Origin of the sequence: Undibacterium sp. 5I1 (genome assembly GCF_034314085.1) — a bacterium.
GTDB lineage: Bacteria > Pseudomonadota > Gammaproteobacteria > Burkholderiales > Burkholderiaceae_D > Undibacterium.
Window position 1 is genome coordinate 1,268,774 of record NZ_JAVIWI010000001.1, and the last position, 115,343, is coordinate 1,384,116.

Annotated in this window: 98 protein-coding genes, 1 tRNA gene and 2 riboswitches (2 of these 101 running past the window's edge); of the genes, 57 read left to right on the top strand and 42 right to left on the bottom strand. The window is 47.1% G+C overall.

The window, feature by feature from the left end; all coding sequences use genetic code 11:
• On the top strand, window positions 1–17 hold the 3' end of the coding sequence (locus tag RGU72_RS05735; RefSeq protein ID WP_322118817.1) for a malonic semialdehyde reductase. It extends 565 nt beyond the left edge of the window; only the last 17 of its 582 coding nucleotides appear in the window; its start codon lies off the left edge, out of view; the stop codon is at window positions 15–17.
• Window positions 18–295: 278 nt separating this feature from the next.
• Here the strand turns inward: RGU72_RS05735 and nth are convergent, their stop codons facing one another.
• The 3 genes from nth to RGU72_RS05750 all read right to left on the bottom strand — a co-directional run bounded on the left by nth (window position 296) and on the right by RGU72_RS05750 (window position 3,083).
• Window positions 296–943 (bottom strand): endonuclease III, encoded by a 648-nt coding sequence (gene nth, locus RGU72_RS05740; protein WP_322118818.1) that lies wholly within the window; start codon window positions 941–943, stop codon window positions 296–298.
• Between the two features lie 38 nt (window positions 944–981).
• Window positions 982–1,656 carry an electron transport complex subunit RsxB gene (rsxB, locus tag RGU72_RS05745; protein ID WP_322118819.1) on the bottom strand — a complete coding sequence of 225 codons (675 nt, stop codon included), beginning with the start codon at window positions 1,654–1,656 and terminating at the stop codon, window positions 982–984.
• A gap of 191 nt (window positions 1,657–1,847) precedes the next feature.
• The gene (locus RGU72_RS05750) at window positions 1,848–3,083 is read right to left on the bottom strand and encodes a polyhydroxyalkanoate depolymerase (protein WP_322118820.1); all 1,236 of its coding nucleotides are present in this window, start codon (window positions 3,081–3,083) and stop codon (window positions 1,848–1,850) included.
• Window positions 3,084–3,435: 352 nt separating this feature from the next.
• Between RGU72_RS05750 and RGU72_RS05755 the strand changes: the two genes are divergently transcribed.
• Window positions 3,436–7,716: a response regulator gene (locus RGU72_RS05755; RefSeq protein WP_322118821.1), complete on the top strand. Its 4,281-nt coding sequence runs from the start codon at window positions 3,436–3,438 to the stop codon at window positions 7,714–7,716.
• A 67-nt stretch (window positions 7,717–7,783) separates the two neighbouring features.
• A complete protein-coding gene (locus RGU72_RS05760; protein ID WP_322118822.1) occupies window positions 7,784–8,908 on the top strand; it encodes a two-component system response regulator in 1,125 nt (374 codons plus the stop codon).
• 77 nt (window positions 8,909–8,985) lie between these two features.
• Here the strand turns inward: RGU72_RS05760 and RGU72_RS05765 are convergent, their stop codons facing one another.
• On the bottom strand, window positions 8,986–10,056 hold the full coding sequence (locus RGU72_RS05765; RefSeq protein WP_322118823.1) for an NAD(P)/FAD-dependent oxidoreductase: 1,071 nt from the start codon (window positions 10,054–10,056) through the stop codon (window positions 8,986–8,988).
• Window positions 10,057–10,156: 100 nt separating this feature from the next.
• Entirely contained in the window at window positions 10,157–10,480 is a 324-nt protein-coding gene (gene fdxA / locus RGU72_RS05770) for a ferredoxin FdxA (RefSeq protein ID WP_322118824.1), read from the bottom strand.
• 432 nt (window positions 10,481–10,912) lie between these two features.
• Here fdxA and RGU72_RS05775 point away from each other — a divergent pair, with 432 nt between their 5' ends.
• On the top strand, window positions 10,913–11,902 hold the full coding sequence (locus RGU72_RS05775) for a D-glycerate dehydrogenase (RefSeq protein ID WP_322118825.1): 990 nt from the start codon (window positions 10,913–10,915) through the stop codon (window positions 11,900–11,902).
• Window positions 11,903–11,994: 92 nt separating this feature from the next.
• On the opposite strand, the gene RGU72_RS05780 is transcribed toward RGU72_RS05775, so the two are convergent.
• The 3 genes from RGU72_RS05780 to RGU72_RS05790 form a co-directional block, all read right to left on the bottom strand.
• Window positions 11,995–12,426, bottom strand: a complete 432-nt coding sequence (locus RGU72_RS05780) for a GNAT family N-acetyltransferase (RefSeq protein ID WP_322118826.1) — start codon at window positions 12,424–12,426, stop codon at window positions 11,995–11,997.
• A gap of 118 nt (window positions 12,427–12,544) precedes the next feature.
• The gene (locus tag RGU72_RS05785) at window positions 12,545–12,799 is read right to left on the bottom strand and encodes an acyl-CoA-binding protein (protein ID WP_322118827.1); all 255 of its coding nucleotides are present in this window, start codon (window positions 12,797–12,799) and stop codon (window positions 12,545–12,547) included.
• 122 nt (window positions 12,800–12,921) lie between these two features.
• Window positions 12,922–13,620, bottom strand: coding sequence for a UPF0149 family protein (locus RGU72_RS05790; RefSeq protein ID WP_322118828.1), 699 nt, complete (start codon window positions 13,618–13,620; stop codon window positions 12,922–12,924).
• A gap of 90 nt (window positions 13,621–13,710) precedes the next feature.
• Between RGU72_RS05790 and RGU72_RS05795 the strand changes: the two genes are divergently transcribed.
• Window positions 13,711–14,805, top strand: a complete 1,095-nt coding sequence (locus RGU72_RS05795; protein WP_322118829.1) for a serine/threonine protein kinase — start codon at window positions 13,711–13,713, stop codon at window positions 14,803–14,805.
• Window positions 14,806–14,999: 194 nt separating this feature from the next.
• Window positions 15,000–15,671, top strand: coding sequence for a ribose-5-phosphate isomerase RpiA (gene rpiA, locus RGU72_RS05800; RefSeq protein ID WP_322121566.1), 672 nt, complete (start codon window positions 15,000–15,002; stop codon window positions 15,669–15,671).
• 282 nt (window positions 15,672–15,953) lie between these two features.
• Here the strand turns inward: rpiA and RGU72_RS05805 are convergent, their stop codons facing one another.
• Complete coding sequence (locus RGU72_RS05805) at window positions 15,954–18,404, bottom strand: S53 family peptidase (RefSeq protein WP_322118830.1); 2,451 nt, start codon at window positions 18,402–18,404, stop codon at window positions 15,954–15,956.
• Between the two features lie 87 nt (window positions 18,405–18,491).
• Window positions 18,492–18,578: riboswitch (cyclic di-GMP riboswitch) on the bottom strand.
• A 416-nt stretch (window positions 18,579–18,994) separates the two neighbouring features.
• On the opposite strand from RGU72_RS05805, the gene RGU72_RS05810 reads away from it, so the two are divergent.
• Window positions 18,995–19,639 carry a 2OG-Fe(II) oxygenase gene (locus RGU72_RS05810; RefSeq protein ID WP_322118831.1) on the top strand — a complete coding sequence of 215 codons (645 nt, stop codon included), beginning with the start codon at window positions 18,995–18,997 and terminating at the stop codon, window positions 19,637–19,639.
• A gap of 136 nt (window positions 19,640–19,775) precedes the next feature.
• Here the strand turns inward: RGU72_RS05810 and RGU72_RS05815 are convergent, their stop codons facing one another.
• Complete coding sequence (locus RGU72_RS05815) at window positions 19,776–20,240, bottom strand: YidB family protein (protein ID WP_322118832.1); 465 nt, start codon at window positions 20,238–20,240, stop codon at window positions 19,776–19,778.
• Window positions 20,241–20,440: 200 nt separating this feature from the next.
• Between RGU72_RS05815 and RGU72_RS05820 the strand changes: the two genes are divergently transcribed.
• Window positions 20,441–22,438, top strand: coding sequence for an ankyrin repeat domain-containing protein (locus RGU72_RS05820; RefSeq protein ID WP_322118833.1), 1,998 nt, complete (start codon window positions 20,441–20,443; stop codon window positions 22,436–22,438).
• Window positions 22,439–22,512: 74 nt separating this feature from the next.
• Here the strand turns inward: RGU72_RS05820 and RGU72_RS05825 are convergent, their stop codons facing one another.
• Window positions 22,513–23,238: a 16S rRNA (uracil(1498)-N(3))-methyltransferase gene (locus tag RGU72_RS05825; RefSeq protein ID WP_322118834.1), complete on the bottom strand. Its 726-nt coding sequence runs from the start codon at window positions 23,236–23,238 to the stop codon at window positions 22,513–22,515.
• A 742-nt stretch (window positions 23,239–23,980) separates the two neighbouring features.
• On the opposite strand from RGU72_RS05825, the gene tkt reads away from it, so the two are divergent.
• The 4 genes from tkt (at window position 23,981) to lepB (ending at window position 28,592) form a co-directional block, all read left to right on the top strand.
• Entirely contained in the window at window positions 23,981–25,984 is a 2,004-nt protein-coding gene (gene tkt, locus RGU72_RS05830; protein WP_322118835.1) for a transketolase, read from the top strand.
• Window positions 25,981–26,586, top strand: a complete 606-nt coding sequence (locus tag RGU72_RS05835) for a GNAT family N-acetyltransferase (RefSeq protein WP_322118836.1) — start codon at window positions 25,981–25,983, stop codon at window positions 26,584–26,586. Before tkt ends, RGU72_RS05835 begins: the two co-directional genes overlap by 4 nt.
• A 167-nt stretch (window positions 26,587–26,753) precedes the next feature.
• Window positions 26,754–27,767 carry a type I glyceraldehyde-3-phosphate dehydrogenase gene (gene gap, locus RGU72_RS05840; RefSeq protein ID WP_322118837.1) on the top strand — a complete coding sequence of 338 codons (1,014 nt, stop codon included), beginning with the start codon at window positions 26,754–26,756 and terminating at the stop codon, window positions 27,765–27,767.
• A 141-nt stretch (window positions 27,768–27,908) separates the two neighbouring features.
• On the top strand, window positions 27,909–28,592 hold the full coding sequence (lepB, locus tag RGU72_RS05845; RefSeq protein ID WP_322118838.1) for a signal peptidase I: 684 nt from the start codon (window positions 27,909–27,911) through the stop codon (window positions 28,590–28,592).
• A gap of 97 nt (window positions 28,593–28,689) precedes the next feature.
• Here lepB and RGU72_RS05850 read toward each other — a convergent pair whose 3' ends face one another.
• The 3 genes from RGU72_RS05850 to RGU72_RS05860 form a co-directional block, all read right to left on the bottom strand.
• Window positions 28,690–28,971 (bottom strand): hypothetical protein, encoded by a 282-nt coding sequence (locus tag RGU72_RS05850; protein WP_322118839.1) that lies wholly within the window; start codon window positions 28,969–28,971, stop codon window positions 28,690–28,692.
• Window positions 28,972–28,998: 27 nt separating this feature from the next.
• Window positions 28,999–29,781, bottom strand: a complete 783-nt coding sequence (locus RGU72_RS05855) for an IclR family transcriptional regulator (protein WP_322118840.1) — start codon at window positions 29,779–29,781, stop codon at window positions 28,999–29,001.
• 129 nt (window positions 29,782–29,910) lie between these two features.
• The gene (locus RGU72_RS05860) at window positions 29,911–30,519 is read right to left on the bottom strand and encodes a hypothetical protein (RefSeq protein WP_322118841.1); all 609 of its coding nucleotides are present in this window, start codon (window positions 30,517–30,519) and stop codon (window positions 29,911–29,913) included.
• 249 nt (window positions 30,520–30,768) lie between these two features.
• On the opposite strand from RGU72_RS05860, the gene RGU72_RS05865 reads away from it, so the two are divergent.
• The 6 genes from RGU72_RS05865 to RGU72_RS05890 all read left to right on the top strand — a co-directional run bounded on the left by RGU72_RS05865 (window position 30,769) and on the right by RGU72_RS05890 (window position 36,705).
• Entirely contained in the window at window positions 30,769–31,167 is a 399-nt protein-coding gene (locus tag RGU72_RS05865) for a diacylglycerol kinase (RefSeq protein WP_322118842.1), read from the top strand.
• A gap of 331 nt (window positions 31,168–31,498) precedes the next feature.
• Entirely contained in the window at window positions 31,499–32,533 is a 1,035-nt protein-coding gene (gene cobT / locus RGU72_RS05870; RefSeq protein WP_322118843.1) for a nicotinate-nucleotide--dimethylbenzimidazole phosphoribosyltransferase, read from the top strand.
• A 27-nt stretch (window positions 32,534–32,560) separates the two neighbouring features.
• A complete protein-coding gene (locus RGU72_RS05875; RefSeq protein WP_322118844.1) occupies window positions 32,561–33,322 on the top strand; it encodes an adenosylcobinamide-GDP ribazoletransferase in 762 nt (253 codons plus the stop codon).
• Entirely contained in the window at window positions 33,307–33,873 is a 567-nt protein-coding gene (locus RGU72_RS05880; RefSeq protein WP_322118845.1) for a histidine phosphatase family protein, read from the top strand. The genes RGU72_RS05875 and RGU72_RS05880 overlap by 16 nt, the downstream gene beginning before the upstream one ends.
• 79 nt (window positions 33,874–33,952) lie before the next feature.
• Window positions 33,953–34,309 carry a PilZ domain-containing protein gene (locus RGU72_RS05885; protein WP_322118846.1) on the top strand — a complete coding sequence of 119 codons (357 nt, stop codon included), beginning with the start codon at window positions 33,953–33,955 and terminating at the stop codon, window positions 34,307–34,309.
• A 122-nt stretch (window positions 34,310–34,431) separates the two neighbouring features.
• Window positions 34,432–34,706: riboswitch (cobalamin riboswitch) on the top strand.
• A 109-nt stretch (window positions 34,707–34,815) separates the two neighbouring features.
• On the top strand, window positions 34,816–36,705 hold the full coding sequence (locus RGU72_RS05890; RefSeq protein WP_322118847.1) for a TonB-dependent receptor domain-containing protein: 1,890 nt from the start codon (window positions 34,816–34,818) through the stop codon (window positions 36,703–36,705).
• Between the two features lie 135 nt (window positions 36,706–36,840).
• Here the strand turns inward: RGU72_RS05890 and RGU72_RS05895 are convergent, their stop codons facing one another.
• A complete protein-coding gene (locus RGU72_RS05895; protein ID WP_322118848.1) occupies window positions 36,841–37,017 on the bottom strand; it encodes a hypothetical protein in 177 nt (58 codons plus the stop codon).
• Window positions 37,018–37,027: 10 nt separating this feature from the next.
• Here RGU72_RS05895 and RGU72_RS05900 point away from each other — a divergent pair, with 10 nt between their 5' ends.
• The 11 genes from RGU72_RS05900 (at window position 37,028) to RGU72_RS05950 (ending at window position 51,705) form a co-directional block, all read left to right on the top strand.
• Window positions 37,028–37,975: a FecCD family ABC transporter permease gene (locus RGU72_RS05900; protein ID WP_416200154.1), complete on the top strand. Its 948-nt coding sequence runs from the start codon at window positions 37,028–37,030 to the stop codon at window positions 37,973–37,975.
• On the top strand, window positions 37,975–38,769 hold the full coding sequence (locus tag RGU72_RS05905; RefSeq protein ID WP_322118850.1) for an ABC transporter ATP-binding protein: 795 nt from the start codon (window positions 37,975–37,977) through the stop codon (window positions 38,767–38,769). The genes RGU72_RS05900 and RGU72_RS05905 overlap by 1 nt, the downstream gene beginning before the upstream one ends.
• Before the next feature lie 3 nt (window positions 38,770–38,772).
• Window positions 38,773–39,399, top strand: coding sequence for a cob(I)yrinic acid a,c-diamide adenosyltransferase (gene cobO / locus RGU72_RS05910; protein ID WP_322118851.1), 627 nt, complete (start codon window positions 38,773–38,775; stop codon window positions 39,397–39,399).
• A 121-nt stretch (window positions 39,400–39,520) separates the two neighbouring features.
• Complete coding sequence (locus RGU72_RS05915; RefSeq protein ID WP_322118852.1) at window positions 39,521–40,891, top strand: cobyrinate a,c-diamide synthase; 1,371 nt, start codon at window positions 39,521–39,523, stop codon at window positions 40,889–40,891.
• A complete protein-coding gene (gene cobU / locus RGU72_RS05920; protein WP_322118853.1) occupies window positions 40,888–41,442 on the top strand; it encodes a bifunctional adenosylcobinamide kinase/adenosylcobinamide-phosphate guanylyltransferase in 555 nt (184 codons plus the stop codon). The genes RGU72_RS05915 and cobU overlap by 4 nt, the downstream gene beginning before the upstream one ends.
• Window positions 41,443–41,519: 77 nt before the next feature.
• Window positions 41,520–42,461 (top strand): adenosylcobinamide-phosphate synthase CbiB, encoded by a 942-nt coding sequence (gene cbiB, locus RGU72_RS05925; RefSeq protein WP_416200102.1) that lies wholly within the window; start codon window positions 41,520–41,522, stop codon window positions 42,459–42,461.
• A 16-nt stretch (window positions 42,462–42,477) separates the two neighbouring features.
• Window positions 42,478–43,503 (top strand): threonine-phosphate decarboxylase CobD, encoded by a 1,026-nt coding sequence (gene cobD / locus RGU72_RS05930; RefSeq protein ID WP_322118854.1) that lies wholly within the window; start codon window positions 42,478–42,480, stop codon window positions 43,501–43,503.
• Window positions 43,504–43,701: 198 nt separating this feature from the next.
• Window positions 43,702–46,047, top strand: coding sequence for a class I SAM-dependent DNA methyltransferase (locus tag RGU72_RS05935; protein ID WP_322118855.1), 2,346 nt, complete (start codon window positions 43,702–43,704; stop codon window positions 46,045–46,047).
• Complete coding sequence (locus tag RGU72_RS05940) at window positions 46,044–47,060, top strand: PDDEXK nuclease domain-containing protein (protein ID WP_322118856.1); 1,017 nt, start codon at window positions 46,044–46,046, stop codon at window positions 47,058–47,060. Before RGU72_RS05935 ends, RGU72_RS05940 begins: the two co-directional genes overlap by 4 nt.
• A complete protein-coding gene (locus RGU72_RS05945; RefSeq protein WP_322118857.1) occupies window positions 47,057–48,415 on the top strand; it encodes a restriction endonuclease subunit S in 1,359 nt (452 codons plus the stop codon). The genes RGU72_RS05940 and RGU72_RS05945 overlap by 4 nt, the downstream gene beginning before the upstream one ends.
• 41 nt (window positions 48,416–48,456) lie before the next feature.
• Entirely contained in the window at window positions 48,457–51,705 is a 3,249-nt protein-coding gene (locus tag RGU72_RS05950) for a type I restriction endonuclease subunit R (RefSeq protein WP_322118858.1), read from the top strand.
• Window positions 51,706–51,789: 84 nt separating this feature from the next.
• Here RGU72_RS05950 and RGU72_RS05955 read toward each other — a convergent pair.
• A tRNA-Pro gene (locus RGU72_RS05955) sits at window positions 51,790–51,866 on the bottom strand.
• A 263-nt stretch (window positions 51,867–52,129) separates the two neighbouring features.
• Between RGU72_RS05955 and RGU72_RS05960 the strand changes: the two genes are divergently transcribed.
• Together RGU72_RS05960 and RGU72_RS05965 are read left to right on the top strand one after the other, a co-directional pair.
• Window positions 52,130–53,263 (top strand): M14-type cytosolic carboxypeptidase, encoded by a 1,134-nt coding sequence (locus RGU72_RS05960; protein WP_322118859.1) that lies wholly within the window; start codon window positions 52,130–52,132, stop codon window positions 53,261–53,263.
• A gap of 53 nt (window positions 53,264–53,316) precedes the next feature.
• Window positions 53,317–53,781: a CYTH domain-containing protein gene (locus RGU72_RS05965; protein ID WP_322118860.1), complete on the top strand. Its 465-nt coding sequence runs from the start codon at window positions 53,317–53,319 to the stop codon at window positions 53,779–53,781.
• A gap of 258 nt (window positions 53,782–54,039) precedes the next feature.
• On the opposite strand, the gene RGU72_RS05970 is transcribed toward RGU72_RS05965, so the two are convergent.
• The 9 genes from RGU72_RS05970 to RGU72_RS06010 form a co-directional block, all read right to left on the bottom strand.
• Complete coding sequence (locus RGU72_RS05970) at window positions 54,040–54,492, bottom strand: MaoC family dehydratase (protein WP_322118861.1); 453 nt, start codon at window positions 54,490–54,492, stop codon at window positions 54,040–54,042.
• Window positions 54,493–54,565: 73 nt separating this feature from the next.
• Window positions 54,566–55,033, bottom strand: a complete 468-nt coding sequence (locus tag RGU72_RS05975) for a MaoC family dehydratase (protein ID WP_322118862.1) — start codon at window positions 55,031–55,033, stop codon at window positions 54,566–54,568.
• 128 nt (window positions 55,034–55,161) lie between these two features.
• The gene (locus RGU72_RS05980) at window positions 55,162–56,301 is read right to left on the bottom strand and encodes an acyl-CoA dehydrogenase (RefSeq protein ID WP_322118863.1); all 1,140 of its coding nucleotides are present in this window, start codon (window positions 56,299–56,301) and stop codon (window positions 55,162–55,164) included.
• 10 nt (window positions 56,302–56,311) lie between these two features.
• Window positions 56,312–57,502, bottom strand: coding sequence for an acyl-CoA dehydrogenase family protein (locus RGU72_RS05985; protein ID WP_322118864.1), 1,191 nt, complete (start codon window positions 57,500–57,502; stop codon window positions 56,312–56,314).
• 301 nt (window positions 57,503–57,803) lie between these two features.
• Window positions 57,804–59,027 (bottom strand): DUF2863 family protein, encoded by a 1,224-nt coding sequence (locus RGU72_RS05990; protein WP_322118865.1) that lies wholly within the window; start codon window positions 59,025–59,027, stop codon window positions 57,804–57,806.
• Between the two features lie 7 nt (window positions 59,028–59,034).
• Window positions 59,035–59,730, bottom strand: coding sequence for a glutathione binding-like protein (locus RGU72_RS05995; protein ID WP_322118866.1), 696 nt, complete (start codon window positions 59,728–59,730; stop codon window positions 59,035–59,037).
• Between the two features lie 382 nt (window positions 59,731–60,112).
• Complete coding sequence (locus tag RGU72_RS06000; RefSeq protein ID WP_322118867.1) at window positions 60,113–61,330, bottom strand: MFS transporter; 1,218 nt, start codon at window positions 61,328–61,330, stop codon at window positions 60,113–60,115.
• 201 nt (window positions 61,331–61,531) lie between these two features.
• Entirely contained in the window at window positions 61,532–62,308 is a 777-nt protein-coding gene (locus RGU72_RS06005; protein WP_322118868.1) for a DUF1868 domain-containing protein, read from the bottom strand.
• A gap of 113 nt (window positions 62,309–62,421) precedes the next feature.
• The gene (locus tag RGU72_RS06010; protein ID WP_322118869.1) at window positions 62,422–64,974 is read right to left on the bottom strand and encodes a TonB-dependent receptor; all 2,553 of its coding nucleotides are present in this window, start codon (window positions 64,972–64,974) and stop codon (window positions 62,422–62,424) included.
• 355 nt (window positions 64,975–65,329) lie between these two features.
• Here RGU72_RS06010 and RGU72_RS06015 point away from each other — a divergent pair, with 355 nt between their 5' ends.
• The 4 genes from RGU72_RS06015 (at window position 65,330) to RGU72_RS06030 (ending at window position 69,357) form a co-directional block, all read left to right on the top strand.
• Window positions 65,330–66,451 (top strand): ROK family protein, encoded by a 1,122-nt coding sequence (locus RGU72_RS06015; RefSeq protein WP_322118870.1) that lies wholly within the window; start codon window positions 65,330–65,332, stop codon window positions 66,449–66,451.
• 149 nt (window positions 66,452–66,600) lie between these two features.
• The gene (locus tag RGU72_RS06020; RefSeq protein WP_322118871.1) at window positions 66,601–67,011 is read left to right on the top strand and encodes a BlaI/MecI/CopY family transcriptional regulator; all 411 of its coding nucleotides are present in this window, start codon (window positions 66,601–66,603) and stop codon (window positions 67,009–67,011) included.
• Window positions 67,008–68,444 (top strand): M56 family metallopeptidase, encoded by a 1,437-nt coding sequence (locus RGU72_RS06025; protein ID WP_322118872.1) that lies wholly within the window; start codon window positions 67,008–67,010, stop codon window positions 68,442–68,444. Before RGU72_RS06020 ends, RGU72_RS06025 begins: the two co-directional genes overlap by 4 nt.
• A 178-nt stretch (window positions 68,445–68,622) precedes the next feature.
• Complete coding sequence (locus RGU72_RS06030; protein WP_322118873.1) at window positions 68,623–69,357, top strand: SIMPL domain-containing protein; 735 nt, start codon at window positions 68,623–68,625, stop codon at window positions 69,355–69,357.
• Window positions 69,358–69,657: 300 nt separating this feature from the next.
• On the opposite strand, the gene RGU72_RS06035 is transcribed toward RGU72_RS06030, so the two are convergent.
• Window positions 69,658–70,557 carry a LysR family transcriptional regulator gene (locus RGU72_RS06035; protein WP_322118874.1) on the bottom strand — a complete coding sequence of 300 codons (900 nt, stop codon included), beginning with the start codon at window positions 70,555–70,557 and terminating at the stop codon, window positions 69,658–69,660.
• A 173-nt stretch (window positions 70,558–70,730) separates the two neighbouring features.
• On the opposite strand from RGU72_RS06035, the gene RGU72_RS06040 reads away from it, so the two are divergent.
• The gene (locus tag RGU72_RS06040) at window positions 70,731–71,558 is read left to right on the top strand and encodes an SDR family NAD(P)-dependent oxidoreductase (protein ID WP_416200103.1); all 828 of its coding nucleotides are present in this window, start codon (window positions 70,731–70,733) and stop codon (window positions 71,556–71,558) included.
• Window positions 71,559–71,768: 210 nt separating this feature from the next.
• On the opposite strand, the gene RGU72_RS06045 is transcribed toward RGU72_RS06040, so the two are convergent.
• Window positions 71,769–72,257, bottom strand: a complete 489-nt coding sequence (locus tag RGU72_RS06045) for a DUF1579 domain-containing protein (protein ID WP_322118875.1) — start codon at window positions 72,255–72,257, stop codon at window positions 71,769–71,771.
• Window positions 72,258–72,377: 120 nt separating this feature from the next.
• On the opposite strand from RGU72_RS06045, the gene RGU72_RS06050 reads away from it, so the two are divergent.
• On the top strand, window positions 72,378–73,322 hold the full coding sequence (locus RGU72_RS06050; protein WP_322118876.1) for a YafY family protein: 945 nt from the start codon (window positions 72,378–72,380) through the stop codon (window positions 73,320–73,322).
• 117 nt (window positions 73,323–73,439) lie between these two features.
• Here the strand turns inward: RGU72_RS06050 and RGU72_RS06055 are convergent, their stop codons facing one another.
• Window positions 73,440–73,829, bottom strand: a complete 390-nt coding sequence (locus tag RGU72_RS06055) for a hypothetical protein (RefSeq protein ID WP_322118877.1) — start codon at window positions 73,827–73,829, stop codon at window positions 73,440–73,442.
• Window positions 73,830–73,995: 166 nt separating this feature from the next.
• Here RGU72_RS06055 and RGU72_RS06060 point away from each other — a divergent pair, with 166 nt between their 5' ends.
• A complete protein-coding gene (locus tag RGU72_RS06060) occupies window positions 73,996–74,904 on the top strand; it encodes a DMT family transporter (RefSeq protein ID WP_322118878.1) in 909 nt (302 codons plus the stop codon).
• A gap of 374 nt (window positions 74,905–75,278) precedes the next feature.
• Here RGU72_RS06060 and RGU72_RS06065 read toward each other — a convergent pair whose 3' ends face one another.
• The 4 genes from RGU72_RS06065 to mfd form a co-directional block, all read right to left on the bottom strand.
• The gene (locus tag RGU72_RS06065) at window positions 75,279–76,541 is read right to left on the bottom strand and encodes an acyl-CoA dehydrogenase family protein (RefSeq protein WP_322118879.1); all 1,263 of its coding nucleotides are present in this window, start codon (window positions 76,539–76,541) and stop codon (window positions 75,279–75,281) included.
• Window positions 76,542–76,657: 116 nt separating this feature from the next.
• Window positions 76,658–77,725 (bottom strand): phosphotransferase, encoded by a 1,068-nt coding sequence (locus tag RGU72_RS06070; protein WP_322118880.1) that lies wholly within the window; start codon window positions 77,723–77,725, stop codon window positions 76,658–76,660.
• Between the two features lie 281 nt (window positions 77,726–78,006).
• A complete protein-coding gene (gene serB / locus RGU72_RS06075; protein ID WP_322118881.1) occupies window positions 78,007–78,879 on the bottom strand; it encodes a phosphoserine phosphatase SerB in 873 nt (290 codons plus the stop codon).
• Between the two features lie 46 nt (window positions 78,880–78,925).
• A complete protein-coding gene (gene mfd / locus RGU72_RS06080; protein ID WP_322118882.1) occupies window positions 78,926–82,360 on the bottom strand; it encodes a transcription-repair coupling factor in 3,435 nt (1,144 codons plus the stop codon).
• A 193-nt stretch (window positions 82,361–82,553) separates the two neighbouring features.
• On the opposite strand from mfd, the gene ispD reads away from it, so the two are divergent.
• The 3 genes from ispD to RGU72_RS06095 all read left to right on the top strand — a co-directional run bounded on the left by ispD (window position 82,554) and on the right by RGU72_RS06095 (window position 84,291).
• Complete coding sequence (gene ispD, locus RGU72_RS06085) at window positions 82,554–83,291, top strand: 2-C-methyl-D-erythritol 4-phosphate cytidylyltransferase (RefSeq protein ID WP_322121569.1); 738 nt, start codon at window positions 82,554–82,556, stop codon at window positions 83,289–83,291.
• Between the two features lie 117 nt (window positions 83,292–83,408).
• Entirely contained in the window at window positions 83,409–83,939 is a 531-nt protein-coding gene (gene ispF, locus RGU72_RS06090; RefSeq protein ID WP_322118883.1) for a 2-C-methyl-D-erythritol 2,4-cyclodiphosphate synthase, read from the top strand.
• Window positions 83,940–83,982: 43 nt separating this feature from the next.
• Window positions 83,983–84,291 carry a DUF4404 family protein gene (locus RGU72_RS06095; RefSeq protein WP_322118884.1) on the top strand — a complete coding sequence of 103 codons (309 nt, stop codon included), beginning with the start codon at window positions 83,983–83,985 and terminating at the stop codon, window positions 84,289–84,291.
• A 149-nt stretch (window positions 84,292–84,440) separates the two neighbouring features.
• On the opposite strand, the gene RGU72_RS06100 is transcribed toward RGU72_RS06095, so the two are convergent.
• Window positions 84,441–85,088: a VTT domain-containing protein gene (locus RGU72_RS06100; RefSeq protein ID WP_322118885.1), complete on the bottom strand. Its 648-nt coding sequence runs from the start codon at window positions 85,086–85,088 to the stop codon at window positions 84,441–84,443.
• A 228-nt stretch (window positions 85,089–85,316) separates the two neighbouring features.
• On the opposite strand from RGU72_RS06100, the gene RGU72_RS06105 reads away from it, so the two are divergent.
• The 3 genes from RGU72_RS06105 (at window position 85,317) to RGU72_RS06115 (ending at window position 90,109) form a co-directional block, all read left to right on the top strand.
• Entirely contained in the window at window positions 85,317–87,200 is a 1,884-nt protein-coding gene (locus RGU72_RS06105) for a methyl-accepting chemotaxis protein (RefSeq protein ID WP_322118886.1), read from the top strand.
• Between the two features lie 127 nt (window positions 87,201–87,327).
• The gene (locus RGU72_RS06110; RefSeq protein ID WP_322118887.1) at window positions 87,328–89,052 is read left to right on the top strand and encodes a tannase/feruloyl esterase family alpha/beta hydrolase; all 1,725 of its coding nucleotides are present in this window, start codon (window positions 87,328–87,330) and stop codon (window positions 89,050–89,052) included.
• A 61-nt stretch (window positions 89,053–89,113) separates the two neighbouring features.
• Window positions 89,114–90,109 carry an MBL fold metallo-hydrolase gene (locus RGU72_RS06115; RefSeq protein WP_322118888.1) on the top strand — a complete coding sequence of 332 codons (996 nt, stop codon included), beginning with the start codon at window positions 89,114–89,116 and terminating at the stop codon, window positions 90,107–90,109.
• Between the two features lie 94 nt (window positions 90,110–90,203).
• Here the strand turns inward: RGU72_RS06115 and RGU72_RS06120 are convergent, their stop codons facing one another.
• The gene (locus tag RGU72_RS06120; protein WP_322118889.1) at window positions 90,204–92,426 is read right to left on the bottom strand and encodes a TonB-dependent receptor; all 2,223 of its coding nucleotides are present in this window, start codon (window positions 92,424–92,426) and stop codon (window positions 90,204–90,206) included.
• Between the two features lie 558 nt (window positions 92,427–92,984).
• Between RGU72_RS06120 and RGU72_RS06125 the strand changes: the two genes are divergently transcribed.
• The 12 genes from RGU72_RS06125 (at window position 92,985) to RGU72_RS06180 (ending at window position 106,497) form a co-directional block, all read left to right on the top strand.
• Window positions 92,985–94,310, top strand: a complete 1,326-nt coding sequence (locus RGU72_RS06125; RefSeq protein ID WP_322118890.1) for a dienelactone hydrolase — start codon at window positions 92,985–92,987, stop codon at window positions 94,308–94,310.
• Window positions 94,311–94,400: 90 nt separating this feature from the next.
• Window positions 94,401–94,724, top strand: coding sequence for a multidrug efflux SMR transporter (locus tag RGU72_RS06130; RefSeq protein ID WP_322118891.1), 324 nt, complete (start codon window positions 94,401–94,403; stop codon window positions 94,722–94,724).
• Window positions 94,725–94,897: 173 nt separating this feature from the next.
• Window positions 94,898–95,980, top strand: a complete 1,083-nt coding sequence (locus tag RGU72_RS06135) for an extracellular solute-binding protein (RefSeq protein ID WP_322118892.1) — start codon at window positions 94,898–94,900, stop codon at window positions 95,978–95,980.
• Between the two features lie 66 nt (window positions 95,981–96,046).
• Window positions 96,047–97,189, top strand: coding sequence for an ABC transporter ATP-binding protein (locus tag RGU72_RS06140; protein ID WP_322118893.1), 1,143 nt, complete (start codon window positions 96,047–96,049; stop codon window positions 97,187–97,189).
• 8 nt (window positions 97,190–97,197) lie between these two features.
• The gene (locus RGU72_RS06145; RefSeq protein WP_322118894.1) at window positions 97,198–98,067 is read left to right on the top strand and encodes an ABC transporter permease; all 870 of its coding nucleotides are present in this window, start codon (window positions 97,198–97,200) and stop codon (window positions 98,065–98,067) included.
• Window positions 98,064–98,930, top strand: a complete 867-nt coding sequence (locus RGU72_RS06150; protein WP_322118895.1) for an ABC transporter permease — start codon at window positions 98,064–98,066, stop codon at window positions 98,928–98,930. The genes RGU72_RS06145 and RGU72_RS06150 overlap by 4 nt, the downstream gene beginning before the upstream one ends.
• A gap of 622 nt (window positions 98,931–99,552) precedes the next feature.
• Entirely contained in the window at window positions 99,553–100,935 is a 1,383-nt protein-coding gene (locus RGU72_RS06155) for an NAD-dependent succinate-semialdehyde dehydrogenase (protein WP_322118896.1), read from the top strand.
• 253 nt (window positions 100,936–101,188) lie between these two features.
• A complete protein-coding gene (locus RGU72_RS06160) occupies window positions 101,189–102,373 on the top strand; it encodes an NAD(P) transhydrogenase subunit alpha (protein ID WP_322118897.1) in 1,185 nt (394 codons plus the stop codon).
• Between the two features lie 24 nt (window positions 102,374–102,397).
• A complete protein-coding gene (locus RGU72_RS06165) occupies window positions 102,398–102,751 on the top strand; it encodes an NAD(P) transhydrogenase subunit alpha (protein ID WP_322118898.1) in 354 nt (117 codons plus the stop codon).
• Window positions 102,752–102,758: 7 nt separating this feature from the next.
• On the top strand, window positions 102,759–104,222 hold the full coding sequence (locus tag RGU72_RS06170) for an NAD(P)(+) transhydrogenase (Re/Si-specific) subunit beta (protein WP_322118899.1): 1,464 nt from the start codon (window positions 102,759–102,761) through the stop codon (window positions 104,220–104,222).
• A gap of 45 nt (window positions 104,223–104,267) precedes the next feature.
• Window positions 104,268–105,302: a zinc-dependent alcohol dehydrogenase gene (locus RGU72_RS06175; protein ID WP_322118900.1), complete on the top strand. Its 1,035-nt coding sequence runs from the start codon at window positions 104,268–104,270 to the stop codon at window positions 105,300–105,302.
• Between the two features lie 211 nt (window positions 105,303–105,513).
• Complete coding sequence (locus RGU72_RS06180; RefSeq protein ID WP_322118901.1) at window positions 105,514–106,497, top strand: zinc-dependent alcohol dehydrogenase family protein; 984 nt, start codon at window positions 105,514–105,516, stop codon at window positions 106,495–106,497.
• A 28-nt stretch (window positions 106,498–106,525) separates the two neighbouring features.
• On the opposite strand, the gene RGU72_RS06185 is transcribed toward RGU72_RS06180, so the two are convergent.
• From RGU72_RS06185 to RGU72_RS06215, 7 genes are all read right to left on the bottom strand, one after another.
• A complete protein-coding gene (locus RGU72_RS06185) occupies window positions 106,526–107,725 on the bottom strand; it encodes a cyclopropane-fatty-acyl-phospholipid synthase family protein (protein WP_322118902.1) in 1,200 nt (399 codons plus the stop codon).
• A 119-nt stretch (window positions 107,726–107,844) separates the two neighbouring features.
• Entirely contained in the window at window positions 107,845–108,498 is a 654-nt protein-coding gene (locus RGU72_RS06190) for a BON domain-containing protein (RefSeq protein ID WP_322118903.1), read from the bottom strand.
• Between the two features lie 720 nt (window positions 108,499–109,218).
• Window positions 109,219–109,791 (bottom strand): nitroreductase family protein, encoded by a 573-nt coding sequence (locus RGU72_RS06195; RefSeq protein WP_322118904.1) that lies wholly within the window; start codon window positions 109,789–109,791, stop codon window positions 109,219–109,221.
• Window positions 109,792–109,878: 87 nt separating this feature from the next.
• Window positions 109,879–110,853 carry a PRC-barrel domain-containing protein gene (locus RGU72_RS06200; RefSeq protein ID WP_322118905.1) on the bottom strand — a complete coding sequence of 325 codons (975 nt, stop codon included), beginning with the start codon at window positions 110,851–110,853 and terminating at the stop codon, window positions 109,879–109,881.
• A gap of 511 nt (window positions 110,854–111,364) precedes the next feature.
• The gene (locus RGU72_RS06205) at window positions 111,365–111,697 is read right to left on the bottom strand and encodes a hypothetical protein (protein ID WP_322118906.1); all 333 of its coding nucleotides are present in this window, start codon (window positions 111,695–111,697) and stop codon (window positions 111,365–111,367) included.
• A gap of 73 nt (window positions 111,698–111,770) precedes the next feature.
• Window positions 111,771–112,847, bottom strand: coding sequence for an alkene reductase (locus tag RGU72_RS06210; protein ID WP_322118907.1), 1,077 nt, complete (start codon window positions 112,845–112,847; stop codon window positions 111,771–111,773).
• A gap of 60 nt (window positions 112,848–112,907) precedes the next feature.
• Window positions 112,908–113,108, bottom strand: a complete 201-nt coding sequence (locus RGU72_RS06215) for a hypothetical protein (protein WP_322118908.1) — start codon at window positions 113,106–113,108, stop codon at window positions 112,908–112,910.
• Between the two features lie 492 nt (window positions 113,109–113,600).
• Here RGU72_RS06215 and RGU72_RS06220 point away from each other — a divergent pair, with 492 nt between their 5' ends.
• Window positions 113,601–114,635: a class I fructose-bisphosphate aldolase gene (locus RGU72_RS06220; RefSeq protein WP_322118909.1), complete on the top strand. Its 1,035-nt coding sequence runs from the start codon at window positions 113,601–113,603 to the stop codon at window positions 114,633–114,635.
• A 19-nt stretch (window positions 114,636–114,654) separates the two neighbouring features.
• Here the strand turns inward: RGU72_RS06220 and ppk2 are convergent, their stop codons facing one another.
• A protein-coding gene (gene ppk2, locus RGU72_RS06225; RefSeq protein ID WP_322118910.1) for a polyphosphate kinase 2 crosses the window boundary here: on the bottom strand, window positions 114,655–115,343 show its 3' portion. It continues 118 nt past the right edge of the window; only the last 689 of its 807 coding nucleotides appear in the window; the start codon falls outside the window, past its right edge — the gene reads right to left on this strand; its stop codon occupies window positions 114,655–114,657.

The following is a 115,343-nucleotide window of genomic DNA, read 5'->3' on the forward strand; positions in this document are numbered from 1 at the left end:
CTTGCAAGATCGTTTAAAGCGTTATTGACGCGGTCAATATCTCGGCTGTTTTTTTGTGGCGAGAAAAGCGCAAGAAGCACATTTAACAATGTGGTTTCTGCGTTTTTTTGTGGGTTAAATAAAATACCCTTGGGTAGTATATTTATATTGTCCAATTAATCATTGGACAATCAAGGTATTTTTATGAAAATAATAGGGAGTATGTGGAAGCGTATAGCCTTGCGATGGCATCATTGATCGATGTCGTTTCTATCCGCGATCACTTCCTTCCCTGCGGCTTCCGCCTGGTTGAGCTTTAAGCGCCTTTGGGTAACGGTGTCTTATGTTTGTAGTCGCATAAATCAGCAATCATGCAATTCCAGCATTTGGGTGTGCGTGCCAGGCAGGTATAGCGCCCATGCAAAATAAGCCAGTGATGCGCATCGAGTTTGAATTCTGTCGGGACAAATTTGAGTAATTTTTCTTCGACAATATCGACGTTTTTGCCCGGCGCGATGCCAGTACGATTACTCACACGAAAGATGTGCGTATCCACCGCAATGGTTGGCTCACCAAAAGCGGTGTTCATCACGACATTCGCCGTTTTTCTACCGACGCCTGGCAATGCCTCTAATGCAGCACGTTCTTTGGGAACTTCACTGTGATGTTCTTCAATCAAAATGCGGCAGGTGGCGATAACATTTTTAGCTTTGGTGCGAAACAAACCGATGGTCTGAATATAAGGAATTAGACCATCGACATCCAGCGCCAATATTTTTTCTGGCGTATTAGCCACCGGATACAGCTTGCGCATGGCCTTGTTGACAGACACATCGGTGGATTGCGCCGATAGCAATACGGCAATCAAGAGCTCAAACGGACTGGTGTATTCCAGCTCAGTGGTTGGATGCGGATTTTGCTCTTTAAAACGGCTGAAAATAATCTGGCGTTTGGCTGCGTTCATGTCGGGTCTGGATTTGTATTTTGATCTGAGCTTAGGACTTAGTTTGACTCTAGCTTTTTAAGGCGTGCGCGTTCTATCGCAGCAGTGATGATGGCCTTTTTGCGATCACGATCAGCGATTTGTTCCGGAGTTAGCGTGGGTTCATCCATCAAGGCGTTTAACTTAGCCGTTGCTTTGGAGGCGAGTCTGTCGTCATTTTCTTGTTGTTCTTTTTTGAGTCTATCCTGACGGAAGTGATACGCCTTGCGCGACTGATTTGCCTGCTCTGGCGACCATGCGTCCCAGCCAGTCTTGCCCGGCGTAAGCTCGACCATGCTGATGCAGTCAACCGGGCAGGGCGCGACGCACAGATCACATCCAGTGCACAACATCGGCAATACCGTGTGCATCTGTTTGGCCGCGCCCATGATGGCGTCGACCGGGCAAGCCTGGATACAGAGTGTGCATCCAATGCAGTAGGCTTCATCAATTAAGGCAACAGGTCTTGGCCTTTCGTGTCCGTGGCTGACATCCAGGGCAATCACGGGCTTGCCGAGTAAGTTGGCTAAGCGCCGTATGCCTTCCTGGCCGCCGGGTGGGCATTGATTGTAATTGGCGCTGGCATTGGCGATCGCCTCGGCATAAGGGCGGCATGCTGGGTAACCGCACTTAGTACACTGAGTTTGCGGCAATAGATCTTCTATTTGATCGGCAAGATTGAGTATGGGAATCACAAGCTGGAAATGTTTGCATCAACGGAAGCACTCATTATCCGTCTAAATACGATGCACATAAAAAAATAATCAAATAATCAGAATCGATTTTGAAAAGACTAAAAAATCCGGCAAGTATTTGCAGGCTTTTTTCGCCTGCAAATACTTGCCGGATTGATGTTATTACACCTTGCTAATTGGATATAGGCAAATTAAGAGTGTTCTTTAATGAATTCTGCAATCTTCGGTGCGATGACTTCGCGCCAGCGTCGGCCAGCAAAAATACCATAGTGACCGCATCCTGGTGCCACAAAATCTTGTTTCATCTTGGCAGGAATTCCACTACACAAATCATGTGCAGCCTGAGTTTGACCAGCGCCGGAAATATCGTCCAATTCACCCTCAACTGTGAACAGTGCAACGGTTTTGATATCTTGTGGACGAACTAATTTACCTTCCACATCCCAGGTGCCTTTTGGTAAATCAAAATCTTGGAAAACAATTTTAATGGTTTCTAAGTAGTATTCAGCTGGCATGTCCAATACCGCATTGTATTCATCATAAAACTTACGGTGTTGCTCTGCAGACTCGTCATCACCTTTCATCAGATGTTGGAAGAAATCCCAGTGACTTTGTGCATGGCGATCAGGGTTCATTGCAACAAATCCAGCATGCTGCAAAAAGCCGGGGTAAACCTTGCGACCGTAACCAGGATGATTGGCGGGTACGCTATAAATTACGGTATTTTCAAACCAAGAGAATTTCTTTTCCGTTGCCAGATCATTGACTTGGGTCGGCGATTTGCGTGGATCTATCGGACCGCCCATCATGGTCATGGTTTTTGGTAATTTAGGATCTTTGGCTGTTGCCATCAGTGAGATAGCAGCCAGTACAGGCACGGTTGGCTGACACACAGAAACTACATGCACATCAGGTCCTAGCAGACGGATGAAATCTTGTACGTAATAAATATAGTCATGTAAATGGAAAGCACCATCGCTTAAAGGCACCATACGAGCATCAATCCAGTCGGTGATATACACATCATGCTGCGACAGCAGGCCACGCACGGTATCGCGTAGCAAAGTGGAATGATGTCCAGACAGTGGAGCCACCAACAAGACTTTAGGCTGCTTTAACTTTGCCAGTTCTTTTTCAGGTAAATTTTTCTTGAAATGTAATAATTTACAAAATGGTTTTTCTACTTCGGTTAACTGTACAACCTCTATCGTTTTATCTTCGATGATCGTTGAAGTGATATCAAACTGTGGTTTTTCGTAATCTTTACCAAGGCGATAAACCAGCTCATACGCAGCGGCAATACGTTGTGCGTATGGCGAATGTGCAAGAGGTGAAATTGGATTAGAAAAAAGCTTAGAGGACGCTTCTGCCCATTGTGTTATTGGGTTAAGAAACGCACGATTCAATTCATGAAATTGATAAAGCATGATGATCTCTTTCTGCTAGGTGTATCAACTTAGGATTAGAGAAATTACTCTACCTTATTGCAATGCATCATAAACCAGTTTGGAAAATTTGGGGCAAAGCCAAACATTTGACTGTTGTTGTCGTGTAAATTAGTGTTAAATGTTTAATTTAATTACAAGATGATGAGTTCTGCACGATAAATCAAGCACTTATTTCTGTTGAAGCGATTTATCTATTGAAATGCATCAGGTCTTGCGTTGTAAAATTTAATTGAAATATTGCATGTGCACTAGGTATTAAAATCAAAGCAGCCTGTCCATAGCGTATTTTTTTACCCTCATTTTTTGGGGGGAATTAACATGAGGCTACAGAATGAATGATCACACCTCTTCCGTCGAATTTGATTGGCATCAACGTTGTTACGACGCGCTAGATTTTATGCGTGATCGCGCTGATGATGGTCGCGATGTTGCCGCAGAAATTCTATTGCAAGCGGAAGAAAAAGATGACCAGGTCATGCGGCTAAGTGCAGAATTACTGTATGCCTTTGCCAATTTCTTTGATAAAAAAATTGACTTAGCAGAGCCTGAATTTGCTCGTCTGGCAAAGCAATTTGAGATCTTGCATGACTGCGACTGCATGCTGATGGCTTTATTCGGATCGGTCGCCGTTTTATATCGACGTGGCCTGACTCGTGAGGCTTACGACATTTGTCATCAGCGTATTTTGCCGCACCTAGATAGCAAGCCTAGTCGCATCGCTATTTTAGTTTTTAATATTCTTGGCATCCTATCCCAGGCACTGGTTTTTACCGAAGAAGCGATCCGTCATTTTTATACCGCTTTGCGCCACGCACGCGCATTTAATATTTCTAATCGGGTCGCACAAGTCACCGCCAATCTTGGTGAGATATTTTATGTTAGCGGCAATGCTGAGGATGCAGAGACCTTATTATTAGAAGCTCGGGATATTGCTAAAGCATCGTCGGAACGGTGGTTGGCACCTTTTATTTCAACCATGTTGGCATTATGCATGGTCTCGCTGAATAAGCACGAGGAAGCCTATCAGACAATTGCTGAATATATCGACGATATAGAAACAGATGAAAGTCTTGATAAAGCCAATCGCGCATTCTTCTTATCGGTAGCCGCTTATACCTTGGCAATGCGTGGACAACTGGCGGAGGCTGATAAGCTTAGCGACACAGCAGTTCAGATGCTTGATCAATTTGAAGATACGCATTTAAAACCCTATACCTGGTGGGTTTGTGGACATCTGCACCGTCGTCATGCACGTTACGGTGATGCCGTTATTCACTTACGTAAAGCGGTCGAAGATATGGGTGGCTATATCTACATGCCGTTGCGGGCGATGAAAGAACTATCAGAAATTTTTGCTGAAACAGGTGATTGGCAACAAGCATTTGATGAGCAAACCCGTTACCTCGATCTGTTTGCTAAAGCACAGGGACAAGCTAGCCGTGTGCATGTGCAAACACTACATATCCGAAATGAGCTGAGGGAGGCCGAGCTAGCCCGAACCATGGCAGAGGAGGCGATTACTGAACGTAAGCAACTGGACGACGAGCTGAAGCGTATGTTATCCGAGCGCGAAACTATCCTCGAAAATTCTATAGTCGGAATGGTGTTTTTGAATAATCAAGGTCGGGTGCAGTGGGTTAATTCACCTTTATGCCAGATTTTTGGTGTTGACCGTGAAACTGTTTTAGGGTCGTCGTTAGAACCTTTTTATCCTACACGTGAACTGTATTTAGAATCAGGCGCGCATGTAAGCGAGGCAGTTATGCGCGGCGCGGCGTATGAAAGTGAATTGCGCATGCGTCGCAGTGACGGCAGTTTATTTTGGGTACATTTCTCTGGTCGTGCTGTTGATAAAAATAATTTATCTCATGGTACGGTCTGGGTAGTAATGGATATTTCTGCCAGGCGACAGTTAGAGGAAGATTTATATAAATCAGAGCAGCATTACCGCCAATTAATCAATAACGTCACAGAAGGCATACTTGTGGTTCAGGGTGGCGGGATTGTATTTGCTAATCCAAGAGTTGAACGACTTACAGGCTATAACGCGGCGGAACTGAAACAAATTCCTTTTATGACGGCGATTTATCCCGATGACAGGGCGATGGTAATGGATCATCATACCCGACGGTTACGTGGGGAAGATGTTGAGCAGTATTACCAATTCAGAATAGAAAATAGTCAGACCAAAGCAATTCATTGGCTGGAGCTATCTGCCGTATTGATTGATTGGGAAGGTGCGCCAGCGACTTTATCTTTTGTGTCGGACGTTACACAAAGAAAAATATTGGAGGCAAAGCTCAAAGAGAGTATGGCAGAACAAATACGTTTGCAGACCTTGCAAATGCAGACCGAACTTAAAGAATCTGAATTGGCACGTTTGCATGCAGAAGAAACGACCGAAGCTAAATCCATGTTTCTTGCAAACATGAGTCATGAAATTCGCACTCCAATGAATGCCATTATCGGGATGGCGCATCTGGCATTAAGAACAGAACTTAGTCCCAAGCAAAAGGATTATGTTGAAAAAATTCATAAAGCGGGGATTTCTTTGCTGGGCATTATTAATGATATTTTAGATTTTTCTAAAATTGAAGCTGGCAAGCTCGATATTGAGCAAGTCGACTTTAATTTGGATGACGTCTTAAATAATATTTCTGCAGTGACCAGTGATAAGGCCTATGAGAAAGGTCTTGAATACTTATTCCGGGCACCGTCACGTATCCCACGTCATCTTGTAGGTGACCCTTTGCGGCTAGGTCAGGTATTGATCAACTTGATTAATAATGCAATCAAATTTACCGAGCACGGTGAAATCTGTGTCAACTGTGAGCAAGTCGAATCACAAGGTGACAGAATTAAATTAAAATTTATGGTGACCGATACCGGCATTGGGATGACTGAGGCACAATCTGCGAAACTGTTCCGTGCGTTTAGTCAGGCCGATGAATCTACCACTCGTAAATTTGGTGGTACCGGTCTTGGACTGTCAATTTCTAAAGGTATGGTTGAATTGATGGGCGGGGACATTGGATTGCGTAGTGAACCGGGTAAAGGCACGTCAGTATATTTCACGGCCTGGTTTGGCTTAGCAGCTCATGCGGAAGAGCGTTTGGTATTGCCAAATGCCATCAATGGCATGCGTTTGCTCGTTGTGGACGACAATCCTGCTGCGGCTGACATTCTCATAGAAATGCTCTCTGCTTTGCAAATCGAAGTTGATCAAGTGTATAGCGGAGCTGCAGCATTGGCTGCCGTGCGCGCAAATGATAGTCAACATCCGTATGACATTGTATTTGCTGATTTACATATGCCAGAAATGGATGGGCTAGAACTTACTACCTATCTAAAACGCGATGGATCATTGTCATTGGAACCCTTAGTTGTTTTGGTCAGCAATCACGGCTACGAGGAATTTAGTCATAGAGAAGATGTCGCTTCACCAGATGGTTTTTTAACAAAGCCAGTAAACGCATCAACTTTAATTGATTGTTTGATTGAGTTAGTTTCGTCTTGTAAAAAATCTGCACCGGCCAATCATGGTGTAGTGGTGCCGCATTTCTCAGATTTACGGGTACTCTTGGTTGAGGATAATGAAATTAATCAGCAGATCGCTGTTGAATTAATGGAGGCATCCGGGATTAAGGTTGATGTTGCAGGCAATGGACGACTCGCCATCAACGCTTTAATGGCGGTTAATGTCAACCACTACGATATCGTTTTCATGGATGTACAAATGCCGGAAATGGATGGGCATGAGGCAACCAATATCATTAGAAAAGATCCACGCTTTAATAATTTACCTGTCGTCGCCATGACTGCACACGCAATGGTAGAAGAAAAAGAGCGCTGCTTTGCATCAGGTATGGATGCGCATCTGGCAAAACCGATTAATCCTAAAGAGTTATATAACGCGATTTCTCATTGGTGCCCTGGAAAAATAATGTTGAGTCCTCCAGCTATCCAGGCTACTCGGGAAGATCGTGCTGAGAAATTTGACATTGAAGGACTAAATGTTGAGGAAGGTTTAAGCAGAACACTAGGAAACCGGGCTTTTTACTTTGAGTTGCTAACTCGCTTCTGTGATGACCAAAGAGGAGCAATACAAAAAATTCGTGACGTGGTTGCTACCGACGTTGTACACGCAGAGCGCCTGGCACACACCTTAAAAGGGGTTGCAGGTCTAATCGGTGCCAATGATATACAAGCGCTGGCTGAGTTGTTAGAGACGAGGCTTCATAAAAAAGTCGAAATTACAGAATTAGATACATTGCTGACTCAATCTGAGGATAAACTCAATATCGTCATCAATGCGATCCAAACCAAAATAGCTCAGGATGCTGAGCAACAAACGATCCATATAGTCGTGCAGGAAGTGCCGCAAATTGACCGTGAATCCGTACAAGCAATTTTGGAAAGATGTAGTCAGCTTTTACGCGACTATGATGGCGAAGCGGTTGACTTTATCCTTGATTCAAGTGGCGCTCTCAGTTCGGCTTTGGGTACGGATGCATATAAGTTAATCATGCGTTCAATAAGACAATTTGATTTTGATGCTGCCTTATTAGCCCTTGAGTCGGGAGCTACTTCAAACGCTTATAGTCTGACTTGAAACGATATGCTTAGTACCTGCAGAGCGAAATTAATTAGATGAAATTTAGTTTATATTGGGGACGAAAATGAGCGAGATAGCTGAGCAAAATATGAGGCCAGTAGTATTGATTGTCGATGACACCCCAGACAATATTTCTTTATTATCTGCTTTGCTGAAAGATCAATATAAGATCAAAATCGCCACCAATGGACTTAAGGCTCTACAAATAGCGAACGTATTACCGGCTCCCGATTTGATTTTGCTAGACGTGATGATGCCAGAGATGGATGGTTATGAAACCTGTCGCCGTTTAAAACTAGAGACGGTTACTCAGGACATCCCGATCATTTTTTTGACTGCAAAGAGTCAGGTTCAGGATGAGGAGATGGGCTTGCGTCTCGGCGCCGTTGACTACATCAGCAAACCGATCAGCCCGCCTATAGTCCTGGCTCGTGTCGCTACACAGATCAATCTGGTAAAAGCCAGACAGCAATTACAAAATCAAAATAAAAATCTGGAACATCTGGTAGAAGACCGGACTCGCAAGTTAGCTAAGATGCAGGACGCGATTATTATGGCCATGGCTTCTCTTGCTGAAACCCGTGATAACGAAACAGGAAATCACATTCGCCGTACCCAAAATTATGTTGCAGCGCTAGCCAGAAAATTGAAGAGTCATCCACGCTTCAGTGATTTGCTGACCAATGCCAATATTGAATTGCTTTATAAATCTGCTCCTTTGCATGACATCGGTAAAGTGGGGATACCAGATCATATTTTGCTTAAACCCGGAAAATTGACTTCTGATGAATTCGAGATCATGAAGTTACATACTACCTATGGTCGTGAAACAATTTTGTCCGTAGAGGCATATCTTGGTGAGAGCAATGAGTTCTTACGTTTTGCCAGAGAGATTACCTACTCGCATCAAGAAAAATGGGATGGCTCTGGTTATCCAGAAAATTTATCCGGAGACGCAATCCCGATATCAGCCCGATTAATGGCGGTGGCTGACGTTTATGATGCACTGATTTCTAAACGAGTCTATAAGCCCGCATTTACTCATGATGAAGCGATTGATATCATGCAAAAAGGTAATGGCACACATTTTGATCCTGACATACTCAATGCATTCTTGTTGATTACCGAAGAGATTAAAGAAATTGCAGAACAGTTCCGCGAGAGTGAGCATGAGGAGATGATTCTTTAGACGTAAAAAAACCGTAGCTCGCTACGGTTTTTTTATTTTAAGAACGAAGTTGAATCAATGATTAACTACAACAATTTTCAGTCAAAAACTGGTGTTTCAACACCCAGAATTTTGTGTAGTTTAGGCGAGGTTGTGGTGTATTGCATGTGAATTTTCTTGTCAGGGAAAATATATGGTGCTGCGCCAAATGCTGCCAGTGCTGCTTCGTGAAAGCCAGACAAAATCAGTTTCTTTTTGCCTGGATAAGTATTGATATCGCCGACGGCAAAAATACCCGGCACGTTGGTTTCAAATTTCTCTGTATTCACTACTTTGAGCTGTTTGCGTTCAATATCCAGACCCCATTCAGCAATAGGGCCAAGCTTTGGCGACAGTCCGAAGAACACCAGCAAATTATCCACTGGCATGCGACGCGTTACGCCATCTGCACCGGTGATTTTAATCTCTGATAGCAGATCGTCTTTAGTTTCGATACCGGTCACTTGGCCGATCACTAATTGCATCTCGTAGTTATCGCACAATTCTTTCATTTTGGCGACAGATGCGGGTGCTGCGCGGAAGTCGTCACGGCGATGTAACACCACGACAGATTCTGCTTTACCAACCAGATTCAATGCCCAATCTAAGGCAGAGTCACCGCCGCCGCAGATCACTAGATTTTTGCCGTGGAATTTGCTTGGGTCTTTTACGCGGTAAAACACCTGGCTATTCTCAAAAGCTTCAATACCCTCGACTTTTAAGGTGCGCGGCTGGAAAGAACCAACACCAGCTGCGATAAAAATAGTTTTTGTGATGAAGCGCGTGCCGACCGATGTTTCCAGATTGAAGCGACCATCTTCACGACGCTCGACCAGATTTACTTCTTGTCCAAGATGGAAGGTCGGCTCAAATGGTTCAATTTGTTTGAGTAAATTGTCAGTCAATTCTTGGCCTGTACAAACAGGCACAGCCGGAATATCGTAAATCGGTTTGTCTGGGTACAGTTCTACACATTGGCCGCCAACAACGGCGAGTGAATCGATGACATGTGCTTTGATCTCTAATAAGCCGAGTTCAAATACTTGGAACAGACCGACTGGACCAGCGCCGATAATGACGGCATCTGCTTCGATGACGCCGGTTGCTGGATTTGCTTTATTGTTTTCCATACGACTTGGTATTTCCTGATATTGATTGAGACAGTGCTTGCAGCGCTTACAGTATCCGCACTGATAGTCGGTACTGAAGCACGACGGCTAAGAATGCTAATTAGCGCGTCAAAAATTGCAATTTATCTTTGACATCTTTCCAGTCATCTGCATCTGGCAGAGGACTGGTTGTTTTGGTAATTGATGGCCAGGTGCGGATCAGATCTGCATTGATCTTGATGAACTGCTGTTGATCTGCCGGCACGTCTTCTTCTGCATATATCGCGTTAACTGGGCATTCTGCAACGCATACTGCGCAGTCTATGCATTCATCCGGATCAATCACCAGGAAGTTAGGGCCTGCACGGAAGCAGTCTACTGGGCAAACATCAACGCAATCGGTATAGCGGCAGCGGATGCAGGATTCGGTCACAACGTGGGTCATAACAGTCCTTCTTTTCTATTGTGAGGGTGTAAGGCGCAGCCAATAGAGGGCATAGGCTGCAAAGCCTTGCATTTTAAGGCAATTTGAGCTAACTCACAAATTAGGCTTAGATAAATTACGCATAAGCAAATTCGGTATGTGTGATTGGCGATGTGCTTTTTGTAGCCTTTTTTGTGTTTTTTAATTTCATAAAATGGGTAGAGCAACGCTTGCTACGCTGAATTCCAATAACTTTGTACCTCCATCAATTAAAGCACTGTTTTGAATGAAATTTTTTGATCCTACTCAAAAGCAGCATTTTTTGCCATATTCAGCGTTAAACTCATTTTGATATAAATAACCGTTAAGACCGTTAGCTGCTTGTAAGGCCTAAAAATCCGATCGGCCAAATAGCCAAATAGCCAAAAAATTATTAAATTATTCAGGATACGAATGAAACCTTCCATCTTAGTCTCACGAGCAATTTTTCCAGACGTGTTAGAGCAGTTATCTACGTATTTTGAGGTTGAATCAAATCAGGATGATCATATTTTTTCAGCACAGGAATTGGCTGAAAAGTTAAACGGAAAGCAGGGCTTGTTATGTACTGGTAGCGCCAAAATTAACGAAGCCTTATTGACCCAATTGCCTGACTTAAAAATGGTGGCGCAGATGGCAGTTGGTTACGACAATATTGATGTTGCTGCTTGCACGGCACATCGCGTCATGGTGAGTAATACGCCGGATGTATTAAACGAAACTACCGCCGATTTTGGCTGGGCATTGTTGATGGCGACAGCTCGTCGCGTGACAGAGGCAGAGCATTGGCTACGCGCTGGCAAATGGACTAAGTGGCGCTATGATGGCTTTTTGGGCGCTGATGTGCACGGCGCTACTCTGGGAATCATTGGCATGGGCAGAATAGGGCAGGCGATCGCTCGGCGCTCCATGGGGTTTGATATGAAGGTGATTTACCATAATCGTTCGCGTCTGAGCACAGAACAAGAGGCGCATGCAAACAACGCTAGCTATGTCAGTAAAGAGGATTTGTTGAGGACTGCAGATCATGTGATGCTGGTGTTACCTTACTCAGCTGCGTCACATCACACCATCGGTGCCGCCGAGATAGCGATGATGAAGCCAACTGCAACGCTAGTCAACCTGGCGCGTGGCGGGATAGTGGATGATGCGGCCTTGATTGCAGCCTTGCGTAACAAGACGATTGCGGCGGCAGGTTTAGACGTGTTTGAGAATGAGCCGAAATTTAATCCCAACTTATTAAATCTGGAGAATGTAGTCCTCACACCGCATATCGCCAGTGCATCAGAGGCCACCAGGAGGGCGATGGCGAATTGTGCGGCGAGTAATTTGGTCGCTGCTTTGAGTAAGCAACGACCACCTAACTTACTGAATCCTGATGCGATTGCTGGAATGCTTGCCTAAATACTATACTGGTCGGGTGTATGATTGTTTTATGTCAGATTGTCCAGATAAAGTCTGGACAATTAAAAATACTCCCCTTATTTATAATATTATTATTTGTCCACTTGTTGGGTGAGATAGAGATTAGGGCGGTTGATTTCCATCAGAATCTCAGGTTTGGCGGGTGCCTGAAATCCAAACTTTTGATACAGCCCGCGCGCATCACTGCTCGCTAGCATAAATCGACGCAAACCTTGAAGCTCGCTATGTTCTATAACGGCTTGAATCAGCAGTTTGCTATACCCTTTGCTGCGCTGTTCTGGCACGACAAATACATCTACCAGGTAGGCAAAAGTAGCGTGGTCAGTCACGACGCGGGCAAAAGCGACTTGTTCACCTTCAAGATAGCCGCCAAAACAAAATGAATGTTGAATCGATCGCTGCACCGTGGCTAGAGGAATCCCCTTGGCCCACGCCGCATGCTGCGACAAAAAATCATGAATCAGGGGAATGTTCAGCGCGGATTTGTCGGTGGAAATATGCATTGTAATGTGGGATGAATGAAGGAGTTTGGTTCGCTTTAAATCGAAGTGACATTTAGAAACGAACTTTAAAACGAACCTTAAAGCGAACCTTAAAGCGAACCTTAAATTCAGCTTCGGTTTAATCTTTCAGGCCATTGATCAGATCAATATATTGCTGCATCGCGTCTTCTTGTAAGGTGCCTGCCAGTGCTTGCCATGCATCAAATTTGGCACGGCCCACAAAGTCAGTCATACCAGGACGATCACCAGTTGCATCACCTGCGCTGCCTTGTTTGAACAGGCCATAAATTTTTAGCAGCGTCATGTTGTCAGGGCGCTCTGGCAAATTTTTTGAATCGGCTGACGCTTGGAGAAATTGTTCTTGCAGGCTCATTTAGTACTCCGTAATCTTGAATGGAAAGCATCAAAGTAGCATACTTGCCATTCAGTCCATAGTAGTTCACTAGAGTAAATATTCAATCAATTACCTCTTGAAAAATGGTCAAGCTAGCTAGGTCAATGTATCGTCGGTTCAGCGCCACAACAAGCTTTGAACTTTTTACCGCTGCCACAAGGGCAGGGATCATTGCGACCTACTTTCGGACTCTCACGCTTGACTGTCGCCACGCCTGATTTCCGTAATGGTGCCCAGAAGCGGCGGATTTCCGGGATAGCCGCCTCCAGTTCGATGGCGAGCAGGTGACATTTTTGCGGCGTATCCACCAGCTTCACTTCCTCTTCTTCGATCTCTTCTGCGCCGAGTAAATAGATAGGATTGAGCAAGGGCGCGATAGCGGATTCCCAGATTGGCTCCCACTCATCCTCGCGCAATTGCATGCCTTCCCAAAAGCCCCAGGCCCATGTTTCGCCATCAATCAACTCTTTGCCATCTTGCTCCATGACGCAAAACAGGGGTTCAAACTCTTGCGGCGCGACTTCAAATGTGATCTGGATTTCATTCATAAAACGGGCGATCAGCGTGGTGATGCGTTCCATTTCTTTTGGCGTTTTAAACTTTGGTTCTGCTTGGTCGGGCAAGCCCCAGACCAGCGGCAACCATTCGTTCATCGGGATCATTTCTGGTCCGATGGCAATGGCGGTCAGGTAGCCATGCAAGGCATCCATGGTCATGCCGTCGTCGCCTACACGGTCGGACATCAAAAATTTGTCCAGTTCGTTAAATTCTTTGTCGCTGAGGGGTTCGTCGAGGTGCATAAGAGTGCTCTTGATTGTTATTGGGTGAAATACCGGAAGTGTAGCGCTTTGTCTCTCGTTCGTGGAGAGTTTGAACGTACAATGCCAGCCATGAGCACATCAATTTCTCCCAATAATTCAATTACCCCCGATCTGGATGATGATGACGATCGCCAGCCTGATTTTTTGCTGGAAGAGGCATCAGATCACTCCTTATCCTCCGACGCCACCACTCATGCTTTCGCCGGACTCACGCCTGAATGTGCGCTGGACGCTTTACATGCGGCAGGTTTTCAATGCGACGGTCGCTTACTAGCGCTAAACAGCTATGAAAACCGTGTATATCAGTTAGGAATGGAGGACGGGCCGCCCTTGATCGCCAAGTTTTATCGCCCGCAACGCTGGACCGATGCTGCGATTTTGGAGGAGCATCAGTTTGTTCGTGAATTAGCTGCGCAAGAAATCCCGGTCGTACCTGCCTTGGTATCTGCGGATGGCCAAAGCCTGCATCAGTATCAAGAATTTCGGTTTTCGGTTTTCCCTAGGCAAGGAGGGCGAGCGCCGGAGTTGGATCAGCCGCAAACGCTGGAGTGGCTGGGGCGGTTTATCGGACGTATCCATGCGGTAGGTGCGCAGCAGACTTATCAGCACCGACCTGGCTTAAACCTCGATACTTTTGGTCATGTGCCAAGAGCCTATTTATTGGAATATGCCGGCATGCCGCGTGATTTATTGGCGGCCTATACCAGCGTCACGCAATTGGTGTTGGACGGCGTAGCGCAGGCATTTGAGCGGGCAGGGCAAGTCAGCCAGATTCGTTTGCACGGCGATTGCCATATCGGTAATGTTTTGTGGACGGATACCGGTCCGCATTTTGTGGATTTTGACGATAGCCGCATGGGGCCGGCGATACAGGATTTGTGGTTATTATTATCAGGTACGCGAGCAGAGATGACGGCTCAGCTAAGTGACATCATATTTGGCTATGAAGATTTTTTTGAATTCCAGCCACGTCAGTTGCATCTGATTGAGGCGCTGCGGAGTTTGCGTATGTTGCACTACTCCGCCTGGCTGGCACAGCGTTGGGATGATCCGGCATTCAAGCAAGCCTTCCCTTGGTTCAATACCCAGCGTTATTGGCAAGACCGGATTTTAGAATTACGAGAGCAAGTTGCCTTGATGGATGAACCGCCGCTGGTAGTTTAATTGCTGCCAACTGATGTGGCAGCTTACTATGGCAACTTGAAATTCGTTGCCATAAGGGCGCGAGCAAATATCTAACGCAAAGCGCAAAGACCGAATTCTTGCAAACCGTCTGGAGCGTTTTTGCAGATGCCGTGTTGGCGATGCCGGGCTATCCGTTAAAATGCTGCCATTCCTTCACTTTTGAAATGCGCATCATGACTCAGGACGAACTTAAACAAGCCGTAGCCCAAGCCGCTATTCAGTACGTTGTAGAAGATAGTATTGTCGGTGTCGGTACTGGCTCTACTGCCAATTTTTTCATTGATGAATTGGCTAAGATCAAACATAAAATCAAGGGCGCAGTCGCCTCGTCAGAAGCAACCGCAGCCCGTTTACGCAGTCATGGGATTAGCGTATTTGATTTGAATAATGTCACCTCCATGCCGGTATATATTGATGGTGCGGATGAAATTACACCCCAAGGTGCAATGATCAAGGGTGGCGGTGCGGCTCTGACTCGCGAAAAAATTGTTGCTTCAGTTGCGGACAAATTTATCTGTATCGCCGATGGTTCTAAGCTGGTCGATTTGCTGGGTAAATTTCCACTACCAATCGAAGTGATCCCTATGGCGCAAGCCGTCGTTGTTCGCAAGCTTAATGCCCTCGGTGGCGAAGCGCGGCTACGCTTAAAAGATGGCGTGCCTTTGCTAACGGATAACGGCAATATCATCATCGACGTGCATGGCTTGCAAATTGCCGATCCGGTAGCGATGGAGGCGGCTATGAATAATATCGTCGGTGTGGTGACAGTCGGTTTGTTTGCGCAACAAGGCGCGAATGTCTGCTTGTTGGGTACGGCTGAAGGTGTTAAAACGCTGAATTTTTAATTTAGCGCAGGCTGTTTCCTCACATTGCAGGTGAGTTTTGCTAGTGTAAAGTTTTGCCGTTTTTATATACTCCCATTATGTATATTTAAGTTGTCCAGAAGTTTGTTGGGCAGTAGCTTAATTTTTTAAAAAATAATGGGGAGTATATTAATCTTAGGTAGACTGAACTTAGTAGATTGAAGAGTATAAGCAGCGAAAATACTGAGGACGATCAAACAAGATCCGCAGTTTTTTCGCTGTACTTATATCGTAATAGTATTTCCTGAGGTTATACCTTTGCTATTACTTCGCATTAATAGTGATAGGGATCGCTACTTTTGCAGTACGTCCGGCAGAATCAACAACGGACACGCTCAAACTATAACTGCCTGTTACCGGACTCGCCCAAGCGGCGATCACGTTCATTCCGCTCATAGAAAAACTCATTCCCATCGGTGCACCAGAGATCGTGATGGATAACGACGTCGCACCAGGATCTGTGATTCCTATCGTTCCGGAAAGCGCTTTACCCGCGACGCCTACCATGGTTGGCACTGTGATTACCGGACCGCTTACGCTAGTCGTGCTAATTGTTACGGTGAAAATACCTTGACCGCTCAATCCGGTTTTGCTGTCTTTTGCAATCACAGTCACAGCATAGTTGCCTGTTATCGGCGTTGCCCAGCTCACGATGCCAGCTACACTAATAGTCATCCCGGCGGGTGCGCCAGTCATTGTGTAAGTCACTGGATTGGACGCAGTGACCGACACGCTAAACGACAATGCCGTGCCCGCTTTGCCCAAAATAGTCGTTGCATTGACTACGGGCGCTTGAGTCGTTGTCGCGGCAGTGATTGTGATGGTATAGATCGCTTGGCCGCTTAGTCCAGTTTTAGAATCTTTTACTGTGACTAATACTGAGTAGGTACCAAGTACTGGCGTCGCCCACGTCACCGCACCGGTATTGCTGATCGTCATCCCGGATGGGGCACCACTTAAACTGTATGTCAATGGGTTGGCGGAAGTAGCAGATACCGTGAACGATAATGCCGTGCCGACTTTGCCAGCAATGCTCGCAGGCGTCACTACCGGCGCAGTCACTGGCATACTTGCGCCAGACAAACTAGTTAATAAGTTGCTGATATTCGGTGTGCCTAAACCAGACAATGAGTCATATCCGATTTTGGCACTACAAGTGGCGCAAGTACCGTCAGAACCTTTGGTGATATCCGCAAACGCACTGGCATAAGCGCCGGGTACAGTTGAGATTTGTCCATATAAAACTGCATGCGGCCCACCTAATGCAGATTTCGCAGTCAGAGCGCGTGAGGCGTTGGCGATCGCGATAATGCCAGCCCACTGCGGGGTAGATAAACTGGTACCACCAGCACTGACCCAACTCGCAGCAGAACTGCCTGAAGGAATAATCGCTACATATTGTCCGGTAGAGGGATCTGCATTGAACGACACATCGGCAACTGTACGACGTGCCACCGTTCCCATCCCTGGCACCGCGTTGGACTGATAAGCTGGTGTGGCTATATAAGCACTGGTGCCACCACCTGTGCCAGACCAACTCACCTCACTGCGCGTACCAGTGCCGGAAAAACTTAAGCTTGTACCGCCAACCGCCAACACATTTGGCGAAACGGAAGGCCATTCAACGGCAGCGCCAGAATCACCTGTCGCAGCAAGATATGTCATATTCGCGGCAGCAAATGCGGCATCAACAGAGCCGGTCCAATTACCTTCTGTCGCACCAAAGCTCATTGAGACCACGCCCGGCCCCATTGCATTGGCTAATTTCACGCCACCGATCAAACTGTTGAGTGAAGCATCAACAGCTTCGATCAAAATAATCCGTGCCAGCGGTGCTGTCGCATGCGCCCACTGCACGTCGAGAGCGATTTCTGTCGCCCAGCCAGAATCATAAGCAGGTGCTGTCGCCGTTAAGGTGCCGCTGGCCGTGTTGTAGACCACTGCAAATTCGCAGCTACTGGCCGATGCTGTCGCAAGCGGGAGTGCCGTTGTGGCAGAGATCGTTTTAGTCGTACAAGCGGGCAAGCCAAATTTTTGATTAAATGTTGTCAGTTCCGCGGCGACATTAGGGTCGTGCATTGCGTCAACGATATAAATGGTTTGTCCCGCACCGAGTTGGGCAGCTTGCGCCGGAGTCAGCGCATTTGTGGTCGCTGGTATGGCTGGCAAACCATAGGCTGCGCGAATTTGCGCTGGTGTATAGGTTGATACCGCAGTTGTCGCAGCAGCCGGGCTAACTGTGCTGCTATCCACTGTAGACTGAAGCTGTGATTGCGTTTGAGTTTCCATGTTCCGATTATGCAAATCTCTAACAATCTCCATTGCAGACACGGTCAAGCGACGTGTTGAAAGATTTTTAAATTCTGTTGGTATCGCTTGTGTATGAGGCGCTGACAATGCAGATACAGCACTGTCCTCAAACTCAGGCGTGTTAAGCAGCACTGGCGCCAGATGAAACGCTGGCTGCGCAATTTGCATTGCTGCTGCGTCAGGTAAATTGGGCACATCGACTTGTAAAGTTGTAGTGCCAGTAGCAACCAAAGGAGCGATTTGTATAGAGCTTTGGGCACTGGTGGGCGCATTGGTCGATGCGCTGTCGTTCGCACCACCGCAAGCAGTGAGCAGGCTTGCTACGCACGTGACAAGCAAGCTCCCAATCGTCAGTAGCGAACTATTTTTTGTATTAGATTTTAGTTTAAAGGATGATCTTTTCATGGCTGCAACGCTCCGATATAAAAAATATAGGCGAGGGCCAAAAGTGACAACGATCAGTTTATTTACAGTAGATGTAATTTACGTCTCGTTGGCAACCCCGCTACCATGGCGCTTTCGCGCTGTAGGCCGGTGGCTTTGCGTCCTCGTTTTTCAACAAGTTTGCCCTCAGTGATTCATACTAATTTGTCGTGCTTTTAGTGTCATACAACTATTAGCACTATATAACTTGCTTAATATTATCTATTCCATGGGTAAACTGTACTAGAAAGTAGATCCTAAAAGTTAAATTTTGTTGCGCCACCTCAACTTTTTATAGATTGAGGCAATGAATATACGGTTTCTGATATGGAATAAATAATTAATTTCCAAAAAAATATGCAGTTATTGAAAAAAACGAATATTGTTTATAAAAATATTTCAGAATTAATGATCTGCTAACAGGTGTAACAGAATTGATCAGAATTATTCTAAAAAATTCTCAACAATTTCTTATTTCTCTCTGGCTATTCGCTGACGTTTGATAGGCGGCATATTAGCTGAGCTTATTGCGCACCATTCCATAATATGTTTCTCAAGAAAGTAGCACACCCATGTTTGCCGAATCACTTGGTGATTCATTCCCTGATTTTGTGCGCCTTAGCATTGCGCATCAAATCAACATTGTTGAAGACTTAGTCAAACAAGGCTGGTCACAACAAAACATTTTTTTGTCTGAAAATTTAACTCTGGCGTTGGCGGCGGAATGTCAAGCATTGGCAGATATTGGCGCGTTAAAATTAGCCAATGTCGGTCGTGGTGCTGCGCAAGTGATCAGGCCAGAGATTCGCGGTGATCAAATCCAATGGCTAAAAGCAGGTCAGTCGCTAGCGTGTGACCGCTATCTGCAAATTATGGAAACAGTGCGGCTTGCTTTAAACCAAGCATTGTATTTGGGGCTGGATGATTATGAGAGCCACTTTGCTTTTTATGCGCCAGGGGCGTCTTACCTCAAACATCTGGACCGGTTTCGTGACGATGATCGCCGGATTGTATCCGTGGTAATTTATCTGAACTATCGTTGGTTGCCGGAGCAGGGCGGTGCTTTACGACTGCATCCCATCGATAAGTGCACAGAGGACATTTCGCCACTCGGCAGCCGCATGGTGCTATTTTTATCGGCTGATATGCAACACGAAGTGCTACCCGCAACGCGTGACCGGCTATCTCTCGCGGGTTGGTTTAGACGACGCGCTTGATCTTTAACGTGATCTGAAAACTAAGGTATTTGGGACAAACTTGCCATAAAAAATGCGCAACACCATTTCTATCGCTTAAATGGGTATTATGCATCTTAAAAAAACCAAAAAATCTCGGTGTAAACAAAGCGCTACATCAAGCCTTGCTCAAAAATGAGCTGGAAAATTGCTCCAGCATATTTCCCAACTCACCAAAACCAGAGGTGGCTACTTCACCGTTGGGCGTAAGCTTATCTACCAGACCGGGCAACATTTCCGCCAAATGTACCGCTGCACCGTCGTGCGATAAACCTGCTGCTTCTGCCAATTGCGCTAGCTGGCCATTGCCGAGCGCACTTTTGATTTGGTCTGCAGAGATCGGCAAATTATGACCATTGCTTATCCATGAGCTGACGATATTGCCGAGGCCGGCGTTTTCAAATGCGCTAACTAAACCAGATAAGCCCGACGAGCCAGTTTGATCACTTTGACCATTTTGTCCGTTAGCAGATTGATTATTGGTAAGCATACCAAGCGCAGCTTGTAGCAACATCGCTTTGGGATCATTACCTTGATCCGAGTTGCCGCCCAACATGCCTAATGCTGAATCCAGAAGTCCCATACGATCCCTTTCTGAGGTGGTTGATGAATTACATTACAACGTAAACGACAATCATATTAATACTAAAAAGTTAATCTGATTGTGAACTTTGTATGAATAGTTTCCGGAGGTATTTGTCATCCAAGGTTATTGCTCGCCGAGAGACTATTTTGCAACGCTGTCAGTGGCGCTGCGATTGTGCGCTCTGCTATATTTGCCGCATGAAAAAAATAAAAACAATCGCTTCAAAAATAGGGTTTAGTTTGATTGCTGTGTTATTTGGGGTGAGCTTCACTGCTGCTGGTATTGGAGCAGGTGCGATCCCTTTGGCTAAGCAGATAATTGGTTTGTGGAAAGCACAAAATCTGGTGGCAGTACAGGCGCAGATTGAAAAACTATCCCTGGAAGAGCACGACGGTGAGACCAGAACTTACCAGGTAAAGGCTGAATTTAGTTACAGCTATCAAGCCTTAGGTCACCGCAGCAAGCGCATTAACATCGGCGGCGACAGCAACGATAATATTGGCGACTACCAACGTGATATTTATCGAGAATTGCAACGCGCCAAAGACCAGGAGCAGTCCGTCACGCTCTGGGTCGATCCCGACGATCCTGAGTTTGCCGTCTATGACCGCGCAATTCGCTGGATGCGGTTATTGTTTCTGTTGCCGTTTGCATCGCTGTTCCCTGCTGTGGGGATTGGCGCTTGCTGGGCACTCTGGAAAATCTGGCGGCCTTCGGCTGAACCTGTCATTCCTGTTGTTACAGTAGAATTCGCTCAACAACATCAAGTACCACTTTCTAGCCTGATCATTGCCCCAGAACAAAGCGGTGCGTTGCCAATGGGTGTCTTTGCCGTGTTCTGGAACTTGCTCTCCTGGCCAATCGCTGGGGTGGCATTGTTCTCATCTCATATTGGCAATAATCCACTGATCCTCATCGCCGCTATCTTCCCTCTGGTTGGTATTGGGATGATTCTTTTTGCAGTGAAATTATGGTTTGTCAGAAGCTGCATTGGTCAGCCAGTTTTAGTGACCACCAGAGCGCCGGAAATAGGGTTGAATGAATGGAAAGCGAGCATACGTTTTATACCACCGCTCGGTGAAAGTTTGGGTATGTTACGCACACCGCAAGCAAGTTATCCGGTCAGGATTGAATGCCAGTGTCTTTATGAAGACAGCAGTGGTGAAGATACCAGCACTAAAACCTTGTGGTCACTCGTCGTGGATGAGGTGCAGCTTGCGCATGGAACTTCGCAGACGAGTTTCATGGTCGATTTTCCAGCACAATTGCCAGCCTCAGGTGCTGCGGATGGTAAGAACAAAAAAATTATTTGGAAATTAGTAGTCAGAGTATTTGATGGTGATTTAGTTTTTCCTTTGTTGGTTGGTTTTGCATTGAACGAGTCTTCAAAGATCCACTGGCAATGCCTGCTGCACAAATCAAAACCGCTAGATCAGCTAGATTTGACAAAGCTAGCGGAGGCTGCGTCTTTGCGTAATGCCGCTGATCGCATGAATCCTTGGTTAGGGCGCATCTTTTTATTATTTTTTGTCGCGGTTGCTGGATGGAGTTTGATCAACTTTTTGTTATCGGTGTTTGGTCCTGCTCGTAACGAGGCGCAGTCAGAAATGGCGCCTGTACAAACCGAGACATATACACAATTACAGGCAAAGCTTGCTGAGGGTGCTGATCCAAATCGGCGTGACAACGATGGACTAACCAGCTTGATGCAGGCTGCGCAAGAAAAAGATTTGGCCAAAGTGCAATTATTATTATCGAGTGGCGCACGTGTTGACGATGTGACGCCAGTTGTCATTAGCGCTGCAGGTTACCGAATGGGAAACCGCAGCGCCTTATTTGATGCGATTAGTAGCGACGCGGTTGAAGTGGTCGGTGTTTTACTTGACGCTGGTGCCGACATGCGATTAGCCAGCAATCAGGTCTGGACGCCCATGCATTACGCTGCCTATGTCGGTGCTGTGCGCAGTATGCGTGTATTGCGAGAATATGGCGCTGAGATTGATGTGCCGTTTAGCGAAGCGCGCGGTTCTACCCCATTAATGGTTGCTGCGCAATATGATCAGTTGCAGTCAATCCAATTTTTACTGGAATCTGGTGCCGATAAAACGAAATTAGATTTGTACGGAGAAAATGCATGCGGCTATGCGCGTTATTTTAAAAAAACAGCTGCTGCAAAAGCGCTTGACTGCGATTAACCTGAGAGATTAGTTCAAGAGAGTAAGTTCAAACAATCATTTCAAACAAAAAATAATCGCAGCACCGCAGTACTTTACATCCCTCCCCACGCCGCATTTAATGTCGCAATCGCCGCCAGACCTGCGGTTTCTGTACGTAAGATGCGTGGCCCCATACTCAGGGTCAAGACACCTTGTCTGATCGCCAGCATTTCTTCATCATCAGAAAATCCACCCTCAGGACCGATCATCAGGCTGACTGATTGCGCGGGGTGATGACGTGCCCAGTCGGCAAGCGATTGATCTGCTCTGGGCGATAACAAAATGCGTTTATGCATATCTTGCTGTGCCAGCCATTTAGGCAAATCCATAACTGGAGACAAATGAGCCAGGCGATTACGCCCACATTGCTCCGCCGCAGCGACGATAATGCCTTGCCAGTGAGCGAGCTTTTTTTCAGCACGCTCTGCCGATAATCTCACCACACAACGTTGGGATGACAATGGCTGTATGGTCGTCACGCCAAGTTCAATCGCTTTTTCAATAATCCAATCCATCTTGGATGCTTCCGGCAAAGCCTGCGCCAAAGTCAGGGCAAATGGTAGTTCGCATTCTTCCGGTAAAAATACTTTGACTTCTGCGATGACACTTTTTTTTGTAACGGACACCAAGGTGGCGACATAACTGCCGCCTTCGCCATTAAACAGAGAAATGTTCTCGCCAGCAGAAAGTCGTAAAACAAATATATGGTGAGCGACATCTGTAGGCAGATCAATCGAGGCGCCGATGGTAAGCGGTAAAGGGCAAAAGAAGCGAGGCATGTTCTATTTGTATAAAAGAGTATTCGTGTGACGGTATCGAAAAACGCCATATCATGGAAAAAGATTATACGGCAGGCTTTACTAATTTCGATTTGTGCAAGGAGTGATACTGGGAAGCTGACGGTGCAAATTTCTTATAAAGGAAGATTTTGCGGATAGTCCGCTCCAAGGGTCGCGGCTAAGCACTATATGGATTGCTGCTAAATCATTGCTGTTCGCGCTTTGTTTGTTTTCTTATTGGATTTAAATTTATACTCCCAATTAGTATATTTAAGTGTCCATATATTCATTGGGTATTAAGGCATTTTTTATAAAATCATGGGGGAGTATATTTTTTTTAAACCATCTAAAGCTGGACTGATCGTTTGAAAAAGATCAAATTACCTTATCGCAACGAGTTAAAGATGCGCCTGTATATTCGTTCAACTTGGGCTGATGTTGATGATTTTATAAACTCATATCAAAACTCCCTGATAATAAAATTGCCTTAATGGCATCAACTGTAAAAATTGATAGGAATAAATTGCGAGAGGTGAATATGACAGTTCGCATAGTTCTCCACTCCCGCTCTGTTAAAATAACGGACTTCGCAGAATCTGTTGCATATTTCTAGCCTGTTCGTCGTAGTTTTTCGCTCAGTATTTTCTGCTGGTCGTGTTCAAAGCATGACTCAACAAAGCATTACCTAAGTATTTAAAGCTATAAAGATTTTCCCAGACACTCTTAGCCCAATCTAATCGCCATGACCACATCTATACAGCCAGCTATGCTTACTAAAATGGCCAACGCCATCCGCGCTTTGTCTATGGACGCCGTACAAAAGGCCAATTCTGGCCATCCTGGTATGCCTATGGGGATGGCAGATATTGCCGTGGCACTGTGGAGTGGTCACTATCGCCATAATCCATCCAATCCACAATGGATCAACCGTGATCGCTTTTTGCTGTCGAACGGCCATGGTTCTATGTTGCATTATTCTTTACTGCATTTGACTGGCTATGATCTCAGCATGGACGAGATCAAAAATTTTCGTCAATTGCATTCTAAAACTGCGGGGCATCCAGAAGTCCACATCACACCTGGTGTAGAGACAACCACCGGTCCGCTAGGACAAGGGATTACCAATGGCGTTGGTATGGCCTTGGCTGAGAAATTGCTGGCGGCGGAATTTAATGAGCCTGGCCTAAACATCGTCGATCACCACACGTATGTATTTATGGGAGATGGCTGTTTGATGGAAGGTATTTCTCACGAGGCCTGTTCCTTAGCGGGCACCTTGCGTCTGAACAAACTGATTGCTTTTTGGGATGACAACGGTATTTCTATCGATGGTCATGTCGAGGGCTGGTTCACCGATGACACGCCTAAACGGTTTGAAGCGTATGGCTGGAATGTTGTAAGAGCAGTCGATGGTCACAATCCCGCTGCCGTGTCTGCCGCAATTGTTGCTGCCAAGGCCTCTGATAAACCAACACTGATTTGCTGCAAAACGGTGATCGGTAAGGGCTCTCCGAACATGGAAGGCACGCATAACGTCCACGGTGCTGCCTTGGGCGATAAAGAAATCGCTGCAGTTCGCGCCAATATCGATTGGCCATATCCACCATTTGAGGTACCTGCTGACATCTACGCAGCCTGGGACGCAAAAGCCAGTGGTAATAAAATGGAAGGCGAGTGGAATGCGCAATTTGCTGCCTACACAGAGCAGTTTCCGCACAAAGCGGCTGAACTGACTCGCCGCATGAAGGGTGAATTGCCAGCCAATTTTGACGAAGTCGTCGCCAGTGCCATTAATTCTTGCGTAGAGAAAAAAGAAAACATCGCTACCCGTAAAGCCAGCCAAAACGCGATTCAGGCCTTTGCGCCTTCATTGCCAGAATTCCTTGGTGGTTCTGCTGATTTGACGGGTTCTAACCTGACAAACTGGAAAGAATGTGTTGCGGTACGCGGTAATCAAGCCGGTAATCACATTAACTACGGCGTGCGTGAATTTGGTATGAGCGCGATGATGAATGGTATCGCTTTGCACGGCGGTTACATTCCTTTTGGCGCCACCTTCCTGACTTTCTCTGATTACAGCCGTAATGCGATCCGCATGGCGGCGCTGATGAAAATCCGTACCTTATTTGTCTTTACACATGACTCTATCGGTTTGGGTGAAGATGGTCCTACGCATCAATCAGTTGAGCACATTTCTAGTATGCGTTTGATCCCTAATCTGGATAACTGGCGTCCATGCGACACAGTGGAATCTGCAGCGGCCTGGGCTTTTGCAGTGAAGCGCCACGATGGTCCATCGACGCTGATTTTCTCGCGCCAAAACTTACCCTACCAAGAACGTAGCGCACAGCAAATTGCCGATGTTTCTCGCGGTGGTTATGTATTACAAGATGTTGCCGATGCTAAAGCCGTGCTGATTGCCACTGGTTCAGAAATTGAACTCGCGGTGAAATCAGCCGCCGAGCTGGCAAAGCAAGGCATACCTGTACGCGTCGTGTCTATGCCATCAACCGATGTCTTTGATCGTCAGGACTCAGCGTATAAAGCGAGCGTTCTCGGCAAAGGTTTGCCACGGATTGCAATCGAAGCTGGTGTAACTGACTTCTGGTACAAATATGTCGGCTTGGAAGGTGCTGTTGTCGGCATCGATACTTTTGGTGAATCAGCGCCTGCCAGCGTCTTGTTTAAATACTTCGGTTTTACAGTAGAAAACGTAGTTGCTAAAGTGAAAGCGACTTTAGCGTGAGTAAGCAAAGTATGAGCGATGCCAGCATCATTAAAGAAATCAGCTTGCGTCGTGCGACAGTCGCCGATGCGCAAGCGATTGCCGCTGTACGTATAGAAAGCTGGCGTGCTACTTATCGCGGTGTCATGCCTGATGAATATCTCGATGAAATGAAGCTTGATGACAGTACCGCAATCTGGACTCGTATTCTTAACACATCGGCTGATGAGCTACGTTGCGTATTCGTTGCCATTGCGGATGACGAGATTATTGGGTTCGCCTCCGGGATTCTGTTGAAGGAAGAAAAGCAGGGAATGCATGCAGAGTTAGCTGCGATTTATCTGCGCCCGGCTTATCAAGGTTTAGGTATCGGTCAACGGATGCTGCAAAAAGTCTCGCGTACTTTGCAAGCCATGGGTGCAAAGAATATGTTGGTCTGGGTCTTGACTGGTAACAAGGCAGCACGCCAGTTCTATGAAACTTTTGGCGGTCAATTTTTGATCGAGCAAAACTTCATCTGGGATGAGCTGGAGCTGCAAGAGGTTGCCTATGGCTGGCCAGATTTGAACGAGTTAACTGAATTGCATTTGACCTCGGCAGAGGTTGCGCCGACTTTGCACTGATCGCCAATTTAAGGCCATAGAACCTTAAATTTAAGTAAAAAAGTGTTCTTGGTTTTTATGAAGGCTTCATACCAGTTTTGTAGTAAACCCCTGAAGTAAACCTTAAACTTATAAAAATTTACACAGATTTATAAAGATTTTTCACTGTTTTTATTGGAGATAAAACCATGACGATTCGCGTCGCAATCAACGGCTATGGCCGTATCGGTCGTAACATTCTGCGTGCCCACTACGAAGGTGGCAAATTCAAAAATGAGATTCAGATCGTAGCGATCAATGACCTCGGCAATGCAGAATCTAATGCTCACTTGACTCGTTACGACACTGCCCACGGCAAGTTCCCTGGCACAGTCACTGTCGAAGGCGATACCATGATCGTCAATGGCGACAAGATCAAGGTATTCGCTGAGCGTAATCCAGCGAATATCCCTTGGGGTGAGTTGAATGTCGATGTCGTGCTGGAATGCACCGGCTTCTTCACGACAAAAGAAAAAGCTTCTGCACATTTGGCCGGCGGCGCGAAAAAAGTCATCATCTCTGCACCTGGTGGCAAAGATGTTGACGCAACGATTGTGTATGGTGTGAACCACGGCGTATTGAAGGCAACCGATACCGTTATTTCTAACGCCTCTTGCACCACAAATTGCTTAGCACCTTTGGCGAAGCCTTTGAATGATGCGATCGGTATCGTCAACGGTTTGATGACGACCATCCATGCCTACACCAATGATCAGGTGTTGACTGATGTCATGCACGAAGACTTACGCCGCGCGCGCTCTGCCACGATGAGCATGATCCCGACTAAAACTGGCGCAGCAGCGGCAGTTGGACTGGTGTTGCCAGAGTTGAACGGCAAACTGGATGGTTACGCAATGCGCGTACCAACCATCAATGTATCTGTTGTCGATCTGACATTTGTTGCTGCCCGCGACACATCGGTAGAAGAAATCAATTCCGTATTAAAGGCAGCGTCCGAAGGTGCCTTAAAAGGTATTTTGGATTACAACACAGCGCCATTGGTTTCAGTCGATTTCAACCACAATCCAGCATCTAGTACTTATGACGAAACATTGACTAAAGTATCTGGTCGTTTAGTCAAAGTGTCTAGCTGGTATGACAACGAATGGGGTTTCTCTAACCGCATGTTGGATACAACGGTTGCCTTGATGAACGCGAAATAATTTCAGTTTTTACGATTAAAAAAAAAGCCCCGAACTTTCGGGGCTTTTTTTTGTCTATTGAGTTCAACTGTGTTCAACTATATTCCGCTGTGTTTTGCTATATGTAGCTGCCTTGATTGATCTAACTGGAGATGTCCGACGATGTTTAATCCCAAAAAACTAATGGCCGACAATAAAGGCTTCATCCTGTTCATGCTCGGCATGGTGCTGGTGCGCAGTGCGATGGCAGATTTCTATCTGGTGCCTTCCAGTTCTATGTACCCAACGCTGGTAGAGGGTGACCGAGTAATTTGCAATCGCCTGGCCTACGACGTTAAGTTGCCGTTTACCGATGTCGTACTCAAGCAAGTTGCCGATCCGCAGCGCGGTGATATCGTTACTTTTATCTCACCGCAAGATGGTGTGAGATTAGTCAAACGCCTGATCGCAGTGCCTGGAGATACAGTTGAAATGCATGATGAACAGTTAGTCATCAATGGGGTGCCAGCCAATTACAAAGAAGCATTCGATAGTGCTGAAAATCATCTGACACCAGCTCGTGAATATTCCGGTAAACAGCTGGTGTATCAGGAGACGGTAGGAGATAAACAGCACGGCATTATCATCATGCCAGAGCGCCAAGCTATGCGATCTTTTGGTCCTGTCAAAGTGCCTGAGGGTCAATATCTGATGTTGGGCGACAATCGCGATAATAGCAAAGATTCGCGTTATATCGGTTTTGTGAAGCGGGAATTGATCACTGGGCGTGTCAGTCGCTTATTGTTTTCACTCGACGGTGATAATTATTATTTGCCGAGATTAGAGCGGGTTGCAGCGAGGACTTAAGCTGTCATTGCGCGGATGTTATTTGATGTTTATTTCAGGCTATAGGGCAAAATTCAAAAGCTAATCCAATATTGAGACGTTGGATTAGCTTTTTGGTTTAATGATGGTTGTCAGTAAAATAATCGGCACTCGCACTCTGAATATCATCATATAAAGTTTCTTCTGAAGTAAAACTTGTTTTGCCAGGCAGATGCGGTTCTTGTACAAAATAATTACACAATATGGCTCCGGCTATTGGTATCAGCCAGACCAGTCCTAACTGAATGTATTTTTGTGTTAATTCTAAATTCTTACTCCGCCAAATGCGAATGCTTACAAAAATATTCAGACACAACAGTGCAGCTATCGCTAATGTAAAGATTATTTCCAGACTATTCATTGATTTTGACGTTCTTTTTTTACGAAGTCAGACTGATGTAGCAACATAACCCAGTGTCTCTGAAATCTGCTCTGCGGTAGAGATCAGATCGCCTAGCCATTCTTCTTGCAAGCGGTCTGCTGGTGCGGAAATCGAGAGACCCGCAATCATCTTGCCACTATCATCGCGTATGCCTGCTGCCATGCAGCGTACTCCTAGCTCTAGCTCTTCATTGTCGCGTGCATAGCCATTTTCGCGCACGTCACTAAGTTCTTTTTCTAGCTTGTGTAAATCAGTGATGGAGTTTTTGTTGTGTCCTGCGAGGCCTGTGCGGGTAGCGTAAGCGCGGATTGCTTTTGGCTCGTCCAGGGATAAAAATAATTTGCCCGTAGAGGTCAAATGCAGGGGTGCTCTGCCGCCGATTGCGCGTACCACCTGCATGCCGGAGCGCTCTGAAAAGGCGCGGTCGATGTACACAATCTGATCGCCTTGGCGCACAGATAAGTTGACTGTCTGGTGCGTCTGACGATGTAGTGTACGCATAAATTCCAGCGCTGCCTCACGCACGTTTAAACGACTTTTGACTATATTGCCTAGCTCTAACAGACGCATGCCCAGTCGATAAGAACCGGCTTCAGCTCGGTCTACAAAACGCGTCGTGACCAGATCATTCAAAATCCGGTGTGCGGTGGAGGGGTGCAGACCAGTGACAATGGCAAGTTCTTTTAAACTTACCGGGTCTTGGTAGCGAGACAAGGCATCTAGTAGTGAGACTAGACGTTCTATTACTTGAATGGCAGTTTTTTCTGAGCCGAGCGTATCGTTTTTCATATTATGGTTGGTGCATTGCAATAGCTCTTTATACCATAATGTGAAAAGCAAGTCAGCTAATTGGTGACCTAAGTCGAGGCAAATTGACAACGATTTTTGGAGTTCTCTGATCTGTTCGCAGGCGAATAATCACCAATTGCAACCAACATCAGTAACGGTACTCAAGGCAATTGGAATCACCGCAAGCAAACCCGCCCCTGCAAAGGCATTGCGACAATCTTTCCGCACGGTTTTTTTTACTTTTTCACCAAACTGTTTTTCTACACTTTGATCACGCGCAAAACCTAGCTGCATCTTTTCTATTTCGCTGTGCTTGCCACGGCGATATTCTTCTTTGGCAGTTTGTCTGATATTTTCTAAATCCAAATGTGTGTCATGCGTATCATTAGTTGACGTAGTTATTTTGTCCCCCGAAGTAAGCTCGGCTAGTGGTGTGATGGCTGCAGTAGTCTGTGGCTTGCGCATATCTTCTGTCGCCGGCTTTGGAGGATTGCTGGTATTTGCTAGTTTAGTGTTAGTGACTTTGCTCGCTATGACTGGCGACGTTGTTTTAGCTGGTGTCTTAGGTTTTATCTGAACGAAATTCAGATCGATATAAGTGACTGCGGCTTGCTCCATATCTCTTTGCAATGGCGCTCGCCCCAATTCAAATCGCATCAGCAGTATCAGGGCTGCATGCGCTGCCAGGATAAGGGCGATGGTGGTCAGGTGCTGCGGAATTTTATGTGCAATCGCCATGTTTTGGTTTGGGATGGTGAAGGATGCTTAGAGTTTATTTTAAGCTTTGCTGCTATTTGAGCATCTCATTTGAGATTGGTTCTCACAAGGCTAAAAGAATTTTCATTTTATCAAGTCTGCGCGGCAAACATTTACATCATGTACGAAATACTTGTCGCAATGTACTGTTAAAATCGGCGCGACTATTGTTTTCTGTGTAATCCATAAACTTTCACCCATAACGCCCCGTTGCCATTTCAGGAATTATTCATGAGCGATCAAGAACAAGCCGTTAGCGAATTTAAAAGTAAGAGCGGTCTTAAACGTATTTTCTCCGCATTTTTTTATTCGATTGATGGATTTAAATCGGCCTGGAAAAATGAGCATGCATTCCGACAGGAGCTGGTCTTGGTAGTCATCGGTATTGTCGTCGCACTGGCGCTGCCGGTGTCATCGTTTGAGAAACTGATGATGATTGCCAGCTTGCTGTTGATCTTGGTGGTGGAGTTGATTAATTCAGCCATCGAGGCAGTGGTGGACAGGGTATCGCTAGAGCGTCATACCTTGTCTAAAAACGCGAAAGACTTTGGCAGCGCTGCTGTGCTGCTGACTTTTTTAATCTCGGTGGGCACTTGGGGTGTGGTTTTATTTAACCGCTTTTACTATTGATTACTACTAGACCAACACGCTTATATTTAGCAGATATTTGGACTCAATAACTGTGTGTAGTGGTACAAATATCATATACTCCCCTCAATTTTATTAAAATTGTGCCTATCGTCCAAATATTATATGGACAATGAAAATATACTATATGGGAGTATATAATTTACTTATGAGAAAAAAGTCTAGTTTTTTCTATTTTTACTTATCTATTTAGTTGCTTAACTCGCCAATTAGCCAAATTTTCAGAACCTGAGTTCAACACGCCGGGTTGCTTCAGGCAGATTCAGAATCACCTATCTTTAACCAGCTTGCCTACTTATCGCGACTGTCTACCATGACCCATATTCCTCACATAACTTCAACTCACGATCTCGCTTTATCTGACGCATTGACTACTTGCATCAACAATAAAACCAAGCCTTTGGGCAGTCTTGGTATGTTGGAGCGGCTCGCCAGGCAAATCGGATTGATTCAGCAAACTACTCAACCTGTGCTGACTCAGGCGGCGATTATTGTATTTGCGGGTGATCATGGTGTGGTGGCGGAAGGTATCTCCGCGTTTCCGCAAGATGTCACCTGGCAGATGGTAGAAAACTTTTTGGCAGAGGGTGCGGCGATCAATGTGTTTGCCCGACAAAACGCGATTGCGCTGCATATTGTGGATGCCGGTGTCAAGCATGACTTTGGCGTGCGTACGGGTTTGCTGGATCGTAAAATCGCTGGCAGCACGCGTAATTTTGCCAAAGAAGCTGCGATGTCGGCAGAACAGTGTTTGGTGGCGCTGAAGAACGGCCAAGAGATCGTCGCTGCTTTGCCTGGTAACGTGCTTGGTTTTGGCGAAATGGGTATAGGCAACACCACGTCCGCCGCTGCTTTAATGCATCAACTGACGGGCATCCCTGTTGCTGATTGTGTAGGTGCTGGTACTGGGTTGGATGCAGCAGGTATCCGCCGCAAGCAACAAGTGATTGAAGATGCGGTTAAATTGCATGGCAAACAGAGTGATCCTTTGGCAGTATTGGCCTGCTTTGGTGGATTCGAAATTGCAACGATGGTCGGTGCCATGCTGGCTGCGGCAGAGCGTCGCATGGTGTTACTGATTGATGGTTTTATTGTGACCAGCGCATTATTGGTCGCGGCCAGATTGCAGCCAGCTATTCTCGATTATTGCGTCTTCGCCCATTGCTCGGACGAGAGCGGACATGCCAAGATGCTGGCCGCATTAGAGGCGCGTCCTTTGCTGCAATTGGATTTGCGTTTAGGTGAGGGTACGGGTGCCGCCTTGGTGTATCCGTTAGTGCAAGCGGCAGTTAATTTTATGAATCAGATGGCGACGTTTGAATCAGCCCAAGTCAGCGAAAAATCCTGATATTAGCCACGCTACTCTAAAACAATGATGCATCAAATTCGCCTCTTTTTTATTGCCTTGCAATTTTTTACGCGTATCCCGATTCCGTCTTGGGTCGGGTTTGAGGCGGCGTGGTTACATCAGGCATCGCGTTATTTTCCGGCAGTTGGGTGGGTGGTCGGCTTGGTCACTGCGACGGTGTTTGGTTTGGCATCTCTGGTATTGCCACAGACGGTGGCGGTTATTTTGTCGACCGTGGCGGGCATTATGTTGACAGGCGCTTTTCACGAAGATGGTTTTGCCGATGTTTGCGATGGTTTTGGGGGAGGCATGACACCAGAGCGCGTATTAGACATCATGAAGGACTCACGTGTTGGAGCATATGGCGCGATTGGTATTGGCATGCTGCTGCTAACCAAAGTGAGTGTACTTGCCAGCATGCCTGCGTCGTATGTGATCCCTGCATTATTGGTCGCCCATCCCTTATCACGGTTGGCATCTTGCAGCCTGATTTTTTTGATGGACTATGCGCGGCTGGAAGGGAAAGCAAAGCCCTTAGCGCAGCATATGTCGGGGTTGGAATTAGTAGTCGCTTGCGCCACCGTTTTTTTACCGGCCCTAGCTTTATTTTATGTGCAGTTGCTGCCGTTAAAAAATCTTATGCTAGGCGTCATTTTGTTGTGTCTGGCAAGTTGGTGGCTGGCACGTCTGTTCAAGCGCAGGATTGCGGGTTACACCGGTGATTGTCTGGGCGCGGTGCAGCAATTGTCCGAAGTCGCGTTTTATCTCGGTCTATGCAGCTTTATCTGATCCGTCACCCCAAGCCCGAGATCGTATCCGGTATTTGTTACGGGCGCTCTGACATCCTTAGTTCAGAGGTTGAATGTGAATTGGTATTGCCTGCATTAAGAGCCGCATTACCTGCGGATATTCCAGTCTATTCCAGCCCTTTACAACGATGCGCGCTGCTGGCAAATTATTTGCATCCTGCGCCTGTTTTCGACCCACGTTTGATGGAGATGGATTTTGGTGATTGGGAATTAAAGAGCTGGGATCAGATTCCGCGCGCAGAGATTGATGCCTGGGCTGCTGATGTCAGTAATTACCGGCCTGGTGGTGCAGAAAACGTAACAGAGATGGCAGCACGCGTGATACATTTTCTGCAAGATGCAAAAAACATAATGATGAATGCAGGACAACAGCATCTTGCAGTAGTATGTCACGCAGGTACGATGCGTTTAATGTTGGCATATCAGCCTGCAATCGATCTTATTGCTTTAGCAAAACGGGTAGAGAGCTATCCACAAACGATAGGTTTTGGTGAATGCAAACAATTGCAACTAGGCGAATGTAACATTTAGGTCCAATGTTAAAATTGGTGAAATCACACCAATTGAATTGTTAATGCTGAAGTATGCCAGCTCAGCAAGGAATGTATTAATGATAGAACTACGTAAAAGTCCCAGGGTGAATGTCACCTGGCGAGCCGTAATCAAGCTGGCAAACGGGCAATTGATGCCTGCAAAAATCGTGAATATTTCGACGGGTGGCGTATTGCTACAGTGCCCAGAAAAGTTGGAAGTCAATGCCGAATACCAAATCATGATGGAAGTACCTAGCATCGATTTCGCCAAGAAAGAACAATTTAAAGTTCCTTGCAAAGCCCACATACAACATATCATTTTGACTGGCGATTTTTATCGGGTCGGGGTGAAGTTTAGCGAACTGTCCGATTTGCATCAGCGCTTGCTCGATGCCTGGATTTCCAAATCCACTGTAAGCGATCAATCTAATTAGCCCACTGTAAAGTGGGTCGATTGCTGCGTCGATTCGCCGCGAAGCGATATTTTTCCGGTCCTTACGGCGGCTAGTTACCACGTCGAACCGAGTCTTTCGCTTGCCGCCAAACCGCTATCGCCTTAGAATGGCGAAGTTTTGGTGCTCGCAGACATATCCATGTCTGCGGTTAAACGGGAAACACAATGCAAAGTTTGATTTTTGCAAGCGTGTGCTGCCCCCGCAACGGTGAATAAGCGCTGTATCGAGATTGACTCAATCATGTCAATGAACAGATCAATGATCTGATCAATACAGCCAGCCTTTCGCATATACCACTATGTCGTCGTTCAGGCATGGGAAGGTCGGAAGGTGATGCTTGTCAGCCCGGATACCGGCCAGAATAAGTGAAGCGTCATCCGTAATCAAGTTCATTGATGTTGATGAGCGTTGGTGAATGCCGATGATGCTTTGTATTCATGCAGCCTGCGGGGACGTTGGCTGCTTGCCCCTTTTCAATTGTGATCATGACCTCTGCATTTAAACCGCTCGCCATCAGCTTTGCTGTGGCCGCTGCTTTTTCCTCTTCTTCTGTGTTTGCTCAATCGGCTGTTCAGCCCAATGCGAGTCAACAGAATTCCGATAACACTAACAACGCCGCAAATGTTGTTATCACTGCTGGCCGTCAGGTGCAGGCAGCTAAAGACGTATTGGCTGATAACGTAGTAATTACTGCTGCTGATATCGCCAAGTCGGGCGCGGCCTCTGTTGCCGAATTACTGCAACAACAACGTGGTGTAGAAATCACGACAAACGGCGGCGCAGGTACCAATGCTTCTGTGTATATCCGTGGTGCAGGCAATGCTCAAAACGTCGTGTTAGTAGACGGCATACGAATCGGTTCTTCCACTACTGGTGGCGCTACCTGGGCGACAATTCCTTTGGCGCAAATTGAGCGTATCGAAATTGTGTACGGCCCTTTAAGCAGTCTGTACGGCGCTGATGCAATGGGTGGCGTGATACAGATTTTCACTAAAAAAGGTGGCTCTGTTATTACCCCGACAGTGTCAGCAGGATTGGGTAGCTACGGTTTGAAGAAATTGGCCGCTGGTGTTTCTGGTGCGACCGACAATCATTTCAGTTTTGCCCTGAACGCTGCTCATGATGAGGCTGATGGTTTCTCGGCAACCAAGCCAGGCGCAGGTCCATACTCCTACAACGCAGACAAAGATGGCTACACCTTAGACAGCGTCAGTGGTCGTTTAGGTTATGAAGTGATGAAGGGGCATGAGTTGGGTCTGACTTTCTTGCAAAGTCGTTTGAGTGCCCAGTTTGATGCAGGTCCTGGCTACGATGACCGCAGCATCCAAAAGTTGGAAACCTTAGCAGTGTTTAGCAAAAACCGTATCGCGCCTAACTGGCTCAGCACTGTGCAACTGGCACAGACAGCAGATAAAAGTTTTACCGATGCCTCCTATGGTCAAAGCCAGATTGACACGACCCAGACTAGCTTTAACTGGCAAAATGACATCATGCTTGGCAAGGATGTTTTGCAATTAGTTTATGAGCACCGCGAAGAAAAAGTGAACGGTACTACAGTAGAAGTCGAGGGCAAACGTAAGACCAATTCGGTAGCTGGTTCTTATGTGTTTAAGCAAGATGCTCATCTGGCCAGCGCCAGCGTACGTTACGATGACAGTTCACAGTACGGTTCTAAAGCGACTGGCAGTATCGCTTACGGCTATCGCTTAACCAATGCATTGCGTGTGAATGCAAGTTACGGTACCAGCTTCCGTGCACCGACGTTTAATGAACTGTATTACCCAAGTTATGGCATTGCGACTAACAAACCAGAACAGGCAAAAAATGCCGAGATCGGGATGTTCTACGAAGATGATATGACGCAGTTCAGCGCCGTGTATTACTCCAATAAAGTGACAGATTTACTGGTGTATGCCAATGTTTGTCCGGTCCAACAATCGACACATCAGTATGGTTGCGCCTATAACGTCAACAAGGCAACTTTGTCTGGTTTAACTTTAGGCGGCTCTACTCATCTGGGTGATCTGACATTGCGCGGATCATTGGATTTGCAAGATCCAAAAGATGATACAACTGGTTTGCGTCTGGCGCGCCGTGCTAAGCAACACGGTAGTCTGGCAGCTGAATACGCATTGGGTAAAACCAAATTGGGCGTAGAAACGCTATTCTCTGGCCAACGTTTTGATGATGTTGCTAACAAAAAACCATTGGCTGGTTATAGCTTATTAAACCTATATACAAGCTACGACGTGGCCACCAACTGGTCTTTGATTGGCCGCTGGAACAACGCGCTGAACAAAGAGTATGAACTCGCTAAAAATTATGCAACAGCCGGTTCTAATGTATTTGTTGGCGTGAATTACGGTTTTAAGTAAATCTACATTCAGCTCAAATTAAGTTAAATTTAAGCGTGGAATAAATTGATTTTCCCTTGCCCATTTTTTGCTAGCAGAAGATCGGCAAGGAGTTTAAATAGAGTGTGCAGCTTGATGTACAGCTCGATATGCAACTTATGCCAATACGGCAAATTGTGACAGATTTTTCCTGTCGATTTCTTCCATAAGGCTGACCGTGACTCTTGCTACTTCTTCCGGCTCCGGCATTGTTTCCTCAGCGATTACCAACAAACAGCCTAATTCCTGGCGCGCCTCACGCATCATTGGTATTTTAATTTTTTTGTCGCTCATCAGCATCGCTATAGCTTGTGTGACTGGCTCAGTCTCACTGTCTTTTTCAGAATTATTCCATGGCTTGCTAGAACTATTGAACGGCAAGCCTTCAACCCTTGCAGCGACTTTATTAGAGCTGCGTTTAAGCCGTGCGATGCTCGGGTTTGTTACCGGCGCGACCTTGGCTTTGGCCGGTGTATTGATGCAAGCCCTGCTGCGTAACCCTCTAGCTGATCCTTACGTACTGGGTATTTCTGGTGGCGCATCGGTTGGCGCATTGACTGTTATGTTGTTGATCGGTATGAGCTGGTTAGTCGATTTGGCCGCGTTTGGTGGTGCGATTGCTGTCGCGGCTTTGCTGTTTCTTTTAGCGTATCGTGATCTGCGTGGCAGTGGCAGTTCTGACGGTAGTGCGCCATTGTTATTACTGACGGGAGTGATCGTTCAGGCTGGTTGTGGTGCCGTGATTACCTTGATGCTGTCCATCGCACCAGATAGCCGTTTGCGCGGTATGGTGTTTTGGATGATCGGTGATTTGTCCAATGCCGACGCACGCGTTTTCCCCTGGGTGATCTGGATTGTCGTCTTATTATTTGCCTTGCGTATGGCAAGGGCAATTAATGTTGCCGCCATGCATGCAGATAACGCCATGACCTTGGGTATCAATATCGGAAAATTACGCCAGGCCTTATTTTTCTGTGCGGCTTTGTTAACCGCCAGCGCAGTCAGCAGCGCCGGTAGTATTGGATTTGTCGGATTGATTATTCCGCATGCCTGCCGTTTTGCGTGGGGCGCAGATCATCGCTTATTGATTCCTGCTGCGAGTCTGGCCGGCGGTAGTTTTTTAGTCCTGGCTGATACCTTGGCACGTACAGTCGTCGCGCCCCAGCAATTACCAGTTGGCGTGATCACGGCCATGATTGGCGTGCCGCTATTTTTGCTGCAACTGCATCAGTTAAGAAAGCAGGTGCGCTGATGAATGCAGCTCTCCAAACAGTACAAACATTATTAAGTACAACCGATTTGCATCTGTCTGTCGGCAAACGCACGCTGGTAACGGAGTTGCAATGGCAAGTCAATACTGGTGAATGCTGGTGCATCATCGGACGTAACGGCGCCGGCAAAAGTACCTTGCTGCGTACCTTGGCAGGTATGCGTGCCATCGAGCAGGGTAATGTCGCAATTAAAAATAAAAAAATCCAGCAATGGTCGCTCACAGACTTAGCAAAAGAACGTTCCTTTCTGCCACAGGGCAGGATAGATGCCTTTGGTTATAGCGCTATCGAAACCGTATTGAGTGCCCGCCATCCATATCATGATGCGCATTATTGGGAGTCAACTAGCGATTTGGAATTGGCGCATCAAGCCTTACAGGCACTCGATATTGCCGACATGGCAGAGCGCGATGTACGCAGCTTGTCCGGTGGCGAGCGGCAACGTGTGGCGATCGCTGCTTTACTGGCGCAAGATGCCAATTTAATGCTGTTAGATGAACCCGCCAATGCGCTGGATTTGGCGCATCAGGTCAGCGTGATGCAATTATTTTCTCGCTTATGTCAGGAGCAAAATAAGGCGGTCGTGATGGTCAGCCATGATCTTAATCTGGCACATCGGGTCGCCACTCACGCCTTATTATTGATGGGTGACGGACGTTGGCTGGCTGGTGCCGTCGATGATGTGATGACCGCCGACAAACTCAGTCTTTGTCTGGGTCATCCGCTGGAATTAGTACAGCATGGTGAGCAGACTATTTTTTTACCCGGACACTAAATCATGACTCAAGAAAATAACACGCTGGAAGACAATATCAACACCCGTCATCTACGCCGCATGCAGCGTAAAAAAGAGTTGATGGATCAAAAGATCGATGCCGCACAGCGCAAGACGGGCGTCGTAGTGATTAATGCCGGGAATGGCAAGGGCAAAAGCTCTAGCGGTTTTGGCATGGTGATGCGTGCGATGGGGCATGGCATGCAAGTCGGCGTGGTGCAATTTATTAAAGGTGCGATGTCGACTGGCGAAGAGATTTTCTTACGTCGTTTTCCAGAGGAAGTCAGTTTCCATGCCATGGGCGAAGGCTATACCTGGGAGACCCAAAACCGCGAGCGTGATATTGAAAAAGCCCAGCTTGCCTGGAAAAAAGCCCAAGAGTTTTTGCGTGATCCCGCAATTGGCATGGTCTTGTTAGATGAGCTGAACATCGCGCTTAAATACCATTATCTAGACGTGCAACAAGTGATTGCCGACCTCGATGCTCGTCCAGAAATGCAGCACGTGATCATCACCGGGCGCGGTGCTTTGCCGGAGTTAATTGAAGTCGCCGATACCGTGACCGAGATGCAAGTCGTCAAGCATGCCTTTAAAGATGGCATCGTCGCGCAAGCCAGGATTGAGTGGTAAAAATCATATACTCCCCATCTATTTTGATATAAATGGCCAGATGTCCAGTAATTATATGGACAGTAAAATATACTGGATATGAGTATATTTATCTGCCTTAATTCTGATCTGCACAAATTTCATGACAAAACACACCACGTCCGCTCGCGTTGTCCTCATCTCCGCTATCGCTTCTGGTCAAGGCAAAACCACGGTAACAGCGGCATTGGCACGTAAGTTGGTGAAACTGGGGCAGCGGGTGAGAGTGTTTAAAACCGGTCCAGATTTTATCGATCCCATGATGTTGCAACGTGCCAGCGGTGCGCCAGTGTTATCGCTGGATTTATGGATGGTCGGCTTGGATGCGTCGCAAGCCATGCTGGCAAAAGCAGCGGCTGAGGTAGATGTGATTTTGATTGAAGGCGTGATGGGTTTGTATGATGGCAATCCCTCTTCAGCCGATTTGGCGCGCGCATTTGGCGTGCCAGTATTGGCGGTGGTAGATGCTTCTGCAATGGCGCAAACCGTCGGCGCAGTGGTGATGGGGTTGCGTGATTTTGGTCCGGTACCGATGGCCGGCGTGATTGCCAATCGGGTAGCATCAGTAGGGCATGCCAAAATGGTGGCTGACGCGATGCAAAAAATTCCGGCACCTGCGATGTCGATGCTGGCGAGCTTACCGCGCCAAGAGCAAGCTTTACCCGAGCGTCATTTAGGGTTGGTCTTACCTGATGAAGTCGCACAAATCGAACAAATTTTAGAGTCGCAAGCCGATCAGCTGGTATTGGATTTGGATGCATGGAATGCTTTGCCACTGACGCAATTTGAGCAAATCATACCGGCTGAAAATACACCAGCGGTTTTAAAAGGCAAGACCATCGCCATCGCCCGCGATGCCGCTTTTGCGTTTATCTATCCCGCCAATTTAGCATGTCTGCACGCCTTGGGGGCAGAGATTAAATTCTTCTCGCCTCTGGCAAATCAATCCGTACCGCCAGATGCAGATGCGGTATATCTGCCCGGCGGTTATCCTGAACTGCATGCAGAAACTTTGAGTCAAGCTGAGCAATGGCAAACGTCGATATGCGCCGCGCATGCGCAAGGAATGCCAATTCTGGCGGAATGCGGTGGCATGATGGCATTGACCGATAAGCTTATTTATCAGACGAGTGAAGTAATGAACGATCAGCCAAATAGTCCGCACAATACCGCACAAAAAAACACTTGGAACATGGCAGGCATCATCCGCGGTCAGGTTGTTATGCAAAAACGCTTAGCGGCCTTGGGCGCGCAAGCCTGGCTCAGCAAACATGGTGAATTACGTGGGCATACTTTTCATTATTCACGCTTTGAGACTGGCTTAGTGCCTGCTCACCACACGATAAAGCATGCAAATCAAGAGGCAGGTGAGGCAATTTATCGTGACGGTAATTTGTATGCTTCTTATTTTCACGCTTACTTCCCATCAAATCCGGTCGCCGTTGCCCATCTGTTTTTAGGAGAGCCGATATGACGCGCACTCTGGTTTTTGGCGGTGCCCGTTCGGGTAAAAGTGCTTATGCCGAACGCCTGGCAAGTGCTTCTGGTAAATCGGTAATTTATCTCGCCACTGCACAGGCGGGCGATGCCGAAATGCAGAGCAGGATCGCACACCATCAGGTACAGCGCCCGGCTGAATGGGTGACGGTGGAACAAGCTTTATTACTTGCTGATGCGATCAATCGGCACAGCACAGCAGACAATCTTATTCTGGTAGATTGCCTGACCCTGTGGTTATCGAATTTATTATTTGCCGAGCAGATCGATTATCCTGATGTCGGCAAAATTACGCCGTCGGATATCTTTACCGAGCAACGTAGCTTGTTTTTAAACACCTTGGAAACTTGCGCCGGAGATGTGATCATGGTCTCTAACGAAGTTGGTATGGGCATCATTCCCCAAGGTGCAATTTCGCGTTGGTTTGTTGATGAGGCAGGGCGCTTGAATCAAGCCGTAGCCGCGCGGTGCGAACAAGTGACTTGGGTCGCCGCAGGTTTGCCGTTGCATTTAAAATCTAAACATTAAACTGGTTTCTTTAACTCGATATCACTAATGTTACCAATACCAACAACAACGCCGACTACGCCAATAACCCCAACATCATGTTAATGCTGACTTCCAGTTTGGTTTTACTTTGCGTTGCACTAGGCTTGGCATTGGACACCTGGTTGGGAGAGGCGCGGCGCTGGCATCCGCTGGTCGGTTTTGGCAACCTGGCAAACCTGTTTGAATCTTACCTGAATCGTCCCAACGCCAGTCGACTGATCGGTGCCTTAGCGTGGTGTTTGGTGGTCTTGCCGATTGTTGGCCTGACACAGGCGCTGCTAATCTGGTGTACGCACTTCAACCTTTGGCTGGCTGTGGCGGCGCATACCGTCTTGCTGTATTTATGCATAGGCTTACAAAGCTTGCGCGACCACGCTGAGCCGATTTTCCGCGCGCTGATCAAAGGTGATTTAGCCGAGGCCCGACTCCGCACGTCTTACATCGTCAGCCGCGATACAGCGCAGGCGACCGAGCAGGATTGTTCTAAAGCGGCGGTAGAGTCGGTGTTAGAAAATGGTTGTGACGCCGTGTTCGGCACCTTGTTCTGGTTTGTAATTCTCGGTGGTGCTGGCGCAGTGTTGTATCGTCTGGCGAATACACTGGATGCTATGTGGGGTTATCGCACGCCACGCTTTTTACGCTTTGGCTGTGTCGCCGCTCGCATTGATGATGGTCTCAACTGGATACCTGCAAGACTCACTGCGATCTCTTACGCTGTTTTGGGCAATACGCAGCTTGCGTGGCAATGCTGGCAGAAACAAGCACCTCAATGGCCTAGCCCCAATGCAGGACCAGTGATGGCAGCCGGAGCCGGTGCGCTGGAGGTCACGTTAGGTGGTCTGGCTAGTTACGACGGCGTGCCAGAACAACGACCAACTTTAGGTGCGGGTAAACCGCCGATGGCGCGGGATATTCCAAGAGCATGGCTGTTGGTGCGCAACGCCAGCTTGTTATGGCTGGGTTGTTTGACCATCGCCGCGACTCTGCTGAATAGATAACAAGGCACATTTTGGTATGCTAGAACATGGCGGCAATCTACGTGATGCGATTACTCATTTTGGTCGGCCGCTAGCGGAGTGGTTAGATTTATCGACTGGCCTGAATCCGCATTTTTATCCGGTATCGCCAACATTATTGACCGCGAATGCCTGGCACCGTTTACCTGAAAAATCTTTGGCATTAAGCCAGGCTGCCCAAGCATTTTATGGCGCGCCAGCGATGCTAGCCGTAGCGGGAACGCAAGCCGCAATTCAGGCTTTGCCCTATCTTCGGCCAGCATCTAAAGTCGTAATATCGGCTCCGTCATATGCCGAGCATGCACATCAATGGCGGCATGCGTATAGCCTGAACGGGTATAACGAATATCAACGACATGAGGTCCGTGAGCTAGCTTACGACCAATTAGCAACAGCAATTGCCGACGCGGATGTAGTCGTAGTCTGCAATCCTAACAACCCGACTGGCGCAACTATCACGCAAGATATTCTGTTGGACTGGGCAGCACAATTAGCACGTCGGGGTGGGTGGCTGATCGTGGACGAAGCCTTTGCTGATACGACACCAGCCATCAGCGTTGCTGTCTTTGCCGATCGTCCAGGTTTGATCGTACTGCGCTCCATTGGTAAATTTTTTGGTCTGGCAGGATTGCGACTCGGCTTTATCGCCGCACAAATAGATTTGCTCCAAGCTTTAGAAAATCACTTAGGACCTTGGACCATCAGCGGCCCCGCACAAGCGATTGCCTGCGCCGCATTCAATGATCACGACTGGCAAAATTCAACCCGCATCCGCTTAGCTGCACAGGGCGAACGTCTGAGAAGACTATTGCAGTCACATCACATCAACTGCAGCGGCACGGATTTATTTCAATGGTGTAGCGAGAAAAGTTTAAGCTGCGATGCCGAATTATTTTGGCAGCGCATGGCAGAGCAAGGTGTATGGCTGAGACTATTTCGCACATCGGCGCGCGGAGTGCGTTTTGGATTGCCTGCTGACGAGGCTGGTTGGCGGAGGTTGGAGCAGGCGTTGCAAGTAATGTAAAGAATATACGTCTTGTATTAGCGTTATAGTAATATCTTGCATCGCACAACGGTAGCCATCGAAGGTGATGTGTTTTGATGTGTTTTGATGTGTTTTGATATGTTTTGATATGTTTATAAGTAACATTCAAATCACTCTATCGTAAATTGATAGTTATAAAAATCTGCCTAATCTATTTTCTGAAAACAAGAACAACCAATGACCCAAACCTCCAACAACTTAGCCACAGAATCTTGGGCGATTGCCGATCTCCCGCGTGGTGATTTCAAACAAAGCCAGTATGGGCGCATCATTTTACCGTTTTGCCTATTACGTCGCTTAGAGTGCGTATTGGAAGCGAGCAAAGACGCGGTACTGGCTGAGTATCAAAAAGTGCAGGGGATGAATTTGCCGGAGGAGGCGCAAGAGAAATTAATATTGCGTGCGACTAAAATCGGTACTGAATCACTAAGCTTCTATAACACCTCCAAAATGGATTTGTCCAAGCTTGGCGAGAGCGGTATCAAAGCTAATCTGGAAAGTTATATCCAAAGCTTCTCCAAAGATGCCCGCGAGATTTTTGAGTACTTTAATTTTGCTGAATTCATCGGTCAACTCAACGATGCGAACTTGCTCTACAAAGTGGTACAAAAAGTCCGTACCATCAATCTCAGCCTTAACGCCGTTTCCAATCATGATATGGGTCTGGTGTTTGAAGAACTCATCCGCCGCTTCGCTGAAGGCTCCAACGAGACAGCGGGTGAGCACTTTACCCCACGCGATATTGTCCGCCTGACGACTTCTCTAGCGTTTATGGAAGACGATGATGCGTTGACTAAGCCCGGTATTATCCGCACTATCTACGACCCTACAGCAGGCACAGGCGGCTTCTTGTCAGCAGGGATGGAATACGTGCATGAGCTGAATCCTAACGCCGTCATGCGCGCTTATGGGCAAGAACTCAACCCTGAAAGCTACGCCATCTGTAAAGCCGATATGCTCATCAAAGGGCAAGAGGTCGGCAATATCAAGCTTGGCAACACGCTCTCCAACGACCAGCTGTACGCCGATAAGTTTGATTACATGCTGTCCAATCCGCCGTTTGGTGTTGATTGGAAAAAGATCGAACAAGAGATCATTGACGAACACCATCACAAAGGCTTTGATGGTCGCTTTGGTGCGGGTTTGCCAAGGGTATCGGATGGCTCCTTATTATTCCTCCTACATCTCATTAGCAAACTACGCGACGCCAAGGACGGCGGTGGCCGTATCGGTATCATTCTGAATGGTTCACCGCTGTTTACGGGTGGCGCAGGTTCGGGCGAATCAGAAATCCGTCGTTATATTCTGGAAGCCGATCTATTAGAGGCCATCGTCGCCTTGCCGACTGATATGTTCTACAACACCGGCATCGCTACTTATGTCTGGGTACTATCGAATAAAAAAGCCAAAGATCGCAAAGGCCAGGTGCAACTGATCAACGGCGTTAACCTTTGCGGCAAGATGCGCAAATCCTTGGGCAGCAAGCGCAATGAGATGAGTGCCAATGACATCGCCACCATCACCCAATGCTTTGGCAAGTTTGAAGTCGTCGATGCGCGTGAACTAGATAAACCTGCCGAAGTCAAAAGCAACCGTGGCCGCCAGTCAGCAAACCCAAAGACTGAGGCTGCCAAAACCTTTGCTGCCAAGATTTTTAAAACCTATGAATTTGGCTATCGCCGCATTACGATAGAACGTCCCTTACGCCAGTCCTATCAATTCTCAGACGACCGCATCGCCACGCTGCGCTTTGAGTCAGGCGCACTCAACAGCATCATGCAATGGGCTTATGCCGAGTTTGCACAACTACCGGCTGCAACGTGGAGCGATGCCCCAGATTGCCCTCACTATGGCGATCTAAGCCAGCACGAAGAAGCGATCCGTCGTTACATCAAAATCCATTTCGCTGATCTTAAAGAAAAGCAAATCAAAGACCTGCTCAACCGCACTACCTGGACCAGCGCCAAAGCAAGCCTGCTCAAAGCCCAAGCACTGCAAGCACAAATCGGGAGTGCACAGTTTGATGATATGAACGACTACGATGATGCGATTGCCAAAGCCGCTAGGGCAGCGGGGATCAGCCTCGATGCTAAAGATAAAAAAGTGATCGAGTCTGCCGTTAGCTGGAAAAACCCAGAAGCCAAAGCAGTCATTAAAAAAATTCATAAGACCAAAGCCGACCCGATTTACGGCTTGTTTAACGTCGATGGCAAAACCATCGAATACAAAGCCGATGGCGACTTGCGCGATTTTGAAAACGTTGCCCTCGATCCGTCTAAAACAGTCAACGAGATCAACGAAGCCTACTTCAAAAAAGAAGTTCAGCCGCACGTACCAGACGCCTGGATCGACGCCAGCAAAAAAGACGATAAAGACCAGCAAATCGGCATCGTCGGTTATGAAATTCCGTTCAACCGCCATTTCTACCAATACCAACCACCGCGTAACCTAGCAGAGATTGACGCCGATCTGGATGCTGTGAGTGCGGAAATCATGAAGCTGTTGCAAGAGGTGCATTCATGAGTAAAAACCTTGCAAAGGAAGATCAGCCCGACTTCTCCGAAGTCGTCCACCTGATCGCCGCAGCACGCCAACACGCCTATCAAGCCGTCAATACCACCCTGATTGACTTGTACTGGCAAGTAGGTGCCTATATTAGCAATAAGATCAAAGCAGCAGAATGGGGCGATGGCGTGGTGGATGCACTGGCGAAACATTTAGCGGTGACCCAGCCCAACTTGAAAGGTTTTACGCGCCCTAATTTGTTTCGCATGCGCCAATTTTATGAGGCTTATCAAGGTGATCAAATTGTCTCGGCACTGCTGAGACAATTGCCATGGACACACAATCTCATCATTCTGAGCCGTAGCAAGCATCCTGAAGAACGGGTTTTTTACCTCAAGACGGCGGTACAAGAGAAATGGTCGAGTCGTGAACTAGAGCGACAATTCAACACGGCTTTGTTCGAGCGCATGGTGTTAAATCCCGCAAAACTCTCAACAAGCTTGAGAGAAACGCAACCAGAAGCCTTCAGCGTTTTCAAAGACAGCTATGTCGTTGAATTTCTCAATCTGCCGCAAGACCATAGCGAAGCCAACTTACAGCAGGGCTTAATCAGCAAGCTCAAGCAATTTCTGATCGAACTCGGGCGCGATTTCTGTTTCGTTGGCAGTGAATATCCCGTGCAAGTGGGCAAGCAAGACTTCGCGCTCGACCTGCTGTTCTTTCATCGTGGCTTGAATGCCCTGGTCGCGATTGAATTGAAAGTCGATCGTTTTAGTCCAGCCCACTTAGGACAACTCAACTTCTACCTCGAAGCCCTGGACCGCGACCACAAAAAGCCGCACGAAAACCCTGCCATTGGCGTATTGCTGAGCGCCAGCAAAGACGATGAAGTGGTCGAATACGCCTTAAGCCGCAGCTTGTCACCTGCAATGATTGCCGAATACCAAACCCAGTTGCCCGATAAAAAACTACTGCAAACGAAATTGCATGAGTTTTATCTGCTCAATGTTGCGCAGGGGGAGGGGCTATGAGTCGGTATAAGGCTTATGCGGAATATAAGGATTCTGGGGTTGAGTGGATAGGTAATTATCCCAGCGAATGGGAATTAACTCGCGTTAAATTTGAGTCGTATGTAAAAGCTAGAGTAGGTTGGCACGGGTTGAAATCTGACGACTTTACAGATGAAGGCCCTTATTTAGTTACAGGTTCTGATTTTAGAGGGCCACAAATTAAATGGGAAGATTGCTATCACTGTGATTTGTCTCGCTACGAACAAGATCCCTATATTCAGTTGAAAAATGGCGACTTATTGATAACAAAAGACGGAACAATAGGCAAAGTGGCTTTAGTTTCTAATTTGAACGGAGATGCCACACTTAATAGCGGGGTTTTTGTTGTCAGGCCATTAGGAGGTCGCTATATAAGTAAATTTTATTTTTGGCTTCTTCATTCGAGCGTGTTTACCGGTTTCGTTGATTTTAATAAAACTGGCAGCACAATTGTTCACTTATATCAGGACACTTTTGTAAATTTTCGTTTTGCAATGCCTCATCTAATCGAGCAAGAAAAAATCGCCAATTTCCTCGACCACGAAACCGCCAAGATCGATACGCTGATCGCGAAGCAGCAAGAGTTGATCAAGCTGCTGAAAGAAAAACGGCAGGCGGTGATTAGTCATGCCGTTACCAAAGGCCTCAACCCCAACGCCCCCATGCGCGACTCCGGCGTAGAGTGGTTGGGTGAAGTTCCGGCGCATTGGTCAGTTTCGTCTATTGGATATCATGCTCAAATTTCGACGGGCGCGACTCCTGATCGAACAAATTCAGAATATTGGAATGGTGATATTCCATGGATAAAAACTGGCGAGGTGCGGTATAACGAAATATTTGAAACCGAGGAATATATTACTGAACTTGCGATTTCAAACTCATCAGTCAAAGTGTCGCCAGCAGGGACTCTCCTCATGGCGATGTACGGCCAAGGTGTGACACGAGGTCGTGTAGCAATATTGGGAGTTCCAGCGACATACAATCAAGCGTGCGCCGCAATAAACGCTAGTGAGAGATTTTTCAATCAGTATTTACGGTACTACTTCATGAGTGCGTATCATGCAATTCGAGATGGCGGGAACGAAACTAGCCAAATGAATCTAAACGCAGATATTGTTGGCAAGTTCAAAGTAGCGATTCCTGATCTTGAGGAGCAGCATCAAATCGTCGAATTTCTAGACAGGGGGTTGGAGAGATTGGATAGCTTAATAGAGCACGCTGTATCCGCGATTGATCTCATTCAAGAACGCCGCACAGCCCTAATCTCCGCTGCCGTCACCGGAAAAATCGACGTACGCGATTGGCAGTCACCCAGCGATGCGGCCACCGCCGTCTAAACATGTTTAATTGATTGAAGCATTTATCAGAGATTTGATTCATGAGCAAAGCCAACGAACTTACCTTTCAAAACGACATGATCGCCCAGCTACAAGCCAACGGCTGGCTACTCGGCAAAGCAGAGCAGTACAACCGCGAACTGGCTTTATATCCCGAAGACGTGATCGGCTTTGTCAAAGATACGCAAGACGAACAATGGCAAAAGTTTTGTGCTTTGTATCCGGTGCAGCCTGAGCAAAAGTTTTTGGAGCGCTTGGCGCAGCAATTGAATAAGGCCGACCCGAATGCTGCGAATAAAGAAATCCGCAGCTTTGGTACGCTGGGTGTATTGCGGCATGAACTCAAAGATCGTGGCACGCGCTTTTCTTTATGCCAGTTTGCGCCTGAACATGATCTTAACCCCGATACGCTGGCGCGCTACAAGCAGAACCGCTTGCGCGTCGTACCTGAGGTGACTTACAGCCCGTGGGCGACCGCTGCGCATCTGGCAGAAACGGGTGTCCAAGCCAAAGAATGGCGTATTGATCTGGTGTTATTCGTGAATGGTATCCCGGTCGCGACGCTGGAACTGAAATCGGAATTTAAGCAAGCGGTACACAATGCGATGAAGCAGTACCGCAGCACGCGCTTGCCTGTTGATCCCGTCACCAAAAAGCCAGAACCGCTGCTGACCTTTAAGCGCGGTGCGTTGGTACATTTTGCGGTGAGTCAGTACGAGGTCTATATGACGACCCGTCTGGAGGGCGATGTCACCTTCTTTTTGCCGTTTAACAAAGGTACGCATGATGGCGGCGAGGGGAATGATGTACCTGCTGACGTCAATCAATATGCGACCGATTATTTGTGGAATGAAGTTTTAGTCCCTGACAATCTGCTAAAAATTTTGAGTCGCTATGTGCATTTGCAGATTGAAGACAAAGAAGACTGGGAGGGGCGTAAGTATAAAAAAGAAAGCCTGATCTTCCCGCGTTATCACCAGTGGGATGTAGTGAACAAATTACTGGCCGCCGCCAAAAGCGAAGGGCCGGGGCAAAAGTATTTGATCCAACATAGTGCGGGTTCGGGTAAATCTAATTCGATTGCCTGGGCTGCGCATCAGCTTTCGTCTTTGTACGACGCCAATGGCGATAAGTTATTTCATTCGGTGATTGTGGTCACAGACCGTACTGTGCTGGATGCGCAATTGCAAGACACGATTGCCCAGTTTGAGCAAACTGATGGCGTGGTTGGTCGTATCAATAACCAAGAGGGCGATGGTTCTAAATCAGAAAAACTCGCCAAAGCCTTGGAAAGCTCGCAGCCGATTATTATCGTCACTATACAAACCTTCCCGTTTGTGCTGCGTGCGATTGAAAACAGCGTCAGCCTGAAAGAACGTAACTACGCCATCATCGCTGACGAGGCACACTCATCACAAACCGGCTCGACTGCAAGACAGCTTAAAGAAGTATTGATGGTCGATGGTACGGCCACCGACGAGGACGAGTTGACGACAGACGATATCCTTGACGCGGCTGTTGCATCGCGCCGTGCGTCGAAGAATCTGACTTACTTAGCTTTTACCGCCACCCCTAAAACCAAGACCTTGGAGCTGTTTGGCCGCCTACCTCGCCCGGATGAAGCACCTTCTAAAACCAATAAGCCCGAAGCCTTCCACGTCTACAGCATGCGCCAGGCGATTGAAGAGGGCTTTATTTTGGATGTCTTGAAGAACTATACCAATTACAAAGTCGCCTATAACCTAGCGATGAAGATGAAGGACGCTGACCAAGAGGTCGAAAGCAAAAAAGCCAAGGTCAAACTCAATCAATGGGTGCGTTTGCATGATCACAACATCAGCCAAAAGGTGATGGTGATTGTCGAGCATTTCAAAACCCATGTGATGGGTTTGCTAGGCGGACAAGCGAAGGCGATGGTAGTGACTAGCTCACGCAAGGAGGCCGTGCGTTATAAGCAGGCGTTCGACAAATACATCACCCAGCAGGGCTACCAAAAAATCCATGCTATGGTGGCGTTCTCGGGCGAAGTGGAATTTAACGATAAAGATCCAAATTCAGATTTCGTGATCGGCGCGAAATTCACCGAAACGAATATGAACCCCAATCTCAAAGGTCGCGATATGCGCAAAGCCTTTGATACCGACGATTACCAAGTGATGATTGTCGCCAATAAGTTCCAGACCGGTTTTGATCAGCCTAAGCTGTGCGCCATGTATGTGGATAAGAAGCTGGGCGGCGTCGAATGTGTGCAAACCCTGTCGCGCTTGAACCGTGTTTATCCCGGCAAGGCGGCAACGGGTACGTTTGTGCTGGATTTCTTTAACGAGCCACAAGAGATTTTAGAGGCGTTCCAGCCTTATTTCCAAACCGCCGAGCTGGCCGATGTCTCTAATCCGAATCTGATTTTTGATCTGTACGACAAATTACGTGCTGCGGAGATTTTTACCTGGTCCGAGGTCGAGCAATTCTGTGAGGCCTTTTTTGTTAAGAGCAAGAGTAACGCCGCCATCGCCAATATCTGCAAGCCCGCGGTCGAACGCTGGCAAAAGCGGTATAAGCACGCTATAGAGGCATATAAGCAAGCCAAAGAGATGTTTGAACGCACAAAGAAGTTTAACGATGCGGTATTACTCGCGAACGCAGAAAACAGCTTCAAAGACTGCAAGAAGGCCAAGGATGCCTTAGAGATATTTAAAAAAGATCTTGGTACCTTTGTCCGCTTCTACGAATTTATGTCGCAGATCGTCGACTACAACGACAAAGACCTGGAAAAACTCAGCCTCTATTCCCGCAATCTACGTCCTATGCTGCGCGAAACGATGATGGATGAGGATGATATTGACCTGAGCAGCATCGTTTTGAGCCATTACCGTGTATCTAAAATCCGGCAGCAGCATTTGATCATGCAGGAGTCGGATGAGTATAAGTTGCTACCGGGCGACGAGGCGGGTACGGCCAAGGCCAAAGACAAGCAGGTCGAGTTTTTATCGCATATCGTGCAACGCCTCAACGAGTTGTTCATTACCGATCAACTGACCGAAGCAGATATGGTGAGCTACGCCAACACCATCAGCGACAAGGTACGCGAGAACGAACTGGTGATGCACCAGATAATGAGTAATAGTCGCGAGCAGGCGATGCTGGGCGATTTTTCTAAGGCCGGGTACAACGCAATAATGGACAGTGGCGCAGCGCATCATAATCAGATGATGCAGCTCTTATCTGATCCTGTGAAGGGGAGCAAGTTTCTTAATGTGGTTTTTGATATTTTGACTGGGACACTGAAGTGATTCTAGTGATGAGTCGGATATGAGTTTGAAGTTTGAACATTAAAAAAGGACTGACAGAAATAAATCTGCAGTCCTTTTTCTAATTGGTCGGGGCGAGAGGATTCGAACCTCCGACCCCGTGCACCCCATGCACGTACGCTACCAGGCTGCGCTACGCCCCGACACTGAGGGGAAGATTATAGTGCATGCTTAGTTTTTTTCCATGACAAATTTGGGTCGTTTTTGCGAGGTTTAGTTTGTGGATACGAAAGACCTTGAATGAAGTTGCTGGCTTTCGCTTACTATTGAGTGGGCCTTAATTTAGCTAAATTTGACTAAATTATTTTCACGCTTAAGCAAAACCTGTGACAATAGTGTTCTTGTTGCTGCATCTATATTGCGGCCTTCGCCGATCAATTTTAAATATGAAAGTGTAGAACAAAGTATGTCCATCAAAATTAGTCAAAACTTTGACGCGGGTGCTATTGAGGTTGTGAGCGCGGTGCAGGCTGATGCGATTGAATTGAAGTTGCGTAAAGATTCGCATGCTGATATCGCACAATGGTTTTACTTCCGCTTGCAAGGGGCACGTGATCAGGATGTGGTGATGCGTGTATTGAACGCGGGAGACTCTACTTACCCGGCGGGTTGGCAAAATTATCGTGCGGTAGCAAGCTACGACCGCGAGAACTGGTTCCGTGTGGACACCGAGTTCGACGGTAAAGTGATGACGATCAGCCATTCACCAGAATTTGATAGTGTGTATTACGCTTATTTTGAGCCGTATAGCTGGGAACGCCATTTGGCGGTATTGGGTAGCGTTGAGCAATCACCTTTGGTTCGTGTAGAAGATTTAGGGAGCACTGTCGATGGCCGCGATTTGAATATGATCGTGGTCGGCGATCCTGCTGCGACAAAAAAAGTCTGGATCATCGCACGCCAGCATCCGGGCGAGACAATGGCCGAGTGGCTGGTAGAGGGCACTTTAAACGCCTTGATCGATGTTGCGAATCCGATTGCGCGCCGTATTTTGGATCAGGCCGTTTTGTATATCGTTCCGAATATGAATCCAGATGGTTCTGTACGCGGTAACCTGCGCACCAATGCAGCGGGCGCTAATTTGAACCGCGAGTGGATGACCCCATCGTTAGAAACTAGTCCGGAAGTTTTTCATGTGAAAAATAAAATCCATGAAATTGGTTGTGATTTGTTTTTGGATATCCATGGTGATGAAGCCTTGCCATATAACTTTGTCGCTGGCAGCGAAATGTTGGCGGGCTTCAGTGAAAAACAGGCGGCTGATCAGCAAGCATTTGTAGATAGTTTTGTGGCCGCTAGCCCAGATTTCCAAACCAAGTTTGGTTACGAGGCGAGCAAATATAACGAAGATGTATTGAAGCTGGCTTCCAAGTACATTGGTCACACTTTTAAATGCGTATCTCTGACTTTAGAATTGCCATTTAAAGACAACGCTAATTTGCCAGATTTAGAAGTCGGCTGGGATGGTGCTCGTAGTATGAAATTGGGTGAGGCGATGTTGCAACCAATTTTAACCGCATTAAATAATGTAAAGAAATAGGCTTTAACACCAAGCTTGAACAATAACCGAAATGATCAGGGTACAGTGACAGTATGGGCATAGAGATCGAACGTAAGTTTCTGGTAACGAATACTGACTGGAAGCAGCAAGGGCAGGGCGTTCATCTATGCCAGGGATACATATGTTCAGACCCTGGTCGTATCGTGCGGGTCAGGATAGAAGGTGAGCAGGCAATGCTCACTATTAAGGGCAAGACTGAAGGGATTTCTCGCGGTGAATGGGAATACCCCATCCCTGTTCAAGATGCTAGAGAATTACTCTCTGGTTTGTGCGCACAGCCTTTAATTGAAAAATACCGTTACCGGATTTTGTACCAAGGTTTGATGTGGGAAGTCGATGAATTTTTGGGTGACAATGCCGGGCTGATTGTGGCAGAAGTCGAACTGGAATCTGAGTCGCAAGCGTTCTCGCGTCCAGCGTGGTTAGGTGAGGAAGTTAGCCATGATCATCGCTATGCGAATGCGAATTTGCTGAAACATCCATTCTGTCAGTGGTAACAATGGCGCCCTGGCGCGCCTGCTCCTATGTTTGAGCGAGCGGCGGGGCAAAAGTCCGGCAAGCTGCTCACAGACCAATTTTTATGGCGTTTGAATTCTAAAAAATGCCATAAATCAATATACTCCCCTTAACAATTGGTAAAATTCATCTACAAGCCAGATTTTATATGGAAAACTAGAATATACCTAGTGGGAGTATATTTATTGGGAATATTCTTTTATCACGTTATTTATTACGCAAAAGTACAATCATCTGCATTAATAACGGCGAGAAATTGACTCTGCAACGCAGGCAGGCCGGTCGCTGCCTTCACGTTCTATGGTGACTTCCCAAGTCATTTGCGCCCCATCTTTGATGTCTTCTACGCTGAGCAAACGCATTTTTGCGCGGACTTTGCTACCGGCTGGCACAGGCGAAACGAAGCGTACTTTGTTTAGCCCGTAATTGACTCCCATTTTGACGTCGGTCATGGTTATCGCATTTTGCATCAGCATCGGCAGCAACGATAAAGTCAAAAAGCCATGCGCGATCGGGCCACCAAATGGCGATTCACGCTTGCTGCGTTCGACGTCGATATGTATCCATTGCAGATCACCAGTCGCTTCGGCGAAGGTATTAATTCTTTGTTGGGTAACTTCTACCCAGTCAGACGTCGCTACTTCTTGACCTACCAAGGATTTCAGTTCGGCTAAATTGTGTATCTCAAGCATGTTGTCTCCTATCAGTTTTATTGTTTTAGTTAATTCAATGACGTAGGTATGTTTTTTTCGAATTGCTACTCGACTATTGTGTCACAGGACGCCTGCCAAACATTCCCATTCCCTTGACCGTACAGACCAGCTGGCCGTGCTGATTTGTCGCACGCCACATGGTAACGACAACGCCACGATCTAGTTTGGAACTTGATGGGCGACTTTCTAATGTCTCTGCTGTGACGGTCAATGTATCGCCGGGTCGCACTGGCAGTATCCAGCGTATTTCATCCAAGCCTGGAGAGCCCATGCTAGTAGAGTCGTTTAAAAAACCATCGACTACGAGGCGCATGATGATGCCGCAAGTGTGCCATCCACTTGCAATCACACCGCCAAAGATGGACTCGCTAGCGGCGTCTTTATTGATATGAAAAGGTTGGGGGTCAAATTGTTGTGCGAAGTGAATAATCTCTTCCTCAGTCAAGGTGCGTTGACCTAATTGAATGACATTACCGGGGATGAAATCTTCGAAGTACCATTTGTAGGTTTTTGCGGTCATGTGCGTTTCCACTCAGGGTGATATTGCAATTCATGCTGACAATAGATAAATAACAGAAAAATCGACGACTTTGCCCGAGGTTTTTTTCAGAGCAAAGTCGTCAACAATGTCAAATTCGCGCAACGTTATTATGCAGCATGTTTAAAACCAGGCTGTGCGACAAATCGCGCAAGGTGGTGATCGGTGTCGCCCAAAGAAAGTTCTATCATCGTCAAGCGCTTAAACATGTGCGCAGCTGGCAACTCATTGGTAACGCCCATACCACCATGCAATTGCACAGCGCTTTGACCGACAAATCGCGCCGCCTGACCGACCCTTGCTTTCGCGGCAGAGACGGTACGACGACGTTCTTCTATATCGCTGGACGATACTTTAACAGCGGCCAAGGTTGCCATTGAACGCGCTTGTTCCATCTCCATAAACATCTCAGCCATGCGATGTTGCAGAACTTGGAATTTACCGATAGGCACGCCAAACTGCTGGCGGGTTTTTAAGTAGTCCAAGGTGGCGTTGGTGATTGCTTCTATCACACCAACTGCTTCCGCGCACAAAAGTGTAATGCCATAGTCCGATGCCGCATCCAATAATTCCCAGCCTGCTGCTTCTGTACCTAACAGGGCGCTCGCTGACACTTTGACGTGGTCAAAACTGATATCCGCCGCGCGATACCCGTCTATTGTGCGGTAATCACGACGACTGATACCAGCCGCTTTAGCATCGACGATAAACAGACTGATACCGGCTGTATCGCGCTGATTACCGCTACTACGAGCAGAAACGATTAGGTGATCGGCTTGCGCTCCATGCAAGACGATCGTTTTTACGCCGTTCAAGACAAAGCCATCTGCATTTTTAGTGGCGGTGGTAACGATATCGAACAGGTCGTGACGCGATTGCTTCTCTGCCAGAGCTGCGGCTAATTTGACTTCGCCACCAGCAACTTGCTCCAGAATTGCTGCATGTGAGCCAGCTTGCTTTAAAAATTCTGCACCTAATACAGTCGCAAAATATGGCTCAATCACGATGCCACGACCGAGCTCTTGCATTACGATCAGCATATCAATCGCGCTACCGTCAAAGCCGCCTTGTGCCTCTGGAATAGGCAATGCCATAGCGCCCAATTCTGCCAATGCGGACCAGGCGGTATCTGATACACCAGCCTCGGATCGAATGATGTGCTTACGTTGTTCGAAGTTATAGTCTTTGGCGACCCATCGTTTGATCGCATCGGCAAACTGTTGCTGTTCTTGCGTTAAGCTGAAATCCATAGTGTTCTCCTCACAGACCCAAGATCATTTGGGTGATGATATTTTTTTGTATCTCGTTAGAGCCGCCGTAGATCGATGTCTTACGGAAGTTGAAGTAATACGAGGCCAGCGGGGCAGCATCGTCGTCACCCATGACGCTGTTTTCTGTCTCACCGTGCATAAACGCAGGATCAAACGGCAAGCTGTAAGGGCCGACAGCTTCGATCATTAATTCAGTCAGACGTTGCTGGATTTCTGTACCTTTGATTTTGAGTAATGAGGCTTCTGGTCCCGGACGGCCACTGTCTTGCGAAATCACACGTAGAACGGTGATTTCTAAGGCCATCAATTCGATTTCTAAACTAGCGACTTTGCTTGCGTACACAGGATCGTCGATTAACGGCTTACCATTTTTTTGATGTTCGGCAGCGACGCGCTTCAGGAACTCTAATTCACGTTTCGCACGTCCCACCGCCGCGATATTGGTACGTTCGTGGCCGAGCAAATATTTGGCGTAAGTCCAGCCTTTATTTTCTTCGCCGATCAGGTTTTGTACTGGCACTTTAACGTTATCGAAGAAGACTTCATTCACTTCATGATCTTCATCCAGCATGATGATAGGGCGAACGGTAATGCCTGGTGTTTTCATGTCGATCAGCAGGAAAGAAATACCTTCTTGCTTGCGACCACCGGAGTCAGTACGCACCAGACAAAAAATCATATCGGCATGTTGCGCCAAGGTAGTCCAAGTTTTTTGGCCGTTGACGATGTACAAATCACCATCACGCTCGGCACGAGTTTTGAGTGAGGCTAAATCGGAGCCTGATCCTGGCTCGGAGTAACCCTGACACCACCAGTCATCACAATTCAGAATACGCGGTAGGTAATGGTCTTTTTGTGCCTGATTACCAAAGGCCATAATCACCGGAGCGACCATATTGACGCCGAATGGCAAGATCGCTGGTGTGCCAGCGCGGGCGCATTCTTCTTCAAAAATATGACGTTGTGTTGCAGTCCAGCCTGTGCCGCCAAATTCTTTTGGCCAACCAGTGCCAACCCAACCTTGCTTGGCAAGGATTTTGTGCCAACGCACAAAGTCTTCACGTGACATACGCTTGTGGTTGAGCACTTTTTGCTTTAAATCAGCAGGCAGATTTGCCTCTAAATAGGTTCTTACTTCATCACGGAAAGACAGGTCTTCCGCCGTGTAATTCAAATCCATGTTGTCTCCTCTTGTTATCGTAATCTGGTGCAATTTGCTACTGTTGGATTGGCGTGCCCGGTCAATGGCATGCAGAAAAACAGAAAAAAGCACGACCGTTCCAAACTAATTGTACAACGGAATCAAAATAAGGTGGAAAGCAAATAATCGGTTTTTTTCGGGTCACATTATTCTTAAAATTAGCTTCAAATTAACTTGAAATTATGTTGATATGGTAATGAAAACGGTAATAAAAAAGCGAAACATCTGTTTCGCTTTTTTAACTACTTCATCAACTATTCTTAACTGACAATTTAGATTTTCAATGAAAATGCTCAGACCCTTGCGGTGGAGCATCGTCCGGCATCTCTGCATGCACCAGTTCTGCTTCGGCATCTGCAAACAGAGGTGCGTGACAATCGTCGCAAAATTCCATCGCAAAAATATCCTCGATTTTATGAATATCGGTAATTCCGCATTCAATCAAAATCTCTGGGATTTCGCCTATGCATAATTCGCCTGTCGGATTATCGATTGCATTGACCTGGTCATCCGGTTGATACATCGGCCAGACAGCGCCATAGACAACCTCGGGTTCTTTTTTGAGGATAAAGCTGATGCGATATTCGTCTACTTGCGCCGGGCTATCTTCTTCACTAAAACCCGCCACAACCACTTTTAGTTCGCTGGCCTCTATCTCTAAAGTTTGCGTTAAATAGAATACGGCAGAGCGTATCAACGCAGGACGGATTTTGATATCAGCCTCACGGCAAGCGGTATAAAACGCTTCCGGCATCAGTAAATCAATATTGCACCCTGGTAGCAAGCGAGTCATGATTGGTGATACTTGCTGTTGCCATTGATCCAGTGCGGTCGCTTTGGCTTGTACGCAATCAAACGGTGATTCTATCGCTTGCCATTGGAATAAAGGCTGTCCTTGCGGCACAATCACTGCGGCCAACAAGAATCGTATATCGGCTAAAAACGGAATCACCGAGAGCAAATCTGTCGGATGTTGCGGTGGCAAGCCTTTCAATTGCGCCATCACCAAACGCTCTAGCAAATCGGATGTTTCGCTATGATTACGTGGTAACTGATCTAGTGAGTACAAAGTCGGTACCAGATGCAGCTGTGCCTGATTGGTCAATAAATGGGTCTGCAAATTTTTTGCTAACAACGCAGCCTGCTCTGAAGGGACCACACCGTGCGCCATTTCAAAACGCGTCCATGCCAACACCGGTGCGGTAATTAGTAAAGCTTCATACATTTTGCCTTCGTACTCAAAAGGATGCGAGGTACTCAGCGCCTCTAATGTCTCGATAAAGACTTCGTAGGCTTCTGGATGATGCTGGAATAAATGTTCAGCCGCTGCATCGAGTATCGGATGATGGTTCTTGAGATTTTTTGTGACCAGATCATCCAGCTGAGCTTGCCAGGTATAGTCTTCAATACGGCTGGCAGACTGCGCGACAGCCACGGCCAGATTAATCAGGCGTTGGCTTTCTACAGATAATTTACTACGTTTTTTTTGTGGTGGTCGGCGCATCAGATTCTTAAGTTTTCTTGTTGTATTGTGTTTTACCAAATAAGGCTTCTTTGGCTTTGTCGTCTAAAAGTGGTTTGCGTAAATCGGCTAATACTTTAACGCCGCGTTGCACCGCAGGGCGGGCATCGATCGTATCAAACCAACGTTTTGTGTTGGGGAAATCAGCCCAGTCTATCCCTTGATTGGCCGCAGAACGCGCCCATGGATAAGTCGCAATGTCAGCAATAGTATATTCATCACCAGCAAGATAAGCCGTTTGGCTTAATTGTTTTTCTAGCACACCATATAAACGTTTAGCTTCATTAGTATAACGATCCACCGCATAGGCAATTTTGGTCGGTGCATAAATGCGGAAATGATGGGCCTGCCCTAGCATAGGGCCAAATCCACCCATCTGAAACATCAGCCATTGCAAGGTCTGGTATTTTTCGCGGTCAGTTTTACCAAGTAATTTACCGGTCTTGCCAGCCAGATATAACAAAATTGCACCAGATTCAAATAGAGAAATCGGCTGTCCGTCAGGTCCATCCGCATCCACAATCGCGGGAATTTTGTTATTTGGAGAAATCGCCAAAAACTCAGGCTTAAATTGGTCTCCGGCACCAATATCAACAGGAATCGCCCGGTATGCCAAACCACATTCTTCCAACATGATATGAATTTTGTGACCGTTAGGGGTAGGCCAAGAGTAGACATCGATCATTAGTGTGCTCCATCAGAAAAGGTTAGCCAGCTAAAAAACTTTGACCCTATTATGCAGAGGTTTGTGATTTTACGCACCGATTTGAATCAGCAATGTTTTTTGAGTAAAAATTTATATCTTTCTGAAACAGATCGTCCAATGATTCTGAGCCTTCTGGCACGATATTGGCCTGTAACCCGCATTATCATTGGACATTCCATTTGAAATTTTGATCAAACTAAATTTGCTCGAGCCAATTGCGTCAGCTATGTCGTTCCGCTTTGTGCGTTTGGATCTTCTAGGCAGCTTGTCAGTCGTCGCTGATGCTGACTGTGATGCTACACGACATGATCATGTTGAACGTCAGCATATTCTGCGGCGCAAGCCATCAGTCACGCAGGATTTAGACGCGATAGAAACCAATGTCACCATTTTTTCTGATCCAAATCCAAGCAACAATAGCAGTCAATATAGCAGCGAGAAAAACGCCGGCTGGCAACACCAAAGATGACCTCTCCAAGTTAGGTATCAGTATTCGTTCTGTAATAACGGCAAAGAGCGGCAATATGGTGCCTAATAGCCCAGATGCCTGCGCCGCACTGTTCCTAAATGGCGCCATCGCTGCGGCTTGGCCGCAAGACTGGTGAATGGCATGAGCAAAGATATACAAAAAATACGGCAAGATCACGAGCCATTGGTCACTAGTTTTCGCCAGAACGATCACGATCATGCCAAATCCGGCAATTAGCCCGATTACACTTGCCCGGCAAATAAGTTTTTGTATGCCGATTTTAGGTAGTAAGCTGCGGCAGCATAAAGTGCCTGCCACATACAATAGCGAGCACAACGACAGCATGCCGCCATAGTCAACGACGCTCCAATGACAACGGTCGATTAACAGAAATGGCGATTGCGTCAGAAAGATGTACTGTCCTAGATACGAACATGCAGTTAGTGCCGTGTACATACAAAATACAGGATGCATTGCGATACGCCGCCATTCCAGCACGATCGCCTTATTTCGATGATCAGCCAAAGGTGCCAGCGACGCTATAACGCAGCGCGGTTTACGCAGGAGAACATAGCCCCAGGCAAGTGCCGCCAAAGTAGCGTAAGCCACGAGAGCCCCAGCCAGTCCTTGATACTCAATCAGATATCCGGCGAGATACAGTCCAACCAGACCAACCAGACCGAGCAGAGCGAAATAGAGGGACAGGACGCTTACCGCATGCTCGCCCGCATAGTGATCGCGTATCATTGCGCGTGCGCAGACGCCAGCGGCAGCGATGCCTGCCCCTTGCGCGAAACGGAGTACGAACAATTGCCAAGCCTGCGCCAAAAAAAAGCAAGCTACCGACGCTAGCGTCAACATCGCAAGCCCGGCCAGTAGAACCTTGCGCCGTCCCCAACGATCAGCCATCGTTCCCCAGATCAGTTGGGTCGAACCAAAGCCCAGAATCAAGCTTGAAAATACCCAAGTAACTGCTACTCCCGGGATGATCTTTTGCATCAATGGTAGCGTCGGCAAAATCAACGCATTACCAAACGAATACATTGACAATAGCAAAACCATGAAGCCGTGAAATTCTAGCCGCGACATACCTCCGGGAAGCTTAAGCATCTGAAGGTCGTCTAGGTCTGAGCTTCTAAACGGCTGCAGCCGCCGTAGACTGACCGATTTAAAACACGCCAATTATTACCATCTCTAAAACAATCAAATCGAATCATGTCATATGCCTTAAAGTCCAAACGCAAGGTTTCTGGCGCGGCAGAGCGATAGCTCTTCCAGATGTCTGTGTCAGGTTACGATAGCAGAAACTTGTTAGCTTTGGTTTTTTAGCTTGATCTGAGTGCGAAACTCCAACATGTCATCGAAATAGCAGAAATCCGGCGCAGGTAATTCTAATACTGGCGATCGAGCGATGAAATCGCTGAGCATACGCTTGCGTACTTGGGCAAATTTTTCTTGTTCAGCAGGATCAAGGTCTGACAAAAAATAATTGAGCGTGCTATGAAATTGATATTTGTCATGTCCTTCTGCACGGAATTGTAAGGTGTCAGCCAGCCGGTCACGCAAGGTTCTGATTTTTTGATTCTCACTCCGGTTTATTGGTTCTAACAGGATGTTATACGGGTTGGTTTGTAGTTCAAGAGCGAGCGGTCGCATGATAAACGGCGTTTTACAAGCGAGATCAAAGCGCTGTAATTTCTTCAAGAACCACGCATTGCAGAATTCTTCACTGGCATCTTTGGGCAAATCCTTTGGGAAGTTATAGCTGCGTTGCGGAAATGAAATACCTTCAAAAACAGTCATGTGATAGCTCGATGCGGGCAATACAGCAATGCGCTTTGTCAACCCGCTGCGCATCAGGGCACATTGCATATCGAGCATTGCCATGAATGTTTCGCTACGTTTGTCGATACGCGAAATAATCGTGTTTCCGGCCCAGCGTGCCGGTGAGCCGTCAGCATTAAATTTTGGCGCATCGCTGGGGCGCTGGCCAAAAGCTGCGCCTGTCGCACCGAACGCCCATGCTGGACTAGTCAGAGCGAGCGCACCTATTTGCAAGGCACTGCGACGCATTGGTAAATGTTGCATAAGATTCTTTCTTGATTAAACAGACTGGCGCGGCAGGAAGTACAAACCGACCGCGCTCAGTGTATGAACTGGTGATGCGCCACTGGATGGCACATCAACTCATCAAAATTGCATTACCACCGGTAGGTCAGGGATGCCTGGAACTGTCGCGCGAAGATAGGTCGTGCATAAATTGCAGTCGCAGTCCCTTGTCCAGTGAGACTGTCTGTGCGTGGATTACCCTCCGTCAGACCCGTTGAGTTGGTCGCATTCTTGACCGAAAACTGAGCTTCCCATGCTTTGAATGGGATACGTACGCCCAGGTCAAGTATTGTGTACGCATTGAGTGCGGTCGTATTGGCATAATCAACATAGCGTTTTCCTACAAAGGTCGCAGTAGCGCTGAATTCAACATCTTGCTCACCGAAAGACAGATTGAGCACAGGCTGAATACTTGCCATTGCTTGCGGTATTTGGGTGATCTGTTTGTTGTTGTATGCCGCACCAGATGAGCCGGTGGTGAGATTCGTCAGGCTTTTAGTCAGTGGTTGCTGGTAAGTCAGGTTACTGTTGACAGAAAATATGCGCGAGGCACGCCAGTTCAATTCCAGCTCGAGACCTTTGGTCTCTGTCTCACCGATCAGTGGCAAAGTTTGGATCAGACCGGTTGCCTGATTCAGGATGATGCCGTTCAAAGACAGGCGATTGAAATGGCTCCAGAATCCGGTCGCAGAAAACGACAATGGCCCTGAGTATCTCCATCCGGCCTCAGCCTGCTGAATATCAGTGACAGGATTAGTCTGCAACAGATAAATATTCTGCAAACGCGGGAATCGTACCGACTTAGTAAAGCGGGCAAACAGCTGCTGCGTATTGTCCGGTTTATAGGACGTACCCAGCGTCCACGAAGTACCGCGCAGAGTTTCGCTCTTACTGGTTGTAGCACCAGTGAAACCACCGACATTATTGTCAGCCAAGGTATAGGCATTTTGTTGATTCTGGGTTCCAGTACCGAAATTTTCGCCTTGATCAGTGAAAATTGTTTGACGTACCCCAGCGTCCACGCTCCACAGCGGAGTTACTTCCCAAGAATCGGCAATATAGGGTGAGACATAGGTGCCGCTTGCGTGGCCGCCTGCATCGCCATTGCCGTAACGAACAAAACCGTTTTCGGTCACTGATCCGACCACGTTGCCGCTCGCATCATAAGCGAGCACATCCAGTGCCTTCGCCTGGCTGCTGACGTTGGTCAAAATCGTATTGGGCATGCGCCGTTGTGTGAAATCGAAATGGCTGTAATAAAGACCAACAGATACATCGTGCTTACCTAAAGGGGTCTCAAATAATTTGTTCAGCCGGATATCGTCGGTGATCGACTTAAGACTGGTGTCAACGGCCGTTAGCTGGCTTTCCAGTACGAGTCCATTTCCAGAGGCGGGATTGTACGCAATACGTTGCCCATTACTGCCGAACTGGTTGGCCAGCACATAACCCACGCTGGTGACGGAGTTGCCAAAGGCATTGCGTGCGGTAGTCAGATTATTGGACAGGTAGGTAGTTGCGCCCTGCGGTGTTGCCCCTGAAAAAACGGCGTCATAAGTGACGTCAGCTTGCACGGCTCCTAAACGGTTGCTCAGATTCCAGCCTTGACCCAGCTTCTGTTCCAATGTGCTGTTGAGCTGTTTCAGATCCGTATGGATACCGTCACCCAAATCGCGTTGCATGTTACCTGCCACGCCATTATTCATCGTGCGGATCGTATAATTACGGAAGTCATTGGAGTTCAGCGTGCCCGTGCCAGCGTCCAATTGGCTATTCAATGAGACCGATGGATTACGAGGGTCAAACAGCGGAATCGCTGTATAAAATGCTGTGCGGTCGTTCAATGCTTTCACTTCAAAATCAAAGTGCCCGTCCGGGAGTTTAAACGTCATGCCAGCAGTTAATTGACCTCCGCGGTCAGCCGTGTAACCAGGCTCGCGCCAGCCTTCGTCTTTGCGATAAAAGCCGCCGACTGCATAGCTGATTTTGTCATTGATAGGACCGGAGACACAACCGTCATACCGCTGAGTATCGTGGCTACCCAGCGTCAGACGCAACGCGCCTTCGGGTGTGTCAGAACCTTTACGGGTGATGATATTAACGGTACCACCAGGGGCATTGTTGGCAAAAATTGGCGACGTTCCACCACGTACAACTTCTACTCGCTCAGTCATTAAATCCAGACGATACAGCGTGTCGATGTTGAAATAGGATTCTTGCGGCTCGTCAAACAGGGGTAAGCCATTTTCCTGCAATTGCACGTAATACCATCCACCTCCAGGCAGACCGCGTGCATAGATATTCTGACCACCACCCTGGCCACCAGAAGCCTCGACTGAGAAGCCCGGCACCCGCTTTAACATATCAACAGTACTGGTTGACGCATCCCGTTGCAATTGACCTTCGTTCAAGGTCGAAATAGCGAAAGGAGCATTGAGTTTCGAGCGACCACGCGCGGTGCCGGTCACCACCACTGATTGCATATCGTCAGTCGCCGCCGCCACTTTGACGTCCGCAGTTTTTGCATTTGTGCTTGGGATGTCTGCAGGTGGCGTGGCAGGTGATGCATAAGCTAACTCCGCTGCGGAGGATAGGAGCGCTGCGGCGTACCATCGGCGCTGGACGTCAGTAGATAAAAAGGCCATTTAAAAGTCTCCGGAAAGGTGGGGAAAGCATTATTATGCGTGACGCATATTACATATTCGTGACATGATTTAAGTTGAAAAATGGATCAGTTTTATGACAAAGTAAGACAGTTCGAGTACGATGCAGACCCTGTGGGACATAGTAATCAAGTGTTTATGTCCGTAGCCTGTCTACCCATCCTGGAAATACATGCCTAGTCATTTTTCTGAAGATAAAATGCGTTGCCCAATTTACTTAAATGTCTGGCATAAACAGGCGGGATCAATAATTTCTGAGGCAATATCAGGACTCACGCAAAACCGCCCAAACTGGGTTGCAGCTTCTTGCTTGGATAATTTTGCATAAGTTCTATATATGATGGGTGTTATTTTGGAACCACTATCCGACAATGAACGCACGGTCTTGAATCTTGTGCGTCTGCACGGCTCAATGCCACGCGCCGCAGTCGCTGGTGCGACGAAATTAACCCAACCATGGGTGCATCGCCTGGTAGATCAGTTGTTGTCCAAGGGGCTACTGCTGGCCAGCGCCCCTCGCAAAGGAACACGTGGACAGCCCAGCGTAACTCTATCGGTTAACGTGCAGGCGGCGTTTTCTATTGGCGTTGCTCTGGGTACCGATAGTGTGGACATATGTCTGGCCGATCTGTCTTGCCAGGTGATTGAACACAAACATATTGAACATCCCGCATCTGACCGGGATGCAACGCTGGCAACGCTTGCGTCGTATATCGAACAAATTCTTGAAAAGCACGACATAAAGTCTCAACAAGTGGTGGGTATGGGCTTATCTATTCCGGGGTTTTTCATCGAGAACAGTCTTCAAATCAATGCCCCCGAAACACTGCGCGAGTGGTCGTTGATAGAACTCGCTCCGCTAGTAAGCAAAGCGGTGGGCATTCCGGTCACGATAGAGAACAATGCAACAGCTGCGGCAATCGGAGAAAATCTTATCGGCGTCGGTCGCTGGGCACGCACCTTTTGCTACCTCGACTTTGGTTATGGATTTGGCTCTGGTCTTATTATCGACGGACAGCCTTACCACGGTAGAAACGGCAACGCCGGTGAAATCATCTTCAGCGTGCCAGGCGTCGACTCGGCGCGACGTCCGGCATTACGATATTTGCTGGAGGTATTACGCATCAATGGCGTGCAAGTTGAATCGCTTGCTCAGTTGACTAAAACATTTGATCCAACTTGGCCGGGCGTTAGCAACTGGTTAGACGAGGTCAAGCCATCACTCGATCAGGTAGTCAACGCGATGGCCGGTCTATTCGATCCTGACGCAATTGTTTTTGGCGGTGCGCTACCACCGGTTCTAGGTAAACAGTTGATAGAGAACACGACTTTATGGCGGTCACAGCACCGGTATGGGGTAGCCCCATCCGAGCCGCATCTTGTCTTAGCGGAGGGCGGCGTTCAAACCCAAGCTTTAGGCGCAGCATTGGCACCACTATGGGAACATTTTTATCATTAAGCCCTGCTTCTGGGGTGTCCCGTATCATCATCACTGACGAATTTATGATAGCCAGATAAATTTTAGGCAAATGTAGAAAAATAGTTCTAGACAAGTCGTTCTAGAAAATATATTCTACTTCCATCGATAAAAAAATCAATGGAAATTTCATGTCTATCATTACCGGTAAATCAAGCAAGAAAAAATCGGCAAGCGCTCCTAGGCCAACCACGGCCGAACTGGATTTGCTGCGGTTGATCTGGCAGCTAGGTCCAGCCACGGCAAAGCGGGTACATCAGATCGCCGTACAAGACCGGCCAGACATGGCGTATGCGACCGTTTTGCGTCTCATGCAGATCATGCATACCAAAGGTTTGCTCAACCGCGATGAGAGCCAACGCTCCCACGTCTACGCCGCTGCCCAGGCACAAGATTCTCTGCAAACCAATTTATTGAAAGAGTTAATCCATAAAGCGTTTTCAGGTTCTGCAAAAGATTTAGTAATGGCGGCTTTGCGTGGTCATGTCAGCAAAGAGGAGAGGGAAGAGATACAAAAGTTTTTGCATGGAGATGAGAAATGATGGATTTCATCAAATCGCTACTGTATCCGGCACTGTATTTTTCTGATTCGGAGTTTGGTAGCAATGTTAGCTCTGGTTTTGCCACCGTCCACACATGGGTTAGCGCCATTGGCTGTGCGCTGATTCACTTCGTCTGGCAAGGGGGCATCATTGCTTCTACTACTGCTTTTTTATTGATGATTTTTAGAAATGCCAGACCACAAATCAGATACTCCATCAGCTGTTTTGCTTTGATCTTATGCGTCATTTTGCCAACGGCTATGGTGATTGATCGGCTTCATTCCTCTGGAGCGGCAGTTCAAAATGTCAGTCTGAGCAATGCCCATCTCGATCTCATGCCAGATACTTTGTCTACCCAGAGATTTGCCAGCTATTTGCAATCTAATTTACTTTGGATCGTTCTGTGCTGGCTAGTCAGTGTGATTATTTTAAGCTTTCGCATGGGTATGGGTTTGTTTTGGATCAGCAGATATACGGATACAAAACGCAACTTGCTATGCAACCAGGCAAATGCACATTTGCAAACTAGACTTACTACATTGGCAAACCAGTTTGGCGTGCGTCGTGATATTGGTTTGCGCGTAGTGGATGATTTAAAAAGTCCGATCACAGTTGGCTGTTGGCGACCATTGATTCTTGTGCCAGCCTCGCTAATGACAGGTATGCCAGCACCGTTGCTAGAAGCTTTGTTAGCGCACGAGCTTGCACACATTAGCCGCTTTGATTATGCCGTCAATCTGATTCAAAGTTTGATTGAAATGCTGTTGTTCTACCACCCGGCCGTGTGGTGGATATCAAAACAAATCCGTATAGAACGTGAACAAATTGCGGATGATCTAGCCGCAAGAATACTAGGCGAACCGCGGCGTCTGGCTCTTGCACTTCAAGAATTGGATCTCTTCCAATTCTCAACCCCTCAACTGGCCCAAGCGGCTCATGGAGGACATCTTATGTCTCGTATCAAACGATTATTGCGCCCGGAAGTACAGCCGATTAACTGGAAAGCAGCAATGTCAGTAGTTACTTTATCTGCAGTTTGTTTAAGTGTGTATGCACATTCAGCTTCGCAGGCTAATCCGCAAGCTGATCCAAATACTAGTGGTGTTGTTAAATCAAATGCCGCAAAACAAGCTAGCAGCGCGTCAACACACAAAATAACTGATCCGATCATTGACTTTAACAAGTGTCATCCAGAATATCCAAGTGACTCCCTGGCAAAGGGGGAGGAAGGTAGCGTATATATGTCCGTATTGATTGATCGTGATGGCACCATCAAACAAACGAAGCTAGATAAAACGAGTGGTTTTCCTGCTTTGGATGAGGCGGTATCAAAAAAATTATTAGCCTGCACCATGAAAGCAACTCCGGGGAAAGTTGATGGCAAGTCACGATTAGCATGGGTCAAGGTTCAGTATGTTTGGAGACTCGATTAAATTCGATGTGCTAATTAATTAGCTAGCTAGAGAAGTTCATCGGCGTAGTGTTTGCTTTAAAAAGTAGGGCATAGATTGGCATTATGTACGATGAGCTTTTCGTTAAATGGTTACAACTTTGCTACTTGGTTGTTGCTGACGTAATACTTGGTATTCAATACTTGATATCGGACTTAAAGTGCTCAAACTCATATTGTCTTTTTTTATTATTTTAGCTTGCACTAACAATAGCGAAGCTTCGCAGTTGCCAGAGTATCCGTTCATCCACACAAGCGGTTTTGCTTATGCCAAAGTGCAGCCAGACTTTGGCGAAATCTTGTTTGAGATTAACGTTATTGATACTGATCCAGATGTGGCTTTTAATAATGCTGCAGCCCGCATAACAGATATAAAAACCCTGTTGGCACAACAAAATATTGCAGAGAACGATATCGTCATCCGTGATTTAAAAAGAAGTGTTAGCAAGACCGACGGTAGCCAAAGCCCATCTACTTCGCTGGTCGAATTGAGCAGTAATATATATATCAAAGTACGCGACCTGAGTCATTGGCAAGCCATCATGTTGCCGATATTAAAGTTAAAAAATCTGGATAAGTTTGGTACGGCGTTTGACATTAGCGAACGTGGAAAAATTGAACTGGATTTAGCCGGTGAGGCGATCAAAGATGCTCAACGCAAGGCTAGTAGTTTGGTGAATATTGCAGGTAAACGCCTAGGTGCAGTCATGGCGATTTCGGAAAGCCGCATCAAAAGTTTAGGCTCATCTTTTGGTGTTGTTAGCGAGAATACGTACTCGCAAGATGGCGATACACGTCTTCAAACCGTAGGAGAGGATTTGTTGCGTGTGCCACCAATCAAATTACAGGCAACGATTGATGTAATGTTTGAGCTAAAGCCTAAGTCGATTAAATAATTAATATCTGCTAACGCAGTGCTACTAACAGCCAATTCCATCTGTATCATTCATTGAAAATTTTTTGAGGAATTTGAAATAGAATATCCAATGATTCTAAGCCTTCTGGCACGATATTGGCCTGTAAGCCTTATGATCATTGGACATTCTATTTGGAGGCTTCTAAAAACATCATACTCGAGCACGTCGCGTCGTCGTAAATCCCAGCAATACCGGTGTATTGCTGCGTCGAGGTTGCAACTCTGCCTAGCGTTGCATCTCGATTAAGGGATTTTTAGAAGTTTTCAATTGAAATTTTTATTAGGCTAAATACGGTTGAACAAGTTCACTAAGCCATGTCATCCAGCTCCGTGTACGTTTGGGTAAGTGGCGGCGGTTGGCATAAAGTAGGGATAGAGGCATTGCCTGTGCCGTATAGTCACTGAGCACTTCGATCAAACGGCCTTGTTGAATTAGTTCTCGTGTGCCTATTTCTGGTGCCTGAATGATGCCAAAGCCCGCTAAGCACGCGGCTTGATAGGCGTCGCTGTTATTGACAGTGACGGTGCCCGACATGGTAATGGTTTTTGTTTTACCGCCATCCGTATATTCAAAGCCAACTGGCTTGCCGCCAAAGTTGCTGGTGTAGTGAATCAATTTATGCTGTGCCAGATCTTCCAGCTTATGCGGTGCGCCGTATTTTTGTAGGTAAGCAGGGCTGACGCAATTAATCTGTCGCAAATTTCCTAGCGGACGGGCGATCAATGCGCTGTCCGTCAGAGTGCCAACCCGCATTACACAATCAAAACCTTCCCGTATCAAATCAACCCGGCGATCGGTGCTGCTTAACTCCACTTCGAGTCTCGGATGCAGTTGTAAAAATTCTGGAAGGTGCGGAATGACGATGTTTCTGGCGAAGGCACTCGGCAAATCCATCCGTAAACGTCCGCTAATCTGCCCGTCGCCTTGCTGGAATAACGTTTGGAGCTCTTCCATATCTACCAGCATGTCTTTGCTGCGCTCATAAAATAAGACGCCGTCTTGCGTCATTTGTACGTTGCGTGTGGTGCGATGGAGTAAACGCGTCCCAACCAAGGCTTCTAATTGCTTTACCGCAGTCGAGATACTCGCTTTGGGCAAACCCATACTATCTGCGGCTTGGGTAAAACTGGCCAACTCTGCCACCCTTACATAAATTTGCATGGCTTCTAAACGATTCATCTGGGACTTCCTTTATTTTTGGACCTTCTTGATATCAATTAGATTAGGTTTGTAATTTGATTGTTCGCTATAAGTGAACAGTGCAATCATTTAACGCATCTTTATTAGGGTTATTCTAGTCTATAAACTCGCTTCATCCCATCTGATATGGGCAATCCCAATTGGAGAACATGATGAATGCAGTCAACAAACCCTACACTGAACAAGCTAAAAAACAATCTGGCGCAATAACTAAGTCGTCAACGGAGGCAAAAATCGCCCTCATCACTGGCGGTAGTCGTGGCCTTGGCAAAAGTGCTGCCATAAAACTGGCGCAACAAGGCGTTGATATCATCCTCACTTATCAAAGCAAGCAAGCGGATGCTTTAGACGTCGTCGCACAGATGAAGGCAATGGGTCGTAATGCTGCGGCGTTGCAGTTGGATGTGGGTAACGCATCGACTTTTGCTGCATTCGCAAGCCAAGTTTCGCAGATATTAGAGCGGCAATGGCAGCGTCAGCAGTTTGATTTTTTGCTTAACAATGCTGGCGTTGGCTCGCACGCGGCGATTGCGGAAACGACCGAAGCGCAATTCGACAATCTGGTCAACATCCACTTTAAAGGCGTATTTTTCTTGACCCAACATTTGTTACCCTTGATCGCAGATCACGGACGCATACTCAATGTATCAACTGGTTTGACCAGATTCGCACTTCCTGGCTACGCGGCTTATGCGTCGATGAAGGGTGCTATTGAAGTATTGACGAAATATCTAGCAAAAGAGCTGGGACCTCGAGGGATTACTGTCAATGTCATCGCTCCAGGCGCGATTGAAACTGATTTTGGTGGCGGTGCAGTGAGAGATAATGCACAGCTCAATAGCTTTGTCGCAAGTCAAACTGCCCTCGGAAGAGTAGGGCTTCCAGATGACATCGGTGGTGCAATCGCTGCTATTTTGTCCGAGAACAGTGGCTGGATAAACGCGCAGAGAATTGAAGCGTCCGGTGGGATGTTTTTATAATTATTCGCTCTTTGCTTAATGCAAGAATGCAGCACTAATTAGCGGTTATCTGAAAGCGTATATTGGCTTGTTTATTACTTGAAAATGAACAAGCCAATTCCGTAAAATAGGGATAGAGACAACACAAAGAGATTCATTTTTAGCGTTCGCTGTCTATGAAATCGGCGCTATATTAAGTCTGATATCGCCGCGCATCACAGCGCAAAGATTTTAAACTTCACGGCTAAAATGCATCACCCAATTGGTTTCCCAAGTCGCGCCTTCGTCGTCAGAAAAAGCCTGCTCCCAGCGAGGCATATCCGGCGCGGATTGTGTCCACAAAAATCGAACTAAAATTGTTTTGTCGTTAAAACTATCGGTGGCGTAAAACGTACCGACGCCATTGTCGAATTGCCCTACCATCGGGGTGTCCAATTTGCCTGGATGACGTCCATCTAACCACCATATTGACCACAATCCACTTGCAGGGTCATATGAACGTATGGTTGCAGCACGATAGGTCCCATCTGGTAGCAGGAGCATATTGTCGTCAAAATTACCGTGGCCGCCCAGAATTTTCTGAGTAATTGTCGTGCCAGCAAACTCAATCCATTCGTCATTGTTTGAAAGTCGTTCTTTTAGACGCTGGTGCTTTACTGTCCAGCGGCCGATAAAGAAGTCGAAATCGGATGCCGTCGACATCTTCGTGGAGGTTTTCATTTTGTTCCAATCATTAATGTATGTTCCGCGAGGGATAATTTGGTGATAAAACGATAGAATATCGATCATATAGGACAATTTAAGGCCTATTAAATATTCTCATCTTTCTGAAATTTATCTATGGCACAAGCCGCAACTCGCGTACTCGCGGTATTGGAATTGCTTCAAACGCACAGACAATTAAGCGGCGCTGAGCTTGCTGAGAGGCTCGGATTAGACCGACGTACTCTGCGGCGTTACATCGTGACGTTAGAAGAAATCGGTATTCCGATCATGGCCGAGCGTGGGCGATATGGCGGCTATTCGCTAATGCCAGGCTACAAGCTACCACCGATGATGTTTACGGATGATGAAGCGCTGGCCTTAGCATTGGGATTGCTAGCCGCACGCAATTTAGGCTTCTCAAAGGCGGCTCCTGCCGTTGAGAGTGCCAAAGCGAAATTAGAACGAATCATGCCTGCTAGACTGCAACAACGATTGAAAGCAATTGATGAAGCAGTTCAACTTGATTTGGCACATGTTACCGCGCCAGATGACAATGCCGTACTGGTGACGTTGAGCGCTGCCACGATGTCGCAACAACGCGTTTATATACGGTATTGTTCAGCACAAGCCCATCAAAGTGAACGGAACTTTGATCCGTATGGTTTGGTTTTCTATTTGGGTAATTGGTATGTGGTCGGACTGTGTCATTTGCGTGCCGGAATAAGGACATTTAGACTTGACCGTATCAAGACCATAAAGCTGTTGAGTGAATGCTTTCGACGGCCTGTTGAGTTCAACGCGCTGACACATTTGCGCGAATCAGTCGCAACTATCCCACGTTCATTCTCGAATACAGTCTTACTGAAAACTGACTTAAAAACTGCTCGAGGCCATTTATTTGATGCGATCGGATTGTTAGCGCAAACTGATTCAGGCGTAATGCTGTACAACCAGTCCGACGATTTAACTTGGTTCGCTCGGCAACTTGTCTCGTTACCTTTTGATTGGGAAGTACAAAGCCCGTCAGAGCTGCGGGATACAGTTGTCACGTTGGCAAAACAGATTTTGCAATCTGTTTAGTTCTTTGTAGACTAACAGCGACCAAATCATTCCAGTTAGCTTGTGCTGGCTCAATGTATTTTCTGGTTTCCAAAAGATCGAGATCATTCGCGTCAATGCGAGAGAATGTGGAAACTTTTAATGACACCACCGGTGCGCCAATATATAAGTAATTAAGACGCTGACCGTCGACAAGAAAATACTAAATATAAATTCGCGTAAATGTATTGGCCGGTTTTTTCGGCGATTTTCGGCGAAGTTGATTAATTCACCGATGACTAGTATGCAGCTAAATGTCGAGATAAATATACATAGGATCATCGACAAAGCTTCAGTGTCGGTTAAGTTGCAGCAGTGCGTGATAGAGAGATTGGCGATTTTAAATGTTTTGTCGAATCCAAATAACTCGAATAAACCGGCAGTAATCGTGATCGTGACGACGACCAAGGGAATGAACCAGGTCAGAAAATATTTGTCCCGGACGGCATCGTTGATTGCTTTGATACATCCAAGGACATACGCAATCATGAGAGCCTCTTGTTGGATTGATCTACGGAGCGATTAAAGTGGAAGTGAGTTTTAAACAGGTGGAGTCCAAATACAGAATGACGTGCCAAGATTCGATACATGTTCACCGAAATTTACTCATGACAAAATTTTCAGGACACCTAATTTGTATCCTAACAGTAATTTTATGAAAAATAATAGTGCTCGGGCCATTCTTGCCCTCCATCTCTCGGTACTGTTGTTTGGCAGTGCAGGCGTTTTGGGTAAAGCTCTGGCTGCGACATCCTTGGTATTGGTTTTTGGACGTACTTTATTTGCTGCCTTAAGCTTGCTGCCGATATTGTTGATGCAGAGACAATTGTCTTTGTGTGGAGTGCCTAAAACAGTGATCTTATGCGGACTATTGCTCGCGGTACATTGGCTGAGTTTTTTTGCTTCACTGAAGGTGGCTCCAGTCGCTTTTGGTTTGATTGGCTTTGCAAGTTTTCCCTTATTCGTGGCTTGGTTGGAGCCTTGGTGGTTTAAGGAGAAACGGCTTGGACGTGATTGGATCGCGGCGTTAGCGGTGGTAATCGGTATGGCGGTAATGGTGAGCGACGCTGGACTGTCTGCAGATGGTTTGGCTTTACATGGCGACGCGGTACTTGGTTTGTTGTTGGGTGTGATGTCGGGTTTGAGCTTCGCCTTATTAGCACTGGCGAATCGGTGGCAGGGCGAGGCGATTCCGCCATTTAAGCTGGCCTTTTTACAAAACAGCGTCGCATGTCTAAGTCTGCTGCCAATGGTGATTTTTTACGATGCTGTTACCCATATCTCGCTTGAAGTATGGTGGGGATTGGTTTTGCTCGGCGTGGTGTTTACAGCCTTGTCACACGGTCTGTTTATGTTTAGCTTGCGTCACGTCTCGGCCCGGTTTGCAAGTCTATTGACTTCGCTAGAACCAGTGTATGGAATTGCACTGGCGTTTTTTATCTTGAATGAAGTGCCGTCAGTTAGGACGATGGTCGGTTGTCTGATCGTGTTGCTGGCGACGACGGTGGCAACTTATTGGCATTCTCGGGTAGACTTTTTCGAAGTGAATAAGAAGGAGATTTAATATACTCCCCCATTCAATATTAAAAATATTAGCTATAGTCCAAGTATCTATTGGACTACTTATATATACGTGGTAGGAGTATATATTTTCCTATTGCGTAGTTTGGATGCTGATTAATCGAGATTTCCATTATGCACATCAGCGGATCTATTTGAGTGCTGACGGCGTATTTCGCTCATTTTTGAGGTCCTTCGTTGCTCATGGCTGTCCATGAGCGTCTTATTGACAACAAGCGCGCATCAGAACTGCCGCGAGAGTGCATCCGTCAACATCTCAAATCCTAATAGAAATTTTCGGCTAAAAAAAAGCGTGTCGCTCTAAGTAGAGCCGACACGCTTTTTGGATTATGCCTTACGGTCTGATCAGATGATTAATTACGAACGGGTGATAGGCAAGCTCAATTCTTCGCCGGGCAACGACATATGTTTTGCCAGTTCTAATTTAGCGATGGCATTGCGGTGCACTTCATCTGGACCGTCGGCCAGACGCAAGGTACGGTTGCCTGCCCATTGTGCTGCCAATGGGAAGTCGCCCGATACGCCGCCTGCGCCGTGCGCCTGAATTGCCCAGTCCAGTACCTGTTGAGTCACATTCGGCGCTAATACTTTGATCATGGCGATTTCTGCCTGGGCAAACTTATTACCGACGGTATCCATCAGGTACGCTGCTTTCATCGTCAACAAACGTGCTGTATCGATCTGAATACGGGATTCTGCTATCCGCTCACGCCAGATACTTTGCTCCGAGACTTTTTTACCAAAAGCGACCCTGCTGTTCAGACGTTTGCACATGAGTTCCAATGCGCGTTCTGCGACGCCGATGGCGCGCATACAGTGGTGGATACGACCAGGGCCAAGACGACCTTGAGCGATTTCAAAACCACGACCTTCACCCAACAATAAATTGGATGCTGGCACGCGTACGTTTTCAAACAAAATTTCGCAGTGGCCATGGGGCGCATCGTCATAACCAAAAACCGGCAGAGGACGTACTACAGTAATGCCAGGTGTTTTGGCATCAACCAGTATCATCGATTGTTGTGAATGACGTGCCGCATTGAAGTCAGTTTTGCCCATCAAAATGTACACGGAGCAGCGTGGATCGCCCGCGCCAGAGATCCACCATTTATGACCATTGATCACATAATGATCGCCATCCCGGTCGATGCGAGTTTCAATATTAGTGGCGTCGGATGAGGCGACGCCAGGTTCTGTCATGGCGAACGCGGAGCGGATTTCACCTCGCAGCAAAGGCTCTAGCCATTGTTTTTTATGTTCTTCGGAGCCATAGCGTTCAATGGTTTCCATATTGCCGGTATCGGGAGCAGAGCAATTGAATACTTCCGGCGCCCAACTGACTTTACCCATGATTTCGCACAACGGTGCGTAATCCAGATTGGATAAACCTTCTGGCGCACGTGCCGATTTTGGCAAGAACAGATTCCACAAACCTTGCTCACGTGCTTTTGGCTTGAGGTCTTCAATGATTTTAGTAGCAATCCAGCGATTGCCTTTTTCTGTGCCGTTGCGGTCGATTTCTTCTTTGTAGGCTTTCTCGTTCGGATAGATATGCTGATCCATGAACTTGAGTAATTTACTTTGTAGTTCCTTGCAACGGTCTGAGTATTCAAATTCCATGCTTGTCTCCTGATGGGTTTGTCTTGCTGTTATTGCTGCTATCGCTGTAACTGTGCTTTTGTTTTAACTGCTTGCGGTATTTTTAAGGCTAGTCAGAAATTGCGCGTTTGTGTTGACTACTTATTGACGTAACTCCAACCTAATTCCGCCATTGGCCGTGCGGCTTCACCAGATTTTTTGGCTTGCGCGCTGGATGCTGTGCCATCGACATAGCGCTTCATAATGCCTTGCAAAATACCTGCCATGCGGAACATGTTATAGGCGAGATAGAAGCTGAAATCTTCCTGACGTATTGTTTTGCCAGTTCGTTCACAATATTTCGCGATATATTCTTGTTCGCTCGGAATACCTAGCGCTTGATGATCCAGACCTTTGGTACCCCGGAACTGTCCGGCGGTAACATGCCAACTCATGCAGTGATAAGAGAAGTCTGCCAGCGGATGGCCGAGGGTAGATAATTCCCAATCCAATACCGCCAAAATACGGGGTTCAGTTTTGTGGAACATCATATTATCCAGACGATAATCGCCGTGAACGATGCTGGTGTCGTCGCCAGGCGGAATGTTATTTGGCAACCAAGCAATCAGGTTGTCCATTGCCTCAATTTTTTCGGTTTCTGACGCTTTGTATTGCTTGGTCCAGCGATCAATCTGGCGCGCAAAATAATTGCCTGGGCGGCCATAGTCTGACAAACCAATGGCGGCATAATCAATCGTATGCAATTGCGAGATAACGCGGTTCATCTCATCATAAATCTCGGCTCGTTGGGATGGCGTCATACCCGGCAAGGATTGATCCCATAGGACGCGGCCATCGACAAATTCCATGATATAAAAAGCGCGACCGATGACGTCTTCATCAGTACACAGTGCATATTGTTTAGCCGCGGGGAAACCCGCCTTATTCAAGGCATTCATTACCTTGAACTCGCGTTCAATTGCGTGTGCGGAGGGAAGTAATTTAGCGACCGGACCAGGTTTGGCGCGCATCACGTAGCGTTGATTTCCGGCGGTGATTTTGAAAGTAGGGTTCGACTGACCGCCTTTGAATTGCTCTACGGTCATTCCGTCTGCAGCTTTTGCATCAAAGCCTTCAACATGCTGGCGCATGTAATCAGCCAATGTAGCCACATCAAATTTTTGACGATCGGCGACGGGCATTGTGCCCATAAATTCTTCAAACATCTTGTCTCCTATTTCACTGCAGTTGAGTGTTTTTATTTTATGCGGACTGACGCCTGTCACTTTAGCTAAGGTAGTGCTCCTATCCTTGGGACGGCACAGTCGTCTTGACTGCGCTTTGCTGTAATGATTTTAAGTCAGTTCTATTTATAAAACTATTTTAGCTTAAAAAATCGTACGTCCGTACTATTTTTATTTTCTGGTCGACGAGAGCGAAAAAAATCCAAAAAAAACCCGGCTGAAAGACGGGCTGATCGAGATCACTGGCCTACTAGATTCTGGTTCTAATGAAAAGTATGCAGTACATTGAGCATGCCATCGAGTCCTACGAAGTTAAGCGCTACATCAGCTTGCGCTCTGACAACGGGTTTTGCCCGAAAGGCAACTGACATGCCTGAGATACTCATCATTTTCAAATCATTGGCACCATCACCCATGACGATGACTTGATCGGTGGTGATACCCATTTCGGCGGCGACACGTTCTACTGTATTTTGTTTTTCTATTGCGTCGACGATGCCACCTATGACCTTACCGGTCAGTTTGCCTTGATCAATTTCCAGCACGTTGGCATGGGTATAGTCCAGGTTCAAACGAGTCTTCATGCGGTCGGTAAAGAAGGTAAATCCACCAGAGACCAGCAAGGTTTTTAAACCTGCTTGCTGTACCGTCTTCAGCATCTTTTCTGCGCCTGACGACAACTGTAAGCGCTCCTCATAGACTTTTTGCAACGCGCCTGCATCCAGACCTTTTAATAGAGCAACCCGACGCGTCAGGCTTTCTTGAAATTCAATTTCACCACGCATGGCAGCTTCGGTTATTTCTGAGACTTGTGGTTTTAGCCCTTGCATATCAGCGATTTCGTCGATGCATTCAATCGTAATCAGGGTGGAATCCATATCCATCGCGACCAGCTTAAAGTCGGCTAAGGTGCGAGATACATCGCTAAAAGTCACATCAAGATGCGCTGCCAGACAATCTGCTTCAATTTGCGCTTTCAGCACGTTAAGCTCTTTATCGCAGCGCAGATTGTCGAGGCGGACGGCATGCGTTCCAATCGCAAGAATGCGTTCTGCATGCGTGACGCTAGCGATATGCTTGATCAGCGCAAGATCACTTTTTAAAATTTGCCTTAAGCCTTGTATCGTTAAATGCATTTTTATTCTGAATTGATATGGATGGATTTTGGTTTATATTTTTAGCTTAATGCAATGCGCGTAAGGTTGCTTTGATTTGTGCAACCCGTGCTGCCAAGTCTGGCATATTGGCAGTAATGCGCAATTTGTCCTGACCATTAATTTTAATATGCTTATTTTTTTGTACTAACTCGATAATCTTCATCGCATCAATCGGCGGTTTGGGTTCGAATTGCAAAGTGGCTGCTTCGGTATGTGCATCAATTTTGATGATACCTAAAGGTTTGGCCGCGACACGCAGTCGGTGCGTTTCTAGCAAAGATTTGACCGGTTCTGGTAATTTACCAAAACGATCGATCATCTCTTCTTGCAAATTGTCGATGGCATCTTGTTTGGTGCAATTAGCAAGGCGCTTATAGATGGAGAGACGCTCATTCACATCACCACAGAAGTCGTTTGGCAATAGGGCAGGGATGTGCAGATTGATTTCTGTCGTGCTAGATAGTGGCGCTGCCAGATCTGGCTCTTTACCATTTTTGAGCGAGCGTACGGCCTCATTGAGCATGTCTGAGTAAAGCTGAAAGCCGATCTCATGCATTTCGCCAGACTGGTTATCGCCTAAGACTTCACCCGCACCGCGGATTTCTAAATCGTGCATTGCCAGATAAAATCCGCTACCCAGTTCTTCCATCTGCTGAATCGCTTCCAGCCGGCGATCTGCTTGTTTGGTCAGGGTTTGTACGTCGTTCACCAGCAGGTAAGCATAAGCTTGATGATGTGAACGGCCCACACGTCCGCGCAGTTGATGCAGCTGTGCCAGACCAAATTTATCCGCTCTGTGCATGATGATGGTGTTCGCTGTTGGAACGTCGATACCAGTCTCAATAATCGTGGTGCAGAGCAAAATGTTATGGCGCTGGGCGACAAAATCACGCATGACTTTTTCTAGATCGCGCTCATGCATTTGACCGTGAGCGACAACGACGCGTGCTTCTGGAATTAGCGTTTCCAGCATGGATTTTCGGTTTTGTATGGTATCGACTTCATTGTGCAGGAAATACACTTGTCCGCCGCGTTTTAGCTCGCGCAGGCAGGCCTCGCGTATGACAGAATCGTTCTCGCTACGCACAAAGGTTTTGATCGCTAGTCGTTTTTGCGGTGCCGTCGCGATGATGGAGAAATCACGCAAGCCTTCCAGTGCCATGCCTAAAGTACGTGGAATTGGCGTAGCAGTCAGTGTCAATACATCGACTTCTGCGCGTAACGATTTAAGTGCTTCTTTCTGACGCACACCAAAGCGGTGTTCTTCGTCAATAATCACTAATCCCAGACGTGAAAACTTGACATCATTAGACAGTAATTTATGAGTGCCAATCACGATATCCAAAGTGCCGTCGCCCATGCCTTTAATTGCAAGAGCGATCTCTTTACCGGAGCGGAAACGCGACAATTCGGCGATTTTTACAGGCCAGTTAGCAAAACGATCGGCAAATGTCTGTGCATGCTGTTCCGCTAATAGCGTGGTCGGCGCAAGGATGGCGACTTGTTTGCCGCCCATGACCGCGACAAAGGCGGCACGTAAAGCGACTTCTGTTTTACCAAAACCAACGTCGCCGCAAATCAGTCTGTCCATTGGTTTGCCGGACGTCATATCGCCGATGACGGCGGTGATGGCAGCGGCCTGATCAACGGTTTCTTCAAAGCCAAAGCTGTCGGCAAAGGCTTCGTAATCTTTGTGTGAATACTCGAACGCATGGCCTTGGCGCAAAGCGCGGCGTGCGTAGAGGTTTAATAACTCTGCGGCAGTATCGCGAATTTGTTGCGCCGCTTTACGCTTGGCTTTTTCCCATTGACCAGAACCCAGACTATGCAAAGGTGCATCATCGGGCGAAGCGCCGGAGTAGCGGGAGATGACATGCAACTGAGATACAGGTACATAAAGCTTAGTATCTTTGGCGTATTCCAGATGCAAAAACTCGGTTTCGCCTTCGCCCAGATCCATACTGATCAAGCCCATGTAGCGACCGATACCGTGATTGCTGTGTACCACCGGATCACCGATTTTGAGTTCGGACAAATCACGCACCATGTGCTCGACCTGAGTGACGGCTTCTTGCTTTTTGCGACCAATGCGCTTGCCTGATCCGGCGTATAACTCGGCTTCAGTGATGAAGGCAACGCCATCGGCTAATATAAAGCCCGAATGCAAGGGCGCAACGCCCAGCATGAGTTTGTCGCTGCCTGTGATGAAGTCATCATAGCCTTCACACAGCGTCAGGCGGATATCGTATTCATTGAAATATTGTTGCAGCGTCTCGCGTCGGCCCAAGGTTTCCGCGCAGATCATCACGCGTTTGTCTGTTTGTAGCAAAAAAGAGCGCAAATTGGTGAGCGGATCATCGGCGCGACGATTAACGGCAATATCGGGCAACAGACCAGAAATTTCTGAATTGGCCTTGGACGCAGCGTCACCAGTCGTTATCACCCAGCGCGACAATGACTTCAGCTCAGTAAAAAAATTCTCGTCACTTAAGAAAATCGATTCTGGCGGCAAGACTGGACGTTCTCGGTCGGATTTGAGAAATTGATAACGTGAGCGGGTATCTACCCAAAACCGCTGGATCGCTTCATCAATCTCACCAATCAGTGTGAAGTGCGTATGTTTTGGCAGATAGTCGAATAAGGTCGCACTTTCTTCAAAAAACAGCGGCAGATAATATTCAATCCCAGCAGACGCAATACCGTTGCCGATATCTTTGTACACCATGGAGCGCGAAGGGTCGCCTTCAAAGGTCTCACGCCAGCGACCACGGAACGCCGTGCGAGCCGCTTCGTCCATCGGAAATTCACGCCCTGGCAATAAACGCACTTCACGCACCGGATACAAAGACCGCTGCGTGTCTGCATCAAAGGTACGGATGGTTTCGATGCTGTCACCGAATAAATCGAGTCGATACGGCAGGACCGAGCCCATAGGGAACAAATCGATCAAACCGCCGCGCACTGAGTATTCACCCGGCGACATCACTTGCGATACGTGGGTATAACCTGCCAGCGTTAACTGCGTTTTAAGCTTGGCTTCATTCAGGGTTTCGCCCTGTTTGAAGAAGAACGTATAAGCAGCTAAAAACGAGGGAGGCGCCATCCGCACCAGCGCTGTGGTAGCAGGTACCAGCAAGACATCACAATTACCAATTTGGATTTCATGCAGGGTCGATAATCGTTCCGACACCAGATCCTGGTGCGGCGAAAACGCATCGTAAGGCAAGGTCTCCCAATCAGGCAGCAAATGGCAGCGTAGCGTCGGCACAAACCAGGGGATTTCATCCAGAAGACGTTGCGCATCTGCCGGATTGGCGACCACCACGCTCAGCATGCGCTGCTGCGCTTTGAGTGCAATTGTCGCTTGCGCTAATGCATAAGCGTCGGCGGAACCATGTAATGTGGGAAGTACAAAGCGATTGCCCGCTTTCGGAAGCGACTTAACGAGATCAAATGACATTGCGGAGTTGGTTGGCTATTCTGTGTGGCTGGGGGTATCGCACTATAAAATAGGAGCATGGTAACAATTGATTAATATTGAAACTATTACTGTTCATGCCCGCAAATGCGTTTTGCCACCAAGATGTTGGAGGTTAAAATGTGTCTCAATTATAAACGAAGCTGAACCAGCTTTTTTGGAGCATCCTGCTTTGATGACATCTGTCCCGAAAATTACAACACCAACGGCTCCAGTGACTTACTTTGCGCTAATCCCCGCCGCAGGTATTGGCGTCCGCATGGGTGGCGCTGTGCCTAAACAGTACCTGACCGTCGCCGGTCAAACCATTTTGCGTCACACGGTGCAGGCATTTTTGGCTTCACCGCCGATCAGCCACACCTATGTAGTGGTCAGCGCGGAAGATGTTTATGTGGAAGAGGCGCTGGCCGGACTGGATAAGGTCAGCATCCTGCGCTGTGGCGGTGCGACACGGCGTGAAACCGTGCGGAATGGACTCGATGCTATAGAGTCACATAACAAGCTCAATGGCAAAATCGGCGGACAAGATTGGGTACTGGTCCATGACGCGGCACGTCCGGGGTTGACGCCGGCTCTGATCAGCAAGTTGATTGAGCAAGTCGGCAACCATACAACCGGCGGTTTACTGGCGCTACCGGTGGTCGATACCGTCAAACGTGTGGCCAATGGCAAAGTCACGACGATTAGCCGAGACGGTTTGTGGCTGGCACAAACGCCGCAAATGTTTCGGCATGCTGCGCTGAGTGCTGCGTTAGATGCAAGCTTCCACGCCGCAGTCGAAATAACCGACGAATCCAGCGCGATGGAAGCTACCGGACAGGTTCCTATACTGGTAGAAGGACATGCCTGTAATCTGAAGGTGACCTTGCCGAGTGATCTGACTTTGCTTGAATCCTATCTGATTTCTTCTTAAAGCGTATATTTATACTGGGATGTAGTATTATTTATTGTCCATGTAATATATGGACATCAATGCCATTTTCTGCCTATACTCCCCATAATTTGACATATTTTGTATTTTGAGAATGCTATGACTGAACCATCGAACAGAATTGAAGCTTCCGCTGAAACACCTGCCTTTCCGCCATTCAGAATCGGCCAGGGATACGATTGCCATGCCTTAGTAACAGGGCGTAAATTGATTATTGGCGGTGTCGATATTCCACATACAACCGGTTTACTTGGGCATTCGGACGCGGATGTGTTGCTGCATGCAATTACGGATGCATTGTTTGGGTCAGCTGCTTTGGGAGATATTGGCCGCCATTTTCCAGATACCGACAAACAATTTGCCGGTGCGGATTCGCGCGTGCTCTTGCGTGAAGCGGTTGCACGTTTGCGCAAGGCCGGCTATCAGGTGGGCAATCTCGATGCGACCATCATCGCTCAAGCACCTAAAATGGCCCCTCACATACCCAGTATGGTTGCCAATATTGCCGCAGACTTACAAATCAGCATTGCCCAAGTCAATATCAAAGCAAAAACCAACGAGCGTCTTGGCTACCTTGGCAGGGAAGAGGGCATCGCCGCAGAGGCAGTGGTGCTGGTGTTTCGTAACTGACGGGACTACACTGAATAAAGAATCATTGACTGGAGAACAAAAAATGGACAAACAAAACCTGAAAGATTTGCTGAAGCAATTACACGAAGGTTTGCAAGAAGGTGCAGGAACGGCCGGGCAAGAGGGCACACAAGTAGTGGATACGGCAGATGTCGAACTGAGATCGTTGTTAAAAGAACTCAGTAATGATATTCATCATGTTTTAGATAAAGATGACAGCCCGGACGATCCGGTCTTTGCCGCCTTAAGCGAAAGATCGCAAGAACTATCAGCAAAATTTGCAGCGCAACATCCTAAGCTGGAACCAGTCTTACGTGAGCTTGGTGGTATGTTAGAGAAAATTGGGATTTGATTTTTAACATCTGATTTTTGAAGTGAGTAAAAATAAAAAGCCCGAAGTCAATTCGGGCTTTTTATTTGGGTATCGACATAAAGCGATGCTGATATCCGTAATCTGTCGCTGCCATTTTCTATCACTGGCATCGCTCATTTTTTACAGAGTTAAGTGACAGATCCGTTGTTTTTAATGAACTTCCATAATCCGCCAATCACCAGCGAACCAACTCCTGCACCAACGCCCAGTAAAACAATCGCGTTAAGATGATTGTGAATCAATGGGATATTGCCAAAAAAGTACCCACCCAGCACCAACGAAATGACCCAGATCGCAGCACCTGCAATATTAAATAGTTGAAATTTAGAAAAAGTCATATTTGAAACGCCGGCAATGAACGGTGCAAAGGTACGAACCACAGCAATGAACGGCGACATGATGAAGGTAACTCCGCCATGATTCTCATAAAACGTATGAGTTTTTTGCAGCGCGGAACGATTGAGCCATTTATAATTTTTGGCAAATACTTTCTGTCCGATCGCATGACCGATCCAGTAGTTGATTGTGCTGCCAGTAACAGCGGCGATAAATAATAGTGGTATCAGTACGCCAGCATGCAATGTGCCGGTAGCGCAAAACGTGCCGCTGATGAAGAGTAAAGGGTCTCCCGGAAGAAAAAATAACGGTAGTACCGCCATTTCTAAAAATACGATGGCAAATATGACGCCATATACCAGTGCGCCATATTGATCGCTAATGGCTCCGAGGTAATGATCAAAGTGCAAGACGAGGTCGCTCAATTGCGTGAAGTTCATTTTTTCCTCAAATTTAATTATTCTGAATCAAGCTAAGTCACTCAGATCACTCAGACTTAATGTTATTTCATCTTACTCACAATATTTTATGTAATCCCTTTTGTCCATATCCAATTGATCATGACCATCAATACAAGGGATATTAAGTAACTGAATAAGTGACTGAATTAAGTTATCCTGAGTGCATAACGATCATTTAATTTATTACAATTTCTGAGGGGAATTTGAATGGCTTCTTTATCTCTGCGTAACAAGCTCATTGCTATTTGCGTTTCTATCGTGATGCTGGGGATGTTTTCTATCGTTCTGGCTAATTTCTTCACTACCAAGTCGCGCATGTTGGAGTCGTTGAATAGTCAGATGGCTCAGCTCTCGCAGAATAATGCGACAACGATTGCAGAGTGGGTCAGGTCACAAAAAACAGTCGTCTCCTCGATCAAGCTCGCAGTCGATGCTCCCGATCCTATTCCTGCCTTGAAAGCCGCACAACAGGCTGGTGGTTTTGATCTTTCCTATATCGGCTATGCCGATAAACATCATGCTTTTTCGGAGCAACGGACTCGCGCTGCAGACTACGATCCGACTGCCCGTCCGTGGTACATCAAGGCCGCTCAGATCAACGGTCCTGTTGTGACATCTCCTTATACCAGCGCTAGCACCGCTAAATTATTGGTGACTTTTGCCGAGGCAATCGGATCGCCAGGTCAAGTATCCGCCGTCGTGGCATCGGACGTATTGCTAGATTCGGTTGTCAGCAATGTGAAGGCAATTAAGCCGACGCCAAATAGTTTTGCGTTCTTGGTTGATAAGACTAAAGGCAATATCATCGCCCATCCTAACCAGGACTTGATGCTAAAACCCTTGGCAGACATGGATCCTTCACTATCGGTCAAACGTCTGGATGAAATCAATACATCAAAAGGAAGTAGTGAAGTCAGTTTTGGCGGTCGTCAGGATCTATTATATGTAACGCAGATCGCGGGCACCGATTGGTTGCTGGCGATTGCGCTGGATAAGTCCGAGGCGACACAGGTACTGAGCGCATTGCTGGTTTCTTCTGCAGTAACAGCGATTGTATTGACCGTATTAGCGGTGTTGCTGTTGACCGTCTTGGTGTCCCAATCACTCAAACGAATGGCGTTGGTGCGCGACGCAATGACTGAGATAGCCTCGGGTGATGGCGATTTGACTCGCCGTCTTGATACCGAAGGAGGGGATGAACTGGCGCAAATTTCAAATGCGTTCAACCGTTTTGTTGATAAGATCGAATCGGTCTTAATCGAGATACGGACGGCCAGTGAATCAGTCAAAGGCGCATCAGGCGAGATTGCTGCTGGCAATGCCGATTTGTCTTCGCGTACCGAAGCGCAGGCCGGCTCATTGGAAGAAACCGCCAGCACGATGGAAGAGTTGACCTCAACAGTCAAAATCAATGCCGAGAATGCCCATCAAGCAAATAAACTTGCCGTATCTGCCTCAGATGTTGCTGCCTCTGGTGGTAAGGTCGTGGCGCGCGTCGTGGAGACCATGGGTTCTATTAAAGATAGCTCACGTAAGGTTGTCGATATTATTGGCGTCATTGATGGCATTGCGTTTCAAACCAATATTCTGGCGCTGAATGCTGCGGTTGAAGCGGCTCGTGCCGGTGAACAGGGGCGTGGCTTTGCGGTAGTCGCGTCCGAGGTGCGCAATCTGGCACAACGATCTGCCGGTGCAGCAAAAGAAATCAAAGCGTTGATTGGCGATTCGGTGGATAAGGTGGATGTCGGAAGTGCGCTGGTGGATGAAGCTGGCAAAACGATGCAAGAGATTGTGTCGTCTATTCAACGCGTGGCTGACATCATGAACGAGATTACCGCAGCTAGCCAAGAGCAAAGCACCGGCATTGAAGAGGTTAACGGTGCGATCACCCATATGGACGATATGACGCAGCAAAATGCCGCCTTGGTAGAGCAAGCGGCGGCGGCGGCACAGAGTCTGCAAGAGCAGGCGGTCAATTTATCGAAAACAGTTGCCGTTTTTAAGCTGGGTAGCAATGAGGTTGTAAAACGTGTGGAAACACAGAGTAAATTAAATAGTAATAAAAGCAAGCAACAGCTGCTGATCAAGTAGGTTTGATTACGTTCTCAACAATGAGAACGTAATCAACGCAGTAAAATTTGATAGTCAAGTTGACAGGCAATATAACCTGCAAATAAATTAAAAAATAAACCTAAAAAAAATCTAATTGGAGTGAGACATGAACATGAAATTGCGACCTGATCGAAAGGTATTACTTGTTTCGCTAATGTTGCTTAGTGCTGGCATCGCCGGTTGTGGAGAAATGCAACCGCGTGCATCAGATTCTGGTGCTCCGGTTGTTATCGCCAAGCCGATCAGCTGCGCAGAATTGGGCGCGATGACAGTTTTACCCAAATCGATCTCGTTGCCAACAACGGGGGCCGTGATCACCAGTGTGATGACGATTGCGGCAGCCGGTTCCGGTGCAACGGCAGTTGGCGAATATTGTAAAGTCATCGGCGCGATTAATCCGGTGGATTCCACTGCACCACAGATTAAATTTCAGTTAAATCTGCCGACGGCCTGGAACAACAAGGCCATGATGTTTGGTGGTGGGGGCTATAACGGCACTATTGCTACAGGTCTCGGTAATGTGCCAGCGGGACCAGTAGATAAATTGTTGCCCTTAGGACGTGGCTATGCAACATATGGCAGTGACTCTGGTCATCAAGCGTATGCGAATGGAAGTCGTGATGGCACGTTTGGAGCCAATGACGAGGCGTTAAAGAATTTCTCCAGCGATGCACTGAAAAAAACGCACGATGTTGCAACCTACTTAATTCAACAACGATACGGGGTGGCACCAGCAAAAACGTATTTTGCTGGTGGATCTACCGGTGGTCGAGAAGCACTCATCGCCGTAACCAATTGGCCTAAAGACTTTGATGGTGCGATTGTTCTGTATCCCGCCTGGAATGCTGCGAGTCTAGATTTGCAGTTTGGGCGTATCACCCGAGAGCTCGCCAAGCCTGGCGCCTATTCCAATCGAGTCAAACGGAAAGTGCTGTATGACGCTGCGATGGCAGCTTGCGATAATCTGGACGGGGTTGCTGACGGCTTGATTAGCAATATCGCCGCTTGTAACGTGACGTTTAATCCTGCGGTCGTGCGTTGCGTCGGAGGCGCTGATACGGGCGACACTTGCTTATCGGATGCGCAGATCGCCGCATTTAATGTTGTCAATACTCCGCTGACACTGAATTACAGATTGGCAACAGGCGAAACACAGTACCCTGGCTTTAATACTTGGGGCACAGACTTCGGCATACCTAACAAAAGTCCGCTACAACCGACCGTCCTGACCTTAGCCTATGGTACCGAGCAACCTGCCAACCCTATGCCGCTAGTGACCGCCAGCACAAGCCCACCTTACGGAAGTACCTTCTGGGATCAATGGGTGAAGTATTTCGTCACTCGTGACGCTAGTTTTAACAGCTTGCTATTCGATCCGCAAAATCCGGGCGCTTACCAGTCACGCGTGATCGCACTAACTACAATTCAAGATGTGACTCAATTTGATCTCTCGGCATTTAGAGCTAGGGGCGGAAAAATATTGATGGCACATGGGATGGCAGACGCATTAGTTAGCACCAGAGCCACCGAGCAATACTATGAGCATGTGAAACAAGTCATGGGTACAACAAAGGTCGATAGCTTCATGCGTTATTACGAAATTCCAGGTTATGGTCATGCTGTCAGTAGTGTCTTCAATGCCTCATGGGATTCATTAACCACACTGGAGAACTGGGTTGAACACAACACACCACCATCACCGCAAATAGTCGCTGACAGTGCCGGCGTACCGGGCCGTACCCGGCCCTTGTGCGAGTATCCCAGCTGGCCAAAATATGCAGGGCAGGGTGATATGAATTTGGCGACAAACTATGTTTGTTCGGTCAAGTAGGGCAGGAATCGAACACCAAATCATGTTGAACATATTTTAATGTCGAATCTGGAGAAAGATAATGAAAACTACAGCACGAGTAAATAGGTTAATTTCCTCTGGCTTGTTAGTCGCCTTATTTTGTTATGTGGGACTCGCTGTACCTGCTGTCGCAGCAGAAGCTACGGTGAAAGTGACGCCCTTAGGTAGCCACGACGGTGAGTTTTGTGCAGCTGACCGTGCCTTGATTTTTGAAGATCCCGACGGCACTCGCATTCTTTATGACGCCGGTCGGACCGTACGAGGTGGAACCGATGTGCGACTTGGCAAAATTGATGGTGTTCTTCTGAGTCATGTACATGGCGATCATCTCGGCGACATCCATCAGGCGACTGCGAATGCTGGATCATGCTCTGCGCCTGATTTTTCTGTGAAAAGTATTCCTTCGTCGGTGATGGAAGAGGTAGTCTTGAACAAAAAGGCCAAACTATTCGTCGGCGGTGAGATGGCCAGTTTTTTCTCACGCAGAATTAAAGAAGCAGGAGGGACTACCGATCTTGTCCAGCTGGTCCGGTTTGGTGGACAGAGCAAAATCGGTGGTATTAAGATTGCCAGTGTGACTGCGGCGCATTCCAACGGACTGGATTCTAAATTTCTGGCAGCGCCACTTTCAGAAACGCTGTCGACTAACGGTCTGACCGCATATGTCGGCCCGGCTGGCGGCTATGTGCTGACATTTTCGAACGGTTTAGTTGTCTACCTCTCTGGCGATACCGGCATCATTGCAGATCAGGAGGCCGTTGTGCGACGCTTTTATAAAGCCAAGCTGGCAGTGTTGAATATTGGCGGTACGTTTTCAACCGGGCCACAAGAGGCAGCCTACGTAATTAATGATCTGGTGAAACCGAATGCGGTGATCGCATCACACGCAAATGAGGCAGCGACTAAGGACGGAAAATTAATCGAGGGTAGCAAAACCATGGAATTTAGAACTGCGGTAAAAGTGCCAACCTACATTCCTTTAAGTGGCAAAACTATGGAGTTTGATAAAGACGCTAAATGTGTTGCAGGTTGCTAAGCTTCCATTTTTCTTCTAATTATTCAGCTGGTAAAGAATAAAAAAATGGAGTGCTTAATGGCACTCCATTTTTAATTTCAACAATAAAAAAGAATTACAGACGTCCGCTGATCGTCACAAACAATTGACGTGGAGCACCAGTCAGCAAGGTCTGGAAAGTACCGGTTGGATCAGAGGTAGTAAATCCATTCGAGCCAATCGTACTGAAATATTGCTTGTCCAATAAATTCTCCACATTCACTTGGATAGAGAAATCTTTCAGACCCATAAAGTTCTTTTGTTTGTAACCCGCAGACAAATTCATGATCACGTAAGAAGGAACCTGTGCATCATTGGTGTAGGTATAGAAGCGCTTGTCTGTAAATTTACCTCCCAGTCGCGTGAACCAAACTGGATTTTCATATGAGACTTCTGTCTTAAACATCACTTTTGGTGAGTCAACGACTTGCTTACCTTCGATATTGACGACTTTTCCGTTGTCCAGATAGTTAGATTTATATTGCGAATTGTTGTACGTCAGAGAGTTAAACCATGACCAATCTTTCATCAAAGTCCACATCGCCGCAGCTTCTACACCGCTAGTCTGAACTTTACCGACGTTGACGAAGGTGCTAGGGCAACCGACAATTCCTGCACAAGTTGCCACCTGCAACAGACGGTCATCAAAGTTAGCGTAATAAGCAGCGACAGAGCCGACCAGATTGTCGCGTTTAAAGCGATAACCCAGATCAAGCGTAGTTGAAGTCTCTGGTTTAATCGTTGCAGAGCTTAAATTAAACGCAGTTTGAGTTTGTGAGAAAGGACCGTTAACGCCCGGTTGGTAAGCGCGCATATTTTGAGACAAGCTAGTGAACAGCTCGTCATTTTTATTCAGCGAGTAGCTCAAGCCCAATTGCGGTAAAAACGTCTTTTTCGCTACAATTTGACCTGCCGCACGTGTACCGATTAGACTAGTCGAATCAATCGTGACTTTCGGTGTTTTAAAACCAAAGTTCAGCTTTAATTGATCGGCCATTAAAGAGACCGTGTCTTGCGCATAGAACTGGGTCGTGGTCGTCGTAAAGTCTTGTTTGAATCCAGTGCTGGTCGGATTACTTAAGAAATAATTCGTATCTTGCGGTCCGCTGACGTTATAAAAATTTCTGGTCAAAGTATGCAGACTACGCTCGCCCCAAAAACCAGCATTCACTGAATGTTGGCCGACGTCCCAAGTGATATCAGAGATCAATCCATCGCGACTAATCGAGTATTCGGTCGTGCGAATCGAAATAGGGATACCGTTAGTAGAAGGCGTGTAGGGTGTGTACCAATGGCCTTGTCCCTCGTTACTATGATGGTAAACCGTCGTTTTTAAATAAGTCGAATCACCTAACTTATTGTCCATCGTAGCACCAAATAAATAATCTTTACGCAGACCGCTACCCAGATAATACGCATCGTCCAGACTATTTACACCGCCGGTAAAGATCCCTTTTGCCGCGTTGACGGCTCGTTGCCAATCAGGTTGATAGTTGTCCCAATTATAGCCAAGACGCTTAACCATTTCTATGGACATATCTTGATAGTCAGTCTCGCGACGATCAGAATAATTAAAAAAAGCCGTTAGTTTATTCTCGCCAAAAACATGAACCAGTTTTGAATTGAATTGATCCTGATCTTGCGGACCCGCGCCTTTCCATTTGTCTGCACGTTGACGTGTAACGCTAAAATACGCTTTGGTACCAGTAGATAACAGACCGGTATCAACACGTGCAAAGGTGCGGTAGGTGCTGTCACTGCCAACTGTTTGCGCTGCAGTAAAACCCATATCGTTCGTCGGGTCAGACGAGAAGAATTGAACCGTGCCGCCTAAGTTACTAGTTGATGCTGTGCCTACGGCACCAGCACCTTGAGACAACGTCACTCTACCGATATTTTCAGAAGAAATCGCACGGCTAATATGAAGGCCGTTGTTATTGCCGTAGCTCATGTCACCCAATGGCACATTGTCTAAGGTAAATCCCATTTGATTCTGATTGAATCCACGTACGCTGAAACGGGTCGACCATTCATACGCGCCAAACGGATCGGCAGACTGGAATGAGACGCCCGGCAATTTGTCCAACGTCTTTAACGGGCTCGTTCCCGGCAAGACCTTCATCAAATCATCTTTGGTGATGTCTTGTACTTGACGTGTTTTACCCTGACCAAAAATCGTCACATTGATGGGCTCATTTTGCGTTTCTTGGGCAAATGCGTTGCTCGCAAACGCTTGCAATAAAATCAGATAAAGAGGGGTATATCGAAAATTACGAAAATTCCGAGAATGGTGTGACACAGTTCTATCCTTTCAGTGGATAACTAGTTGATCTCAATTGGTGTAATGGTGTTCGTGAAGTAGTGGACTAAATTGACCTCAACGCAGCGCACTGTAGCGCGGTGATATGACGAAAAAATGACACTGGCTACAATTCAAAACGGATGAACTTTTTCACCACAGTTTGATGTTGGTTTGTGATCTCGTCATTTCAGTGACATAAACATCGGGTAAAAAAGGAAGTAAAAATTAACGCCGGATGTAATACTGTCGCCGCTAAAATTTACTTGGTAATGTGCGGTAATGATGTGGCTTTTTGACGTAAAGCAGTAACGAAAGTAGTCTCTAAAATTGAGCCGTCAGATATAAACAAGTTCCAGATGCGATCATAGAGCAAATAGGGAGTATTATTTATACGTCCATATAATAATTGGACAATAATCCATATTTATTAAAATAATGGGGGAGTATACTAAAATATCTGCTTCTTCAATCCTTACAAACAAACTTGTACTGCTTTGCTCTGACGCCCGTCAGGCAGATATCGGAACTTCATTTCAAAAGGTCTAAAAGGTATATATGCTGAAATATGGCTTAGTTGGATTTATGTTGTTGTCGTGCCTGGCATTGGATGTCAGTGCTGAAGATAATCATATCGATACGATCCGTTCTGATGCGCCAGAGCTTGCTCGGTACGGCAAGTTTTCTATCGGGGTGAAGACGTTGAATCTCACCAATCCACACCAATTGGATATCGTCCGTGCCAAGCCAGGATTGCCGACACCGTATTACGATCGGCCAGTGACAGTAGAAGTCTGGTATCCCGCCAAACTTGAAAAAGACCAACCCAGCTCAGGTGACTTACGTGTCATCACTCGTGATGGCAAAACGGAAGTGAGCTTGCATGGCAAAGCCGTGCGCAATGCGGCACCAGATCAGGCTGGCGGTCCTTATCCTCTCTTGATTGTGTCGCATGGCTATCCGGGCAATCGTTTCCTACTCAGTCACTTAGCAGAAAATTTATCAAGTAAAGGTTATGTCGTTGCATCGATTGATCATGCTGATAGTACCTACGGTGACCAGGGCGCATTTGGCAGCACGCTCTTGAACCGGTCACTGGATCAGTTGTTCGTACTCAATGCGATGGCAAAACTCAATCGTGACTCAACCGATTCGCTTAAAGGCATGATCAATGCGGATATGACCGGATTGATCGGTTATTCCATGGGAGGATATGGCGCGTTGAACACGATTGGCGCTGGCGTTACGGCTGCGAGCGTCGGTTTTTCTTGGGGAACACCGAACGGTGCTTTAGCGGTGCGTCAATCAGGTAACGCCGACTATATCGCTTCAATCGATCCCCGCATTAAAGTAGCGATCGTGTTTGCACCTTGGGGTTGGAATGCTGGTTTTTGGGATGCATCAGGATTGGCAGGGATCAAAATTCCGGTATTTTTTGTTGCTGGTAGCGCGGATGACGTGTCTGGCTATTCACCAGGAGTGAGAAATCTTTTTGAGGGAAGCGTCAATGCGCCTCGCTATTTACTTACCTATGAAAACGCCAATCATAACGCTGGTGCGCCCATACCTGCACCCAAAGAAACCTGGTCGCCAGTACCCAATCTTAAATTTATTCCAGCAGAACATTACATTGATGCCGTTTGGGATAACGCCCGGATGAATAATATTGCGCAGCATTTCAGCACCGCATTTTTGGGAAAATATTTAAAAAAAGAATCCGGCATGGACTCTTACCTGAATCTAGTGGAGAACGCCAAAGATGGTAAATGGTCAGTTGAGCCGAATGGCACGTTCAAAACTGATCACACGTATTGGAAGGGTTTTCCGGCGCGTAGCGCGGTTGGTCTGCGTCTTGAACAACGCGCGCCTGACGGAACCAAATAGGGTTTAGATTAATCTCTTACTGCAATGGGGCCAAAGCCCCTTGCTTGTTGTCATCTGCATTGAACGAATTTGTACTGTATTGGAAAAATATTGAATCCCTGGCTCTTACTCATGTTGACCATTTTGAGCGAAGTCATCGCGACAATTAATTTACGTTTGTCCGATGGTTTTACTAAAATCATTCCGTCCTCGATTGTCGTCGTTGGCTATGGACTCGCGTTTTGGGGATTGTCGGTTGTGATGCGTCGATTGGAAATTGGCATCGCTTATGCCGTCTGGTCTGGAGTAGGGACGGTAGCGACATCTATTTTAGGTGTGTTCTTATTTAATGAAGGTGTCAGTATTCCAAAGATCATTGGCATACTCCTTATCATCTCTGGCGTCGTATTACTCCACTCTGGCACGAGTAATTAAGCATCTCTGGATGTGCGGGTTTGACTAGCTATCCATCTGATCAGCTTGAAATTCATTGATGGCGCAAGAAGACAAAATGTCACTCCAAAATGAATAAAAGTCTTTTGGTCATCAAAAGGTCATATCTGTGTGAAAAAATATTTGGTTATTTGCCGCTATCAAGGGAAACATCCATGTATTTTGCCAATGTACTGTCCGCCCGAAAAATATCGTTTGTCCTCGCTGCGACCGCGATCAGTATTTCTCAGACTGGTGTCGCTGCAGAAAAGCTGCGCTTACTGACTTGGGCTGATTACGCACCAAAAGAAATTATTCAGCAATTTACAAAAGAAACTGGCATCGTCGTCGAAGTCACCATCTCTAATAACGAGGAAATGATTTCGAAGTTACGCGCCACGGGCGGCGCCGGATTTGATCTTGCGCAACCGAGTCAAGACCGGATCATCGGACCACTCGCTGAATTCGGCATGTATAAGCCGCTCGACCTCACCAAGATAAAAACAGACCGCTTCTTACCTGAGATGTTTGAAGCATCAAAAAAAGTTACGACCTACCAGGGCAAATCGTATGGCGTCCCGTTCTTCTGGGGAACAGATGGATTGGTCGTTGCAACTGACAAAGCAAAAATTGTCGACTATCTTGATTTGTGTCGTCCAGAATATAGCGGGAAAGTCGCAGTGCGACTGAAACGCCCAAGCCTGATTGCGGTTGCCTTCTCGATGGGACAAGATCCATTTAAGGCATACGGAAATCCTAAACAATATGAGCAAATCATGCAGGCCGCAGGCGAAAAAATGATGGCGTGCAAGAAGAACTATAAATATTTTTGGGAAAGCAAAGATCAACTACTAAACGATCTGCGTAGCGGTGAATTGGTCGCAGCGCAAATGTGGGACAGCGGTGGATGGAAATTGAATCGCGAATTACCTGCGCTCAAATTCATTGCGCCAAAGTCGGGGGCATTGGGCTGGATTGATGCCTATGCGATACCGGCAAAAGGCAAAAATGATGAGGCTGCCTATGCGTGGATTAATTTTGTAACTCGTCCAGAAATTGCCGCACGCATGGCGCAAATTTCAGGCAGTTTTACGGCGGTAAAAGGGGCTGATAGTTTGATGGATGCCAAGATGAAATCGCAATTGAATGATTCGTTTTCTCCGGAAGCATTTAAAAATATCAAATGGTATCCAGCTATTCCTGCAGGCCTAGAAGAAATCGACGGAAAAATCCTTGATCGTGTTAAAGCGAGTTTGTAGAAGATTATTTTAAGCATTCCTAATCGGTACTTCTCCTAACCTGGCAGTTCACTTTTGCAAGAGTAAATGAGTCATATTTCTAATAAAAAAATCGATTTAGCGATCTCTAACGTCACTAAACAATATACCTATCAAAATCAGTTATTTACCGCAGTTGATAAGGTCTCTCTTGAAGTTCCTAAAGGGAGTTTCTGTTCCATCTTAGGACCCTCAGGATGTGGAAAAACCACCTTGCTCCGCATGATTGCTGGATTTATTCAGCCAGATCAGGGTGATATTCTGATTGATGGAAAAAGTATGCTGCAGGTCGCACCGAATGTTCGTCCGGTGAATATGATTTTTCAGCACTTGGCCTTATTCCCGATGATGACGGTGGGGGAAAACGTCGCCTATGGATTGGAACGGCGCTCGGTCAAACGCGCAGAGATCAAACAAAAAGTCGCCGATATGTTGCGTCGAGTTGGCTTGCCTGATGCATCGGACAAGCGCATCGATCAACTCTCGGGTGGCCAAAAACAACGAGTTGCCATCGCGCGCTCTTTGATCCTCGATCCGACCTTGCTATTACTCGATGAGCCATTAGGCGCGCTTGACTTAAAGCTCAGAGAACACATGAAGCTGGAGCTAAAGCAATTACAAGCTGAAATAGGTACCACATTTATCTACATCACTCATGACCAGTCCGAGGCGCTAGTCATGTCCGATTTCATCGGCGTGATGAATAAAGGGAAGTTTGAGCAGCTGGGATCTCCACAAGATTTGTATTATCGACCGCAAACCGCGTTCGTTGCCAGCTTCGTGGGGAATAGTAACCAACTGTCTGGTCAGGTCGCCAATGCGAACGACAAATTTCTGGAAATAAAGGTGGGGGAGAATACCTTTATTCGCTCTGCGAACGTGCAAAAAATGAACACGGGCGCCTCTGCGGCATTATTTATTCGTCCTGAAAACATCGCTATGTCAATGAGACCGCCAACCGATATTGTGAGCGACAATCAGTTGGAAGGAAGCATCGGTACTATATTGTTTGACGGTGCTAACTCGTCGGTTGAGGTCAAGATCATCAACACGAAATTGTCAGTCAAAGTGGCGATGCCCCACACAGGTTTGAGCAATGTGTTTCAACCCGGTGCGCAAGTTTATTTGAGCTTTAATGCAGAGCATGTACATACATTTTCTGTCGATCTGAGCACGCACGGAAAACACTGAAACAGTTCATGATGAAAACCAACAATTCATCCATATTGTTATGGATACTATTGGCGCCAGCAGTGATCTGGTTGTCGATGTTGATTATATTTCCCCACCTTGAAATGCTGTTTCTGTCTTTGCAGACACGCGCCGGCCCTCAGGAATATCATTTCAGCTTAAAACAATACCAGACGTTTATCGATGAGCCTTTGTACTGGCATACCTTTCTGCGAACTGCGCTGATGTCATTATCTGCAACCGTCATTACATTGATACTGACATTTCCTGTTGCTTGGTATATCGCAAAAATAGCTGCGGGACGATCAAAACTGTTTTTGATGACCGTCGTCGTGTTGCCATTTTGGGTCAGCGAAATGGTGAGAACGCTTGGATGGATGATTCTTCTGCGCAGCAACGGCGTTATTCCCCAATTGCTGTATTGGCTAGGTCTGACCGATCATCCTGTTGATCTTTTGTATAGCGATGGAACTGTGATGCTTGGCCTAGTTTACTCGTCCTTACTCTTTATGTTGATTCCATTGGTGAATGCACTAGAAACATTAGACAGCAGTCTGGTGGAGGCCGCCTACGATCTGGGCGGAAGCCGTCTTAATATTTTGCGGCAAATACTCATACCGCACGCCGCCCCTGGTATTGCTGCCGGATGCATCATGGTATTTATGCTGACCTTGGGTAATTATTTAACACCCGTACTGTTGGGCGGCAAAAACTCCATGTGGTTCACTGAGCAGATTTATACGCAGTTCATTACCCGTTTTAATTGGGAGCAGGGTGCTGCACTGGCATTTATTCTATTGGGGTTATCTAGCTGTTTTGTCTGGTTGGGGCTGAAATTGAGCGGACAATCATTTGATGAAGTAATGAGGCGTTCATGATCCCCAGTATTCGACAATCGCGTTTCACGCAATTCATCAGAAGCGGTTACCTGGTTTATTTTTTCATTTTTCTGTTCCTGCCTTTATCCATTGTTGCGGTCTTTTCGTTTAATGACGCTCCTTACCCTTTTCCCCCTTGGAAAGGTTTTACCTGGGACTGGTTTTTCGCCAACGGAGCCGGTGAGCGAACGGGTCTCTTTTTTGACCAAGAGATTCTAGATAGTTTGATTAATAGCGGTAAGGTCGCTTTGGGCGTGACATTTTTTAGCGTTCTTGTGGGCACCGGAAATGCGTTTCTATTGGAGCGATTTCGATTCCGTGGACAGCAATTGTTATCGCAGATGATGTTGATCCCGCTGGTTATTCCCGGCGTCATTTTAGGAATTTCCATCTTGTCGCTAATGAGCAAACTCGCTCAGTTTGCTGATGATGTATTTGGATGGGAGCTCGATTTTTTAAGGCCCGGTTTGTTTCTGGTCGCTTTAGGGCAATTCTCTTATATCGTCGCGATCGCAACACTGACGATCAGCGCCCGCCTAAAGCGTCTTGATATGAGTCTGGAAGAAGCCGCGATGAACTTAGGCGCCAACAAACGCGCCATCTTTTTAACCATTACGCTGCCCTATTTAAAACCAGCGATTTGGGGCGCTGTACTGATGTCGTTCTTACTGTCTTTTGAAAACTTCAATACGACTTACATGCTCGCTGGCAGCGACGCACCGCTCACTGTCTTAATGTACGGACGAATGAAGGAGGGCGCAACTCCGGTAGTTAATGCCATTAGTTTAATGATGATGTTGGTTTCTGGCGTCATTGCAATGGCGTTGTATTTTGGCGGGAAGAAAAAAACCTCAATGTCTTAAATTCGGATGAATAGCCGGTGAATAGCCAGTCAAATGGCGGAGCAAAGACAATAAACGCCTCAACTCGTAGTGATCAGGATGTTAAATAATAGAATTGACTAAGTAATGATCGAAAAAATACTCCTCACTAGTATTTGTAAACGTCATTGTAATGATTGGTCATTATGGGAGATTATTTAAATTAGTAGGGGAGTATATTAATTTCCTTCTCAAACTATCAATCAATTGGGCAATGCCTGATTTTATTCTTGATGCAGAATAGGCGATTCTAATCAAGCGCCATTACGTTTACCTTGAACTGCAGTACTTGCGATCCAATTTGATCCGTCCGCTTAGGTCGAGGCTCATATCCGGCTTATCCGGTCTCCGCTTATATCCGGTCGTTTTCCTCATGCTGCACCCGACGATTTAATGTTGAGGCACTGTTGACGCTGCATGCTGATTTTACTGAAATCGCGTAACTGACTTTCTTTCGTATATTTTTTCCTAAGCGCGCTATCGAACTGAGACCAATCTCATCAAGGCGCATTATTAAAAAATAGATTGGCCTTGTAAATGACCGTCCATCGCAATTCTGCGAGCAATGCAACGTTTACAAATTCCATTGAAAGAGGTTTCCATCATGTCCTATCAAAGTATCAATCCGAATGACGGCAAGACACTCAAAACATTTGAGCATTTAAGTAAAACCCAACTTGAGAGTTCATTGGATAGTGCTGAATCCTGTTTCCAGACATGGAAGCAGACCAGTTATCAAGAGCGCGCTGCGATCGTAAAAAAAGCGGCCAAATTACTTCACGCGCGTGTAGACGATTTCGCAAAACTGGCGACGCTGGAGATGGGCAAACGCATCGATGAAGCGCGTGGTGAAGTGAAATTCAGCGCAGACATCCTGTCGTATTACGCGGATCATGCAGAAGACTTTTTGAAGCCAGTGAAGCTCAATCCCAAAGTCGGTGAGGCACATATGGAGAGCAGTCCATTTGGCGTACTGTTTTGCGTTGAACCGTGGAATTTCCCTTATTACCAACTTGCACGTGTCGCTGGTCCGCAACTGATGGCTGGTAATGTCTTAGTGGTAAAACATGCGGGCTGCGTACCGCAATGCGCTATCGCGTTTGAACAGCTTTGGATTGACGCTGGTGCGCCAACAGGTGCCTATACGAACCTGCTGATTACGCATAAACAGTCTGACATTGTGATTGACGATCCTCGTATCAAAGGCGTGGCATTAACAGGTAGCGTCGCGGCAGGGCGGATGGTTGCTGCTCGTGCCGGACAAAACCTGAAGAAGACGTCTATGGAGCTCGGTGGCAGCGATGCGTTTATCGTGCTGGATGATGCGGATCTGGAAAAAACGATTCCATGGGCGGTCTGGGGGCGAATGTATAACGGGGGACAAACCTGTTGCGCAGCTAAACGTTTCATTGTGATGGATTCTATTGCGGATGAATTTCTGGAGAAATTTTCGTCGGCATTGTCTGGATTAAAACCCGGTGATCCGATGGATGAAACAACGACGCACGGGCCTTTGTCGACCGAGGCGGCATTAGTTCAATTACTACAGCAGGTCGATAGCGCAGTGAAACATGGCGCCAAGCTTGTGATGGGTGGCAAGCGTCTTGACCGTCCAGGCTCCTTTATGGAAGTCACGATCCTGACGGACATCAAACCAGATAATCCAGCGTTCCGTGATGAATTTTTTGGTCCGGTGGTTTCCTTTTATCGCGTCAAGGACGAAGCTGCTGCTATTGCACTGGCTAATGATTCTGACTTTGGTCTGGGCGGGTCTGTATTCACCAAAGACATAGCTCGCGGTAAGCGTGTGGCAAGCCAAGTCGATACGGGCATGATGTTTATCAATAACCTCGATTGGTCAGATGCAGAACTGCCGTTCGGCGGGGTCAAATATTCTGGTTACGGACGCGAATTAGGCAACATGGGAATTCAAGAGTTCGTCAATAAGAAACTTGTTCGTATTGCGGATCACGCTGCACCTGTTTGATCGATCGCAGAATCCAGTTGCAAGTATGAAGGTCTAGGTTTTGACATTAATACTTGCGCGCGGACGTATTGCAAAATCCCTCAAATCTTCTATCACTTACAAACGACACATTCGCGCAACAGCTTCTACACATTGGAAAAAATTCTAACGAGTTGTCCCGCTAGATAAAGCGTTTTCTAGTAAAAATTTCCTCTGAAGAAAAGTAAGTGACGATAGCCCGACCCATGTTTGACCCAAGGAATTGGATAATCTGATGTATGTCAACGTTGCCGTATTAAAAGAAACCCAAGTACATGAACGGCGTGTCGCGCTGATTCCCTCGGTGGCCGCCAAATTGATCAAACTCGGCGCGAAACTGCACATGGAATCTGGTGCTGGTGCTTCCATTAATATCGAAGATAGCTTGTTCGAGAATGTGGTTTGTATCCCCGATCGTATCGCATTGGTCAAAGATGCCGACGTTGTGCTTTCTGTGCAGCCACCAGGTATTGAAATCGTAAAGGCGATGAAGGAAGGTGCGATTCTTGTTTCGTTTATTTATGCGAATAACGAACCCGCATTACTGACGTGTTTACTCGAACAAAAAATCACCTGTTTTGCGATGGAGCGGGTGCCGCGTATTTCGCGGGCACAAGCGATGGATGCCTTGTCGAGCCAGTCTGCGCTTGCTGGTTATTACGCGGTAGAACTTGGCGCAACTCATCTTGGTCGTGTAATACCCAAAATTACCACTGCTGCTGGATCGATTGGGCCAGCTCATGTATTGGTAATGGGGCTGGGCGTCGCCGGGCTTGAAGCGATTGCTACCGCACATCGACTCGGTGCGGTAGTCGAAGGCTACGATGTACGTCCTGAAACACAGGAACAAGCATTGTCGCTTGGCGCCACATTTGTTGATACCGGTATCGATGCACGCGGCGAAGGCGGTTATGCGCGTGAGTTGAGCGCTGAAGAAAAAACCAAGGTGGCAGAAGTTCTTACCAAACATATTCAGAGTGCCGATTTGATCATCACGACTGCGGCGATTCCCGGAAAAGCGTCGCCCAAGCTAATTAATCATGCCCAAGTTGTGGGTATGAAACGTGGCTCGGTCATCATCGATCTATCCGCCGAGGGCGGCGGAAATTGCGAAGACACACGGCCGGGTGAAACCACAAAGATAGGACAAGTGACCATTGTGGCGCCTCTAAATGTACCGTCGTTACTCGCCGAAGATGCGAGCGAACTGTATGCAAAAAATCAGTACAACCTGCTTGCCTTATTCATGAAAGATAACATCGTTGAGATCAACTGGGACGATGAGATTCTCGCCAAGACGGTGCTCACCCATGCTGGGCAGAATAAGGCGGAGGAAAACGACCACAATCAGAAACTAGCGATTTCTGCCACGCAGCCAGCAAAAGCCAGACATTCCAAGCACGCATCAACTCAAACATAAAGTACACCCACCGAGGGCACCAATATGGACTTTCAAATCAGTATTACAGGCTTCGTCGCTATCTATGTGTTCATGCTCGCGGCTTTTGCCGGATGGGTCATCATCGGCAATGTTCCTGCGATCTTGCACACGCCCTTGATGTCAGGATCAAATTTTGTACATGGCATCGTAGTCGTTGGCGGCATCTACGCGCTCCTGAACGCAAGTACCGTGCAGGAGCAAGTGATCGGATTCTTCGCGGTTTTGCTTGGCGCTGGTAATGCGGCGGGCGGCTATGCCGTAACTGACCGTATGCTCGCCATGTTTAAAACTAGCGAACACCGACCTGCGCAGGCTAAGTCGGGTCGCGTTAAATCTAACCACGCTAAGAAAACATGAGTCCATCATGATGACGACCATTATCCCCATGATTCCTCAATTACTTATTGGTGCTGCTGATCTGACCGCTGCGTTTCTTTTTTTATATGGACTGCATCGCATGTCATCGCCAGTGACAGCGCCTTCTGGTATTTTTGTTGCCGGTATTGGCATGGCAGTAGCGATCTTGGCGAGTTTTTTTTACGCATTTAGTGTTACTCAGGCAGCGCAGTCTCATCTGATGACCAACATCGGACTGGTTATTCTAGCCTTGGTGATTGGCGGAGGAATCGCTTGGTGGAGCGGGCGCTCTGTGGCGATGACTGCCATGCCGCAGATGGTTGCGATATACAACGGTATGGGCGGCGGCGCGGCAGGCGCTATTGCTGGAGTTGAATTGTTCGGTGGTAAGGCAGTGGGCGTTACCGCGCTTGTTGTTACTCTGGGCGGAGCACTGATTGGCGCGGTTTCGCTATCCGGTTCGTTGATTGCCTGGGCTAAGTTGGATGGCGTAATTCATAAACCACTTCGGTTTAAAGGACAGCAAATATTCAACGGCTTGCTTCTGTTAGCGACTCTGGCAGTTGGCGTGTATCTGGTCGCGGCGACGCAAGATCAGTCCTTACTTGTGTTGAGTTTGCCGGCATCTATTTATCTATTCTTCGTCTGCTCATTGGCGCTTGGTATTTTCATGACTCTGCCCATTGGCGGCGCTGATATGCCAGTGGTCATTTCGATTTTTAATGCTTTTACTGGCTTGGCGGTCGGACTGGAAGGATTCGTATTGCAAAATCCAGCCCTGATGATTGCCGGTATGGTTGTTGGTGCCGCAGGCATGTTGTTGACCTTACTCATGGCCAAAGCGATGAATCGTTCTGTCGCCAATATTGTCTTTAGCAATTTTGGCGAAGTGACCAAACATAAGCAGGGAAACATTGCGGGAAGCCTCAAGCCAATACAAGCTGGCGATGCGGGAATCGCTATGCGCTACGCCAGTTCGGTGATCATCGTTCCCGGTTATGGTTTGGCTGTTGCCCAAGGACAAGGAAAGCTCTACGAATTTGTCAAATTATTGCAGGCAGGTGGTGTCAGCGTGAAGTTTGCGGTACACCCGGTTGCGGGTCGTATGCCCGGTCAGATGGATGTATTGTTGGCCGAAGCGGGTGTGCCATATGACATGATTTTCCAGCTCGAAGATATCAACGAGCAGTTTGCCACTACCGATATTGCACTCGTTATCGGTGCCAATGACGTGGTCAATCCCGCCGCGCGTACTGATAAATCCTCGCCGATATTTGGCATGCCCATCCTCAACGCCGACAAGGCAAAAAAAGTCTTCGTCGTCAAACGTGGAAAGGGAAAAGGCTATGCCGGTATCGTCAATGCCCTGTTTTATGGGGAGAACTGCGACATGGTCTATGGCGATGCGCAAGAAGTCCTGATAAAGATGATTGAAGCTGTGCGGGGTCTTGGCCTGCCAGCAGTTAAATGATGCGTGAACCCACGCTACCCCGCGTGACCTAATAAGGAACTAGTCATGACACAAAAAATGCAAGCCGCTGTTGTCGAACATTTTGGTCAACCATTGGTGATCAAGGAATTGGATATTCCTCAACCTGGCCCCGGTCAGATTCTAGTCAAAACCGAGGCTTGTGGCGTTTGTCATACCGATCTGCATGCCGCCAACGGCGACTGGCCGCTCAAGCCGACACTGCCGTTTACTCCTGGGCACGAAGGTATCGGCATTGTTACTGCGCTTGGCGCCGGAGTAACTGCGGTGAAGGAGGGGGATCGCGTTGGCGTACCCTGGCTTTACTCCGCTTGCGGACATTGCGAATATTGCCTTGCGGCCCGCGAACCGGTATGTCCCGATGCCCAATTTGGCGGTTATACGAAGAATGGTGGATTTGCTGAATTCATTGTTGCAGACCCAAATTATGTTGCACATATACCGGCAGGTCTGGCATCACGTGATGCCGCTCCGCTTATTTGCGCAGGCATCACCTCTTATAAGGGGATCAAGGAGACGCAAGCCAAACCAGGTGATTGGATCGTCATATCCGGTGTGGGCGGATTAGGACATCTGGGTGTTCAGTATGCAAAGGCAATGGGCTTACATGTCTGTGCGGTTGACATTGACGATGGCAAACTGGCACATGCCAAACGTCTTGGGGCGGATGCGGTCGTCAACGCTAGGTCTGAGGATGCGATCGAGGCCGTAAAGAAAGCGACAAACGGCGGCGCACACAGCGTATTAATTACGGCACCATCGCTGGCAGCCTTCAAGCAAGGCGTCGGCATGACGCGAAAGTTTGGTACCTGCGTATTAGTAGGCTTGCCGCCGGGAGAGTTTCCAACACCATTATTTGATGTGGTCGCCAATTGCATCACTATCCGCGGATCCTTCGTGGGCAACCGCCTCGACATGGCAGAGGCACTGGCATTCGCAGTCGACGCCAAGGTCAAGGCAGATATCGAATTGCAGCCTTTAACGGCCATCAATAAAGTGTTTGAACGCTTAGCACATGGCGACGTACCGTCTCGCGTTGTGCTGGAGTTCTCAAACCACTAAGGTCATGTGATGATAATTCATTAGGACTTACGCAAAATCGTCCCAGCAAGGCGTACTGACGACCTCTGTAGTTTAGTACGACTAGTCGCTGCAACTCAGTTGGGGCGGTTTTTCGTAAGTCGTATTCATGATACTTCTCAATATCCTGACGGCTGCTTTAGCCTAATGATCAGCATAGTGAAAGTAGCGGTATAGTCCAAAGGAATACCTGATGCAAGCAATGGTCTTGAAAAAAATTGGCGCTCCTCTTGAATGGACGACGTTACCTGATCTTGAGCCTCGCTCAGGTGAAATTCGTATAAAAATTGGTGCCTGTGGTGTCTGCCGGACTGACCTGCACGTAGTCGATGGTGAGTTGCCGAACCCAAAAATACCGATCATTCCCGGGCATGAAATTGTCGGAAGAATCGATAAAATAGGTGCCGGTGTGAAGGGATTTACGTTGGGTGAGCGTATTGGCATTCCGTGGCTTGGCCATACCTGTGGCGTTTGTCCATATTGTGTTGCCGATCATGAGAACCTCTGCGATCTTCCTGTCTTTACTGGATACACACGCGACGGTGGATTTGCAACACACACCACTGTCGATGCACGATTCGCGATTCGACTTGGCGATACCGGTAGTGATGCAGAAATTGCGCCATTACTTTGTGCGGGCTTGATAGGTTGGCGTTCTTTAGCTATCGCAGGGTCTGGTAAAAAACTAGGGCTGTACGGATTTGGCGCTTCCGCACATATCGTTGCACAGATTGCAAAATGGCAGGGACGTTCAGTCTATGCATTCACCCGCCCTGGTGATATGGCAACCCAAGTTTTTGCTCGTAGTCTTGGCTCGGCGTGGGCTGGTGATTCCGGTCAATTGCCGCCGGAGCTTCTTGATGCAGCGATCATCTTTGCACCCGATGGTGATCTTGTACCGCTCGCCTTAAAGGCTGTCAGGAAGGGTGGGAGAGTCGTATGTGCAGGGATTCATATGAGCGAAATCCCCGGTTTTCCTTACAGTCTGCTGTGGGAAGAACGGCAGCTTGTATCGGTCGCCAACCTGACCCGGCAAGATGGCATCGATTTTTTTCGACTAGTACCTCAAATTGGCATCATCACCAAGACGACAAGTTATTCCCTTCAAGATGCAAATCAAGCGCTAGCGGATCTCCGCGCTGGTCGATTTGAGGGAGCTGCTGTTCTTATTCCGTGAGCTATGCCACAGTACAGTTGAATAGTCTTCAGTTCATATAATTTCTCGACCAACGGAGTTTCCCTGGATTTCCTCCTGCCTTGACGCAGACGACTTGATATAAGGAGATCCAGTCTTGATTAAATGCATAGGCACAACCAGCCAGATACACTCGCCAGATACGATAGCGTCTGTCACCAGCGATTCTCTTTACTTCGTCCGCGTTTTCTTCGAATTTATCACTCCACAGCTCACATGTTCTGGCGTAATGCCGGCGTAAATTTTCGACATCGATAACCTCTAGTCCGCCTTCTTGCATTGCTTTGATCGCCAGGCCGATGTGAGGTAACGCTCCTTGAGGGAAAACATATTTTTCAATGAACTCGCCATTACCATAGGGGGTTTCTCCGCTATCTGCATCGGTTGATGTAATTCCGTGGTTCATAGCGATTCCATCTTCTGCCAGCAGCTTCTCGATGACAGAGAAATATCCGGTAAGATTTCTAAGACCGACATGTTCAAACATCCCGACGCTGGTGATACGATCAAAACTACCTCGGACGTCACGGTAATCCTGTAAGCGTATTTCCACCCGGTCACTTAATCCCGCTTGTTCCACCAGGACTCTTGCGTGAAATGCCTGATTTTCCGACAGCGTGATACCAACACATTTTGCGCCATATTCTCTTGCTGCATGCATGACCAATGCGCCCCAGCCACAGCCAATATCGAGTAATGTGTCGCCGGGACGGAGTTGAATTTTTCTGAGTATATGATCTATTTTTTTAATCTGCGCGCTGTACAAATCCTCATCCCCGTTCTCAAAATAAGCGCATGAATACACCAGATTTTCATCAAGCCAAAGTTGATAAAAATCGTTGGAGACATCATAGTGATACTGAACGGCTTTTCGATCTTGCTCCTTACTTCGCTGCATGTTGCGTACGATGCGAGAAAATTTCCCCTCTAATTTTAATGTGCCAGAGGCCAGAGAATTTCCGATCGCGATGATTGCCGATGGTTTTCCATCGATCTCTATTTTTCCATCAACATAGGCGGTACCCAGATTAGATAGCGATGGTGTGAACAGACATGCGAGTGCAGAGACATGGGGTACCCGAATGATGACCTGAGGTTGCTCATTGCTGAGTGCAAGCTGTTGTCCGTTCCACAGATCTATTCTGAGCGGCAATGCCAGACGATCACGAACGCCACTGACCCACTTCTCTAATCTTTTTTCCCAAAACATGGCGTACTTCCTCATTAATAAATCGATGATCAGATTGAATTGTTTGAACATCAGGCGATCAAAATAGACATCGTAGAGGTCGCCAATTAGACTTACCGTCGGACATAATCAGCCCAAGCTTAGTAGATCACTTCCAGGTTATCTATGACATTCTTTACGCCGGGTGCAGCCCAAGCGGAGTTTCTGGCGAGTTCGCGCTCAGCCCAGCTATTTACTTTGCCGGACAGTGTTACCGTAGTACCTTGAATAGCAATCGAGATATTGTCAGCGTCGGCTTTCGAACCACGTTTTAATGCAGCCTCTATTTGAGATTTGACGTCGGCTAAAGATACTAAAGGCTTAACGGTGATGTCATCACTGACGCCGGTAACACCCATTAAATATCGAACTGAAGCGGCTGCACTATCTCGTTGATAGTCCCACTCAACTTCACCAGTCAATATCACCCAGCCATCTTCAACCATCGCCTTAACACTATTGGCTAGTAGATAGATAGCCCACTCTAAGAGATTTTCTATTATGCGGGCGATGTCAGCGTCATTGCGCTTGCTTGTGCCTGGAAGCTTTACATCCATCTCAACAACTAAGGCTTTTACGCCAGTTACTCGTTGGACGGCACGCTCTGCATCCCATTTTTCTCCATAACTACTGACATGACCGGCCAAGGTAACGATCCCATCTTTTACTTCCACGCCAATCTGTGCGGAGTTAACGGAAGGCTGCCAGTCTAGTTCAGCGATTACATCTTGTTGAATCTGTTTGTCGGTTTTCATGTTCATCTTTCAGTCTGTTTTCAGTAGCTTAGAATGAACCGCAAACACGCTTATCTTTGTACGTTGTAACTCATATAGAAAAATAAAAGTGAGCTGTTGATTTTAGAAGCGAAAATCCATAAATTAAAAATGAGGAGTGTTTTGTTGAGGACTTACGCAACATTGTCCCGGCAGGCGTAGGGACGAAGATACTACTTAAGTACATCCAGGAGATGCGATATTGGCTCGCAAACAGGAGTAAATGTTCATTCTCCGGTTATCTGTTTGAACCGAGATTTTCCATTAGGATTTGAGCTGATGACGGATGCACTTTCCGAGGCAGTTTTGACGTGAATGAGGCGTTCATGGCTAGCCATGAACAACGAAGAACGTTAAACCCAGATTTTCCATTAGACCGCTACTACTTCGCAAAAAACGCAGACGGTGTGCGGTCTTCAGAAGGATAACACCACCGCGATTTGAGTGGGAGCGCTACAGCGACAATTGCACCTTTGGCGAACTGCCTGGCGTTGTTGCTCCTCCTAACAAGATGCAGCTTGCGTCGTCGTCGCGTCTAGCCAGTCAGTCCGCCAAAGGCACACTTGTCGCTGTTCTAATGGAAAATCTGGGTTAAAAATGACCGGAAATGCGCCGTCAGCACTCAAATAGCACCTCCAGTGCGCCTAATGGAAAGTCTCGGTTGAAGCAATGATAACGCTCTGTTTGCGACCACATTGAGTTTTAGTACTTCGCTAAAATATGTGGCGCGTGTCGAGCACTTTGCGTAATCGCTCCGCGCGGGAATCCTAGTATGATTGGTGCGACGGCGATCGAGCCTGCCGGAATTCCAAGCTCTTTTTTGACGACCGGCAAATTCATTGTGGCGATCGCCGAGCCGATTACACAGGAGCCAAGACCTAACGAGTGGGCATACAACATTAAATTTTCAGCTGCAAGCCAACAATCGCCGTCTGCAAATTGTCCGACTGTTTTCTTACAAATAACAATGAGTGTTCCAGCGTCGTAAAAAATATTAAACCCAGGCTCTGAAAACCCCATCAGTCCGCCGTGATGGGGAGGTAAAAATTCTGCCTCTGCCCCTAATACCGCTTTCGCCTGGTCTGACACCTTTTTCAGCAGAGATTTTTGTTGGACTATCACAAATTGCCAGGGTTGTTCATTCATCGCTGACGGTGCCCGCACCGCGGCATTTAGCAACAAATGAATTGTCGCTTCCGGAATACGCTCTTCCGTATATGTTCTCACCGAACATCGACCATTGATCGTATCAATTACTGAGGGTAATGTAGTCATCTTATTCTCTTCGAGTTACATAGGGTCGGTTATCACTGATCTCCCGATTTGAGTGATAACAGACCCTGACAATCAGATTTTTTTTGATCAAATCCAGTAGCCTGGGCGACTGTACGATGCGTGAAGCCGGCTCTCGTAGTCGCGATCCATAGTGAGTTGATCATCAAAATCGGGACTATTTTTTACCTGCTCTTTAGTCAATTTCACATACACGTTACGAGTGCTCCAATCAATATTCTCAATCCAGTGAGTCGCTATTAAGACTTTTCTACCCCCCGGCAACCAGTTTCTGGTGTCGATAATTAAATAGCGAATCGCCCAAGATGCCTCGTCGAAAATAAAATCTTTGATGTGACCGATGCTATCGTCACTTGTTTGCAGGTCATAACCAATAATTTCTGCACAACTGCGTAGATGAATATCCTCTGATTCAAATTTCTCACGTTCCTCCATTTTGTCTTCCGCTATTTCATCTAATGGTTGTCGTTCAAGTGACATCAATGGATAGCTTCCTCCACCCCAACGATCGCCTCCGCCCCAATAAGTCGGGAACGAATAGTAGGTCAGGAATTGTCGCTCATGCTGCCTTGACACCGGTTGATGACTATCAATGTCGGGGCTATTCTTCAGCTGCAAGCAGGTGAGGTTGATCTCGATATTTTTGTCGTTTATCAAGGGATGCTTAATCGCATAGGGCGAGACTAATACTTCATGCTTGGACAACCAGTTTCCGGTATCCACAACGATATATCGTATCGTCCAGGATTCATCATCAAAGAACGCAGTCTTGATATGCCCTATCTGACCATCGATTGCTGATACAGCAGCCCCATCGAAGTTACTCAGCATAATTAAATGAGCGTGTGTCTCCGGATTTGGATCCGTATCAGAATTTAAAGCAGTGCTTTTGATTTGCCGATCTAGTTGTAGTTCTAGCGCTTCCGTTCTGTCATAGGCGTCAAGATATTTTTCCTCGTCCTCTGCCACTTGCCACGTATGGCTATCAGACTCAGCTTTGACGATTTGCGCTTTGATTGCATCGACGGTTTCCTGATTACTCATCTGTGATCCTGTTCAAGTTAAATTACTTCCAATGACTTCCAATGACTTCCAATGACTTCCAATGACTTCCAATGACTTCCAATGACTTCCAATGACTTCCAATGACTTCCAATGACTTCCAATGACTTCCAATGACTTCCAATGACTTCTGTTAACCAATACGAACACCCGACCACATATTGGTATTCAAAATCACCAAACTATTCTCAATTCATCTCTAGACGACGTTAGTCAAATCAAAGTGCTGGATGGCTTCCGGATATTTTTGATGCTATGTTGGCGAACCTATGGGACACACTTACCGTGATGGATGACCTCCGTTTCGATGAGCACCGCGCGACCGGATTGAGCTCGTCGAATTATCCATAAGTCTCATTACAGCATGAGTCTTCAATTATCTTTGGTACTAAGAGCTGGGTGTTCAATCAGCATAATCGCGATTCACACCTACAACCAACATGCTGTTAAAGCGATATATTGCGTCGCTATCATCAACGAGATCAGGTCTGTCTCACTCTTCAATATTGGGATAGTCGTTATCAAAGAGAAAATTCTCCTCAATAAATTCGATGTAGGTATGATGTGCCTTGCCAGACGAGGCTAAAGTTTGTCGGGTTATTTCATTGACAGTGACGTTCTTTTTGTCTTTGTCTTTGAATCCTCTTGTACAGAGCATATGTACGGTCACCGCATTTTTTGAGTGACTGAGAATGCAGAGACTTTGAACGCCTCCGTAGTCATTAGTTTTTGCGTTCAATTCGCTTAAGTTCTGAAGCCAGTTCGAGTAATTGGCGTTACGCTTACCAGCATCTAGTTTGACCTCGTACAAATAATTTTGGCTCATATCGATCCTTTTAATCCATCGCTACAACGGTTGGCTGTCGTATTGCTTCGTCCTGAACCGCGGTCTCTTGGGACTAGGTATCAAACCTTGAATAATCCGTATAACCCTTAGCGCCGGGGGTGTAAAAAGTCGACATATCCGGCGGATTTAATAAAAAATTCTTCTCCATACGTCTCACTAAATCAGGATTCGCCAAAAATGATCGGCCAAAAGCGATCAAATCAGCCTGATTATTCTCCAAAGCCTTTTCTGCGCTGGCAGCGTCAAATCCACCTGCCAGGATAAAAGGGCCGTCGAAAGCCGCTCGCAGACTTTGTTTGAGTGCAGCAGGTACTGAGGGGGCACCCATAGATGAATGGTCAAGAACATGAACATACAGTAAGCCTATTCTTGACAGTTCTTTTACCAACCTAAGATATTGATCATCAACCCCGGTGTATGATCCCGTGCCGTTGAATATACCGTACGGTGATAATCTAATGCCAACGCGATCAGCGCCAATTGCCGTTGTCACAGCGCGGGTCACCGCCAGCGCAAAACGATTTCTTCCCTCAGCGTTAGAACCGTAGTCATCAGTTCTGAGGTTAATATGGGGATTCAGAAATTGCTCAATCAAATAGCCATTGGCAGCATGCAGCTCAATGCCATCAAAGCCTGCCTCAATAGCGAGTTCGGCTGAAGTCGCATATTCTTTGATGGTCATTACTATTTCTTGCTCGTTCATCGGAGATGGCACGCTGTACGGCTGTAGCCCCATCGAATCGGTAAACATTTCGCCTGGACATACCGAAGCACTTGAACCAACAACCCTTGCACCTTGCGGTAGGTTCGCAATATGCGTCACACGACCGGTATGCATCAACTGGACAACAATTTTCCCGCCTTTGGCATGTACTGCATCAGTGACCAATTTCCAGCCGCGCACTTGGTCATCGTTAAACAGGCCCGGGATACGCGCATAACCCAGACCATTTGGCGAGGGTGAAGTACCCTCAGTCACAATCAATCCTGCACTGGCACGTTGCCCATAATATTCAGCCATCAATATGTTAGGGATATTCCCCACATTGGCACGATTGCGCGTCATCGGCGCCATTACGATCCGGTTACTCAATGTCATTTTGCGAGCGACGAAAGATTCGAATAGCATCACATCTCCTTTGTTGTCGGGGATTAATTTAAGTTAGACCGCAGTTGCTAAAGACCATTTCTATATGGGTAAATCAGATTTCGCTTGGTTTGAGTCGATGCAGGAGAGTGGCTCTGAGACGGATTTATTTAAGCAGATGACTTCTCTGAGTTTGTCATCGCTGGTCAGAGGAGGGGACGAGGGCGGCGATTGAAATACTTGCTTCATCTGACGCTCTAACTCCGGATAAGTAAATAGGAATTTCTGATTGGATAGTGTCATTACAGTGTCCTCCTAAGGTTCATTTCAAGAATATATATTGAGATATCAGCCTGATCGGTGCGTTACCGCGCTTAATCTGAGTGTTTTGTTGCAGCAGATCGATGAGCATCGTTTTCAATAAAATTTGTGAATCAGGCGTACGGTAAAGCTGCGTACAATTTCATCGCCACACAGCAATTTAGTTGCGATGAGAAATTGTATTTTTTGAGGTGACCTTCATTAGGTTGTCAACTTGTATGTCATCAAGGGCGCATGTCATCAAGTGAAGCACCACAAACAACCCATCGCTCAAAAAATTTATTAGCGTCTGTGTGTGCTGTTGCACAGACTGTGCCGGATAAAAGTTCATGATGCCGACAGAGTATTTAAATCCAATATTTGTTTTTCGCATTTTGTAAAAATTCTCTGAGTCATGCTGTCTATTGATGAACAAAATAAGCAGCCCATGAAGCGTCATTGGGGGAATATCAATCCGGGAAGGGTGTACAAGTAATGAATGAAAATGCACTGCACGACATAGCAATCCAATTAGTAGCGCAACAAAAAGGAATGCTTGCGATGGATGAGAGCATCCCCACTTGCAATGCTAGGTTTAAGGCGCTGGGTATGGCTGAAACAGTGAAAATGCGGCGAAGATACCGTGAATTGCTACTATGTACCCCAGACATAAATCATTCAATCAGCGGAGTAATTTTATGCGATGAAACATTTAGCCAATCTCGTGACGATGGAAAAAAGTTTATAGACCTGCTGTCTGATTTAAATATTATTTGTGGAATTAAAGTCGACACTGGCGCGAAGGATCTGGCTGGTTTTCCGGGAGAAAAATTGACTCAGGGTCTGGATGGATTGAGGGAGCGTTTGCAAATTTATTGGCATGAAGGAGCAAGGTTTGCCAAATGGCGGGCGGTGTTCAAAATTGGTGTCGGTACACCAAGTGATACCTGCATCGCCAGCAACGCCCAACAATTGGCGATATACGCCGCACTGTGCCAGGAATGTGGTTTGGTGCCGGTGATCGAGCCTGAAATAGTGGTGGATGGGGCGCACACTTTGCAGCAATGTGCGGACGTATCTGAGCGGGTCTGGGAGTCGGTATTTCACCAGATGCACTTGCACCGGGTGTTTCTTGAGGGACTGATTCTAAAGACAAATATGCTGCTTCCCGGCTCAGACGCCGCTGTTTCAGCGGGCGTGAATGAGATCGCTGCATCAACCGTCGAAAGTTTATTACGTCACGTGCCGGCATGTGTTCCAGGGATCGCATTCCTGTCCGGCGGGCAAACACCGGAACAAGCGTCCCAACGTCTGAATGCGATCAATGCTGGATACAAAGCATTGACGCCTTGGCCAATGACATTTTCTTTTTCACGTGCGATACAACAACCGGTGCTGGCTACCTGGCTAGGCTTAGAAAATAACAGCGTTGCTGCGCAACAGGTTCTGTCGTTGCGCATCAGTTGTAACAAGGCTGCTCTCAAGGGCAACTATCATAGCGCAATGGAATCTGCCGGATTATTTAATTAACCTTATCTGGTGAGAAGAACTAGCGAGCTAGTCGATATGAATTTATACACTCAGGTGTGAACTCAAACGTCATCTCAACGTTTGGTTGCAATAACTTTTTATTCTTGCCCGTATATTGCAGTCTAGATAGTATGTCTCGTATCAAATTCAATCGGGCAGATTGTTTATCATTCGCCCGTACGATATGCCAAGGAGCTAAAATGGTATGGGTTCTCAGCAGCATTGCGTCCCGCATCTCAGAATAAGCATTCCAATGTTTGACGGCAACGGCGTCGACCGGACTAGTCTTCCACTGCTTGAGCGGATTAGTTTCGCGATCGGCCAGTCGCTTGATTTGCTCATCCTTGCCAATGTCAAGGTAGTACTTTAGTAGCTTGATTCCCGAATTCACCAACATCTCTTCGAATTTCGGTACTGATTGCATGAATTCTTCGTATTCATCCTTTGAGCAGAAACCCAACACATGTTCTACACCCGCACGGTTGTACCAACTACGATTAAACAAGACAAGCTCCTGGGCTACTGGTAGGTAAGTGACATAACGCTGGAAATACCATCCACTACAATCTCGATCTGATGGTTTACTCAGCGCTACAACACGGGTCTCCCGCGGGCTTAGATGTTCAGCGATACGCTTGATACTGCCGTCTTTACCTGCTCCGTCACGACCTTCGAGCAGTATCAGCACTTTTTCATTATGACGAATGA

Bases quoted from the DNA above. Each gene is read 5' to 3' on its own strand.
- nth (WP_322118818.1), bottom strand. From the start codon at position 943: ATGAACGCAGCCAAACGCCAGATTATTTTCAGCCGTTTTAAAGAGCAA.
- RGU72_RS05750 (WP_322118820.1), bottom strand. From the start codon at position 3,083: ATGCTTTATCAATTTCATGAATTGAATCGTGCGTTTCTTAACCCAATA.
- RGU72_RS05755 (WP_322118821.1), top strand. From the start codon at position 3,436: ATGAATGATCACACCTCTTCCGTCGAATTTGATTGGCATCAACGTTGT.
- RGU72_RS05760 (WP_322118822.1), top strand. From the start codon at position 7,784: ATGAGCGAGATAGCTGAGCAAAATATGAGGCCAGTAGTATTGATTGTC.
- RGU72_RS05765 (WP_322118823.1), bottom strand. From the start codon at position 10,056: ATGGAAAACAATAAAGCAAATCCAGCAACCGGCGTCATCGAAGCAGAT.
- fdxA (WP_322118824.1), bottom strand. From the start codon at position 10,480: ATGACCCACGTTGTGACCGAATCCTGCATCCGCTGCCGCTATACCGAT.
- RGU72_RS05775 (WP_322118825.1), top strand. From the start codon at position 10,913: ATGAAACCTTCCATCTTAGTCTCACGAGCAATTTTTCCAGACGTGTTA.
- RGU72_RS05780 (WP_322118826.1), bottom strand. From the start codon at position 12,426: ATGCATATTTCCACCGACAAATCCGCGCTGAACATTCCCCTGATTCAT.
- RGU72_RS05785 (WP_322118827.1), bottom strand. From the start codon at position 12,799: ATGAGCCTGCAAGAACAATTTCTCCAAGCGTCAGCCGATTCAAAAAAT.
- RGU72_RS05790 (WP_322118828.1), bottom strand. From the start codon at position 13,620: ATGCACCTCGACGAACCCCTCAGCGACAAAGAATTTAACGAACTGGAC.
- RGU72_RS05795 (WP_322118829.1), top strand. From the start codon at position 13,711: ATGAGCACATCAATTTCTCCCAATAATTCAATTACCCCCGATCTGGAT.
- rpiA (WP_322121566.1), top strand. From the start codon at position 15,000: ATGACTCAGGACGAACTTAAACAAGCCGTAGCCCAAGCCGCTATTCAG.
- RGU72_RS05805 (WP_322118830.1), bottom strand. From the start codon at position 18,404: ATGAAAAGATCATCCTTTAAACTAAAATCTAATACAAAAAATAGTTCG.
- RGU72_RS05810 (WP_322118831.1), top strand. From the start codon at position 18,995: ATGTTTGCCGAATCACTTGGTGATTCATTCCCTGATTTTGTGCGCCTT.
- RGU72_RS05815 (WP_322118832.1), bottom strand. From the start codon at position 20,240: ATGGGACTTCTGGATTCAGCATTAGGCATGTTGGGCGGCAACTCGGAT.
- RGU72_RS05820 (WP_322118833.1), top strand. From the start codon at position 20,441: ATGAAAAAAATAAAAACAATCGCTTCAAAAATAGGGTTTAGTTTGATT.
- RGU72_RS05825 (WP_322118834.1), bottom strand. From the start codon at position 23,238: ATGCCTCGCTTCTTTTGCCCTTTACCGCTTACCATCGGCGCCTCGATT.
- tkt (WP_322118835.1), top strand. From the start codon at position 23,981: ATGACCACATCTATACAGCCAGCTATGCTTACTAAAATGGCCAACGCC.
- gap (WP_322118837.1), top strand. From the start codon at position 26,754: ATGACGATTCGCGTCGCAATCAACGGCTATGGCCGTATCGGTCGTAAC.
- lepB (WP_322118838.1), top strand. From the start codon at position 27,909: ATGTTTAATCCCAAAAAACTAATGGCCGACAATAAAGGCTTCATCCTG.
- RGU72_RS05850 (WP_322118839.1), bottom strand. From the start codon at position 28,971: ATGAATAGTCTGGAAATAATCTTTACATTAGCGATAGCTGCACTGTTG.
- RGU72_RS05855 (WP_322118840.1), bottom strand. From the start codon at position 29,781: ATGAAAAACGATACGCTCGGCTCAGAAAAAACTGCCATTCAAGTAATA.
- RGU72_RS05860 (WP_322118841.1), bottom strand. From the start codon at position 30,519: ATGGCGATTGCACATAAAATTCCGCAGCACCTGACCACCATCGCCCTT.
- RGU72_RS05865 (WP_322118842.1), top strand. From the start codon at position 30,769: ATGAGCGATCAAGAACAAGCCGTTAGCGAATTTAAAAGTAAGAGCGGT.
- cobT (WP_322118843.1), top strand. From the start codon at position 31,499: ATGACCCATATTCCTCACATAACTTCAACTCACGATCTCGCTTTATCT.
- RGU72_RS05875 (WP_322118844.1), top strand. From the start codon at position 32,561: ATGCATCAAATTCGCCTCTTTTTTATTGCCTTGCAATTTTTTACGCGT.
- RGU72_RS05880 (WP_322118845.1), top strand. From the start codon at position 33,307: ATGCAGCTTTATCTGATCCGTCACCCCAAGCCCGAGATCGTATCCGGT.
- RGU72_RS05885 (WP_322118846.1), top strand. From the start codon at position 33,953: ATGATAGAACTACGTAAAAGTCCCAGGGTGAATGTCACCTGGCGAGCC.
- RGU72_RS05890 (WP_322118847.1), top strand. From the start codon at position 34,816: ATGACCTCTGCATTTAAACCGCTCGCCATCAGCTTTGCTGTGGCCGCT.
- RGU72_RS05895 (WP_322118848.1), bottom strand. From the start codon at position 37,017: ATGAGCGACAAAAAAATTAAAATACCAATGATGCGTGAGGCGCGCCAG.
- RGU72_RS05905 (WP_322118850.1), top strand. From the start codon at position 37,975: ATGAATGCAGCTCTCCAAACAGTACAAACATTATTAAGTACAACCGAT.
- cobO (WP_322118851.1), top strand. From the start codon at position 38,773: ATGACTCAAGAAAATAACACGCTGGAAGACAATATCAACACCCGTCAT.
- RGU72_RS05915 (WP_322118852.1), top strand. From the start codon at position 39,521: ATGACAAAACACACCACGTCCGCTCGCGTTGTCCTCATCTCCGCTATC.
- cobU (WP_322118853.1), top strand. From the start codon at position 40,888: ATGACGCGCACTCTGGTTTTTGGCGGTGCCCGTTCGGGTAAAAGTGCT.
- cbiB (WP_416200102.1), top strand. From the start codon at position 41,520: ATGTTAATGCTGACTTCCAGTTTGGTTTTACTTTGCGTTGCACTAGGC.
- cobD (WP_322118854.1), top strand. From the start codon at position 42,478: ATGCTAGAACATGGCGGCAATCTACGTGATGCGATTACTCATTTTGGT.
- RGU72_RS05935 (WP_322118855.1), top strand. From the start codon at position 43,702: ATGACCCAAACCTCCAACAACTTAGCCACAGAATCTTGGGCGATTGCC.
- RGU72_RS05940 (WP_322118856.1), top strand. From the start codon at position 46,044: ATGAGTAAAAACCTTGCAAAGGAAGATCAGCCCGACTTCTCCGAAGTC.
- RGU72_RS05945 (WP_322118857.1), top strand. From the start codon at position 47,057: ATGAGTCGGTATAAGGCTTATGCGGAATATAAGGATTCTGGGGTTGAG.
- RGU72_RS05950 (WP_322118858.1), top strand. From the start codon at position 48,457: ATGAGCAAAGCCAACGAACTTACCTTTCAAAACGACATGATCGCCCAG.
- RGU72_RS05960 (WP_322118859.1), top strand. From the start codon at position 52,130: ATGTCCATCAAAATTAGTCAAAACTTTGACGCGGGTGCTATTGAGGTT.
- RGU72_RS05965 (WP_322118860.1), top strand. From the start codon at position 53,317: ATGGGCATAGAGATCGAACGTAAGTTTCTGGTAACGAATACTGACTGG.
- RGU72_RS05970 (WP_322118861.1), bottom strand. From the start codon at position 54,492: ATGCTTGAGATACACAATTTAGCCGAACTGAAATCCTTGGTAGGTCAA.
- RGU72_RS05975 (WP_322118862.1), bottom strand. From the start codon at position 55,033: ATGACCGCAAAAACCTACAAATGGTACTTCGAAGATTTCATCCCCGGT.
- RGU72_RS05980 (WP_322118863.1), bottom strand. From the start codon at position 56,301: ATGGATTTCAGCTTAACGCAAGAACAGCAACAGTTTGCCGATGCGATC.
- RGU72_RS05985 (WP_322118864.1), bottom strand. From the start codon at position 57,502: ATGGATTTGAATTACACGGCGGAAGACCTGTCTTTCCGTGATGAAGTA.
- RGU72_RS05990 (WP_322118865.1), bottom strand. From the start codon at position 59,027: ATGCGCCGACCACCACAAAAAAAACGTAGTAAATTATCTGTAGAAAGC.
- RGU72_RS05995 (WP_322118866.1), bottom strand. From the start codon at position 59,730: ATGATCGATGTCTACTCTTGGCCTACCCCTAACGGTCACAAAATTCAT.
- RGU72_RS06000 (WP_322118867.1), bottom strand. From the start codon at position 61,330: ATGCTTAAGCTTCCCGGAGGTATGTCGCGGCTAGAATTTCACGGCTTC.
- RGU72_RS06005 (WP_322118868.1), bottom strand. From the start codon at position 62,308: ATGCAACATTTACCAATGCGTCGCAGTGCCTTGCAAATAGGTGCGCTC.
- RGU72_RS06010 (WP_322118869.1), bottom strand. From the start codon at position 64,974: ATGGCCTTTTTATCTACTGACGTCCAGCGCCGATGGTACGCCGCAGCG.
- RGU72_RS06015 (WP_322118870.1), top strand. From the start codon at position 65,330: ATGATGGGTGTTATTTTGGAACCACTATCCGACAATGAACGCACGGTC.
- RGU72_RS06020 (WP_322118871.1), top strand. From the start codon at position 66,601: ATGTCTATCATTACCGGTAAATCAAGCAAGAAAAAATCGGCAAGCGCT.
- RGU72_RS06025 (WP_322118872.1), top strand. From the start codon at position 67,008: ATGATGGATTTCATCAAATCGCTACTGTATCCGGCACTGTATTTTTCT.
- RGU72_RS06035 (WP_322118874.1), bottom strand. From the start codon at position 70,557: ATGAATCGTTTAGAAGCCATGCAAATTTATGTAAGGGTGGCAGAGTTG.
- RGU72_RS06040 (WP_416200103.1), top strand. From the start codon at position 70,731: ATGAATGCAGTCAACAAACCCTACACTGAACAAGCTAAAAAACAATCT.
- RGU72_RS06045 (WP_322118875.1), bottom strand. From the start codon at position 72,257: ATGAAAACCTCCACGAAGATGTCGACGGCATCCGATTTCGACTTCTTT.
- RGU72_RS06050 (WP_322118876.1), top strand. From the start codon at position 72,378: ATGGCACAAGCCGCAACTCGCGTACTCGCGGTATTGGAATTGCTTCAA.
- RGU72_RS06055 (WP_322118877.1), bottom strand. From the start codon at position 73,829: ATGATTGCGTATGTCCTTGGATGTATCAAAGCAATCAACGATGCCGTC.
- RGU72_RS06060 (WP_322118878.1), top strand. From the start codon at position 73,996: ATGAAAAATAATAGTGCTCGGGCCATTCTTGCCCTCCATCTCTCGGTA.
- RGU72_RS06065 (WP_322118879.1), bottom strand. From the start codon at position 76,541: ATGGAATTTGAATACTCAGACCGTTGCAAGGAACTACAAAGTAAATTA.
- RGU72_RS06070 (WP_322118880.1), bottom strand. From the start codon at position 77,725: ATGTTTGAAGAATTTATGGGCACAATGCCCGTCGCCGATCGTCAAAAA.
- serB (WP_322118881.1), bottom strand. From the start codon at position 78,879: ATGCATTTAACGATACAAGGCTTAAGGCAAATTTTAAAAAGTGATCTT.
- mfd (WP_322118882.1), bottom strand. From the start codon at position 82,360: ATGTCATTTGATCTCGTTAAGTCGCTTCCGAAAGCGGGCAATCGCTTT.
- ispD (WP_322121569.1), top strand. From the start codon at position 82,554: ATGACATCTGTCCCGAAAATTACAACACCAACGGCTCCAGTGACTTAC.
- ispF (WP_322118883.1), top strand. From the start codon at position 83,409: ATGACTGAACCATCGAACAGAATTGAAGCTTCCGCTGAAACACCTGCC.
- RGU72_RS06095 (WP_322118884.1), top strand. From the start codon at position 83,983: ATGGACAAACAAAACCTGAAAGATTTGCTGAAGCAATTACACGAAGGT.
- RGU72_RS06100 (WP_322118885.1), bottom strand. From the start codon at position 85,088: ATGAACTTCACGCAATTGAGCGACCTCGTCTTGCACTTTGATCATTAC.
- RGU72_RS06105 (WP_322118886.1), top strand. From the start codon at position 85,317: ATGGCTTCTTTATCTCTGCGTAACAAGCTCATTGCTATTTGCGTTTCT.
- RGU72_RS06110 (WP_322118887.1), top strand. From the start codon at position 87,328: ATGAACATGAAATTGCGACCTGATCGAAAGGTATTACTTGTTTCGCTA.
- RGU72_RS06115 (WP_322118888.1), top strand. From the start codon at position 89,114: ATGAAAACTACAGCACGAGTAAATAGGTTAATTTCCTCTGGCTTGTTA.
- RGU72_RS06125 (WP_322118890.1), top strand. From the start codon at position 92,985: ATGCTGAAATATGGCTTAGTTGGATTTATGTTGTTGTCGTGCCTGGCA.
- RGU72_RS06135 (WP_322118892.1), top strand. From the start codon at position 94,898: ATGTATTTTGCCAATGTACTGTCCGCCCGAAAAATATCGTTTGTCCTC.
- RGU72_RS06140 (WP_322118893.1), top strand. From the start codon at position 96,047: ATGAGTCATATTTCTAATAAAAAAATCGATTTAGCGATCTCTAACGTC.
- RGU72_RS06145 (WP_322118894.1), top strand. From the start codon at position 97,198: ATGATGAAAACCAACAATTCATCCATATTGTTATGGATACTATTGGCG.
- RGU72_RS06150 (WP_322118895.1), top strand. From the start codon at position 98,064: ATGATCCCCAGTATTCGACAATCGCGTTTCACGCAATTCATCAGAAGC.
- RGU72_RS06155 (WP_322118896.1), top strand. From the start codon at position 99,553: ATGTCCTATCAAAGTATCAATCCGAATGACGGCAAGACACTCAAAACA.
- RGU72_RS06160 (WP_322118897.1), top strand. From the start codon at position 101,189: ATGTATGTCAACGTTGCCGTATTAAAAGAAACCCAAGTACATGAACGG.
- RGU72_RS06165 (WP_322118898.1), top strand. From the start codon at position 102,398: ATGGACTTTCAAATCAGTATTACAGGCTTCGTCGCTATCTATGTGTTC.
- RGU72_RS06170 (WP_322118899.1), top strand. From the start codon at position 102,759: ATGATGACGACCATTATCCCCATGATTCCTCAATTACTTATTGGTGCT.
- RGU72_RS06175 (WP_322118900.1), top strand. From the start codon at position 104,268: ATGACACAAAAAATGCAAGCCGCTGTTGTCGAACATTTTGGTCAACCA.
- RGU72_RS06180 (WP_322118901.1), top strand. From the start codon at position 105,514: ATGCAAGCAATGGTCTTGAAAAAAATTGGCGCTCCTCTTGAATGGACG.
- RGU72_RS06185 (WP_322118902.1), bottom strand. From the start codon at position 107,725: ATGTTTTGGGAAAAAAGATTAGAGAAGTGGGTCAGTGGCGTTCGTGAT.
- RGU72_RS06190 (WP_322118903.1), bottom strand. From the start codon at position 108,498: ATGAAAACCGACAAACAGATTCAACAAGATGTAATCGCTGAACTAGAC.
- RGU72_RS06195 (WP_322118904.1), bottom strand. From the start codon at position 109,791: ATGACTACATTACCCTCAGTAATTGATACGATCAATGGTCGATGTTCG.
- RGU72_RS06200 (WP_322118905.1), bottom strand. From the start codon at position 110,853: ATGAGTAATCAGGAAACCGTCGATGCAATCAAAGCGCAAATCGTCAAA.
- RGU72_RS06205 (WP_322118906.1), bottom strand. From the start codon at position 111,697: ATGAGCCAAAATTATTTGTACGAGGTCAAACTAGATGCTGGTAAGCGT.
- RGU72_RS06210 (WP_322118907.1), bottom strand. From the start codon at position 112,847: ATGCTATTCGAATCTTTCGTCGCTCGCAAAATGACATTGAGTAACCGG.
- RGU72_RS06215 (WP_322118908.1), bottom strand. From the start codon at position 113,108: ATGACACTATCCAATCAGAAATTCCTATTTACTTATCCGGAGTTAGAG.
- RGU72_RS06220 (WP_322118909.1), top strand. From the start codon at position 113,601: ATGAATGAAAATGCACTGCACGACATAGCAATCCAATTAGTAGCGCAA.